Genomic DNA, 115,343 nt, shown 5'->3' with positions numbered 1-115,343 from the left:
GGAAAAGTCTAAGGCCGCACGCTCAGCCTCGGAGAAAGCAGGATGGGTTCGGTACTCCCAGATATTATCCAATTGTTCCTGTTCCGCGCCATAACGTTCCGCCGCACGTATGGCATGCGCTTGGCAATAACGGCATCCGGCAGCGTTACTACTAACCCAGGCAATCATTCGCTTTAAGGCCGATGTTACCCGCCCTTCATTGGCCATCACGGCTTTATTGAGGTTTATAAAGGCTTTTGATATGGCCGGCCTGTGTTGCATAGTCAGTACCGAATTTGGACAGAAACCTAAGGTCTCATTGAAGAATTCGGCTAATTTTTTAGTTTCAATATCGTGGTTGGGATCAAGTGGTTGTACCAATGCCATAAGTAGCTTTTTTTGCGTTGTTTTTATAGTATTTTTGTAGCCTACAAGAAACAAAAAATTATGGGCACAACAAATCATATCAGCACCAAATGGTTAGGAAACATGGCTTTTGAGAGCACTAACACTTCTGGGTATACCTTTAAAATAGATGTTGCTAAAGAAGATGGTGGGGATAGTAGCGGATTACGCCCTAAAGCACTCATGCTCTCTTCTTTAGCCGGTTGTTCCGGGTTGGATATTGCAGGCCTCATAAAGAAGATGAAGCTAGATGTGGATGAATTTCATATAGAAACTATTGCCAATCTAACGGACGAGCATCCTAAATACTACGACAAGGTGGTTATTGAATACCATTTTTATGGAAGTAATTTAATAGAAGCCAAACTGCAACGCGCGGTGGACTTGTCCGTAGAGAAATATTGCGGGGTCATGGAAATGTTCAGGCGTTTTGCGGAGTTGGAGATAAAAACGATTTTTCATTCGAAATAAAGTTCAAGAGCAAGCGCCAATTTAAAATAAATTGAATTTAATCTTGTCCTTTGAATTTGTACCCTAAGACTATGCGCTGGACCATCAAGCCGAAACCTGAACCAAAACTAATTAACCAACTGGCCAAGGAGCTGGGTGTGGATGAATTGGTAGCGCAATTATTACTTCAAAGAGGGATAAGCACTTACGAAGAAGCCAAGCATTTTTTTAGACCACAATTGGAAGATTTGCACGATCCGTTCCTAATGAAGGATATGAGCATTGCCGTGGAAAGGATCGAGGCCGCGATATCCAATAATGAAAATATCCTGGTCTTTGGTGATTATGATGTTGACGGGACTACCGCCGTAGCTTTGGTCTCCTCGTACCTATTAAGCTACTATCCCAATGTGGCCACGTACATTCCAGACCGATATGATGAGGGTTACGGGGTGTCCTTTAAAGGAATTGATTTCGCGGAGGATAACGGATTTTCATTGATTATTGCGTTGGATTGTGGGGTAAAGGCGATAGATAAGGTGGCATACGCCAAGGAAAAAGGCATCGATTTTATAATTTGTGACCACCATAGACCTGGTGGTAACTTACCGCATGCTGTTGCCATACTGGATCCAAAAAGGGACGATTGTAATTATCCCTATGACGAATTGTGTGGATGTGGGGTTGGTTTTAAACTTATTCAGGCTTTAGGGTCTCGTAGAGGAGAGACCATTTACGACTTAACACAATACCTTGATTTAGTGGCTACGGCCATTGGAGCGGATATTGTACCTATCACTGGGGAAAACAGAATACTTGCATTTTATGGGCTACAGGTGATTAACCAACAACCGCGAATAGGTTTTAAGGCGATAATCAATCAAATCAACAAAACAGAACTGACCATTACCGATGTCGTTTTTATAATTGCCCCACGAATCAACGCGGCAGGTAGGATGAAACACGGTCAGCATGCGGTAAACTTATTGGTAGAAATGGATATTAATAAGGCATCAAAATTTGCCGCGGAGATAGAAAAGTTCAATACCGATAGGAGAGGTCTAGATCAAGAAATCACCCAAGAAGCGTTGGTTCAAATCCAAACGAATGACGAAGAATCAGGTTTCACTTCCGTAGTTTTTAAGGATTCCTGGCATAAGGGGGTAATAGGTATTGTGGCGTCACGGCTGACGGAAACTTATTATCGCCCCACTTTAGTATTTACGAAAAGTGGAGATAAGTTGGCAGCATCTGCACGTTCAGTAAAAGGCTTCGATGTCTACAATGCACTGGAAGGTTGTGCGGATTATATAGAACAATTTGGAGGCCATAAATATGCTGCGGGTTTAACCTTGGAAGCGAATCAATACCAAAATTTCAAGCACCAATTTGAGAAGGTTGTAAAGCAAACCATAGACCCTCAATTATTGGTTCCGGAGATTACGATAGATGCGGTCATCGAATTGAAAGATATTACGCCAAAATTATTGCGCATCATTAATCAATTTGCCCCTTTTGGACCAGGCAACATGAGTCCTGTCTTTATGGCCGAAAATTTAGTAGATACGGGCTATGCTAAATGTGTTGGACAAGAAGAAGCCCATTTGAAACTAGCTGTTACGCAAAATGATAGTCATAAAATAGGGGGTATTGGTTTTGATCTAGGGCATAAATTAAATTTGGTAACGAGCAGAAAACCCTTCAGTGCGGCATTTTCCATTGATGAAAATGAATGGCAGGGAAATGTAAGCCTTCAGCTGAAACTAAGGGATATCAAATGAGTATAGAACACTTGGCCATTTGGGTAGCTGATTTGGAACTAATGCGCAGTTTTTATGAACGTTATTTTGAGGCGACGGCGGGAGAAAAGTACCACAATGCAACAAAGAATTTCACTTCTTATTTTTTAACATTTAAGGGAGGCCCTCGATTGGAATTGATGCAAAAACCAGGGCTGCCTTCCATTCCTAACGGAGCCCAGGAGTATTTGGGAATCAATCACTTTGCAGTTTCCGTAGGGTCGAGGGAAAAGGTAAATGCCTTGACAGAACAATTTAGGAAGGACGGGCATTCGGTAGTCGGGGAACCCCGGACCACGGGTGATGGTTATTATGAAAGTGTTGTATTGGATCCGGAGGGAAACAGGATAGAAATTACCATTTAGAATATGAGCAAGGAATTAGATCCGTACGCCGCTTTACGATTTAAGGAGTTCAATATTTTTTTAGGGGTGCGTTTTGCTATGGTTTTTGCTTGGTCCATGCAATTCATAGTCATTGAGTGGCAAGTCTATTCTATGACGAAGGACCCACTTTCTTTAGGAATTATAGGGCTAATGGAGGTGATTCCCGCCGTAGGCATGGCTTTATTTGCGGGCCATGTGGTTGACCAAAAGGAAAAACGAAATCTTTTGGTAAAATGCATCCTTGGTTTCTCCGTGGTCAGTTTCGGGTTGTTTTTATTGAGTCTGCCGAGTATGGAAACTAAATATGAAACCAAGACGATATTATATAGTATTTATTTTCTAGTATTTATTGGCGGCCTGGTCCGGGCATTTTTAGGCCCGACCATTTTTTCCTTAATCGCCCTTATCGTGCCCAAAAGAATATATCCTAATGCGGCTACCTGGAGCAGTTCTACTTGGCAATTAGCCTCGGTCTTGGGGCCAGCCTTAGCAGGCTTTTCCATTAGTATTATAGGTGTGCATTGGTCTATGTGCGTTATTTTCGGGTTTTCCGTGCTGGCTCTGTTGCTATTATCCAGAATTCCTAAAAAACCTATCCTCAATCCAAAAATTGGAGAACCTGTTTTTGAGAGTTTAAGGGCGGGTCTACAGTTCGTGTTTAGAACCAAAGCGGTTTTTGGGGCGTTGACCTTGGATATGATTGCGGTACTTTTTGGAGGTGCAGTAGCTTTACTGCCCATCTTTGCGCAGGATATTCTTCATGTAGGTTCTGAAGGTTTTGGTGTTTTAAGGGCGGCACCAGCGGTAGGAGCTTCTATTATGATGTTAGGTTCCACAAGGTTTCCGTTGCACAAAAATGCAGGTAAGAAATTACTTTGGGCCGTAGCGGCTTTTGGGGTTTGTATTATTGCATTTGGCTTGTCTACGTACTTCTGGTTATCGGTTATTGCCTTGTTTTTAAGTGGTGCTGTGGATGGGGTTTCCATGATTATCCGACAGACCATTCTGCAATTAAAAACGCCGGATAACATGAGAGGAAGGGTGGCCTCTGTAAATTCTATGTTCGTTGGGTCTTCCAATGAACTGGGGGCATTTGAAAGTGGAGTAACCGCAAAACTAATGGGTACCGTTACCGCGGTGGTATTTGGAGGTACTATGACCTTATTGACAGTAGGGATAACTGCTTTCGTATCCCCATCGTTTAGAAAGTTGGATTTACAGAAAGATATCGACGAACATGAGGCGAGCAACTAACTGAAACAAAAAAACCCTTCTGGGAAGAAGGGCAATTTTGTAAAGTAGGTAACTTTAAGATTTGGGTCATTAAGAATTATTCTTGTAGGTAACGTGAAGATTTGGGGTCAACACTAAAACTTAATAACACTGTAAATATATTAGGAGTTTGGAAAATCTCTAAATTATTGTTGTGAATGTATCAAAATATGTTGTAGGAAAAAGATTACAATATGTTTGTGCGATGAACTACCGCCTATTGACTAGAATTATTTGGAGTAATTGAATCAGTTATTCCTTGGGATATTTCACTAAGCTTAGCCGCTCCCCATCAAAAACTGCATAGGTATAATAGTTGATCCAATCCCCCAAGTTGGTGTATCTGGATTTTGCGTTCAAATTAATTTCCAACGGAAGATGGCGGTGACCAAAGATAAAATGGTCGTAATGCTTCGTTTCCAGCTTACGTTTGGCATATTGCACTAGCCATTCCTTCTCGTCTCCAAGAAACTTAGCGTCCTCGTCGCCTGAGATTAATTTATTCTTAACCGAAAAATATTGGGCCAATTTCACGCCCCAATCCGGATGCAACCATCTAAAGAACCATTTGGCCACAGGATTGGTAAATAGCTTTTTCATGCGCTTATACCCCTTGTCGTGAGGGCCAAGACCATCACCATGACCAATAAAAAATGAGGTACCGTTAATAAGATATTCTTGTGGAGTGTGAAAGACGGGTATATTGAGCTCTTCCTCAAAATAGCCGTTCATCCATAGATCATGGTTTCCCACGAAATAATAGATAGGAATACCCGCATCGGCGATTTCGGCAAGCTTTCCAAAAGTTCTGGTAAAGCCTTTTGGGACTACGGTTTTGTACTCGAACCAAAAATCAAATAAATCCCCAAGTAGGAAAATCGCCCCGGCGTCTAACCTAATTTCATCAAGCCAAGCAACGAACTTTTTTTCCCGTGGTAGACTTTGCTGCATATCGGGAGCACCCAAATGGTTATCACTTGCAAAATAGACTTTCTTCCCCTTTGATAGCGCTATGGTGTTCATGCTCAGCACAAATATAACGCAATAGGATTTTGCTTTTGCATCTGGGTCAATTTTATTGGAATAACAGCAAAGAAAAGCCTGTATATATTGTTATATTTTCGGTGGTCACACGGTAGGCTAGAAGTTACCGCAAAATATATATAAATGAACAACGATATAAAAAACATAGAGAACAAGATTAAAGAAATAATAGAGAAAAACGAAGATGCCGTAAAAGGTTTTGAAAAAGCAGCTGAAAACACCAAGGATTTGGGCGTCAAAAGCTATTTTGAACAGCGTGCAGAAAAAAGAAAGCTATTCTTAAAGACATTGCATAACGCTACCCCAGCGTTGCAAACGGGAGATCAAGAAATTGACGGTTCTACCACAGGTTCAGCCCATAGGACTTGGATGGATATCAAAGCCTTCTTTTCCGGAGATAACGACGAATCCATGTTAGAAGAGGCCGCTAGAGGTGATAAGTCCGCACTGTCCGAATACAATGAAATCCTAGGAGAAAGCATGGTGCCACAACGTGTGAAGGAAGTTATTAGGGAACAGCGTGATGAAATTCAGAATGACCTAGAAACATCTAAGATTTTGGAAAAGTTCGCCTAAAGAAAATGTTGCTTAAATATTAAACATTCCATTCACTTAAAAAAGCCAAACAGTATTACTGTTTGGCTTTTTTAATTAATAGTATACCATTCTTATATGAGCAGATAATAAGTTATTCCTTAGGAAGATGCGACCTTATTGGTTGTCCGTTGCAAACCATTCTGCAAACGAGGTTTCCGTTTCCTGTAATTTTAAAGCGTATAATTTGATGTTTTTTGGAAGTCGAGCTTTAATTTTAGCGGCGAAATCAACCACCATATTTTCGCTAGTGGGTTGATAATCGGCTAATATCACATTGTGCCCCCTATCCGTTAATTCCTTGGCGAGTTCTACGTGCGGCGTATTTTTATTGAAGACGGTAGCGTGGTCAAATTTATCAACAATCTCTTCTTTCACTATTTTTTTCAAATCACTAAAATCAATGACCATTCCCAGTTTTACGTGCCCGGTATCCGTAATGGGTTGTCCAATGACGGTAACAGATAGTTTATAACTATGCCCATGAACATTCCGACATTTACCATCATAACCGTAGAGGGCGTGGCCGGTTTCAAAATTAAATTGCTTGGTGATTCTAATCGTTGACATTACTACCTTGGTTAGGTGGCAAAGGTAGGAATTCTAAAGATAGATGAAGAGAGACTTGAAGCTACTTTCATCCCCAAATTTTCAGGAAACAGTCCCTTTATTATTGAAACTTTGTACTTAGCGTTTAAACCTTCGCCGAGTACGTACTCGATTAACAAAATAAATAACAACTACGAACAGGGCAAGAATGGGAAATATAAGGTCGCCATTTAGAAAATTAAAAAATTCCATTCCGTTTAAATTTTAATATAAAACGATGGATGGCAGTGGTTATTGCTTTACTCGATAACCGAGATTAATATGTACCAAGGCTTGCATCCATATATAAATTAAAGCTCCTTTGAGTTAACTTTGGAGTTGGCCAATGTCTCAAATTACTTTTTAAACTTGGAAAGTGCTTCCCTGGTAAATTCGGACAGGACCAATTGTCCCGTAATGGCCGCCCTATCTTTCAACAAGGTATCCCAATGATCGGTGCTTTTCCAAAGGACACGCTTCCATTCCAATAGGGCATCAGGATTGTACGACGATAATTTCTGAACGAAAAAATCAAGGTCTTTATCCAACGCCTTCAAATCATCAAAAACCTTAGAAAACAATCCTTTTTCTTCAGCCCAGTAAGCATTCTTCCATTCAAGAGGAGCCAGGCTCAATTCAGAAAGCGCAGCAGTCCCTATCTTGCGCTCTACGGCGGGTTCAATTACTAAAGGCGCTATACCAATGGATAATTCTGATAGCCGTATGGCGGCAGCTTCCGTAGCAAAAACATAATCACAGGCCGAAGCCAGGCCTACGCCCCCACCTACGGTTTTTCCTTGTACACGTCCGACGATGACTTTTTTACATTTGCGCATGGCGTTGATCACGTTGGCAAAACCACTAAAGAAAATTTTACCTTCTTCCAAATTCGAAACTGCCATGAGCTCATCAAAGGAGGCGCCTGCACAAAAAGCCCTATCGCCTTCCGATTTTAAAACTACAACGGAAATTGAATCGTTTGTAGACAATTGATTAAGCTCTTTCGTAAGTCTATCCAAAAGTTCCGCCGTAAAGGAATTACTTGCGGGATGTCCAAATTCTACAATGGCGACATTTCCGTCAATTTTTATGTACAGACTTCCATTTTCTCTATCCGTCCCCATATCTTAATAATTTTATCCAAAATTAATGGTTTTGTAGTAGTGGCCGAAACTTTCTTCTAAACTCCAAAACTAAGGCTCCTCCTCTTATTGCCATCCATACAGTAAAGGCAATCCATATTCCCATTAGGCCCCAATCTAAATATATTCCTAAAAACAACGTTGGCACAAAACCTAGGAAAGTTGCCACTAATAAAGTATTCCGAAGGTATTTCATTTCTCCCAGTCCTTTAAAAAGGCCATCCAAAACAAATGCAATGGTATTAATGGGAAGTCCAAGAATAATAATAAAAAAGATACTGTAAAAGGTACTCAGTACCTGGGTCTCTTTGGAAAACAAACTTCCCATGGGATAATAGAATACAAAACCGATTGTCATGAGGACCAAACTTACTCCTAGACCGTATTGGACAATTTTTTTGGCCAAACGCCAAAGTCCATTATAATCTCTTGCTCCCAAAAGTTTTCCACCCATAATGTTGCCTGCCGCTCCATATCCATCAATAAAAAATGCGGAGAACAACCAGATATTAATGGCGATGGTATGTGCGCCTATATATTTGTCCCCAAGTGCCGTGGCTTCACGAACTGCAAGTATCAACGCCGTATTCAGGGCAATGGCCCTAACAAATAGGTTGAGGCTCATGACGATTAACCGACCCAATTCTGGATGTAGTGGGAATCTAAGTTTAAGACTGATGTTCGTTTTGGTAACTAATAGGATGAACGCCATAATAGCCATTACCGCTTGGGCAATTACACTGGCGTAAGCGGCCCCATCCAGATATAATGGATTCACCAATCCGTCAATCCCGTAAACTAGAATAAAATCCAGAATAACGTTTAAAACAGCCCCGACAATGGCGATGACCATGGGCCAATACGTATTTTGAAGTCCTCTGAAAATACCCATAACGGCAAAGGCAAAAAGGGTAAGGGGAAAGCCCCAAACTCTTATGGAGTAGTAACTCACACAATATTTTAATATTTTTCCCGAGGCGTTCAATAGTTGAAAAATCTCCTCTACTATAAAAACGGTGGACAAGAGGATTAGAATACTTAATCCGATATTTAGGAATATGGCCTGCGCAGGTAGTGTTTTTACTTCCTCCAACCTTCCCGCACCAAGATACTGCGAAATTATTGCGGAAATGGCGCTGCGGGTTTGCCCTAGAATCCAGATGAGCATGGAAAGAAACGACCCTACTATACCTGCTGCTGCAAGTGATTCCAATCCATCTACAGGAATGTTCCCAACGATAGCGGTATCGGTAATGGACAAAAGCGGTTCAGCAATACCTGCAACGGTGGCAGGAATGGCTAGCCTATTTATATTTTTAAAGTTGATGGTGGTATTCAAAGAACGCAAGTTAAAACACTAGTTCATAGCAATGGAAAGGATGGTCACTTTGTTGAGGAAAATATATATCCTTTAATTTTTGATATCCTCTTTGCTCATAAAATCTTTGGTTTCGTTTGTTTTGGCTAAAAGTATCCAAGCGAACGGATGAATAGTCGTTGGTCCGGGCATAGGCTTCCGCATACGCCATCAACTGCTGTGCATATCCATTTCCTTGATAAGAAGGATTAATTGCGAGACGGTGAACATAAATGTTATTATTGTTTGGCGTTAACCATTCTACTTCTTCGTATTCTTTATCCATTAAGGTTGATAACACGATACATCCTATTAACTTATCACCTTCTTTTAAGGTGTAAAGCTCCTTTCTCTCCATATCAATTTCAAATTGCTTTTTAGAAGGATATTCGTCTGTCCATTGATAGATGCCTTGGGAATCCATATGCCGCCTGCATGAATCCGTTATGTCAAGAATATCGGGAATTTCAGATATCTTTGCATGTTGAATCATAAAAAGGATTTATTTTAATTGTAAATTTAGAGTAATAATCAACAATTCTATTATGACTAATATTCTTGTTCCTATCGGTACTTCTGCAGATGCCCATGAAACGCTGCAATATGCAGTGGATTTTGCCAATGACTTTGCAGCCCATATTTATGTCATGGAGGTATTTAGTGCTTCATCCAAGACGGGTACATTGGCCAATGTCTCGGAGAAAATCGCCGAAAGCGGAAAAGAACGCTTGAAGGGAGTTATTAGTAAAGTAGATTCCAAAAAAGTAGATATCAAAACAGTAACCTATAACGGGGAACTGGTAGATGGGCTGAACGATATTGACAAGGAGGTGGGAATCGATTTAATTATATTAGCTCCGCGTAGTCATGACATACAAGAAGAGCTGTATTTAGGATATACTTCGGGAAGAATTATAAAACAGACCGATATTCCTACCCTAGTAGTTCCAAAAGGCACAAAATACCAAAGTTTTAAGACGGTACTGGTGGCCTTTAAATCTGGTATTCTTAAACGCAAAAGAATTTTAGATCCTCTGGTCACAATCGTCAATAAACATAGGGCAAAAGTGAATTTGTTATTGGTAAAGACGCCAGGCTATTCAGATGAAGATTTAAAGGTGAATACGGCCATGATGGATATAAGTTGCCAATTGACCATTACGGAGAATGCTACGACATACTTGGGGGTTTTGGAACACTTTCAATCACAACACCCAGATTTATTATGCGTTTTCAGGCGAAAAAGGGGGTTTTTCAAAAAGCTTTGGGAAAAAAGTACAATTTTAAAGTCAGAATTTTCAGCACCGATTCCCGTATTGATACTAAGTGCCAAGAAAGATTAAAATGCGCTTTGATAGGTTATTAAAAAGTATTTCCTTTGATGCGCTCAAAAAGGGGGATTAGCTCAGCTGGCTAGAGCGCTTGCCTGGCAGGCAAGAGGTCACCGGTTCGACTCCGGTATTCTCCACAAGCAGGCAAAAAGCCATACTTTTAAAGTATGGCTTTTGTTTTGCATTAACTTTTAGTTAGTTTCTTGCTTAACTCTTCTAAAGAAACTCCTTTGGTCTCCGGCATAATAAAATGAACCCATAACAGCTGCAATACCATCATGAAGGCAAAGAACATAAAAACAGTTCCTGCACCGATAGTTGAGAATAGAAATGGTACTGCAGCAGGTATGGCAGCTGCCAAAATCCAATGTACGGAACAACCAAAGGACTGCCCACTACCCCTCAAATGATTGGGAAATATTTCAGAAATAAAAACCCAAATTACAGACCCTTGGCCAACGGCATGTGCAGCTATGAATAAGAACAGAAAAATAGGTACAGCTATACCCTCCCATTCTAGGAAGAAAGCGCAGGCTACCAAAGAAAGAGATACGATATAACCGATAGAACCAATATACATGAGCTGTTTGCGACCTAAACGATCTATCAAATTAATTCCAAGCAGTGTAAACAGCATGTTGGTTACTCCAATACCAACACTACTTAAGAGGGCAGTGCTTTGGCCAAGACCGGCTTCCTCGAAAATACGGGGTGCGTAGTATAGAAAAGCGTTAATACCTGATACCTGATTAAAGAAGGCAATAAGAAATGCCAGTATCAACGGAAAGCGATATTTTTTCATGAAAATAGATTCTCCCGTAACTGTATTTTTATTGTCATTTTGAATGAGTTCGATGGTTTCATTAACATCTTGGGAAGGATCAATGAGTAAGAGTACTTTCTTTGCCTCTTCAATTCTATTCTGTGTAATCAACCATCTTGGGCTTTTAGGTACGGTCAATACGAACAACGTATAAATAATTGCAGGAATACCCTCTACGCCAACCATCCATCGCCAAGAATTATCTCCTAGTCCACTAAGCATGTAATTGGAAAGAAAGGCAATGAGAATACCAAAAACTAAGCTGAACTGATAAAAACCTACTAATTTACCTCTTTTGTCTGCTGGCGAAATCTCCGAAATATAAGCAGGTGCCGCAATTGTGGAAACACCGACGCCTATGCCACCTAAAAACCTAAATATCGCAAAAGTGATGGGATCATTGGAAAAGGCCGATCCAAACGCTGAGACACTAAAAAGAATTCCAATCCAAATAAGTGTATTTTTTCTGCCAAATTTGTCCGTAGGATATCCGGCAAATAAAGCGCCAAGAACGGTACCCCACAATGCACCGGAAATCACTACCCAACCATGGAAAGCGTCGGAACTATTCCACAACAACTGTAATTGTTTATCCGCCCCAGATATAACAACAGTATCAAACCCGAATAAGAACCCAGCTAGTGCTACGGTAATGGACCAAAGTATTATTCTGTTCATTTCAAAAATTTAGTAAGCGCTAAATATAACAAATCAAAACCGTTAAATGTTGTTCTTTATCAGCTACATTAAATTCCTATAAATTGTAACTTGGAAGGATAATAAATAAACTATGAAGGATTTAAACAATAAAGTAGCTTACATAACTGGTGGGACAAAAGGAATTGGTTTTGGAGTGGCAAAAGCACTATTGAAGCATGGAATGAGAGTGGCGATCAGCGGAAGGTCACAAGAAAGCGTGGGTCAAGCATTAAAGGATTTTAATGATGATTCCGTTTTGGGGATTGTATCCGACGTTTCTAAAATGGAGGACGAGAAGAAGGCTATTGCTGAAATTTTGGATAAGTGGGGTCAATTAGATGTGGTATTGGCCAATGCAGGTGTAGGGCATTTTGCTGCAATCGATGAAATGACTGACAAGGACTGGCACAGTATGATCAACACCAACCTTAACGGAGTATTTCATACCCTGAAAGCATCGGTAGAGGCGCTAAAAAAATCCAAGGGTTACTACATTACTTTAGCAAGTTTAGCAGGAACCAACTTTTTTGCTACTGGCGCAGGGTACAATGCTTCAAAATTTGGGGTGGTCGGTTTCACACAGGCGGCTATGCTTGATTTGAGGAAATATGATATCAAGGTTTCAACCATTATGCCAGGTTCCGTGGCGACGCATTTCAACAATAATGAGCCGGGCGAAGGTGATGCGTGGAAAATTCAACCTGAAGATATAGGAGAGCTTGTGCTAGATTTATTGAAAATGAATCCAAGAACTTTGCCCAGTAAGATTGAAGTTAGACCCTCCAGACCCGATAAAAAATAGCATTATACCTGTTTCTCTAGAAAGGGAATTTCTGGGTTGAAAATTTCACTAATCAGTTTATACAGCAGATTTTCAAACATGAAGAGCATATCATTGCCAATTATGAATGTTTTCTGACTCTCAACAGGTTCTTTTTTTGCAAACATGAGTAAACCCTCCCTCAAATTTTTTATAGAAATGATACCGGCAAGTAGGTCCTGATTTGGATGTGTTTTTGAATACATGTAGGAATAGCATAACAATTGGAAGGCTTTGCCGCATTGTTCTTCTTCTATTAGACAATCCCAATCTTTAATTTCCACATTGCGCTTCTCAACTTTCCCGGTCTTATAATCTATAATTCTTGTAACACCGTCAAATTCGTCTATTCGGTCCAGCTTTCCTTTAAGTAGAATGGGGGAATGGATATCAGTGATATTAAGGTCTAAGGTCAATTTCTTTTCTAATGCCAAGATTTTAATGGTGTGATTTTGTAATTCGCTGATTTCTAAATCGATAAAATCCTGTATATATTTAATGATTACATGATAGGACAGGTAATTCTTTCCGGTACCAATATTACCATCCAAATAGGTCTTTCTAAAATTTGACTTAACGATAGACTGTATTTTGGTCTTAGCATTTTCGAGAAGGGGTCTCGATAATTCCTGGCCGATAAACGGCGTATAGAGCTCCTCTAATGTGTCATGCACAATGGTTCCAAAGGTATTGGCGGCAATGGTTTCCTCAACTGCCACTATGTCCTTAATATCCAAAATGCTTCTTTTATAAAAGTCAAGGGGATTCCTTATATAATTGCTCAAGGAGCTTGGGGAGAATCCCTTTTGAGCGTAACCTGCAATACTTGTCAGTAGAGTATCGGTCTTAATAATTTTTTCCTGCTGAACGGTGGTTGGATGCAATAAAGGGGCAGCTACTCTTTCCCTGATGTCATTTCTATTCTCGTCGGTTAATAGTTGTGTTATCAACCTACTTCGCTCTCCACCTTCCAAGACATCCGGCTCGGTATTATATAGAATATAGATTTGTTTTGCCCTTTGTAGCAACCTGTAGAAATGATAGGTATATACCGCATCTTTTTCTTTGTATGTGGGAAGTCCATGCTCAATTTTTAACTCAAATGGAATAAAGGAATTATTGGATTTTCCCGAAGGTAGTATGCCCTCGTTCACCGAAGTTAGAATGACCGTCTCAAAATCCAGGTTTCTGCTTTCCAGCATTCCCATTATCTGTAAGCCCTCTAGAGGATCTCCTTGAAAATCCAGCGTTTCCGAAGCCATAAGTTGTCTAAACAGAATTTTTAGGGCCCTTGGATTCTTTACATAGGAATAGGTGGATATTATGGACTTGATTTGATTAAAGAGGTTATAAAATCTATACAATTGCTCAAGCACCATATGATTTTTTTCAATGGAAAAGATTTCTTTAAGCTCAAGGGTCAATTTTGCACACCTTTCTACAAAATTGTTGGTATCGGAATCATACCTACTGAAAAGTAAATTGGAAATGATAGCTTCACGTGCGTCAAAAGCCTCCAATGTTGCAGCATTAACGTAAAGCCAATTTCTTGACTTTATAGTTGATTGTAGTTTGTCAACATCAATACCAGAGGATTTTAACAACAAATCGGTATAGGAGTGGCATAGAAAACTTAAAAAGTCTTTATAGAACCATCCTTTTTCAGTTACAAGTTCATGAAGTTCTAATAGACCTTTGAAAAAACTGGCCAATTGGGTATTCTCTAAATTTTGCCCCATGGTAATATTCACTGCGGAAATGGAGGATGGGATTGAATTTAAAATTGGATTCAAAAGATTTTCATCCCCTAAAATTACCGCCGAGGTCTTTAGTGCACTTGGATTCTCAATTTCTAGTTGGGAGAGTAAATTACCTACATACTTTGCTTGGGATATATTTTTTGGGACACCAATAATTTCAATCTGTTTTTTTGTTAGATAGTAGGCACTTAATCCTTTAAGTTCATTGTTTTTATAAAAATCCCATGTTCTATGATGTTGACGGATAAATAAACCAGCATCATGTAACTTATCGTTTAAAAAATAGTGGTCAATATCCCAATAAATATGCGCTTTGCCAGCAAGCATTTTTTGAATGATATTACTTTCTGAGTTGTTTAATGCATTGAAGCCTAAGAAAATATGGGTTTTATTTACGTCTTTTAGATATCCTTCTATATTTTCAAATGCTTTTCTGTAGACCAACCCTTGATGCCCTATTCCCAGGAGTAGAAGATTATCTGTGAATTTTTGGTAAATCGGTTCTAAGTGTCTCCAGAAATGCAAATAATTTTCAATCAATTCGGTCTTTTCCGTGCTTAGCGACCAATGGTTCACTTCCTGTACCGCGGTAAGGCCAGAGAACAATTTTTTTGCATCTATTAAATATCTGTCTATCTCATTGAAATCTTGGAGTATAGTTGGCGCCCAATTTAAAAAGGAATCGAACGATTCTTTTTCATACTCTCCTGTTTCTAAATAGGCCTTATATAGTTCAAACAGCTGCTGTGTATTATTTGCGTACGAAGTACCTGCCACAACTTCAATGAACTCTTCTATACTATAAATGTCAGGAGCTTGTATAGTTCTACGAGCCTTTTTGGAAATAGCCGTTTTTAGGAACGTACCCGCTCTCTTGCTGGGAAGAACAAAGATGAGATTTTCAATCCCTGCATAGATATTCCATACGTCATCGACAACCTCTTCTATAAAGCTTTGCTGCATACTAGGTAAAAATAAAAAAGCTCCGCATTATGCGGAGCTTTTATTTATTAAAACACTTAGGTTTTTAATTCAACTTATTTTACTAAGTTAATTTCTACCCTTCTGTTTTGAGCTCTACCAGCTCTAGTGTTATTAGTTGCGATTGGTTTAGATTCACCATATCCTATTGCAGATAATCTGAATTCATCTATACCTTTCTCTACTAAGAATTCTTTTACTGAAAGTGCTCTCTTTTCAGAAAGACCTTGATTAAGCTTATCGCTACCAACACTATCAGTATGACCTTCTACTGTAAATTTAGCAGTTGGGTACTCTTTTAATATTGTAATGATATCAACCATTACAGAAGTTGACTCAGCTTTAATAGAAGCTTTACCTGTATCGAACAAAATTGTTCTTGCATAGTCGTTCAATTGTTTTTGAACTTCTTCAGTTACTTCTGGGCAACCTTGGTTGGCTACAGTACCTGCAACATCTGGACATTGATCGTCTTTGTCAAGTACACCGTCACCATCAGCATCTGGCCATGGGCAACCTTTGTTTTCAGCAGGACCTGCTTCGTTAGGACATTCATCATCTTTATCTGCAACACCGTCACCATCAGCATCAGGGCAACCAGCAAGAGCCGCAAGACCTGCTTCGTTAGGACAAGCATCATCTTTATCAGCGACACCGTCACCGTCAGCATCAGGACATCCGTTCATTTCTTTAGAACCAGCTTCGTTAGGACAATCATCTTTGCTGTCCTCGATGCCATCACCATCAGAATCTGGACATCCGTTGAATGCTTCTAAGCCAGCAACTTCTGGACAAGCATCATCTTTGTCATATATTCCATCACCATCAGTATCAGTTCCTCCGAATTTAACAGAGATACCGGCTAAGTGCTGAAAATGCTTAACACCGTAATCTTCGAAAGCGTGCTTATATGAAGACTGTAGAGTAAGACCTAAGTTCTCTGAGAACCAAATGTTAAGTCCAACACCTCCGTTTACAGTACCAGCACCTATTTCATCAACCCAAGTATAACCACCACCGATTTCGATGAAAGGATCAATAACGGTAGTTCTTCTGATGAAGTCATATTTTATTGTACCATCTATAGCATAATGAGAAAGATCATCAACGCTAACGTCACCCAGTTTGCTGATTTTGTTTAGAGACCCTCTGGCTCCAACAGAAAATCCATCACCAACAGCCTTAGAAACTCCTATATAAGAAATAGAAGGTAGGATATTCCAGTGATCGTTCACATTAAAGAATTCATTGCCAAAAGAGCTGACATCCCCAGTTGGATATACGTCAATGGCGTTAACCCCAAACTGTACTTGCCAAGGATTATTCTCGTCTTGCGCTTGTATGCTGTTAAATCCTACAACAAGTAGGGCAACAACCAATAATTTGCTAAGATGTTTCATGTTCAAAATTTTAAGTTTAAGTGTTTATTAGCTGCAAATGTAAGTTGTTAAATATTATTAACAAAATCAATTTCCTATTTTTTTTAACGCATTTGATAGATTAAAAATGACGTTTAAACGATTTCCAATTCTTTCCCTACCTCAGTAAAAGCCCTAATTGCCGCATCTAAATGTTCTTTAGTATGGGCAGCGGATAGCTGTACGCGAATTCTAGCTTTGTCTTTTGGGACTACCGGATAAAAGAAACCGATGACATAGATTCCTTTTTCCAGCAATTTATTCGCCATTTCCTGCGAAAGCTTGGCGTCATACAACATGACGGGTACAATAGCCGAATCTCCATCTATGATATCAAAACCGGAGCTAATCATACCCTTTTTGAAATAAGCTGTGTTCTCTTCAAGTCTGTCCCTTAAGGAAGTATCCTTTTCTAGTAGTTCGAACACCTTTATGGAGGCTCCTACAATTGCCGGTGCCAAGGAGTTTGAAAATAGATAGGGTCTGGAGCGTTGCCTAAGCATCGCTATAATTTCTTTTTTTCCAGTGGTGTATCCGCCCATGGCACCGCCAAGCGCTTTTCCTAAAGTACCGGTGATGATATCTACTCGGCCCATTACACCCTTTTCTTCCAGGGTGCCAATACCTTTGGCTCCAATGAATCCTGTAGCATGGCACTCGTCTATCATTACCATGGCATCATATTTTTCAGCCAGATCACAGATTTTATCCAAAGGCGCAACCAAGCCATCCATGGAGAAGACACCGTCGGTTACCACAAGTTTAAACCTTGAACCGTCTTTATTCGCTTGTTGTAACTGTTTTTCAAGATCTTCCATATCACTATTGGCATATCGATATCGCTTCGCTTTACACAGTCTGACCCCATCAATAATGGAGGCATGGTTTAAGGAATCGGATATGATAGCGTCCTCTGCCGATAGCAAGGGTTCAAAAACCCCACCGTTGGCATCAAAGCATGCGGCGTATAATATGGTATCCTCTGTACCATAGAAATCGGCTATCTTTTGCTCGAGCTTTTTATGGATGTCTTGAGTGCCGCAGATAAAACGAACCGAAGACATCCCAAAACCGTGGGTGTCCATAGTGTCCTTGGCTGCCTGCACAACTTCAGGATGTGATGAAAGGCCTAGGTAATTATTTGCGCACAAGTTAATAACCTCTTCTCCAGTAGCTATTTTGATAACTGGGTTCTGTGGAGTAACTATAATGCGCTCTTCTTTAAATAGCCCGTCTTCCTTAATACTCTGCAATTCTTCTTGTAAATGCTCTTTAATTTTTCCGTACATCTTAAATAAATTCTGTTACAATGTTTTCGTTAATATACACAATGATTTTATTCGCTACTCCATAACCCATGCGAAGATATGCATTTGCATATTCCTCTATTTGCCTTTCGTATCGGGAATCCTTACCGCCTGTTTTATAATCAATGATGGTAACTTCCTTATCCTTTAATATTACCCTATCGGGTCTTTCAATCGTACCATCTGGCATCAAGATATCTCTTTCATTAAAGATGGTATTCCCCGTATCGAAATAGGGTATTAAATGTGGATGGTTGAGGACAGCGAAAATCTTAGGTCGTAATTTCTTGGCTTCAAGCTCGTTTACCAGTCCTTTTTGTAAGGTTTTTGCCATAGCCTTATCCAAATCAGCATAGGTTTTAATATTTCCTAATATATAATGTATCAAGTTGCCCTGTTTTACCGCGATATCGCGACCACTGTCCCAGAGCATCCCTGCTTTTGTTACAATGCTAAAACTTGAACGGTCTCTATGGGAATAGATATATGGAATATCTGAATTTGCAGGTAATATGGTATCCATGTCGTTCGTAGTTGGCTTGCCGAACGAATATTCCAGTTTTTCAGGGCTCCAAAGTTTCATGGCACTTAGAAAATGGATGAATAAGCCAGAGAAGTATTTTGTTTTATGGTCCCCGTTTTTCTCTAGATCTTTAGTGCTTATTATATACAAGGCCGCCACAGCTCTGGTCAAGGCTACGTACAACAGGTTAAAGGCATCTAACATTAACTGTTGCTCTTCCTCCTGAAATATGGAAGCTTCACGCTTTCCGTAATTTTTTACCTCCTGCTTTTTATCAATGAGCAATTCTTCAAAACCTAAAAATTCTTTCTGTTCTACCGGAATCCAGAGTTTTGGATCGATTTCTTCAAAAATATAGGTATTGGCGTAGGGAAAGATTACCACAGGAAACTCGAGCCCCTTGGCTTTATGAATGGTCATCACCTGTATTGCGTTTACATCTTCTGGGGCACTAATGCTAAAAGTCGTTTCCTTTTTCTCCCAATAATCCAAGAAATATCGCAGGTCCGGACCTTCTTTCTGTTCAATCTCAAAGACGATGTCTACGAAAGTAGTCACATGGGCGTCCGAGACAGGTATTAAATCAAACTTTTTAAGCGCATATTCAATGCCGTCGTAAATGGATTCCTGAACGAACTTGTCCATATCAAAATTGAACTCTTGTCGTAAAAAGGATTGTGCATTGGCAAGATTTTCTTGAATAAAGGAATGCCTATTGCTACGTTCTTCCGATAAAAAAGCAAGTACCTCAAAAGCAATGGCAGGCTCATGCGGCTGTAGCTTAAACCGCATGAGATTTACTAAAAAACGCACCTTGTTGTTATTGGACAATAACAAGGCGTCCGGGGATATTACAGGAACATCGGCATTCAGCAGAAAATTAGACAGTAAAACTCCGTGCTTTTTCTTGCGGACAAGTACACAGATGTCTCCGTAGGTGAAACCATTACCCAGGTTTTCCTTGATGACGGACAAAGTTCGTTCAGCATAGTTTTCATCGGTTTCCTCTTCTAAAAATGATAGGTTTACATAACCTTCTTTTTTATGATTGGTTCTCTGTTGGTTCCCTTCTTTGAAAAATTCGCGATAGACAGGGTTCTCTAGAAAAGGGCTGATACTTTGAAAAAATAAATTATTAAAGTTTATAATTTCTTCCTTACTACGATAGTTTGTAGGAAGTAGGTAAGTGTCTCCCAGTACGGAAAACGGGTTGCTCCTTTTGTTCGTTAAATCCAAGAATTGTTCTGCTTTTCCGCCTCGCCATCTGTAAATGGCCTGTTTGGCGTCACCAACCAAAAAGAGCGAGCCTGTTTGTCCGCTGGAATCCAGTCCTTCCAATGCATTACTTATTAATGGTATTAGATTATTCCATTGCATCTCGGAGGTATCCTGAAATTCATCAATAAAATAATGCCGGTATTTTTCTCCTAGGCGTTCATAGATGAAAGGTGCCGGTTGATTTTTAATTTCCCTTGAAATGATAGAATTAAATTCTGATATGGAAAGCTGGTCCTTTTCTTCTTGTATGAGCTTGATCTCTTTATGAATACTGTTCAACAAAGTAAGGGGCACTATATTCCTATAGGCGTTCAATAATAGACTTCTTTCATAAACGAGTTCCTTTATATCCAGATATCGCTGTAAAAGTTCAGAAGGAATGCTTGTAGAAGGAAGCTGAACGTTCGCTTTTAAGATTTTACCAACCATTAAATTTTCTTCCAGCTTATTGGCGTAAAGTCGACTTGGATTCAAATTGCCTTCCCTTACTTTTTTAAAGTGATTTGGCAACGTCTCCCTTGGGAAGTCTTTTACATCCAGCCCAGTATTTTCAATAAAAGCCAAAGTTTCATCAGCAATTTGTGCCGCCTTTCTTTGTGCTGTTGTAATCTTATTGAAAAGTTCTTTTTGAAGCTCCAGGAAAACGCTTGTTTCCTTATTTTCTAGTAGTTTGAGATGGGAATCATTGTTTTCGTCAAAAAGCAATTTCCCCATTTTTAACAAATCATATGTAATGTCCCAACTCTTGTTATCATCTATTTTTTCTAGGGTAAAGGCCATTAATATTTTAGTAAGCTCAGAATCTTCGCCCGCTTTTCCAACAACTCTTGAAACGGCTTCGTTTAAAAGCAAATCAGTATCCAGGACCACCTCAAAATTCTGAGGTATTTTAAGATCTCTCGCAAATGTCCTTATGAGTCTGTGCGTAAACTTATCTATAGTGGAAATATCAAAAAATGCATAGTTGTGCAGAATTTCCTTAAGTCTTAACCTACTGGTTTTTTTCAGGGATTCGGGCGTCAATTTTAATTCTGTAGACAGTTCCTCAAATAAGGAAGGGCTCTTTTTAGTTAAATCGATAATGGAAAATTCATAAAGACTGCTCAGAATGCGGTGTTTCATCTCGTTTACGGCCTTATTGGTAAACGTAATGGCCAAAATTCGTTTGAAACTGTTTGGAGCGGCAAGAACAAGTTTAAGATAAGCTTTTGAGAGGGCATAGGTCTTTCCGGAACCCGCGGAAGCGTTGAATATTTTAAAGGAGCTCTCTTGCACGTATTTTTACTTGCAAAATAAGGATTCTAAGACAGTTCTTAACAAATAATTAGGGGAATATAATTGTTAAAAAGATTAACTTTGGTTGAGATTAATATTAACACTAAAAACAAATAAACATGGCTTTTGAATTACCAAAATTGCCTTACGCATATGATGCTTTAGAGCCTCATATTGATGCAAGGACAATGGAAATACATCATACGAAACATCATAACGGGTATACCACAAAATTAAATGACGCTATTGCCGGTACGGATTTAGAAGGAAAATCTATTGAAGCGATTTTATCCGGGTTGGATATGGATAATAGTGCAGTAAGAAATAATGGTGGCGGCTTTTATAATCACTCCTTATTCTGGAGTATTTTATCTCCAAAAGGAGGCGGCACCCCAAGTGGGGAATTAGCTAAAGCAATTAACGATGCTTTTGGATCATATGAGAGCTTTAAGGAAAAGTTCAGTACTGCTGCAGGAACACGTTTTGGTTCTGGTTGGGCGTGGCTCTGTGTACATAAAGGAGGAAAAGTAGAAATTTGTTCTACTCCAAATCAGGATAATTCACTTATGCCAGGTGTAGGATGCGGTGGTCACCCTATTCTTGGATTAGATGTTTGGGAACACGCTTACTACCTAAATTACCAAAATAGAAGACCGGATTATATAAATGCTTTTTTCAACATTATCAATTGGGATAAAGTTGAAAAACTTTACGCGGAAAACAGATAAAGTACTACAGAAAAATCTTGTTAATTAGATAACTAACAACCACTTAGGAAGAAATTCTTTGGTGGTTTTTTATGTTTTTGGAAATAGAAAAGGGCGGAGAAGTCTCCACCCTTTTCGTCCCAAATCTTACCATAAACTTAACCTACTTATGCTATGGCAGTACTAAATTACTGGTATTGTGGGAAATAAAAAAAGAAATTTTAAGAAATTTTAAATTCTTTTATTCGGGAAATTTTTTAATAGCAACGATTGGCAGGGTAATTGAACAAAAGGGCTACTCGATTAACGGTAATAAAAAAGGCGGAGCATTGCTCCACCTTTTTTCCCCAAATCTTACCATGAACTTAACCTACTTATGCTATGGTTCTTCAAAGATAAGGGATGGGCTTTTGCAGATCATAAGGTATTGGATGAAAGCCTTAATCTTTAGTTAAACTACCGCTTATGTATTATTGTCTTACACGATGGATAGAATAAAGAATACAAATCGAAATCTAACAAAATAAAAAGGCGGAGCAATGCTCCGCCTTTTTCCCCAAATCTTACCATGAACTTAACCTACTTATGCTATGGTCCTTCAAAAGTATATGATGCCTTTCACAAAAAAAAGCTATTGGTTAAACTTCCTATAAAAAGGTTTAATGACATTGGACAGAAATCAGGAATTGGAAGATTTCTTAGGTACTGAAAAGTTTATTAAATAAAAAAGGTGGAGAGTTCTCCACCTTTTTTGCCCCAAATCTTACCATGAACTTAACCTACTTATGCTATGGCGAGCCTAAAATAGACTGGTAGTATCGAAATAGGCTATTCTATCGTTAAACGGTATATTTTATCGATGAAACGCATATAATTAGTCATTTCAACGATTTATTGGTCAATAAGCTCTTTGGTTTTTTCCCTCGTAAAAGTTTATGAAAGCTCTGTTCACGACCCTATTTCCTCCGGGAGTGGGATAGTTCCCCGTAAAATACCAGTCCCCCAAGTTTTTAGGACACGCCTGATGCAAACTAGAAATGCTCTGATAAATAATACGTACCTCTGCCCTAATATCATCCGGACTAAGTAGCTCACCAATTTTCTTTGATATTTGATCTGCCGTAAAAGGAGCATAAAATTCTTTCACGTAGTTCACTACATCCTTATCCTTTGATTGTACCTGTTCCACACATTTGTGATAGATATCATCTACAAGACGCATAGAATCATTGTCTTTATGAAGCTCAAGTGCGGCTTTAAAGGCAATGAAATCTTCTAACTTGGCCATATCAATACCGTAACAGTCAGGATAACGTATTTGTGGGGCGGAGGATACTACGATTATCTTCTTTGGAGACAACCTGTCCAGAATACGAAGTATACTTTTCTTAAGTGTAGTACCCCTAACGATACTATCATCAATAATTACAAGATTATCGCCCTTTTCTACGGAACCGTAGGATATATCATAAACATGTGCCACCAGATCATCCCTACTATCGTCCTGTGTTATAAAGGTTCGGAGCTTGGCATCTTTTATGGCGACCTTTTCTATCCTTGGTCGTATCTCAAGAATTTCATGCAGCTGTTCACTAGTAATCTTTGAACCTATGGAAAGAATCTGTTCCTCCTTCTTTTTGTTGAGGTAGTTCTGCGCCTCTTTTACCATTCCGAAGAATGAAGTTTCAGCCGTGTTCGGGATATAGGAAAAAACGGTGTTCTTAATATCGTGGTCAATTTCACTTATGATTTGGGGAAAGACCAATCTCCCCAATTCCTTACGCTCTTGATAAATTTCTTTATCACTCCCTCTTGAAAAATAAATACGTTCAAAAGAACAGGCCTTACGTTCGGTCGGGGCTAAAATTTCTTTAATGTCTGTAGATCCGTTCTTTTTGATTATAATAGCATGTCCCGGGTCAAGTTCCTTAACACCTTCATAGGCGACGTTAAAAACCGTTTGTATGGCCGGCCGTTCCGAGGCTACTACAACTACTTCATCATCCTTGTAATAATAGGCCGGGCGTATCCCTGCTGGATCACGTAACACAAAAGCATCACCATGCCCAATTAGACCAGCCATGGCATAACCACCATCGAAGTTTTTAGCTGCCCTTTTTAGGATTTTAGAAACCTTAAGTCGCTCTGCAATAATTGCGGTAGCCTCCTTTTTCGAATACCCTTCTTTTTTAATCTGTTTGTACAGCTTGGCAACGGCATCATCTAAAAAATGACCAATTTTTTCCATTACCGTTACCGTATCCGCCATTTCCTTTGGATGCTGTCCCAGTTGAACCAGATTATCAAAAAGTTCATGTACATTGGTCATGTTGAAATTACCTGCAACAATAAGATTACGGTGCATCCAATTGTTCTGTCTTAGAAACGGATGTACACTTTCAATACTATTTTTACCAAAAGTACCGTAACGTACATGGCCCAAAAGTAACTCTCCTATATACGGGATGTTCTTTTTTTGTAACGCTACGTCATTTTCATACTCCGGATGCTCTTTAAGCTCTTTGTTGATACGGTCAGTGATTTGAGCAAAAATATCCTGTATGGGTTGTTGCGCTATTGATCTTACCCTGCTCATATAACGCTGCCCCGCATCCACATCTAACTTTATACTGGCGAAACCTGCACCATCTTGACCACGATTGTGCTGTTTTTCCATCATGAGGTACATTTTATTTACGCCATAAAATGCCGACCCATATTTATCCTTGTAGTATTCAAGAGGTTTGAGCAACCGGATTACCGAGATGCCACACTCGTGTTTAATAGCATCACTCATTATAACTTGGTATTAAAAAAACCCCTAATAGGGGCGTGGGTTTATTGTAATTCAATTTCAAATTGTGTTAATGTTTTAAATTGATGTAGTCTTTTGTTAACCTCTTCGCGTTTCAAATTCACCATCCGCTCCGTTCCAAATTTCTCCACACAAAATGATGCTAGGTTGGAACCGTGAATGACTGCTTTTTTCATGTTTTCAAAAGAAGTATCGTCGGTTGCTGCCATAAAGCCGGCAAATCCACCAGCAAAAGTGTCTCCTGCCCCGGTCGGGTCAAACACCTCTTCCAAAGGTAATGCGGGTGCGAAGAACACTTGCTGCTTATGGAACAATAAAGCACCATGTTCTCCCTTTTTTATAACTACGTATTTGGGACCCATTCCATAAATTTCATGGGCCGCTTTAACCAAGGAATACTCTCCCGTTAATTGCCTAGCTTCCTCATCGTTGATGGTCAAAACATCAATATGTTTTATCACGTTCAATAGCTCGTTCAGGGTATTGTCCATCCAAAAGTTCATCGTATCCAATATGATGAGTTTTGGTCGTTTTGTCATCTGATTAATTACACTCAACTGTATGTTCGGATGCAGGTTACCTAACATAACAACATCTGCATCTGTATATGCGTTTGGAACGACCGGCTTAAAATCAGCTAATACATTTAGATCAGTAGCCAAAGTATCCCTAGAATTTAGATCATTGTGATATTTACCTTTCCAAAAAAACGTTTTTCCACCCTTTACAATTTCTAAGGCTGATAAATCTATATCCCTTGCTGCAAGTAAATCAAGGTACTGTTTGGGAAAATCTTCACCAATAACGGAAACAATTGCAACATCTAAATCAAATTGTGTGGCAGCTAAAGCTATAAAGGGGGCAGAACCGCCAACTATCCTCTCGACTTTTCCAAAGGGTGATTCAATAGAATCAATATTAGTAGACCCAACAATTACTAGTTTACCCATATTCAGGTTAAAAATTAAGCTGCAAAGATACGTTTTTCGAAGACCTTTTTGATGTGTATTTTTATTGAGTAATCAATAGTTATTAAGAAGTTTTTATAAGAAATAATTATTTATTTCCTCCCAAAATCGGCGGGGATTTCTCCCCAAGCTTTGGTCTCCCATTTTACGATAGGGGTATTGTATTGGTTTTTCTTTAACCAGTCTACGGCACGGCGGATTAATTCAAAAAGGGCCTTGTTTTTGGCAGTCTCCTTTAATTTGGTATTGCAGTTTTTTTTACGCACCCAACTCATAGCCGTGCGGGAATCGGTATAAATAATCCGGTCGCTTTTGCGTTCCTTTAAAAATGCCAGCCCGTGTACAATAGCTAAAAACTCCCCGATGTTATTGGTGCCCTCCGGAAAGGGACCTTGTCTGAATAACTTTTTACTGGTTTTGGTATCAACACCCTGGTACTCCATGACACCCGGATTTCCACTGGAAGCCGCATCCACGGCTATAGAATGATAATTGGGCTGGCCTATTTTTAGGAGTTGTTCCGGAGAAAGCGTTGACTCGCCCTTTTTCTTTCCCTTAAAATCCTCATAGTTTCCATTATAAGCTTTTTTTGCCAAAGGGAAGGACGAAAAGGATTTGTATTCGGCACCCTTATATCCTGATATGGCGGACTTACAATCTTCCCAAGTATTGTAAATACCAGGCCGCTTTCCTTTCCAAACCACGTAAAATTTTTCTTTTTTGGCCATTATTTGTTCATTAGAATACGCTCAATAACTTTTGGAAAGTGTTCATATTCTAGCTCGTGTACTTTTTTTGCTATTTCCTCAGGAAGGTCATCAGCCAGAATTGTGGTTTTAGCCTGATGTATAATTGCACCTTCATCATAATCGGAATTTACATAATGAATGGTAATTCCTGTTTCGGATTCCTGATTTTTCTTTACCGCGTTATGAACGTTCATACCATACATGCCCTTCCCACCGTATTTAGGTAGAAGTGCTGGATGAATGTTTATTATCTTATTGGGAAAGGCTTTAATCATTTGCTCAGGAATTTTCCAAAGAAAACCAGCAAGTACAATCAGATCTGGGCGCATGGAAAGGAGAATGTTCAATACACAATCACTACCTGAAAAGGCATGTCTATTAAAATATAAGGCATTGATGTTTAAACGATTGCACCTATCAATAACTTTGGCATCCCTTTTGTTTGTGAACACAGCGGTGATCGTAATAGCACTCTTATCATTAAAATAGTTTACAATGTTCTCAACATTAGAACCTGAGCCGGATGCAAATAGAACGATTCGTTTCGTGTTCAACAGATATAGATTTTAAGTTTAGAAGTGCCGTTTACCTACCAAAAGCAAGGCAAAAGAAAATAGAAATTAAAGAATAGACAAAGGTTTAACAAGAAAAGAACAAATAAAACCTTGTAGCACAAAGCCTTAATTTTAAGATTGAAAAAACACGGGGATGTATTTAATTTTCATAAATTACGTCACATTTTAACGACAATTAGTGTTATTAGACCAAAGTTTTTTATTTTTGCCATCAATTTAAATTTTTAAAACCAATATTATTATGTCAGACATTGCATCAAGAGTTAAAGCTATCATCGTTGATAAACTGGGAGTTGATGAAAACGAAGTGGTAACAGAAGCTAGCTTTACTAACGATTTAGGGGCAGATTCATTGGACACCGTTGAGTTGATTATGGAATTCGAAAAGGAATTCGATATTCAAATCCCTGATGATCAAGCTGAGAATATCGCAACCGTTGGCCAAGCCATAAGCTATATAGAAGAAGCTAAGTAATCTATGATTTCTTAAATAGAATCTAAATTATCCATGTGGTAAATACTCCGCATGGATAATTTTTTTTAATTTACATTTGGTTTATATCTAAACTAAAAACAAGTTCAATGCAATTAAAGCGAGTTGTAGTTACTGGATTGGGAGCACTCACACCCATTGGTAACAATATTGAGGAGTATTGGAACGGTCTGGTAAATGGTAAGAGTGGCTCAGCACCTATTACATACTACGATACAGAAAAATTCAAGGTTAAATTCGCCTGCGAACTAAAAGATTATAATACAGAAGACCATTTTGACCGAAAAGAGGGTCGGAAGCTAGACAAGTTTGCGCAGTACGCCTTAATTTCTTCTGACGAGGCCATAAAAGATTCTAAGTTAGACCTGGATAAATTAGACAAGTTTCGAGTAGGGGTCATTTGGGGAGCCGGTATTGGTGGCTTGGAGACTTTTCAAAATGAGGTAATGAATTTTGCGCAAGGGGATGGGACACCACGTTTTAATCCATTCTTTATACCAAAAATGATTGCGGATATTGCTCCAGGTAATATTTCTATAAAGCATGGCTTTATGGGGCCTAATTATACTACGGTATCTGCCTGTGCCTCTTCTGCGAACGCCATGATTGACGCGCTCAACTATATTCGTTTGGGTCATTGCGATGTTATTGTTACCGGAGGTAGTGAAGCTGCCGTTACCATTGCAGGTATGGGTGGATTCGGTGCCATGCACGCACTTTCTACTAGAAACGAAAGCCCTGAAACAGCCTCAAGACCCTTTGATGCTACTAGGGATGGTTTTGTACTCGGTGAAGGTGCCGGTGCCTTGATTCTGGAGGAATATGAGCATGCTAAGGCCCGTGGGGCAAAAATTTATGCCGAAGTAGCAGGCGGCGGCATGTCTAGTGATGCTTACCATATGACAGCGCCCCATCCAGATGGCATAGGTGTAGTAAGGGTTATGGAAAACTGCCTAAATGATGCGGGTCTGACCATTGATGAAGTAGATGCTATTAATACGCATGGTACCTCTACACCTTTGGGTGATGTTGCTGAATTGAAGGCAATTTCTGAAGTCTTTGGAGAACATGCCAAAAACATAAATATCAATTCTACTAAGTCTATGACAGGACATTTGTTGGGAGCGGCTGGGGCCATAGAGGCCATCGCTTCTATATTGTCCATGGAACATGGTATTGTGCCACCTACTATTAACCACACTACGGTAGATGAAAACATAGACCCTAGTTTAAACCTTACCTTGAACAAGGCCCAAAAAAGGGATGTTAAGGTAGCTATGAGCAATACTTTTGGTTTTGGAGGCCACAACGCGTGTGTAGTCTTTAAGAAAATTAGCTAATACGTCAGTATGACTTTCCCCAATAATTTATTTAATTCCCATTCCAGTAAGGATGGGGATTTTTTTTTGGGGATGAAAAGAATTCTGGGCTTTAAGCCAAAGAATATAGACTATTACAAAAAGGCATTTCTACATCGTTCCATGAACAAAAGGGACGAAAAGGGCAACCCCATGAACTATGAGCGACTGGAATTTCTTGGGGATTCTATGTTAGGTACCATTATCTCCAAGCATTTGTATAGTGAGGTTCCAAATGGCGATGAAGGATATTTGACAAAAATGAGGTCTAAAGTTGTTAGTAGGGAACATTTGAACGAATTGGGGAAGGACCTGGGCCTAATCAAATTCGTAGAAAGTAGGATTCCAAAATCCAACTTTGGGGAAAATATTCACGGTAACGTATTCGAGGCGTTAGTTGGGGCCATTTACCTGGATAGAGGATACCCCTATTGCGAAAAGTTCATCAACAAAAGGGTAATTGAGCCATATGTGGATATAGAGCAATTAGAAGGAAGGGTTATTAGTTATAAGAGTTTGGTCATTGAATGGTGTCAAAAACAGAAAAAAAGTTTCAATTACAATGTTTATGAAGACACGGGCAAGGATCCATTGAAACATTTTGCCGTAAAATTGTCTATAGCCGGAAATGTGGTGGCTAAAGCTAGGGCAACTTCTAAGAAAAAGGCAGAGGAAAGAGCATCAAAAAGAGCATTCTTTGCGCTTCAGGATAAAATGAGCTAAATTCTGCTATTTTACAACAAAACTCTAACGTTTTAGTAATACTGTTGGGCATTTTAAACCTTTATCGATTTTAGGGATTATACGTTAATAGTTCTATATTTACCGCTTGGTCAAGTCTATATGGCAGCAGTCTACAAAATTGAGAGCGATTTTTATGAAGACTCCTTTATACTCATCGCTTTGCACAGTACTTTGGAGGACTATGCCATCATATATTTTTTAAATCAAAGTCTTCAGGCTAATTTTAAGAGAACTAAAGAAGATTTTGATTTAGCAGAAGGAAGTTCCTTTTCGGTATACGAGTGGGAGGACAATTACAACGATAGATTTTGGAAATTAATCGCCAACCGCAGTTCAAAAAGAACCGTATTGGCCAACAACGATTTATTTCTAAATGACCATACGTATATAAAGCCAAGACTTATACCGGAGCTTAAAGAGGTGGACTACTTTTTGAGGATAGAACATGACTCCAATATTAGTCAAGAAGAAATAATAAAAAAAATACTTACTGCGCCAAAGATTATGGCTGCATATCAAGTAGAAACCAACAAACTTAAATCTAAGAACAATTTAATATTTTAACGATGCCAGCTAAAAAGAAGACTAAAGTAGTAGCAACCCTTGGGCCCGCTACAAGTAAAAAAGATGTTCTGCGGAGAATGATTTTGGCCGGAGTGGATGTCTTTAGAATTAATTTTTCCCATGCTGATTATAAGGATGTTTCGGAACGAGTAAAAATGATTAGGGAACTGAATGAGGAGTTACAAATTAATACCTCAATCCTAGCCGATTTACAGGGCCCAAAGCTTAGGGTAGGAGTGATGGCCGGTGAAGTTGTAGTAAGTCCCGGTGACGAGATTACTTTTGTTACGGGCAAACCATTTGAAGGGACCGCAGAACGCGTTTACATGAATTACAAGGAGTTCCCAAGGGATGTTAAAGCAGGAGAACGCATACTTCTGGATGATGGTAAATTAATGTTCGAAGTAATGAACACAAATAGTAAGGACGAGGTTCGTGCAAAAGTGATTCAAGGTGGTCCCTTAAAATCAAAAAAAGGCGTAAACTTACCAAACACCAACATTTCTTTGCCTGCGCTTACAGCAAAAGATGTAAAGGATGCTGAGTTTGCCATTTCTCTAGAGGTGGACTGGATTGCTTTATCGTTTGTTAGATTTAGCCAAGATTTGATAGATCTTCAGGATATCATCAAAAAACATTCGGAACACAAGATTCCTATAATTGCAAAGATTGAAAAACCGGAAGCAGTTGAAAATATTGATAAGATAGTTGCCTATTGTGACGGTTTAATGGTGGCCAGGGGTGATTTAGGCGTGGAAGTGCCTGCCCAAGAAGTTCCCTTAATTCAGAAACAACTTGTACTACGAGCAAAAAAGGCACGTATTCCGGTAATTATCGCAACCCAGATGATGGAAACCATGATTACTAGCCTTACCCCAACACGTGCAGAGGTAAATGATGTTGCCAATTCTGTTATGGACGGGGCAGATGCCGTAATGCTTTCTGGTGAAACCTCCGTGGGAAACTATCCTGTACAAGTAATCGAAAAAATGGCCAGTATTCTGCAAAGCGTGGAAAGCTCGGATTTAATAAGGGTTCCTCATGATCCGCCTCACGTTAGAACAAAAAGATATATTACAAAATCCATTTGTTTTCATGCCGCCACTATGGCCAATGAAATTAAAGCCAAGGCTATTTCTACCCTTACGAATAGCGGGTATACCGCCTTTCAAATCTCGGCTTGGAGACCAAGTGCGCATATACTCGTATTTACTTCCAATAAAAGAATATTAACACAACTTAACCTGTTATGGGGTGTAAAGGCTTTTTATTATGACAAATTTGTTTCTACCGATGAGACCATAGAGGATGTAAATTCCATTGCCTGTAAAAAAGGGTTTTTAGAGGTAGGGGATATGCTCATTAGCCTAGCGGCTATGCCTATTAAAGAAAAGGGTATGGTGAACACACTACGTGTTACGGAAATTGAGAGTTGTAATTTTTAAATTTTTCTTTGGTAAATAATAAGGCCCGCTTATAAGCGGGCCTTATTATTTTAAAGAATTAAATTTTTCTACGCGACCTCCCTTTCAAAGGCGATAAAATTAATCACTTCACCGGACTTATTTAAAATAGGCTGCCCCTTAATCCAACAATTATAGGTAGAACCGTCTTTCCTATAATTCAAAACCGTAGTTTCAAAAGGTTTCTTTTCACGTACAGCGTTTGAAATAATCTTCAATGAGTTTCTGCAGGTTTTTTCTCCTTGAAACATTTTAGGCTTATTGCCGATTATTTGCTTGGGATGATATCTATTCATTTCCCATATATTTTTAGTGGCGTAGACGATATTTAGATTAGCATCGGTAACCACGATAACATGTTTTTTTGCTTCTAATTGTTCCTCAAAAATTAAGGAGTCAAAATCCCATGCATTGTTCTCTGCCAATTGTCCCAGAGACTTCAGGTCTTCAGCTGTATTACAGGTCTTTTCAAAAAATTGGGCATAATAGTCCCAAGAAGTTAGAGGTAGCGTGTTAAATTTTAAGGTCTTATTAAACTTAATAACCGCATCATCATAATTTTTAAGCTCTTCCATAAAAATTTTCTTTTTCAAAGCAATTTATTATAAAGCTAAAAGATCTATTGATTTGATTAAAATTATAGAAGGTCATTAACATTTTTGTTTAAGAAATATCAGTTTTAATTTCCTGTAGGGCTGTAAAGAGTGAACAGGGGTAATCACAAATCGGTACTATTGACAATGATTATAGAAAGATTAGTTGAATGTACTTATCTAAAAATCAAACTTTAACTGAACTAAAATGGCCTCCTTCTTTTCCTTCGTCTTTTCTTTTTTTCAGTATTAAGATTGGCCAAAGAAATACCTAATAGCCGTACAGAATTTTGAAGTTCTTCTTGGTACAGCAGTTCCTTTGCAGTTTCTAAAATCAATGCTTTATCAGCAATGTAATAAGGCAACGTTTTGCTGCGGGTGTTTAGGGTAAAATCACTATACTTAATTTTTAAGGTTATAGTTTTTCCGGCGATTTCGGATTTTTTTAGACGGCGTTCAAGTTCGCTGGCAATATGGTCCAACCGTTCCAGCATAAAAATTTCACTGCTCAAGTTTTCGCTAAAAGTACGTTCGGCACCTACAGATTTAGGGATTCGATGTGGCTTTACCGTGCTATTATGTACACCTCGCACCACATGGTAATAATAACTACCGCTCTTCCCAAACTTTTCCTCCAAGAATTCAATAGACTTGGTCTTCAAATCCTTTCCGGTGAAGATGCCCAGTTTGTACATCTTTTCAGCGGTCACCTTACCCACACCATAGAATTTTCGGATATCCAAATGTTCCAGAAACTCAATTACCTCTTCCGGGTTTACAGTTTTCTGTCCGTTAGGTTTGTTAATATCACTGGCAACTTTTGCAATGAATTTATTTATAGAGATACCGGCAGAAGCGTTTAATCCTGTTTTCTCTAAAATCTGTTGCCGTATTTCCTGTGCGATAAGCGTAGCTGAAGGATTTCCTTTCTTATTCGTTGTCACATCCAAATAGGCCTCATCTAGGGACAAGGGTTCTACCAAATCGGTATATTCATAGAAAATTGCTCTAATTTGTTGCGATATTTCCTTGTAACGGTCAAACCGGGCCTTTACGAAAATAAGTTCGGGGCAGTTTCTCTTTGCCAGCACGCTACTCATGGCGCTACGAACTCCAAATTTTCTGGCCTCGTAACTCGCTGCTGCCACTACGCCACGTTGGGAGCTGCCGCCTACGGCAATAGGTTTTCCCTTTAACTCAGGATTGTCCAATTGTTCCACAGAAGCGTAGAAGGCATCCATATCCACATGAATGATTTTTCGTAAAGGAAAATCGGGTTGCATATTGTAAATTTAGGACATCTCAAAATAGTTATTAAAGCCGGTTTAGTTAGAATGATAGAAATAGAACGCAAATTTCTGGTAAATTCAAATAGTTTTAAATCTAGCGCAACTACAAACACTAAAATTGTACAAGGATTTCTAAACACACATCCAGAACGTACCGTACGAGTTAGAACTAAGGCCAATACGGGTTTTATAACTGTAAAAGGTAAGTCTAACAGGTCAGGGACGACACGTTTTGAATGGGAAAAGGAAATAGCGCTCCAGGAAGCTGAAGCCTTGTTACAACTTTGCGAAGAAAGTATTTTAGAGAAAATGAGATATGAAGTTCCATTTGGAGAACACATCTTTGAAGTTGATGAATTCCTAGGTCAAAATTACGGTCTTGTAATTGCGGAAATTGAGTTAGGTTCGGAAGAGGAGAATTTTGACAAGCCCATGTGGCTGGGGAAAGAAGTTACTGGAGAAATCAAGTACTATAATTCACAATTGGTTAAAAACCCATTTAAAAGCTGGAATAAATGAAAAATGTGATTTTACTTTTGTTCATGGCTTTCATGGTTTCTTGCGGAAACCAAGAGCAAAGTGAACCAGCCGAAATAGTGATTAAGCAAGAACAGCAAGAATCCAAGGCTTCGGTTAAGGAGCGACTTACGAAAGAAGGCTTTCAGATTTTTGATTACGTTGACGAAAAGACCAAGGATACCGTTTTGATGCAGCAATATTTCATTGCTTTTTTAAAAAGTGGCCCGAACAGATCACAAGCGAAGGAAGAGGCAGATAGTCTGCAAGCATTGCATTTAGCTCATTTGGGCAAAATGTACGAATTGGGATATGCCGATATTTCTGGACCTTTTGGGGATGATGGCGTTATTAGGGGCATTACAATTTACAATACGCCAACACTGGAAATGGCGGATAGTCTGGCAAATTCCGACCCGATGGTCAAGTCAGGCAGGCTTATTATAGAAGTACACCCTTGGTGGGCAGCAAAAGGATTCCCGCTTAGGTAGCAGTAGTTTTCTGCCAAATTAATAAATAAGGTTATTTTAGGACGGTAATTTTCTGACCGAGTTGTTCATCAATCTCAACTTCAATAAATTTACCATTATACATTGCATTATTAATAGAGAAGGAGGGGCCACAGCAATCCTCGTCGGAACCTGTTAGACCTAAATTCAATACTAGAATATCCACTTCAGAGTTGCCTAAGTCAATTTGATAAGTGTTATTGCCTCTTTGTCCAGAAAGTAAAATGAAAATTGCCCTATCAGATGAATATTGATTGACCTGATTTTCATTTTTCAAAATTTTAATATTTCCAATGGGATAGGTCCCATTTTCTATAAGATTGGTTCCATCAGCATCGACCAATTCAATAGCCAGGGATTGTGCTATGCAACTAACTGTCGCGCAATCTACTCGGGAATTATCACATTGAAGTAGAAAAATTGATAAAAATCCAATAAGATATGTTTTTGCTCTCATTCATTTAAGATACAAATTGTACCATAAGGTTGCGTTTTAGTAGCGAAGGATGAGAACAGTCGTATAACACGTTGTTACATTTATTTCTCAAGAATTCCTTATTAAAATTTGATTTTACCTATTATGGGAGAAATAAGCCCAAAAGGTAATATGAATTATCTCGTATCATCTTTAGACTAATAGTTGTTATTCAAGATAATTCAATTCATAACCATCGCTGGTGATGCTTTGAAGTATGAATTATTTGAAGTGGATCTTATTGGGCAAAAATCCCATCTTTTTCTATTAAGGGGACGGTAATAAGATTACTTTCCTGTATGCTATTCTTTTCAAAAAGAAATCGCTTTTCATACAACTTGTTATCGGCGTAATACGTCACAAAAAATTCATTGTTCAGGGTAAGTACATCCTCTTGTACCAGCTCTATTTTTTCATAGGCCTTTGCTTCAACAACACCAATGGCATGTCTCATGGTCGATGTTTTTCTATCCCCATCGTATCCCTTGGAGACAATAAGGGCCATCTCAATGGGGGTATTACGATTGTTGATGATGTAAGCGTTCCAATCTTTGGAAAGAAATTCTTCGTTCCATTCATGTATCAAAGCAATGTGAACATCTTTCGCTACGGGGATTTCAATATCTTTTTTCACTTAACCTTTAGGTTTTAATAGATATCTCATTAATGAACATCCCGTAATTGAGTTCGAAGCCAACCAAAACTAGCCTCGATATCATCAAAAATGTGTTCCTCTGGAATAACATCGGGAATAATATCTATTGAAGTCATCAAGTCATACGGTTGGGTTTGTAGACCTGTTAATAAAACGGTAACCTTTTTATTTTGAAGATCTAGAAGAGCATCTTCCATGGCATACAGTCCGGATTGATCAATATAGGGCACTTGGTCAAAACGAATAATCAACGCTTCTATATCCGAAGATATTTCCTGTAGTTGATCTTTGAAATGAGAAGTAAAACCAAAGAATAATGGGCCATAGAGATGTTTAATGATGACCTTATCTTTATATTTTTCAAAAAAGTCCTCTTCGTCCTTCCAAGGTTTTTCACCATCAAAACCTGCTAAAGAACCTACTTGGATTCCTTCCTCCCCAATATCACTAGCCTTTTTCATAAATAATAAGGAGGCTAAAATAAGACCTATGCCTACCGCTTGAATCAAACTCCCAAAGGTGGTAAAAAGTAATACGACAACTAGTACTATTGCGTCCGCACGAGGCACATTAGTTAGATGCTTTAGACCCTTAGTATCCACGATTTTAAAACCTATGGGTATAAGAATTCCAGCCAAAACCGCTAGTGGAATATGGGCGGCAAGCGAACCAAGTCCTAAAAGAACGGCTAAAAGGAACAGTCCATGGAACATACCTGATAAACGGGTCCTTCCTCCTGAGTTAATATTTACTACCGTACCCTTGGTCGCTCCGGCACCGGGTATACCTCCAAACATAGCTGCTAACGCATTACCTATGCCTTGACCAATCAGTTCTCGATTACTATTGTGCTTAGTCTTGGTCATATTATCCGCAATTACAGAGGTCAATAACGAATCTATTGATCCTAAAACGGCCAATACCAAGGCATATTCAGCAATTAAGTAATAAGCAGAACTATCAACGGATAAAATGCCATCTAATTGAAGGCTAGGCAATCCAGAAGGTATTTCACCAATTACAGGGATATCCCATTTAAGAAAATACGCGGCTAAGGATGCCACTATCAATGCCACCAACGGACTTGGAACAGCTTTGGTGATTTTAGGGAAAAGATAATATATAATTACCGTAAGTCCGCCTAATGCAAGTGCGTGCCAATTGAAGTCTGCAAACAAGCGAGGTAAATCCTGTATAACTGAAATAGTCGATTTCGCTGAATCGAGACCTGCAAAAGGGAATAATTGTAAAATTACAATAATCAATCCGACGCCGCTCATAAAACCTGAAACTACCGGATACGGAAAATACTTGATGTAACTGGCAATATTAATTAGACCAAATAAAATTTGTAAAATACCTCCAAGAAAAAAGGTAAGTATAATGATGCCCATAGCGCTTTCTAAACTACCTGCGATTTCAATTGCACTAGCTACCAAAGCCGCTGAAACAACGGTCATTGGCCCAGTTGGCCCGCTTGCCTGGGTCAAAGTGCCTCCAAAAAGTGCTGCCATGATACCCACTCCTATTGCGCCATAAAGTCCTGCAATTGCACCAAGACCCGACTGCACTCCAAAAGCAAGGGCCAAGGGAAGGGCTACCACACCTGCAACAAGCCCACCAGTTAAATCTCCTTTTAAATTACTGAAATCGAAAATTCCTTTTAGCATAAACCTTATCCTATAGTGTTAGGACATTTTAACATTTGAAAAAGGCTAGGATCCCTAACTATGAAGTAAATATAGTATAGCAATGTAAAAAATAAAAGGACCTATAGAATTTAGTATTAGCTCAATAGAAACAGCAATAAGCAATATTCAAGGGTCTAGAACGCACTTTTAAACTGTTCCAAAAAACGAATATCATTTTCGCTCAATAAGCGAATATCTGGGATTTGATGTAGTAGCAAGGCAATACGGTCAATTCCCATCCCAAAGGCAAATCCCGAATATTCTTCCGAGTCTATACCGCAATTTGTAAGTACGTTTGGATCCACCATGCCACAACCCATAATTTCTAACCACCCTGTACCCTTGGTCATACGATAGTCCGTTTCCGTTTCCAATCCCCAGTATACATCTACCTCGGCACTTGGCTCTGTAAAGGGAAAATAAGAGGGTCTTAACCGGATTTTTGACTTACCAAAAAGTTCGGTGGTAAAATACTGCAGGGTTTGTTTCAAGTCAGCGAAGGAAACGTCCTTATCTATATACAACCCTTCTACCTGATGGAAAAAGCAATGGGAACGAGCGGATATGGCTTCGTTTCTGTAAACCCTACCTGGGGAAATCGTCCTAATAGGCGGTTTGTTATTTTCCATATAGCGAACCTGTACCGATGAGGTATGCGTTCGTAAGAGTATATCTGGATTGGTTTGGACAAAAAAAGTATCCTGCATATCCCTGGCCGGATGGTATTCCGGGAGGTTCAACGCGGAAAAGTTATGCCAGTCATCTTCTATTTCGGGACCTTCTGATACATTGAAACCAATTCTGGAGAAAATTTCTATAATTTGATTTTTTACTATAGATATGGGGTGACGTGCTCCTAGCTCAATAGGTTCGCTCGGCCTTGTCAAATCCCCATAGACCCCTTGCTCCTCGGTAGTATTTTCCAAGGCGTCCTTAAGTGCATTAACTTTGTCGGTAGCCGCTTTTTTTAGTTGGTTGATTGTCTGACCGTACTCTTTCTTTTGTTCGTTGGGAACATTTTTGAATTCAGCAAAAAGGTCGTTCAACAACCCCTTTTTTCCCAAATATTTGATACGGAAAGACTCGATTGCCTCTTGAGTATTTGCTGTGAAATTCTCAATTTCCGAAATATGTTTTTTAATGGTATCAATCATATGGTCAATTAAAACAGCAAATTTAAAACTTTTAAAATAGTGCAGCTTGTTTTTGTCCGGTTTTGATGAAGGTTAAACTGGAACGGGATATTTGTCCTTCACGTTTTGCTTTACCCAGGCCAAGCAATCATCAAAATTATCAAAAATATGCTCCTCAGGAATTAAATCGGGAATCACATCCACACGTTCCATCATATATCTAGGTTGTTCCAGCACTTCAACAAAGAGTATATCGATACCCGATTTTTTTAAATCTATGAGGATATCCTCAAGCGTATAAAGGCCGGACTGATCCATGTATTGCATACGCCCCATTCGTATGATAACCGTTGAAGCGGTCCTTGGAATCTGATCGGCCATCTGTTGGAACTCATTGGTGGAGCCAAAAAATAATGGCCCTTTTAGATGTTTTATAAATACCTCCTCTTTAAGGTTTTTAGGAAAGTCGGACTCATCTGCCCAGCCAATTTCTTCTTCCAAAGGTTTTACATCAGATCGTTCCGCAGTTAGATCTCCCATTTTCTTCATGAACATTAATGAAGCGATGATCAAGCCTACTCCTACGGCATAAACCAAGTTCCAAACAGAGGATAATATAAGAACTACCAGCATAATGACTACCTCCGAGCTAAATTTTAAAGGCCCTATACTCAAATCTTTAGGTAGGCTGGGAATCGCTTTTAAGCCCTTGTAATCCATTACCCCTATACCTACGGTCACAAGAATGCCCGCAAGTACCGCTGCCGGAATTTGTGAGGCTACGGGACCTAAGGCTAATAGGATAATCAACAGCAATATACCGGCGACCATACCGGAGAGTTTCGTTTTTCCACCGGCATTTATGTTTACAACGGTGCGTATTGTGGCTCCCGCCCCTGGAATTCCTCCAAAAATTGCAGCAATACTGTTACCAATACCTTGACCTACAAGCTCTTTGTTAGGTTGGTGCTTGGTCTTCGTCATGTTATCCGCCACTACAGATGTCAATAAAGAATCAATGGCGCCCAATAGCGCAAGTGTCAAAGCGGTAAACACATAGGGGCTAACCGAACTTAGTTTAAATTCTGTAAAAATACCAAGATTGGGAAGCGGAAAACCGCTGGGAATTTGTTCGATAGGACGATAGTCCAACCCAAAACCATAAGCCACTCCAGAAACCACCACAAGAGCTACAAGTGCGCTTGGAATGGCGGTAGTTATTCGTTTAAAACCGTAGATAATAATAATGGTAGAAAGTGCTAGGACAAGCTCGAGCCAGTTTATATTCCTCAATGCCCTTGGTAAAATTTTGATCGCTCCTAAAACCCCGGAAGCTTCTGTCTTTGCTAGGGTTTTAGCTTCTTTGAGCATGTCCTCCTCTGTTATTTCCTGTGCACGCCTAATGGTCTCTTCAAAATTCTCTAAAACCAGAATTCCCTCACCGGCCTCTTCCTTAAGAATATTATCGAGAATTATTTCCTCCGCCATAGGTTTGTACTGATTTACAAACTCCATATCTTCTTTTGGATAATAACCTATAGCTGGTAATATTTGAGTAACAAGTATAATGACTCCTATAGCCGTCATGAATCCGGATACCACCGGGTATGGGATGTAGCGGATGTATCTACCTATCCCCATCAGGCCCAAACCAATTTGCATAAGGCCAGCTAAGAGAAATACTATAAGAATGGCCGGCAATGCCTTTTCCAGGCTTCCGTCATGTATTGCCACAATACCAGCAATAACAACCATACTTACCGCCGTCATGGGAGCAGTGGGTCCAGAAATTTGGGTATTCGTACCTCCAAAAAGTGCGGCAAAAAAACTGATAAAAATGGCACCGTAAAGACCTGCACTTGGCCCCATACCTGAACTTACTCCAAAAGCGAGTGCCAAAGGCAAGGCTACTATACCAGCGGTAATACCACCAAATAAATCTCCTCGAAGATTGGAAAACAACTTTTTCATAAATATTGACAGTGTTACTTCTAATTAGAAAGATAGCGTATTTAAACAATAAAAAAGCCAATCAAAATGATTGGCTTTCTTTCAATAATTTATAGTGCTTCAATCCAAGAATGTGACTTTTCCGTTACTGATATCGTATATTGCACCAATAATTTTGATCTCTCCGTTATCTTCCATTTCTTTTAAAACAGGACTAAGGCTTCTTGTATCCTCAATAGTAAGCTCTACGTTCTTCGTAACCACGTCGTTTACAAAGTCAATATTTTTAGAGTTTCGCAAATTACTATCTGAAGGTTCTTTAACAGCTCTTACGGCCGGCTTTATCTTATGTAATAAAATGGTGAGATTGCCCATTTTAGCATCGTCGCATGCACCTTTTACCGCACCGCATGCGGTATGGCCTAAAACCACAAAAACTTTTGTCCCAGCCAATTTACAGGCAAACTCTACACTACCCAAAAGGTCTTCGTTTACTATATTTCCTGCAACCCTTGCGCTAAAAATATCTCCTACTCCCTGATCAAAAATAAGCTCTGCCGAAACTCTGGAATCTATACAACTCAATATAGTCGCAAACGGATATTGCCCGGAAGCCGTCTCCTTTACTTGGCCTAACAAGTCCCTATTGGCTTTCTTATTCGCGACAAAACGCGCGTTTCCTTCTTTTAATAATTGTATCGCTTGATCAGGAGATATGGCCGCTTGCGTCTCTTTTGTTTGTGCTTTCATAATTCTAGTTTTATTTCAAATGGTATTTTCATTATTGGATATCATTACGGGGAATTTAAGTTTATTAATAATACCACTAATATCCGATGATATCAAGTTTGGTCTCGATTTAACACCTTTAGGCCCTCTGCTTACGAAAAGCAAGCCTATATTGTTCTTTTCTAAATAGCCAGGTAGTTTTTCAATTGTATTATCGTTACGTTCAAAAACATATTCAATACTGTCTAGATTAGAAGAAGCTTTTTCGTTGGAATTAGACGATTTTTTAATAATCTTAAATGATTTAAGCGGGCCTTGACTATGCTTTATCAAGTCCTCCGTAAATTCTAGGTTGAGATTGAATCCACCATCATCCAAGGTGCCCATAGAAAAATTTGAATTGGGTTCGAATAGATTTTCATCATCTGCGATAAGAATGGCACCGTCATGTCGTTTGAGGACAAACTGGGTGATATTATCCCCTAAAAACGTTAATGGGCTACCGTCTTTCTTCCCTAGTACTACTATATCCGGTTTTTCCCTTTTAATAAAACTTTCGATCTCGTCCTTAATATTACCCAATGTGAGTAAATAATTAATATTAATATTGTCCTCCTTTGAGATGGTCTTAACAATTGACCTCATTATTTTGTCGATGCGACTATACTCATCATTGATGGTACGCATGGCCGACAATTGATTTTCTTTTTTGACCAAATCCGAGGGCTTAATGACGTGTAAGACCGTGATGTGGGCACCGACCATTTTGGAAAAGTTGGCGATACCCTTCAGCTTAGCGCTTAAATTTCCTTTCATGTCTGAAAGAACAACTAGTTTATATTTTTTCATAACTCTTTCTTAAGCTGTTTTTGGCCTTAGTTTAAAGAACTCGATAAAGCTGTCCGGGTTTTCTACAACACCCCGTTCAGATATCAATTTGATGTCAATATTTCTTTCTTTCGCCTTAAAGGCAAAATCATCGAGAATTTCTATGATATCATTGTCTAAATATCTTGTTTTCCTCACATCTAATTCGAGATATGTATCTCTTGGAATACTATCCAACTCTTTTAGAATGGCACCTTTATTGAAAAATGTAACCTCTTCCGCCAAGGTCATTTTCATTTGATGCTTACCATTATCGTTATCTTCAATGTGAAGGAAATGAGAGTTCTGATAACTCTTGATTAAAATTACAACTATTCCTACCGCAAGCCCTAAACCTATTCCAATAAGTAAATCCGTGAAAACAATACCCACTACGGTAACGGTGAAGGGAACAAACTGCTTCCAACCCAAATCGTACATTTTTTTAAACAGTGCCGGTTTTGCTAATTTAAAGCCTACAATAAAGAGAACTGCCGCCAACACGGACAATGGAATCATATTTAATAAGGTGGGGATTAGAATTACTGATATCAATAAAAAGAATCCATGTATGATTGCCGACATCTTTGTTTTGCCCCCTGATTGGATATTTGCAGAACTACGTACAATTACTTGGGTAATTGGTAGACCACCGATTAGTCCGGAGATTATATTTCCGGTTCCTTGGGCCAATAGTTCCCTATTGGTTGGTGTAACCCTTTTTTCTGGATCTAGTTTGTCCGTTGCTTCAACGCATAACAAGGTTTCCAAACTAGCAACCAGTGCAATGGTAAATGCGGTAACCCATATTTGTGGGTCTCCTATTACACCAAAATTTGGAAAGCTAAATTGAGCTAAAAAAGAAGAGGCATCTTCCGGGACGGGAACGCTCACCAAATGTTCTGCAGATATAGCCAATGTTTCATTATCCTTCGTTAATACGTAGAAAATGATTCCCACCACAACGGCGACCAAAGGCCCTTGGACCAATTGAAATATTTTACCTTTCTTAGAAAGTACTTTATCCCATAATATAAGAATGGAGAGACCAATAATGGCTATGAGAGTTGCCCCTGGACTTATATTGTTTACCGTGTCTAAAATTTCTGAGAAGGTGTTTTTTCCGTCTACCTGAAAGAAGGCAAAATCACCCTCAGGGTCGGAATCATAACCAAAAAAGTGTGGAATCTGTTTTAAGATAATGATGATTCCAATTCCGGTCAACATACCTTTAATTACGGAAGAAGGAAAATAATATCCGATAATACCTGCTTTAAGTATACCAAAAACCAATTGAATAACACCCCCTAAGACGACTGCGACCAAGAAATTCTGATAGCCGCCAAGTGCGCCAATAGCCGTTAAAACGATAGCTGCAAGACCGGCGGCCGGACCACTTACCCCAATTTGTGAGCCGCTTAGAGCTCCTACAACGATACCGCCAATGATTCCTGCGATTAATCCCGAAAATAAAGGAGCACCACTAGCCAGTGCAATACCAAGACACAAGGGTAGGGCAACAAAAAATACCACAATACTTGCGGGCAAATCATTTTTTAAATTTTTGAACATATGATAAAGTTATATATCCTCATTATTTTGAGGATGGGTTAGTTAATTATAAATGTAAAGGTGAATGGTCTAGCCAATGCGTTCAGGTGGAGGAAGGAAAACCTCTACTGTATTGGAATTAAAAGAGTTCAGGTAAGTAGTTGTAAGATGAGATGTTGGATTATCAAAAGGAAGGACATTAAGAACCCAATTATGAAAAAAGATATCTTTCTCGTTAATTTCTTTTTTTCTTCTTTTTGGTTTTCTTCCTCGTTATGATCCATAACAAGGGAGCTATTTTTTTCCAACTCCAGCAATGTAATTACCGTAGGCGATAAAATAGCCACAGAAAGTATGAAAGACAATAAAATTGTAAAAGTTGGTTTCAACGTTGAAAGATTAGATAGTAAATATAAAAGTAATACTATTATTAGGCTGTTAAATTTCTTAAAAATCCTTCAATAGTCTAATGTTTTCCGATGTAATCCAACCCGTTTTGCCATCTGCAATCCTAATTTTTTTCCAATCGTTTAATTCGTCAAGTACATTGACTTTGGTACCTGCATGGAGTACGAAAACCTCATCACTTTTATTGTTAGGCTCTGCGTTGATTCCAACTTCATCTGCAAAAACGATAGCGGGTTGATTTTTGTTAAAATCGTCATATTGAATATAAGCGAAGACGACAGCTACAATTGCGATAAAAAGAGCGATGAAACTACCTATAAAGGCCCATCTTTTTCTAGAAGAATACTGTGAATAATAGAAGAGAATGTACAGAATTACAAAGAGAAACATGAAAAATACTCCTACATATGCCCATTGATCAAAGGATAATCGGTTTGTTGCCATTTTATATATTCTGGATAATCCCGTTTCAGGCATGGTATCAATGGCATCCAAGGTCATATTTTGGGCATATCCCAAGTTGTTCAGGATTTCAGGGTCGTTTGGGCTTAAAAGTAATGCCTTTTCATAGTAATAAATGCTTGAAGCAATTTCATTGAGCTTGTAATAGGAATTACCAAGATTATAATACAGGGCAGCAGAATGCTGGCCATCTTCGAGGATGGTCTCATAAAGCTCAATAGCTTTTTTAAACTCTCCCTCATTGTATGCCTCGGTAGCCCAGGTAAAATTGTCTTCGGCTTGTCCTTTTGCGAAAAGACAGGTTAAAAAAACAAAAAGGATAATTATATTTTTCACAATACTATAATTGTTTGTCCATTAACGAGATTACCTCACTTGCCTTATCATAGTCGTTCTGCATCTGTACTTCTGAAAATGGGCTATATCTTGCCGCTTCACAGTTAGTAAGTAGTTCCAAAAAGCCTGCAATGGTAGATTCATCAACTTTTTCTTGTGCAGCAGTTCCGATATCTTATCCTTACTGAATTCCGAAGTTTCAATCTTAAGTTTGGCCTTTAGATAATTATGCAATGCCTTTTCCAACGCCACGTAAAAAGAATCCTTGTTACCTAATTCTTTCTTTGCCTTTGAAAGGTATTTCCGCGCCAATTTATTGGCTCTTTTTACTTTGTTCCCAACCACATCACTGGCTATTTCCTCTCTCTTTTTTCTAAAAAGTATGGCAATAGGTATCAGTAATAATGGCCCGAACATAAGTAAATAGAAAAGATCAGACCCTAAAAAGTAATTGGTGCCAATTGCCGTTAGATTAGGGTCGAGTTTAATAAAATTGAACTGATTACCATTTGCAACTACGCTTTGTTTGTTTGCCCCCGAAGCTACTGCGGCAGTATTTCCTGCACTCGTTGGACCTTCCAGCACATTGATAATGATTTCATCGGAGGTTAGGGTAGTATATTTTTCTGTTTTTGGATTGAAAAAACTGAAGGATATGGGTTGTAATGGATATTTTCCTCTAAAAGCGGGAACAATCGTATAATCGTTGGAAACAGTGCCTTGCATACCGGCAAGGGTAGTGCGCACCCCTTCTTTAAATTCTGGTTCATAAACCTCTAAGGAACTAGGTAAAACCGGCTCTGGAAGTTTAAATAACTTAAGGTTTCCCCTACCGGTAACCTCAACAGTGGCCCGTAGCGACTCCGATGCATTGAGACTTGTTTTGCTAGTCGTAACGGCAAAATCAAAGTCTCCTACGGCTCCACTAAAATCAGCTGGCCGATTTTTGGCCGGCAAGGGTTTCACATTGATCGTCCTTTTACCTGCGGAAACCGTTTTACTGGTTTGTGCATAGATTCTACCTCCAAAGAAGTCCCTTTTATTGGTAGGCACATCTACGGTTACATCTAAGGAAAGGGGCTCTATTTCAAGTTCTCCCGATTTTTGGGGATAAAGAACCACCCGTTTTAGCACTACGTATCGGTAAGGTTTTCCTTGGTACGTGCCATTTTGTGCACTCAGTGCCGATACTTTTATATCCTGGCTCCAAAAGTTATTGTATTGTGGATTGTCTAAAGGTTGATAATTGGAAACACTTATGGAAGGACTTACGAATAGTTTATAAACTACACTTATGGCCTCGTTCATGTAAGGATTGGTCTTGGAGACTTCGGCGACCAAATGCAAATTTTCGTCCGCTACATCATCCGCAGTCATTTGATCACTTGGTTTATCTACCGCTGCGGTAACCTCCACATCCTTGGGCAAGGATTTATAAGTCTTCCCATCAATTACAATGGATGCTTGGTTTATGGTAAATTTTCCCTTGGCAGAAGGGGCCAAGGTATAAGAGTAGGTTTTGGAATAACTACGCACTCCGTTTATCCACGACGAACTTATGGATTGTGAGGGGCCCATAAGAACCCTAAAGCCTGTAAAATCTGGAGGATTGAAATTATCCCCGTCTTTATTCATGGTAAAGTCCACCCTAAGACGCTCATTCAAACCCAATTTGGGCTTGCTCAGATTCAGTTCAAAAGTAACCTCATCCTTATCCTGTGCCTTCATTGAAAAGACAAGAATAACAACAGAAATGAACGTAATGAGCTTTCTATACTTCATAATTACTTACCAATCCTTTTCATTTTTAACCTTGGCTCCTTGTACTTTTTTGGCATCAATTTTATCCTGAACTTTTTTCTCTGCATTCTGCATGGCCCTTAAAAGATTCTCAACCTGTTGTTTGGAAAGTTGATTGGGACGTTTTTGAGGTTGATCTTGAGGTTGGTCTCCCTGTTCGGGTTTTTTCTTTTGCTCTTCTTTTTCATCACCATCACCCTCTTTATTCTCATCTTTCTTTTCATCACCTTCATCGCCCTTGTCGCCCTTGTCGCCTTCATCTCCTTGGTCTTTTTTATCCTGATCTTTGTCGTCCTTATTATCGCCCTCCTTGTTTTCGTCATTATCTTTATTTTCCTTTTCGTCCTCCTTGTCCTTATTCTCGTCGTTCTTTTCTTTGTTCTCTTCGTCCTTCTTTAGCATTTCTTTTGCCAGGGCAAGATTGTAACGTGTTTCTTCATCTTTAGGGTCATTCCTTAGCGCTTCCTTATATGCTTCCACTGCCTTGGCATAGTCCTTACGTTTCATGAATACGTTGCCCATGTTATGGTAGGCCTTATGTTTTTCTTTTTTTGATGTGGCCGTTTCGCCGGCCTCTTTAAACCTGCCAAAGGCTTCACTAAAGGTCTCGTTGTTGTAGTACGCATTTCCTAAGTTGTAGGGTGCTGCAGCATTTTCCGGACTCTCGGCAATGGCTTTTCTATAATCTACCTCCGCCTCGATAAAATTATTTTCGGAAAGTTTTTTGTTGCCTTCCCAAGTAAGGTTATTGGAGCTCCTAAGCCCTTTTTCTTTTGCTTCAAGATTCTCTTCCTGGGAAAGCACAGGCAAGGACATCAAAAGCATAAAAAATATTCCAATCATCGCTTTCATACTATTCCCTCTCTTTTTCGTTAAACAAATTGAGTTTTTTCAACCATTGCGTCTTGCGGTCCAATATAAATATTTCTAAAAACAGGAACAAAAGCGCAGCTCCCAGAAACCATTGGAACTGGTCCTTATATTCGGCAAATTGTTTGGCTTCAAACTCCTTTTTATCCATTTGAAGTAATTCTTCTTTAATAAGTTCTACCGCTTCCTCGGTGTTGGAGCCATCAATATATTTTCCATTGCCTTCATCGGATATATCTATGAGCACTTCCTGATTTAATTTTGTTATCACCACTTCGCCCTGTGCATCTTTCTTCAGGCTTTCCAAGATACCGTTCCTCTTTAGGGGAATAGGAGCCCCTTTGGGCTTGCCAACACCAATGGTATATATTTGAATACCTGCGTCAACGGCATCCTCTACCGCATTTAAAGTTGAACCTTCAGAATGGTCCTCACCATCTGAAATAATAAAGAGTACCTTATTGGTCTGCTCCTCGTCATCATAAAAAGTGGTTGCTAATTCTATGGCCTCATTGATTGCGGTTCCTTGAGAAGTAAGCATATCCGTATTCATACCCTGCAAGAACATTTTAGCGGCTCCGTAATCCGTAGTGATGGGGAGTTGCGGATATGCTTGGCCAGCATAGGCAATGATGCCGATGCGGTCACTTGCCAATTGATTGATGATTTCCGAGACCAATCGTTTGGCTTTTTCCAACCGATTGGGTGCAATATCCTCGGCCAGCATACTTTTAGAAACATCGACAGCGAATACAATATCTACCCCTTCACGTTTTACGGTCTCTAGCTTTGTGCCAATTTTCGGGTTGACAAGCCCCAGGATTAGCCCGGACAAGCCCAATAAGAACAGAATAAGTTTTAAAGTTCCCTTATAGTAAGACCTATTTGGGGTCAAGCGTTTTAAAAGTAAGCTATCCGCAAACTTCTTTTGTGTTCTTTTTTCCAAACCAAAACCAACAAAAATAGGGTGATGATCACCGGAACGATGAATAACAAATAGAAGTATATTTTTTCGTCTAGCTGAATCATAATCTATATAAAGCTTCTAAATACCGTATTTCTCAAAATCCATTCCAAAAGTAATAGGGCGCCTGCCAGTAAAACCCATGGTCTAAACCGCTCTTCGTAACGGTAATATTTGAATTCTTCTATCTCCGTTTTCTCCAATTTATTGATTTCATCATAGATTTCTTCAAGGGTCTCATTGTTCGTGGCCCTAAAATATTTTCCTCCTGTCGCTTCTGCAATATCCTTAAGCAACTCCTCATCAATTTCTACTTGGCGCATACCATATCTAAAAGAACCATCGGCATTATACGAAATAGGGGTAAGGGCGTTACCGTTGGTACCCATACCAATTGTGTATGTTTTAATATCAAACTCAATGGCCAGGTCTGCTGCAGTTCTTGGCTCAATAAAGCCAGAATTATTCACTCCATCAGTTAAAAGAATTATAATCTTGCTTTTCGCCTTGCTTTCTTTTAAACGGTTCACAGAGGTTGCCAACCCCATTCCAATTGCGGTTCCATCCTCCAACTGACCATAAGTGATTTCCCGTAAGGCACTTAGTACTATATTCTTATCCGTAGTTATGGGCGTCTTTGTATACCCTTCACCGGCATAGACTACTAACCCAATACGGTCGCTGGGTCTTTTTTTAATGAAATCGGCGGCAACTTTCTTCAATGCGGAAAGTCTATTAGGTTTTAGGTCACGTGCCAACATGCTCGAAGAAACATCAATGGCCATAACAATGTCAATCCCCTTCGTCGTTTTTGTGCGCGTTGAAATATCTTCCGTCTGTGGTCTTGCCATGGCAACAATAATTGCACTAAGGGCGAGCAAGCGCATTATAAAAAGAGCAGGCTTGAGTTTGGGCAAAAGACCCTCGAACTTAAATCCATTAATGCTGGAGATTCTAAGGGCAGCGGTTTCTTCTTTCCGTTTAAATATATACCATAGGATAGCCAGTGGCAGCAACAATAGCAGCCAAAAGAAATCTGGATTCGCAAATGATATATTATCTAACATCTAAACTTCCGTTTTAACCTCTACATTGGTTAGTATTCTATCTACAATTTCTTGGGCGTAAACATCATCATCCAACCAAGTAAGGATAATGTACTGTTGAAACCCCTTACCTCCAAAAAGAAGTACGGTATATTTACCCTTCACCAGTTCCTCGGACTCTGGCACCTTAAATTTTCCACTACCATATACTTTGAGTCCCTTTACGCCACTTAGCGAAGTAAATTCCTCTTGTTTGGTAATAATGTTTTTGGCGCCTTGAGCCTCAAACTGTTTTATAATCTGTTCTATCGTTTGGCCAAAGTCCGGTTCTACTTCTTGGTTTAAGGTTATGGAGGTAGTTCCAATGGTAAACAGACCAATGGCGCTTCTATACCCAAATGCTTGTATATCGGAAATAGTTGCTTTTGCTTCCGGCGGCAGTTTTACCTCCTGACGAACAAGAACTTTAGGAGTTTCCAGAACTATGGGAGGATATCCATAAGAACTTGAAATCCAATCTCCTTCTATAAGCTCTTTGGTAGGATGGCCTAGAACGGTATCCTTTAGATATCCAAATCCGAGCTTAAAGCCAGCGATAGTGGTACCTATCAGGAGTATTGCGGCCAAAGATGCAATACCTACTACAAGCCTTTTCTTTTGTTTTTTGCGTTCCAATTCTTCTTGATATTCGGTTTGCTGCATTAAATCTTCCTCTGTGGGTTCAGGAAGTGCTTCATGGGTCTTGACCACTATTTGCTCTACTAATTTCCTATCCCGTTCCGCTACGCTAGTTGCAGGTTTTGATTTGGCGAATTTCACCAGATCGGCAGTTTGTAGGATATTTTTAAATTGAATGATGGTGTCCGTATCCAACTCCAGCTCACCGGAATCACGTAACAATTCCAACTTTTCAATGAGTTGGTCCGTAGTACTCTCCAAGGCTGATACATGGGCATCTTCCTCCAAATAAGAACGTACAATGTCCGTTAACTCAGAGTAATATTCTTTGTATTCATCCTGAATTAAATATTTGGAGTTTTCTAAACGTTTCAATTCTAGAAGTGCCCGGTCATAGGGAGGTAACAGCGCCTCCTTCTCTTCTTCGGTCAATGGTTTTTTACGTACAAAGAACCAATAAAAAAGACCTCCTAAGACAGCCAAAATTAGGAAACCTATCAAAAGGTATTTCCACCAATCGGGATTGGACTTCTCCACATTGATTAATGGCTTGATATCATACATTTTTTGCGCCACCGTGTCCACTGGAACTGTTTCTACATTAATTAACATGGAGTCCGTAAAATAACCTACCCCATTAATTTCTATACGCTGTGCAGGCAATTTGTAAGCTCCGGAATCAAACTGGGTAAGGGCGTATATTTTTTGTAGGGTAAGCCTATCTTTTTTTCGAGTAGTATCCGTAGCAAAGGCCTCTACGGTCTCCAATGGGGAAAATGTTTGACCTTCAGGGAAAAAAACTTGGTCCGTAGAATCTACATCTACGGTCACCTTCCATTGTATTTGTTCACCGATTTTAATGTAGGTGGTATCTACTGCGGATTTGATTTTTGGAGACGTCTGCGAATGCCCCACGGATGTAATTATGAAAATGAGTAAAGTAAGCAAGCGCATAGCGTATGCAGTCACTTTAGTACTTCGTAGACAATACTTGGTACTTCTCATTTATCCTCTTCGTTTAAAAAATCCCAGTAGTTTTTTCACATAACTTTCATCGACCCTGCAGTCCAAAACCCCGCAGCCAGATTTGGTAAAGGTTTCCTTAAAATAGTTTACCCTCTCCCTATGAAATTCTGCATAGGCATAACGAATTTTTTTAGATTGGGTATTAACCAATTTTAATTTTCCGCTTTCGGCATCCATCATCTGGACCATACCCAGACTTGGAATACTTTCTTCTCGTACATCATAAACCCGTATTCCAGTGACATCGTGTTTGTTGCCGGTAATCTTTAGAGTTCGCTCGTAATCCGAGGCGATAAAATCTGAAAGCACAAAGACTATGGCTTTCTTCTTCATAACGTTGGTGAGGTACTTTAAAGCTTCGGCGATATCTGTTTTGTTGCTTTGTGGTTTAAATTCGAGTAGTTCCCTAATTATCCTCAAGACGTGCGTTTTTCCTTTTTTAGGTGGGATAAAAAGCTCTACCTGATCCGAAAACAGGATAAGCCCTACTTTATCGTTATTCTGTAGAGCGCTAAAGGCTAAGGTAGCAGAAATTTCGGTAACGATTTCGTTCTTGAATTGGTTGGTTGTCCCAAAGAGTTCCGACCCACTTACGTCCACCACCAACATCATGGTCAGTTCCCGTTCTTCCTCAAAAATTTTAACGTACGGCTCGTTATACCTAGCGGTAACGTTCCAGTCAATACTGCGCACATCGTCCCCAAATTGATATTGCCGTACTTCACTAAAGGTCATTCCCCTTCCTTTGAACGTAGAATGATATTCCCCACCAAATATATGGTCGGAAAGACGACGGGTCTTTATCTCAATTTTACGTACTTTTTTGAGTAACTCTTTAGTATCCATTCTCTTCAGTAGACAGGTATTAGTATACAGTGATCAGTAAGAGGTCAACATTAATTTTTTCAAAATAGAATGTCGACTTTTCTCAGATAACCGTGAACTGATTTATGGTACTTCAATCTCGTTAACAATCTTATTGATTATTTCTTCGGAAGTAATATTTTCGGCTTCCGCCTCGTATGTAATCCCAATTCTGTGCCTCAGGACATCATGCACAACGGCCCTAACATCTTCGGGCACCACATAACCTCTACGCTTTATGAATGCATAACATTTGGCAGCGTTACCTAGGTTGATACTTCCCCTTGGCGATGCTCCAAAACTGATGAGGGGTTTCAGGTTCTCTAGATTATATTTTTCAGGATATCTGGTAGCAAAAACAATATCTAAAATATACTTTTCAATTTTTTCGTCCATGTAGACCTCACGGACCGCCTGCTGGGCACTAAGTATTTGCTTTAAGGAAACTACGGGTTTTACTGTCTCGTACGCCCCCAAAAGGTTCTGGCGCATTATCATTTGCTCCTCGTTCATCTTAGGATAGTCGATTACCGTTTTTAGCATAAAACGGTCTACCTGAGCTTCTGGCAAAGGATAGGTTCCTTCTTGTTCTACCGGGTTTTGTGTGGCCATGACCAAGAAGGGTTTATCCAGGATAAAGGTTTCATCCCCAATGGTAACCTGCTTTTCCTGCATGGCTTCCAATAACGCCGATTGTACCTTGGCCGGGGCACGGTTAATCTCATCCGCCAAAACGAAGTTGGCAAATATGGGTCCCTTTTTTATGGAGAAATCGTTCTCCTTCATATTGTATATCATGGTACCTACTACATCGGCCGGTAACAAATCTGGTGTAAATTGTATTCTGCTGAAACTTCCTTTTACGGCTTTCGCCAAAGTATTGATGGCCAATGTTTTTGCCAAACCGGGAACACCTTCCAATAAGATGTGACCCTGGCCCAATAGCCCAATAAGCAACCTTTCTACCATGTGCTTTTGACCTACGATCACCTTATTCATTTCTAAAATAAGTAAGTCAATAAAAGCACTTTCTTGGGCAATTTTTTCGTTTACCGCACTAACGTCTACAGTTGTATTTTCTTCCATTTAACAGTTTAAATTTTTGGTGTTGGTTGGTTATGATTTTAACAGTTGTGCAAATTGAAAATTTATTCATTGAGTAGCTGTTAACGATTGGTTAAAAAAAGGGAAAACCCCCTATTTTTATGAAGGATTTAAGGGATTTCTTTTTAATTTCACTGGCTTATGAAAGAGACATCCAAGTATTCCAGAATTATTGCTGGCACCATGACATGGGGCAATTGGGGAAAAGAGCTTTCTACCGCTGAAATGGAGTTATTAATGCACCGATGTTTGGAGCTTGATATAACCACCTTTGACCATGCTGATATTTATGGTGATTATACCAATGAGGAACAGTTTGGTAAAGCCTTTGGGAAAAGTGCCATAAAGCGGGAGAATATCCAATTGATTAGCAAATGCGGCATTCAATTCGACTCAGAAACAAGAAAGAATGAAGTAAAGCATTACAATTACGGGAGTGATTATATTCTGTGGTCTGCCGAAAGGTCACTGAAATTGCTGCAAACAGAATATTTGGACCTCTTGCTATTACACAGGCCTAGTCCTTTGATGCATCCGGATGAGATTTCCCAAGCCGTTCATAAACTTAAAAAAGAGGGAAAAATCAGGCAATTTGGGGTGTCTAATTTTACGCCGTCTCAAATAGCGCTCTTAGAGACGAGGCTTCCCGTAGAGGCCAATCAAGTAGAATTTTCGCTAACTGCGAATGAGGTAATGTATGAAGGGACTTTGGACGATTGTCTTACAAAGCATCGCCTTGCCATGTCTTGGAGCCCCCTGGGATTATATTTTAAGGAAAAAACAAAACAAACAACTCGAATTAAAAAGATCTTAAAAGAGCTTTCAAAGAAATACGAAGCCACAGAGGACCAACTCCTGTTGGCCTGGATTCTAAAGCACCCTGCAAATATTCATCCTGTTGTGGGAACCGCTACCCCAGATCGGCTAGCGCTGTCAATGGAGGCGGTCAAATTGAAAATGGAGCTAGATGACTGGTTTATTCTTTTAGAGGCCAGTAACGGATATGAAGTGGCTTAAAATTTTATACTATGATGAAAACAGCATTTATTACCGGGGCCACTAGTGGCATAGGGAAAGCCACAGCTGAGCTTTTCGCCAAGCAAAAAATTCGCTTGGTACTTTGTGGGAGAAGACAGGAACGTTTGGAAGATTTAAAAAATCAATTGGGTGCCAAAACTGATGTTCATATCTTGAATTTTGACATTCGGGACAAAATTGCCGTGCAACAAGCTGTGAAAGGGCTTCCAGAGGACTTTTCAAAAATTGACATTCTTATAAACAATGCTGGAAACGCACATGGTTTGGACACTATCCAAGAGGGTAATTTGGAGGATTGGGATGCCATGTTGGACATTAATGTAAAAGGGTTATTGTATGTATCCAAGGCATTACTTCCTCAAATGATCAATCGAAAGGCAGGCCATATTATCAATATTGGTTCTACCGCAGGGAAAGAGGTATATCCCAAAGGCAATGTTTACTGTGCCAGTAAGCATGCCGTAGACGCTATTAATCAAGGAATGCGAATAGATTTAAATGGACTTGGAATACGGGTTGGAGCCGTGAATCCCGGCTTAGTAGAAACAGAGTTCAGTAATGTAAGGTTTAAGGGTGATGAAAAAAGAGCTGAAACCGTTTATAAGGGATTTCAGCCTTTGAAACCGGAAGATATCGCAGATATCATACATTTTGTGATCACGAGGCCATATCATGTAAATATTGCGGATTTGGTCGTTATGCCTACGGCACAGGCTTCATCAACAATTGTCAACAAAGATTTATGATCAATAAGCGATTATTGGTTAAAAACTTACTCGCTCATAACGACGAAAATAGTTTTTATGATAAAAAGCGATATATAGCCATTGGCGAAAGAGAAGGCAAGGCAAAATTTTTAAAGCATGTTTGCGCTCTGGCAAATAGTAACCCAAGGAACAATTCCTTCGTTGTTGTTGGAGTGGAAGACGAAGATAACAAGATTGTTGGCGTAGATTTCTTTGATGACAGTAAGATTCAGAATCTGGTAAACGCATATCTGGACAATCCTCCTTTAATCTCTTATGAGAACATACCCTTTCCACACCTTCCGGAAGGGAAAGTCGTAGGTTTGGTGACCATCACTTCTAATGGCAAAGTTTGCGCTCTTCGTAGGAATATTTGGAAGTACTATGGGGGCACCGTCTATTTTAGGGAAGGAAGTATCAGCTTGCCAAAAGCAGATGGAATTGAACTTAAGGACATAAATTCCAAAGTGGTCGCTACCATAGAACAGCATGCTCGGAATAATATTGAACTTACGCTGGACGGCGTAATTGATTTTATGAATAATCGGCATAAAGACCTTGAAAGCGATTATAAAGTTTTTAAGGAGCAGTTCGTAGTTTGCTGGGCAGGAAAGAAAAAAACGGTCAAAGGCGAAACCTATTACTACCGTGTTGACATTGAATTGATCAATGAACAGGTCAAACTATTTTACTCCAACTTGGACGAGGTTACCATATCCTACGATGACCATTCGTTTAAAACAATCGAGTTCGTACAATTGGGGCTAGGCAAAAAACAGAAGTATTATCCTTTGGAGGAAGTGGTGATTAATTTTAAGGACAACGGTAAGTATCAAATACAATCCGAACTTGTTTTTTCACCTCCTGAATACGATAAGAAAACATTACACCATATTTTCAACGCTAACAACAGTTTACTCTTTAAAATTGAAAAAAATATAGCACTGAACCCTTCCGAAAAGGAGGATTTGAATCATTTATCAGATACGTATCTCATTAGTTATTTAAACGGATTTGAAGAGGCGAAAACAAAACTAGAAAAGGGTAGAAAATTGGTAAAAGAGAATTTTCCCGAAGTTTATGATTCGTTCAAAGAGGCACTTCGTATCATTAGAAAAGTAAAGTACAACTAATCAATTGTAATCCACAGATGTTGATAAGGGCTCAGTTTTAAGCGCCCTTCATTCAGCACAAGATCTTTCTTAGTAATGAGGTCTTTAGGATTTCTGCCAAAAGATATTCCAATAGAGAACAACCAAGCCACTTCTAGAAACTGTGTCTCTTCATCAAAATTGGATACAACCCATAAACCACCGCTTTCTCTTGTGCGCTCAAAGACGAAAACATGGCTATTAGAAGAAGGATGTAGGACCAAGTTATTGTTATCTGCTAACAGTGGTAACCCTTTACGCAATTGTATCAATTTCTTCAGGCCACTATAGATTTTGTAACTATGGTTTTTTTTCGATTTGAGCTTGTCCACAATTTTCCAATCCTGTACGGGCCTGTTTACCCATCTACTATCGTTTTTATGTTCTTCGTTGGTCCGGAAAGAGTAATCGTTCAATGTTCCTATTTCGTCTCCCATGTAAATCACAGGAATTCCCCCATAAGAGAGAATAATACCATGTAACATCAAAATTTTAGCAATAGATAGGTTAATTGCCACCTTATCCTTTTCCTCCAAAGCTTTTTCCAGCCCCAGGAGGGAAGCTGCACTTCCTGTAATTCTACCATCCCCGTTTTTAGGATTATACATAAAAATTAATCCTTTTGCCGGAGACCATTCCAAGCCTTGGCAATAGTAATCCAGTAGAAACTTTCTGTGGGCATTGGGGTTCCACCCCATGTCCCTTATGAAATCATCGTCATATCCCAAACCGATATCGTCATGACAGCGGATGTAATTGATCCATGTCGCATCGTTTGGCTTGGCAGGGATTTCCATAAGACTTTTATAGAGCAAAGAAGTCTGTTTTGTAGCGATAGAATTCCAAAGGAGGGCCATTAAAGAAGCATTATAGGCCACTTCACACTCGTTGCCTTCTAAAATTCCCTCCCCAAAATATTTTATAATATTTCTAGGGGCCACTATGGCCTCCGCTAAGAGTATGACCCCAGGGGCAATTACTTGAAGACATAACCTAAACAGGGAAATTAATTGATGGGCTTCCGGCAGGTTCTGGGAAATGGTACCTAGTTTTTTCCAGAGAAAGGCCAAAGCATCAAAGCGCACCACGTCTATTCCCATATTTGCCATTTTTACCAAATTGCCTAGCATTTCAATAAAAACCTCGGGATTGGAGTAGTTCAGGTCCCATTGATAACTATTAAAACAGGTCATGACCCATTTATCCATCTCCGGGACATGGGTAAAACTGCCAGGAGCGGATTCAGGGAAAATTTCAGGTAATGTTTTTTCGAACTCATCCGGAATAGTCCTATCGGGATAGGTATAATAATAATTTTGATACTTTTCATCTCCTGCCTTAGCCTTTTTGGCCCAACTAAATTCATCTGAAGTATGGTTTACCACAAAATCCAGCATAAGAAGAATATTCTTAGATCTTGCTAAAGCGGTAAGCGCTAGAAAATCGGCTTTTGTTCCAAATTTAGGGTCAATTTCATGATAATTGTTTACAGCATAACCTCCATCACTTTCTCCACTAGGTCTGGTTGTTATCGGCATTATATGGAGAAAATTTATACCAAGATTATTCAAATAGGAAAGCTTATTCACTAATCCGTTAAGGTCTTTGTTGAAGCGATCCACATATAACTGCATACCTACCAATCGTTCGTTTTGATACCAATTTCCTTGCTCTATTCTTTTTAGGTCTAGCGTTTTAAGCTCGTCCGGTCTCAGTTCAAATAATTGCTCCATCGAATCCAAAAGATTATGGAAATGGATTTTATTTTTTAAAGATTCTGGATATAGGGAGAAGAACAACGTTTTTATTAGGGATAAATTCGTCGCCAATCGTATATTGAATAAATCTTCTGTAGGATGTGTACCCTTTATGCCCTCTTTAGAAGTTAAAAGGCGATGTAATGCAGCTTGGTTCATGCTAGGATACGAGTTGGTTTTGGGTTGGTAGCGCGTTTATTGCACCATATTTGGTGGTCGTAATTGCACCAGCTCTGTTTGCCAAAGCAACCATATCTCTTAATGTTTCAGGTTTCTCATGTAGTTTATCCCAGTTGTCCAGTCCCGAAATTTGCTTTAACAAACATCCAATGAAAGCATCCCCTGCGCCAGTAGTATCAACCGGGTCTACTTTAATGCTTTTAACTGTGGTCTTAAAATTAGCCATACTTATATAAGTGCCATCCCCACCTAATGTTATAACAATAATTGGTGCCCCAATGTCATGAAGGTATTGGCAGGCTTCTTCTAGTGTATCCATCTTGGAGATGAGAAAAGCCTCATCTAAACTAAATTTACACAAGTTCGATTTTTGAATAAAAGGCATACATTTTTTAATGAAAATATCCTCTTTTCCTTTCCATAGGTCTACTCGGTAATTAGGGTCAAAACTTATGAATGATTTTTGCGTTAGCGCATCAAAAAAGTACCTATTATAAGCGTCCTCCAAGTTACCGCCAAGTAGTGCTGTTGCAGCACCAAAGTGTACCATGTTATCTTTGAATTTAATTTTTAGGGAAGAATCATATTTTAACTCCCTATCCGCTCCTCTGCTAAACACAAAATCTCTTTCACCATCTTCATCATTGGAGACAAAAGCCATAGTGGTAAAAACTTCAGATTTTTGAACCAATGAAATATCTACTTCCGCTTCCTCTAGTACATTTAGAAGGAACTTGCCAAAAGGGTCGTCTCCTACACACCCAATAAAAATACCCTTACCTCCAAGCTTACTAATTGCACAGGCTACATTGGCAGGTGCACCACCAGCTTTTTTAGAAAATTCGTTGGCCTTGGACAAATCTTTTCCCTGTTTTTCAGCAACGAAGTCTATAAGTAGCTCACCTATGCAATAAATGTTTTTCATGCGGTTTTAATTTTTCAATTTATCTAAATTAATTAGAAAAAGTAGCTTAAAGCATAATTTTAATGGTTATTGTTCAAATTATGCCGTAAGCCAAGCATGCAAACGTTGTAGTAGTTTTTGCATCCAATCTTGTGACGAAGAATAGAATTCCCTACCTTTTTGATGTAATTGAAAATAAATAAGAAAATGAGCATCTTCGACGAAATCAAGAAAAAACTAAGCCATGAATTTATAGACATAATTGAATGGCTGGACACTACCAATGATACCATTGTATATCGATTTGAAAGGTACCAGAACGAAATAAAAAATAATGCACAACTTATTGTTCGTGAAGGCCAGACCGCAGTTTTCGTCAATGAAGGACAACTTGCCGATGTTTTCAAACCGGGAACCTATACTTTGAACACAAAAAATTTACCCATCCTAACTACGTTAAAAGGATGGAAATATGGTTTTGATAGTCCTTTTAAAGCTGAGGTCTATTTTGTGAACACCCGCCTTTTTACAGATGAAAAATGGGGAACCAAAAATCCATTCATGTTAAGCGATGACCGTTTTGGACTGGTAGAAATCCGCGCTTTTGGCACTTACAGTTTTAGAATTAGTGACCCGGGTAAATTTGTGGTGGACGTTGTTGGTACGGATGGTAATTTTACGAACTACGAGATCAATGAACATCTGAAGAGCCTTATCGTAACCCGATTTACGGACACAATTGGAGAAGCTAACCTGCCCATTGAACTTTACGCAGCTAATACGAGTGAGCTTTCGGAGACTTGTCAGCAAGTGATGCAGCCCGAGTTTGGTCGGGTGGGTATTGAGCTGGAGAAATTTTATATAGAAAATGTCTCCATGCCAGAAGAGCTGAAAAAAGAGATTTTTGAATACAGCCGTCTGGATAAACTGGATATGACAAAATTGGCACAGTTTAAGGCTGCTAAAGCAATGGAAGCAGCGGCTAAGAACGAAGGTGGCACGGCAGGCGCCGGCATGGGAATGGGAATGGGTTTTGTACTGGCTCAACAAATGGGAAGCATGATGGGACAACCGACAGGACAACCTTTTGGTGCGCAACCCCAACAAGCTCAAGCAGCCCCTCCTCCTGTTCCTGTGCAAGTGAGTTATTACTATGCGGTAAATGGCCAACAATCAGGACCGGTATCTTTTGATAAATTAAAAGAGCTGTTCGCCAGTAGAACCATAAATAGGGATTCTTTGATTTGGAAACAGGGAATGGCCAATTGGACTAGTTTAAAGGATATTGAAGAGTTGAAGTCTTTTCTAGGAGGAAATACTCCACCACCATTACCTTCTAATTAGGGGTCATTATTATTATTGTTGAAGCAATCTACAATAAGTGATGGACGCCTCCATGAACTGTACATGACACAATTTAATCGATGCAAGACATTCAAAATTCCGAGCATAAAAAGGCCTGTGCCAACTGTGGGGCCGAATTAAAGTTCAAACCCGGTTCCCACCAACTTCAGTGTGCCTATTGTGGCTACGAGGAATTCATTGAACAGTCCAAAAGTAGTTTTGAGGAATTGGAACTGGAGCACTATTTAAAGATAGTTGGGGAAAATGCCTATACCGAGACTATTGAGTTACTCCACTGCAAAAATTGCGGGGCCAACCAACATGTAGAGGAGAACTATAAATCTTTAGATTGTGTTTATTGCGGGGAACCTTTAATTCGTGAGGATGTAGAAACCGAGGGTTGGATTTTACCGAGTGCTCTGGTGCCTTTTCAGTTGGACGTAAAAGAAGCAAGGGCAATTTTCAAAACTTGGGTTAGAAGCCTTTGGTTTGCCCCTGATAATCTCAAAAAGGCTGCCTTGAATCCGGAAGGATTGCATGGTTTATACCTGCCCTATTGGACCTTTGATGCCAACCTTTTTGCTTCCTATCAAGGACAAAGAGGAGATTATTATTATGAGACCCAAACCTACAATACCGATAAAGGGAAAAGAACGAGACAGGTGCGAAAAACTAAATGGACATATGCATCCGGTACAGTTAACGGTTTTGTGGATGATATTCTCATAAATGCGTCCCAAAAAAAGAGCAGGGAAATTCCTTCTAAAATTGCCTTCTGGAATTTAAAGGAGATGGTGGTTTTCAACTCCAAGTACTTGTCGGGGTTTGTAACGGAAAAATATACTATTTCCTTGAAGGATGGCCATCACCAATCCTTTCAGAAAGCAAAAAATATTGCTTACAACTGGATACGAAGGGACATCGGTGGAGATACACAACGCATTGCCAATGCAGATATCAAACTATCCGATGAAACTTTTAAACATATTTTATTACCGGTCTACATTAGTTCCTATCGTTATAATGGGAAAGAATTTCATTTCTACATTAACGGGCAATCCGGAGTTTTGAGTGGAAGTAGGCCTTATTCTTTCTGGAAAATTTTCTTTTTAGTAGTTTTCATTCTTGTGGTCATAGGACTAATTGCGATTTTTGCAAAATGATTTCAGGACGAACATTAGTTATAGGGGATATTCATTCAGGCCTAAAGGCCTTGCAACAAGTATTGAAGAGAGTTGAAATTACAACTAGGGATACCCTAATTTTTTTAGGGGATTACATAGACGGATGGAGCCAAGCCGTTGAAACAGTGAATTTTTTACTAGACTTGGATAAGACATACCGCTGTGTATTTCTCCGCGGTAATCACGATGAACTTTGTTACCAGTGGCTTGTTAACACTACGGATAACCCTACGTGGTTAATGCATGGTGGGGAGGCCACCGCAAAGTCCTACGAAAATATAGAACAACAAACCAAGGCAGCACATATTAGGTTTTATGAGAGTCTCAAGAACTATTATTTGGATGATGACCAAAGATTGTTCCTTCATGCGGGTTTTACCAACCTCAAAGGGATAGAACATGAGTATTTTACGAAAACCTTTTATTGGGACAGGACACTTTGGGAATTAGCGATGTCCTTAAATCCGAACTTGAACGAAAATGACCTACATTACCCTAAGAGGCTAACCAACTATAAAGAAATTTATATTGGCCACACCCCAGTAACGAGAATGGGTAAAACTACCCCACAGAAGGGGGCTAATGTATGGAATATTGATACAGGAGCCGCTTTCATGGGACCATTGACAATAATGGACGTAAACACCAAAAAATATTGGCAAAGTGATCCGGTCCATACATTTTATCCTGATGAAACTGGTAGAAATTGAAAAATGAAGTTAAATACGCCCTAAATCCGTATATTATTAACGAACTTTGATAAAAATTGTAGTATGGTCGAAAAAAATATAAGACTAGAAGTCATGCAGGCGCTTGAGCCTAAGGTAGAAGGATTCATGGATTCTTTTCTTATTCCTATTGCCGATATTTGGCAACCGACCGATTTTCTACCCGATTCAGATAAAGACGGTTTTTTGGAAGAAGTGAAGGATCTGCGTGAAGAAAGCAAGGAATTGGGTTACGATTTTTGGGTGACTATGGTCGCGGACACAATTACCGAGGAAGCGTTGCCAACCTACGAATCTTGGTTGATGGATGTGGTGGGCATAGACCAACATGGTGATCATAAGACCAATGGTTGGGCAAAGTGGGTGCGCGCTTGGACAGGGGAAGAAAATAGGCATGGTGATGTTTTGAACAAATATTTGTATTTATCCGGAAGGGTAAATATGAGAGAGGTAGAGATTACGACACAACACTTAATTTCTGATGGCTTTGACATTGGTACTGATCGTGATCCTTACAAGAATTTTGTGTATACATCTTTTCAAGAATTGGCCACCAATATTTCGCACAAACGTGTCGGACAGATGGCGAAGAAAAAAGGAAACGCCTTACTGGGAAAAATGTGTACCATTATCGCAGGTGACGAAATGCGCCATCATTTGGCCTACAGGGAATTTGTTAAAACCATATTTGGCGAGGATCCATCAGGGATGATGCTGGCCTTTGCAGATATGATGAAGAAAAAAATTGTGATGCCCGCCCATTTTTTAAGGGAATCTGGCGGAACTATTGGATCAGCGTTTGAAAACTTCTCCAATTGTGCACAACGCCTTGGGGTTTACACGGCACAGGATTATGTGGATATATTGAAGAAGCTAAATACCTATTGGGAATTAGACACTATTCGCTCGCTTAACGAGGAGGCCGAAAAGGCTAGGGATTACCTGATTAAATTACCGGCACGACTGGAACGTATTGCCGAGCGTATGAAATTTCCCGAAGACCAATACCACTTTAAGTGGGTAGAAGCAAACGGAGCATTATAGATTTAAAATATTAAAAACAAAAAACCCGATCTGTTTCAGATCGGGTTTTTTGTTTTGGTATGTAATTATAATTTTCCGTGGTCATGCTCTTCTTGCCATTTGAACAGTTCTGCCCATTTGCCTTCGTAGCACATTTTTGCTTGCATGGGCCAGGAGGCTGGATCATGTATCTGATATCTTTTTCCTCCTGTATCCAGTACTTTTTGGCAGTCTGCAACAGAAGCGTCGGACAACGCTTTCCATGTTTTTATTCCTGAATCCTTGAACATACCTTCTATTTTGGGTCCAATGCCTTCTATAACTTTAAGGTCGTCCTGTTTTATGGTCTTGCCAAAAACAGCTTTTGCAGCGGCTGCGTCAAAGGGAGTGGAAGCAACTGCAGCACCAGCCGCAAAAGAAGCAGCCGAAGCCCCTAGGTTACTGCTTGCGGATGCTTTCTTGTAACAGGCCTCTAAATCTGCCTTTAGTTTCGCATTCTTATCCTGTAATATTTTAATTTCAGCAGAGTTGTCAATAGTGGTATTTCCACTCTTACCTATTAGATAACCCAAAATTCCGCAGATTACTCCAACCAATAGGGGAATTAACCAGCACCAGATATTCATAGTCTCAAAATTCATAATCTTATTATTTAATGTTTAGTGATTTATTCTTTAGTTGAGGGTAACTACGGTTCGTCTATTTTTAGACCTGCCTTTGCTCTGTGGCATTGCTCTCAACTAAATCTGTTTGTTCTTTAGAAGAAACATCAATTTTAGCTTCCGAAATGCCGTTCCGCGTAAAATAGTCTTTTGCGAAATTGGCACTGTCTAGTCCAAGTTTCATATTAGTCGTACCATTCGTGTAGCATCGAGTTATATTGAAAACTTTTTAAACTGTTGATACCAGCTTTCATATTTCCATGCAAAGGCATCAATATGGAAGATGAGGAGTTTTTAGAATTAAAGTTGTCATTGCTATTATAAGCATAATTCCCGTCACTAAAAGCTAAAGGAAAGGACGTGGCCTCTGGTTCAGCCGGCATCACCGTTTCTTCGAGAGGTTCATCAGGTACATCAACGCTGCCACATTCGCTACAGTAGGTAATGTAAAAGTAGGTCCCCGCCAGAATGGTAATTAACATCAGTAGTAGATTTGTTGTTGTTTTCGTCATTGTTGAGGAATGTTTAGTGTTCGTTTCACAATGTATTAAAAAAATCTTAAAATTTTAAGGTTTCAGTCTTCTTAATTACTGGTAATCAGGAGGGAGTAATTTTTCCGATTATAGCGAATACCTATCCATTCATACAAATAAATGACTATAGTATGTAATTCATGTTTTTTGAAACTTACATTATTCCGAACTTACAGTAATAATAAATACGCTATCGCTCCCGATAAAGTTTCGGCATTGGGATGGCAGTTTATTATCTATTTGAGTTAGTTGGTTTTAGAACAGGCCCCATGATTATGCAAGTTATGGGGCTTTTTCGAACCCCACATTAGACTATATCCCATTCATACAATTTCAGCCTCCATTGATACAGATAAAAATTTTTTTCTTTCTAAAATGGGTATATTAAATGAAGAATCACGGAAAATGAAAACACTTAAGAAGAAACTGGTTAATTTTTTCAAGTTTATGTGTATGGTTGTGCTGCTGGGGACGCAGTCATTGTTGCATGGAAGCTGGTCAAACACCGATTCTGAACAAGAAACAGCCTAAACTATTTTTGAAAAAAAAGAAGTAGATTATTCAACCCTTGGACCCCTAAAAACGACGAGCGATTAAAGGGGTGAGAGGATTGTGCTTTCAGAGGTCAAACTGTATGCCTTGGGCGAGAGGTAATTGATCCGTATAATTTATAGTGTTCGTTTGCCTACGCATATATATCTTCCAGGCATCGGATCCACTTTCACGTCCACCACCTGTTTCCTTTTCACCTCCAAAGGCTCCACCGATTTCTGCTCCTGAAGTACCAATATTTACATTGGCAATACCACAGTCGCTTCCTGCGGTGGATAGAAAGCGTTCCGCCTCCCTAAGATTATTGGTCATTATTGCAGAAGAAAGCCCTTGCACCACACCATTCTGAATTGTAATGGCATTTTCAACATCGCCAGAATATTTTAATAAATAAAGAACAGGAGCAAACGTCTCATGCTGTACGATTTCAAAATTTGGCTCTGCCTCTGCAATAGCGGGCTTTACATAGCAACCACTCTCGTAACCTTCTCCATTAAGAACCCCGCCCTCAACAATGAGTTTACCACCTTCGGCAACAACTTTTTCCAATGCCTTTTCATAGTGACTTACAGCATCCTTATCGATTAATGGACCAACATGGTTGTTTTCATCCAATGGATTTCCAATGTGAAGTTGACCATATGCAGCAACTACGGCATCTTTTACTTTATTGTAGATGGACTCGTGTATAATTAACCTTCTTGTAGAAGTACACCGTTGTCCTGCGGTTCCAACCGCTCCAAAAACGGCACCGATAACGGTCATTTTAATATCTGCATCCGGCGTAACGATTATAGCGTTGTTTCCTCCTAATTCCAAAAGAGATTTCCCCAACCGTGCCGCTACGGCCTGTGCGACAATTTTCCCCATACGAATAGAGCCCGTTGCTGAGACCAATGGGATTCGTTTGTCTTGGGTCATCATTTCACCGACCCTATAATCCCCGTTTATAAGACAAGAAATACCTTCAGGCAAGTCATTTGCCTTAAATACTTGGGCGGCAATATTTTGACAGGCAACCCCACATAAAGGTGTTTTTTCCGAAGGTTTCCAAACGCATACATCACCACAAACCCACGCAAGTGCTGTGTTCCATGCCCAAACCGCCACAGGAAAATTAAAAGCGGAAATAATGCCGACCACGCCCAAGGGGTGATACTGCTCGTACATTCTATGTCCTGGACGTTCCGAATGCATCGTAAGACCGTGAAGCTGCCTGGAAAGACCAACTGCAAAATCACAGATATCTATCATTTCCTGTACTTCTCCTAAACCTTCTTGATAACTTTTACCCATTTCATAGGAAACCAATTTTCCCAAAGGTTCTTTCAACTCTCTAAGCTTATCTCCAAACTGACGGACGATTTCCCCACGTTGCGGTGCGGGTTTTTTTCTCCATGAAAGAAATGCCTCGGTAGCCGTTGACATAACTTTTTCGTAATCGGCCTTGGAGGTGGTTTTCACTTTTCCAATAAGTGATCCATCTACAGGGGAGTGGGATTCAATAATTGCCCCTGATGAAAAGTTATTCGAACCGGTAGAGGTTCCTTCGTTGACTTCTTTTATTCCTAATGCTTTTAGAGCATCTTTTATTCCAAATGCAGCCGCTACTTTTGACATTTTTATAACTTTTTGAATGTGTATTGTTAGAATTTCGACAAAGCTACGAATAAAGTCCTGAATTAATCTTGCGCTCTGATAACCGTAATTTTATTGATTTTTTCCTGCGCTACCTCATATATCAATACCAATTCTATGGGAGTACTACTTCCTTTTCTTCCTGTAATAAACTCATGGTCTATAGTTTTATTTTCAAAAATCGTTCGGGTCAATATTTTCGAGTGCAGATGGGGCGATTCTTTAAATAAATTGGCGTAGACCGCCTTACAATCATCGTATCCTTTTATAGTAATCGCTCCATTTGAAAATTCATGGACAGTAATGTCCTTATCGATGACAGACATAAATGCATCAATATCTCTATTGTTATAGCTTTCCAATTGTTTTTGCACTACTTCTTCTGGTGTCATTTGTGCTGTTAAGGTGGCTAAAGATAGAATAAGGCTAAGCGTAATAATATTTCTCATTAAAAAAATAGGATAAGGATAATTGCACCTAATGCGGGTAGGGCTTGAATAAAGAATATTTTTTTGGTTACGGTCCACGCACCATAGATTCCCGCAACGACGACACATCCTAGAAAGAACAGGGCAATGTTATCGCTCCATAGATTGTCATCTATAAAATAAGACCAGATTAATCCCGCTGCCAAAAAACCATTGTACAATCCTTGATTGGCTGCCATGGATTTCGTAGGTTCAAATAGTTCCGCAGGAAAATTTCGGAACACTTTTCTTCCCTTGGTTGTCCACGCAAACATCTCAAAATAGAGGAAATAGAGGTGCATCGCAGCTACGATTCCAATTAAAATATCGATTAGAATTCCCATAATTAATCTTTAGGTACAAATCGCTCATCCACAGGCATTACCGTACCGCAATTATCACAGGTCCTCAATTCTTTAGAGCCATAGAAATGTTTGAAATGGGCAAGAAAATCCTTTTCAATATCGTGCAAAGTAAAATAAGCCTCATAAAGCTTATGGTTACAATTATCACAGAACCAAAGTAGCCCATCGTCTACGTTCATATGGGCTCTTTTTCGTTCTATTACCAGTCCAATAGAATTTTCATGCCTTACGGGAGAATGGGGTACTTTGGCCGGATGCAAGTACATGTCCCCGGGACCCAATTTCATGGTTTTTTTTTGACCGTCTTCCTGAATATGGATTTCAATAGTACCCTCCAATTGATAAAAAAGTTCTTCCGTCTCGTTATAATGATAGTCCTTTCTTGCATTGGGTCCAGCAACTATCATCACAATGTAATCCCCAGCCTCTTTATAAAGATTTCTATTGCCCACAGGAGGCTTTAAAGTCTCCCTATTTTCTTCAATCCATTTGTTAAGGTTAAAGGGTGCTTGGATATTCATTTGAATAATTTTAATGAAAGTTAAAAAAACCATGGGGGCTATCCTAAACCCGGGGGAATAAAAAAGCCTTTGAATTTTTCAAAGGCTTTAATTATTGTATAATAAAGATGTTTTCTGCTGCAAAACTTGCCCTTGCATTTTATATAAAATCTATTTTTTCGTTCCTGGAATAAAGTAGCTCGACGAATATTCAAAAATATAGACTCAATAAGCGATAGAGGACTTAGGATAAAAAAGTCTAGGATAACATGGTGTACTATTTTTTGTAAAAAAGTTGTGTATAGTATAAGTTACCCGCTTTGTCTTCTTTAATGCTCACGGCAGTATGGGTAAAATCACCTTCCATTGTTTTCTTATGGCTAGAGCTATTGTTCCAGCCTTCGAAAACTTCTTGAGCGGTCCTGTAGTCCTTCGCTATATTTTCTGCGACCATTTCCACTTCCACTTCAGAGTGTATGCTAGAAGCCCTTGCACTAAAATTATCGTGACTTATAGTTCCCTTTCCTATCATGTAGTCCGTATGCTCATTGGCATATTTGTAGGCGACCTCGCTAAATTCCAAGACATTGGAACCCATGCTTATGCGATGATCATTTACAATAGACAAAAGCTCCCCCTCCAATAGAACCATGTTTGCTGTGGTAGCTATTGGAATTTCATCTATCGACTCACTTGTACAAGAAAAAATAAGTACAAAGAAAAGCGGGACAGCGTAGTGCAATCTCATTTTCATATAACGTTCTATTTGCAAGCAGGTCGCTCACCGCAGGGAAGTAGGTGTGTAAGAAGGGTATTCTTTTGTGTTCTCTTTTACGGTAGGGGAATACCGTAAGGTTAATATTAAGTAAAATTGAATAGTCTGGGTTGTATTGGAACGTTTTTTCGATGAAGTGCACATAATCAGCGAAAAAATACACGCATAATTTCAACTTTTTTGGAGGTAACTATTGTTCTTTGGTTATGGTACCTGAACGCAAAACGCGATCAAAAACGAAGGCACCAATTTGTTTGATGGGCTGGTATAACTTGGATTCATATTTTGTATCCTCATCCAGAATATCAAATTCACTACTAAGTCGATCAAAGAAAATTAGGAAGGCCCCAAGGATGACGCCTACTTTTAAAACGCCAAAAATACCTCCCGCAATTTTATTTATAAGTCCCAACATGGCAAAGTCGGCAATTTTCGTCAAGAATTTTCCCGCTATATGAACAATCAGAACAATAAGGATAAAAGTAATGATAAATGCTGCGATATTTATGTTTTGTTCATCCCATTCCATATGATCGGAAAGATAATTCCCGGTTATATAGGAAAAGTGAAATGCCCCATAAATACCGGCAATAAGCGCGATTATGGAAGCGATTTCTACAAAAAGGCCGTTTTTCAGCCCTTTCCAAAATCCCCAGACCAACATTAGTCCCAATATGATATCTAAAAAGCTCATTTAAAAAAGTGTTTAAACAAATATAGAACTTTGATTAGTACCTTTACTATTCCAAAAATCAACTACTAAAAGAGAAGCTAAAAATGGCTAGGGATATACAATTAAAGGAGCGTTGGGACTTTTTGGTAGGGAAGCTTTCTAAGAAGTTCTCTGATGGTGACCCTATGGAGTTGGATGCCATAATCTATTTGGTAGGCGTTCAGGAACTGGGACAATATCACAGGAAATATAAAAAGGATGACAAGCTCGACTTGATGCACATTGCCATATGTAGGTTGTTGGAGCCTTACGGATATTACGAATTTGATTTCTTCGATGAAGAAGGGTGGCCACACTATAAGATTAAGGAAGAACTACCAATTTTAAAAGCCGGGGAACAGTCAATTTTAATGAAAGAGGCTATCGTCGAATATTTTTTGGAAAAGGAATTTATTAGTTAGTGGAATCCAAACCCTATTATGCCGTAATATTTACTTCCACCCGAACAGGAGGGGATAACGGTTATTCAGAAATGGCACTTGAGATGGAAAATTTGGCGAAAGACCAACCGGGATACCTTGGAATGGAAAGTGCTAGGGAAGAAATTGGAATAACCATTAGTTATTGGGAGAGTTTGGAAGCGATTGGCGCTTGGAAAAGGCATACTGATCATTTGGTTGCCCAAAAGAAAGGCATTAGGGATTGGTATAGTAAATATCATGTTAGAATATGCCGGGTTGAGCGGGAATATGTCTTCTCCAAATAAAATACACACTACTACAACGTTGGCGTAGAGTTTTACATTGTAAAACCCACTAAATCCCTTTATATTTATTTCCGCAGCCTATTTGCTAGATGCTGTCAAAGAAATACGGCTAAATTAATTTTATGGGAACATTTATAATTTCATTAGATCAAGGAACTACAAGTTCCAGGGCCCTTCTTGTAGACCAGAAGGGTAAAATTCAGGGAATGGCACAAAAGGAATTCAAACAGATTTTTCCTAAATCCGGTTGGGTGGAACACGATGCCATGGAAATCCTTGGGTCTCAATTGGGTGTTTTGAAGCAATTGATTTCAGAAAATAATGTAACCCCTTCAGAGATTAAGGCAATAGGCATTACAAATCAGCGTGAAACGGCTGTAGTATGGGATAAGGATACGGGCCAGCCGGTATATAATGCTATCGTATGGCAGGATAAACGCACGGCGGATATTTGTGAAGATTTAAAGAAGGACGGATTAACGGAGCACGTAAGAAAGACAACAGGTTTGGTTATAGACTCCTATTTCACTGGAACCAAGGTCAAGTGGGTCTTGGATAATGTGAAAGGGGCACGGGAAAAGGCCGAAAAAGGTGAACTACTTATGGGAACCATAGATTCTTGGTTGGTTTGGAATATGACCAACAAAAAGAACCATGTAACCGATTATACCAATGCTTCCAGAACATTAATTTACGATATAGTCAATCTAAAATGGGATGATAAAATGCTGAGCGCATTGACCATTCCTAAAAATATGTTACCAGAGGTCAAACCATCTGCCTATCATTTTGGAGATTTTGAAATTGATGGGGTGAAAATACCTATCGCCGGTATCGCTGGAGATCAGCAAGCGGCACTTTTTGGTCAAGGTTGTTTTACAAAAGGAACGGCTAAGAACACCTACGGAACCGGTTGTTTTATGTTGATGAACACTGGGGAAGAGCCTCAATTTTCTAAGAACGGACTCTTAACGACGATAGCGTACGGTCTGGACGGAAAGGTGAATTATGCCTTAGAAGGCAGTATTTTTATAGCCGGAGCCGCCATTCAGTGGCTCAGGGATGGTTTGGAACTCATAAAGGATGCCAAAGAGACGCAAGAACTGGCAGATTCCGTTGAAGGGGAAAGTTCGGTTTACGTGGTGCCGGCCTTTGCAGGTTTGGGAGCACCCTATTGGGACATGTATGCCAGAGGGGCCATTTTTGGACTAACGAGAGACACGGGAAAGGCCCATTTGGCGAAAGCTACATTGGAATCGCTTGCCTACCAAACAAAGGATATACTAAAAGCAATGGAAGATGATTCTGGCATTCAATTAAAAAATCTTCGGGTGGATGGCGGCGCTTGTGCCAATGATCATCTAATGCAGTTCCAAGCGGATATTTTGGATACGGAGGTACACAGACCGGAAGTTATAGAATCCACGGCTATGGGAGCGGCTTTTCTGGCAGGTATCCAAGTAGGTTTGTGGAAGCAGGAAGATATCGATCAAAACCGACCTATGAACCGTATTTTCAAACCCACATTTGATCGTGTCAAAAGAAAAAGACTTTACAAGAACTGGCAAAAAGCAGTGGAGCGTACCAAAGGATGGGAGGAGCACTAGAAGTTGCCTAGGATAGTCCACTACTTAAGTCCTGCATTGGTATACAACGAATAGGATTATCAGCATGTAGGTGCTGGGTGAGGAACTGAACTTTTTACCGCAATGGATACGTCACCACATCCCTAAAAAGCACCTACTAATAAAATTAATAGTAAGCTATGAAAAATATAAAATTCTCCAATCTAAATAGGGACAAGATAATATCAAAACTATCCAAAGAAGATTACGACCTGGTTGTAATAGGAGGGGGAATAACAGGCGGAGGCATTGCCCTTGATGCGGCCTCTAGGGGCATGAAGGTGGCCTTGGTGGAAAAGAACGATTTTGCATCTGGAACGAGTAGTAAATCCACCAAATTGATACATGGTGGCCTACGGTACTTGAAACAATTCGATTTTTGGTTGGTTAAGGAAGTCGGTTCTGAGCGGGCCATAGTTCATAAGCTCGCTCCTCACTTGGTCCTGCCTGAAAAAATGCTATTACCGTTAATTGAAAACGGGTCCTATGGGAAATGGTTAACTTCCATAGGGCTGAAGGTTTATGATATTTTGGCGCAGGTAACGGGTGATGACAAGCGCAAAATGTTGGAGAAAAAGGAGGCTTTGAAACTGGAACCCCTATTGCCAAAGAAAATTTTGAAAGGTGCCGGATATTATGCCGAATATAGAACGGATGACGCCAGGCTTACCATTGAAAATATAAAAACAAGTCTTCAATTTGGAGCTATTGCATTAAATTATGCAATGGTTAAAGATTTTGTTTACAAGGAAAATAAAATTTCAGGGGTAGTCATAAACGATGCTATTTCCGGGAAGGAATTCAAGATAAAGACCAAGTATGTTATAAGTGCCGCCGGGCCATGGGTAGATGAGCTCAGAAGCGTAAATAATTCAAAAAAAGGGAAAGCGCTTACATTTGACAAAGGGGGTGCATTTGGTTTTTCCAAAAGAGAAACTGCCTGTAAAACAATCCGTTTATTTTGATATCCCGGACGGTCGAATGATGTTCGCCATTCCCCGTGGTAAGGTTACCTATGTAGGAACTACGGACACCAATTATAATAATGACAAAGACCATGTCCGCACAGATTTGGCGGATGCCATTTATTTGCTATCGGCCGTGAACAATATGTTCCCGAAAATCAATTTGGAGATGGAAGATATCGTCTCTTCCTGGGCAGGATTACGACCACTAATCCATGAGGAAGGCAAATCGGCATCGGAACTGTCGCGCAAAGATGAAATTTTTACTTCAGACACAGGACTAATCAGTATTGCGGGAGGTAAGCTTACAGGTTACCGTAAAATGGCGGAACGTGTAGTAGATCGTATTGCAAAAAAATTGGAAGAGGACTATAACGTGGAGGTTAAACCATGTAATACGGAGAATATTCCCTTATGCGGGAACGATTTCAAAAAATATAAACATGTTAAGAAATATATAAGCGAGATTCATAAGCGTATTAAAGAAGATGGGTTCACCGAGCACGACGCTTGGTTTTTGGTCACCAATTATGGCAAACAGACGGAGACGATTTTGGAATACTATAAAAATCGAACAGAAAAGGACAACCATACACGTATGATTTTGGCAGAACTTGAATTCGGAATCGCTTACGAGATGGTGGAAAATCCAATGGATTTCTTCATCAGAAGAACTGGCAGACTATACTTTGATATTGATAGTATCCGTGATTATAGCAAGCCTATTCTAAATGAATTTAAATCAGCTTCTAAAGTGGACGATGCTAAAATTCTGGAATGGAAGGAAATTCTGCAAGAAGAGCTTAAGGAACATTCTGACTTTTCCTTGGAAAGGGCTTAGCAGAAAAGAATTAAACAAAAACAAGTATCACCAAGGATGGAATAAATTAAGATGTAATGATTTATAAAAGCACATATAAATTAAAAAGGTTTTTTTTCATTTATTCGGTTGGGCCCATATTAGGGTCGATTGTAGTATTCTTTGCGGCTTGCTCTTCATCCGGCACTTCCAGTACTAATGAAGGTTCCCAACTGCCGGAAATACCGTCAACTCCCGAACCTGAGATTCCTAGTTTAACTGATGATGAACTTTTGGACCTCACACAGCGAGAGACCTTTAGATATTTTTGGGATTTTGCCGAAGAAACCTCTGGCGGTGCCAGAGAACGTTACCATCCTAATGATCCATTGAACGACCCGAAAACGGTAAGTATTGGTGGAACAGGTTTTGGTTTAATGGCTATTATTGTTGGTGTAGAGCGTGGTTATATTACCCGTGAGCAGGCAATAGAACGTATAGGTAAAATTATGAATTTCCTGGAGTTTGCAGATCGCTTCCACGGAGCGTGGCCCCATTGGTTGGACGGTGACACCGGAAAAGTCAGGCCGTTTGGAGAAAAGGATAATGGCGGCGATATTGTAGAGACAGCATTTTTGGCCCAAGGCTTAATTTGTGTTAAAGAATACTTTAAAGATGGCGGAGATGAAGAAAAGGTTTTATCGGAAAAGGCCGATGAACTTTGGAAAGGTGTGGAGTGGAATTGGTATACCCAAGGTAAAAATAGCCTCTATTGGCATTGGAGCCCTAATTTTGGCTTTGACATCAACCTGGAACTCAAGGGATATAATGAAGTATTAATCGCCTATGTAATGGCTGCTGCTTCGCCAGATTTTTCTATTACCAAGGACGTCTATACTAATGGTTGGGCCTCTAACGGTGCAATTATTTCGAACATTAACGCCTATAGCATTCCTTTAATAGCAGACCATGCTGGTAACTCCCCTAATGGCGGACCTTTATTTTGGGCCCATTATTCGTATTTAGGCCTTAATCCGAATAACCTTAGTGACGATTTTATAAATTATTGGGACGTCACAGTAAATCATGCCAAAATCAATAACCGCTATTGTATTGAAAATCCGAAAGGATTTCTTGATTATGGAGCGGACTGTTGGGGGTTGACCGCAAGTTATTCCCGAAATCCAGATGGTAGCTTGGGTTATAATGCACATAGTCCTAGTAACGATGTAGGGATAATATCACCAACGGCAGCCATAAGTTCACTGCCCTACACCTCTGAAGAATCCTTAAAGGCTTTACGCTATTTTTATCAGCATAAGGATAAATTATTAGGACCCGCTGGTTTTTATGATGCCTTTAGCCCACAAAATAATTTTTGGGTAGCTCAAGCCTATTTAGCCATAGATCAAGGCCCTGAAATTATCATGATAGAGAATTATAGAACGGGTTTATTTTGGAATCTCTTTATGGAAAATGAAGATGTTCAAAATGGACTGGACAAACTCGGTTTTAAATATTAAAACTATATTAATTTGCTATTGATGGGTTTGCTAGACTATTTAAAAATCAAGGAATTATAGTATTTAGTCGGCGGAATTTACTGTAATCGACTCCACCGATGTGTGCACTTGAATTTGTTCTAAAAGAGGAAAAGTTTTACCGTTTTTTGGACTATCTTAAGGCATATCATTTGGTTATAGACGCCATATAGAAATAAAAAAATGAAAAATATTATCATCATACTGTTCGTATGCTCTAGCGTTATTCTATCTGCTCAAAATGATGGATGGAACATCGAGGTAAACGACAATTCCGATTATACTGGGATTGCGATTGCTAATGGAAGAATTGGGATGCTTACCTCACCAAAACCTTTAGAAATTCAGCATATCGTCCTGAACAACGTTTACGATGTGGACCCAAATCTTAAGGTCAGCCAAATCCTGCACGGTATGAACTTTGGGAATCTGGACATGTATATAGACGGAGTAAAGCTGAACGAGAGCAACATTAGTAATTGGAAACAGACCATGCACATGAAGGAAGCTTCCCTTACCACCTCTTTTGAGTTTCAGGATAAGGTCAGAATCTCTTGTACGGTCTACGCACTACGGAATGTACAATATACCGGCTACATCGACATTAAAGTTACAGCCAAAAAAGCGCTGGAATTAAGGGTCGCGGGAAAAATCGTTATACCTAAGGAATACCAAAAACCGACGAATACCTACCAAGTCCTAAAAGATGTGGAGACCACGATGCCCATTTTACAATCAAAAGCGATGAGTCCTTTTGGCAAACATTTAGTAAGTACATCAGGGACATTCATTTGGCATGCCATCAACTCCTCCAGAGAGAACCAAAGGCCAGAATTGACGCATACAATCATTAACGATTACGAGAATACACTTTCCTTTGATAAAAGGATATCCAAGAACGAGGTATTTGAATTTGCTTGGACCGGGGCGCAATGTACGACCAAGGATTTTTCGGACCCTAAATCGGAATCGGAGCGCATGGTCATTTATAATTTGCTCAATAGCAGGGAGGTATTGCTTGGACAGCACAAAAAATTATGGGGAGAGCTATGGGAAGGGGATATCGAAATCGAAGGTGACCTCACCTCCCAGCAAGATGTACGGTTGGCGCTCTATCACTTGTATGCCTTTGGCAGGGGAGATTCCAATTTGAGTATCGCCCCCATGGGGCTTTCGCTGCAAACCCCGTATAACGGACATATTTTCTGGGATACCGAATTGTGGATGTTTCCTCCGTTATTGGTATTCAATCAGGATATTGCCCGTTCCTTGGTCAACTATCGTTCGGATAGACTGGAACAGGCCCAACAACGCGCCGTAAATTATGGTTATGACGGTGCCATGTTCCCTTGGGAAAGTGACGATACCGGGGAAGAGGCTACACCTCCTTTTGCACTTACAGGACCTTTTGAACATCATATTACCGCCGATATTGCCATTGCCTTTTGGAACTACTATCGCGTAACCAGAGATAGAAAGTGGTTGGAAGAAAAGGGATATGATGTGATGAAGGAAATAGCCGATTTCTGGGTGAGTCGCGTAACAGAGAATACAGATGGGAGTTACTCCATAAACAATGTTGTAGGCGCAAATGAGTTCGCCCCTAACGTAAATGATAATGCCTTTACCAACGGAGCGGCGATTACCGCGCTCAACTACGCCGTAGAGGCGTCGGAAGCACTGGGAGTAACACCCAATCCAAAATGGAAAGAGGTTGCCGATAAGATTAGGATACTTCAGTTTCAAGACGGCGTTACTAAGGAGCATAGCTCCTATGATGGCGACATCATAAAGCAGGCAGATGTAAATCTATTATCCTTTCCGCTGGCTATTGTAAATGATGAAAAATCCATACTGAAAGATTTGGAATACTATGAACCCAAACTTTCCCCGGAAGGTCCAGCCATGGGGAAATCTATCTTTGCCGTACTTTATGCGCGCCAAGGGGACGTTAATAATGCTTATCGCTTGTTCAAGGAAAGCTATGTACCGAATCAACAGCCACCATTCGGGGCGCTGTCCGAAGTGGCAACCAGCAATTTCTCGTATTTTGCTACGGGTGCCGGAGGCATGTTACAGACCGTACTTTTTGGATTTGCAGGTATTGACTTTTCGGACGAAGGAATTGTTCAACGGAATCCAATTCTCCCGAAGGAATGGAAATCGTTGACCGTAAAAGGTGTTGGGCCGGATAAGACGCGATACGAAATAAGCCATAACTAGGTATCCAAAACTTTAACAGCTTCTAAAGGAATTCCAGGTTTAAGGCTAAGTCAAAAAGGTATTAAATACTTTTCTGGGATTATTAAGGAAACCTGTGAAATAAAAGCACCCATAATAGGCACATAGGGAATTAGATTAACGCATTTCAAGATTGGGAGGATAGTTTTAATCCAACTTATCCGTCAGATCCAAAAAGACCTTCTTAGGGTTCTTGCTTTCATAAAGAACGCTATAGACGGCATCAATGATTGGGGTCTTCACCTTTTTCTTGAAATTTTCTTTTATGGTATAGGCGCTTTTTGTGGCATAATATCCTTCGGCAATCATACTCATTTCCATCTGAGCACTTTTTACAGTGTAGCCCTTTCCAATCATGTTACCGAACATTCGGTTTCGGCTAAAAATTGAATAACCGGTAACCAACAAATCCCCTAAATAGGCAGATTTGTTGATGTTCCGATCTATGTTATGAATACGTTTTGTATAGCGTTTCATTTCTCGGATAGCATTGCTCATTAACACACTTTGAAAATTATCCCCGTAGCCCAGGCCATGTGCGATACCCGCAGCTATGGCATAGATGTTCTTGAGCATTGCCGCATATTCTGTTCCGATGATGTCCTTGCTTATATTAGTTTTAATGTAATTGCTAGACAGGTTTTTGGCAACGAATTCCGCCTTTTCCTTATCCGCACAGGCAATGGTTAAATAGGAAAGACGTTCCATGGCTACCTCCTCCGCATGACAGGGCCCGGTAATGACCCCAATATTTTCAAAGGGGATTTTATAGGTCTCGTGAAAATGTTCTCCAACAATAAGCCCAGTTTCGGGAACAATGCCCTTGATGGCCGAAAAAACGATTTTATCCTGAATAGAAACAGTAAGTTTTTCCAATTCCTTGACAAGAAATGCCGAGGGGATAGCAAATATTAAGATGTCAGCACTATTAACAGCTTCGTTTATATCATCGGTCAATAAAAGTTGATCCGTTTTAAATTCGACGGAGGTGAGATAATTCGGATTATGCTTTTGGATTTTGATATAGCCTATAGCATCGGAGTTACGCATGTACCACCCTACCTTTTCTTGGTTAACGGTCAGCATTTTTACAATGGCCGTTGCCCAGCTACCACCTCCTAAAACCACAAACTTTAAATCTTTCATCGTTTACTCAAAATAGTAGTTCAAAATTACCAAATAAATAATAGGATGTTAAACGCTATAAATCAGACATATACCTTTTTTGGCATGGTGCTTGTTTTCATAGTAGTGAATTTTAAACGTAAAGACATGAAAGCATTAAAACTACTATTTGGATATTCGCTTATGGCTACCCTGTTAGTTTCGTGCTATGCGGATGTCATCATTGAAGATGAGTTTATAGAAGAATCGGCGTTCAATACAGATCAGGTTTTGCAGGCATATGACTTATGGTATGTAGATATAAACCAAACCCGGGGTGGTGGTGAAGTTCCTTTTTTGCAACGTGCGTTTACTGTCACATTCAATAATGGAGTTTTCTATGCGAATAATAATATTGTAGGCATAGGAAAAACTGGAAATGGTTTAGGAATCGATGTAGGTTTTTATGAAACACTTAGAGGAATTGTGGAAATTGACCACGATGTGGACGGGAATTGGTTATTGGAAGTTTATGCATTAAACGGAAACACATTGGAATTATACGACGCCAGTATGGATACTTCCTATTTCCTAAAGGGATATCAAAGGAATAATTTTGATTATGATCAGGTATTCTATGACAACATCAATTACTTCATTCAGGAGTACGATGCTTGGGAAAAAGTATATACAAGCGAAACCGGAGTGCTTAATGATTTTGATGAGGAGAACTTTTTACAGTTTTTACCTGCTTTGTTTCGTTCTTCAATAGACCCTCAAGGAACAGGTTTAGCCAATTTACAATGGGATTATGAGGGGGATTATGAAGTCTATGATATTGCTGGCGATGATTCGCTAAAAGCCTTGACATTGGATTATGATTTTTTGGGTGACGATTATTTTGAACTATATGTAATTAATGATAGTACTATTGAATTGTACCACCCAGATAGTGAAACCGTATATGAATTTAAGGGAAGGGGATACCAGCAGTACTTGAAGTCTGGAAAAGGTTCTATGGAGAAGAAAAGAGTAAAATCGTCTAATCCTTCTATGCAGGTAGAAAGGCGAAGAAAAAAATAAGTTTTTAGTTGGTTGGTTAGTTGAAAATTGCCTTTGCTTTTAGGAGCAAAGGCAATTTTATTTATGTGTTATCGCAGGACTTTAAAATGTTCGAGTTTAATATCGTCCAGACCCTTATCATCAAAAGGATATTCTAGATCATTCTGGATGTTGTACAAGGAGATAAGTATGAATTCTGTTAGGACAACCACAAAATATACCGCCATATGGTTATAATTTTCCCCAATGTTGAATATAATCGTGGGAGCGTAAATAAGGGGGAACACATATATGAATACTTTACAGTAGGCCTTTAGGCTTAAGGGAGTCCTATGCACATGAATACCGTTCAAATTGTCGATGGCCTCATGAAGATCACACATGTATTTGAACAATTTATCTTTTAGTCTTTTAGGAATGGTATCTCGCCTACTCAATATAAAATCATATATCTTATCAATCTCATCATCTAAAAACCGGATACTCCCATTTTGGCTTTTTAGATGCCTAATGGTATTGTCTTCTATACTTTGCATCAACTGCTTTAATACGGATTCTTCTTCTGCCAACAAGCCGCTTGTGGTAATAAAATAATGGAGTGTTTTCATGGCACTCCTATATTGACTTAAATGTTCCAGCGCTTTTTCACGTCGTCTAAAGGACCCTCTAATGGTAAAAACGAGGGGAAAAATTATCGCTATACTTAATAGCGTTAAATCCACATTAAAAGAAATTTTAAAGTGATAACAAGCAAAAACAGAAGCTATTGATATTAGGGCGACCAATAACGTCCTGTAATTTAACGATGAGAGATAGAGTTTAATAATTTAATTTTTAATACTTTACAGGTAAAGTTAGTCGAAAATGGGAAAGATACAAACTAAACTAGGTCTGTCCACCATCTGTGTGATATTGACTACTTTCTGTTTTGGACAAAAAGACGATACTGGAAAAAAATTGGGTAAGGTTTCAAAACTGTTCAGAACCGAAACAGTACTGCCCGTTCAGATGTCCTATAGTAATAGGGACCTTAAAAAATTGACCAATGATAGTACCTATATCAATATAGATCTTTCCTATTTGGAAGATACTGACACAATTAGGGTAATGCCTATCCGTGTTCGGGCCCGGGGAAATTTCAGGAGAAAGAACTGTTATTTTTCACCAGTTAAAGTGAGAATCAAAAAAGATGATGCCAAAGGCACTTTGTTCAAAGGAAACAAGAAATTAAAATTGGTCCTTCCCTGTTTAAAAGAGAATAGCGCCAATGATAACGTCATTCAGGAATTGTTGGCGTACAAGCTCTACGAAACCATATCTCCGTACCATTTTAGAACAAGGCTTTTAGACTTGACTTTGAACGAAATAAAAGGCAAAAAAATACATGAGCATAAAATAAAGGCATTTTTCATTGAGGATATAGATGAATTAGAAGATCGCTTCGGTGGTAAGGAGCTCAAGAGAAATGTACATCCGTTACAACAGGATTCTATAATTTCTGTTCGGAACGCCTTTTTTCAGTATATGATTGGTAACACCGATTTTTCCACAGGGTACCAGCATAACCAGAAAATATTGTTCGTGGATGGATTTTCTATCCCTATTCCCTATGATTTTGATATGTCCGGATTATGTAATACGAGTTACTCCGTTGTTTCTCAAATTGACGGGTTGGTATTACCGCTAGAAAAAGTAACTGACCGTTTGTACAGGGGATTCGAGAGATCTGAAAGCACTATGCAAGCTGTAAGAGGTGAATTCTTGGACAATAAATCAAAAATGATGGCTATCCTGGAAGACCACCGGAGGTTTTTTGAAAGTCCAAAGGTTTTTGAAATAAGTAAAAAATACATTTTGGACTTCTTTGATATTCTGGAAAGCCCCGCCAAGTTTAAATCAGAAATATTGATAAGGGCAAGGACAAAATAATCAAGGTTTATTGTCAAATAATTCTGTTAACGGTTTGCCTTGTGATGCACTTGGCAAAGGAATGTTAAGTAGCATAGACAGGCTTGGTGCTATATCTATGGGATGGATAGCTCTTACCGATTCTCCTTTTGGAATTCCTTTGCCCATCCAAACCATAGGCACTTGTGTATCATAAGAATATCCTGACCCATGAACGGTACCATTCACCTTTTCTATAGCTATATTCGGATTCGGGTGTATAATGGTTCCAGAAGTATATGAGACCAATAAATCTCCTGACCTTTTTATGTGATACCCGTTCTGCATAGTTTTTCGTAAACCTTCTTCATAAACCTTAGTTTGTAAATCATCTGCGGTTAAAACTAATGCAACGTCTGGCAATGTCATTAAAAAATTTCCAGCTTCTTTTTCCACCATGGTCATGGTCAATTTTTTTCGTCAATAGTTGTTCTGTTAAGGTATAGGTTGTTTCCATTAACGGTACTCACCCAGGAACCATCTCCGTATTTAGTGTCCAAGAAAGCCTCTAATTCTCTTGCATCCCCAATGGTACGTGCAATGGCGGCATCCAACTTGTTTTCTTTTAAAAAGGATACGTTTTGTATAGCTCCGTGGTCGGAGGTAAGAAACAAAGTATAATTATCCTTCCCAACGTTCGTGTCCAGTGCGTTTAAAAGTGTGGCTATATCCTGATCCAACCTAAGATAGATATCCTCCATTTCTACAGACTGCGGGCCAAAAGTATGTCCGATAACATCAGGAACGGAATAACTGATGCTTAGAAAATCAGTAATCTCGTCCTTTCCCAATTTCTCTTCTTGTAAAGCGGTGATGGCAAATTCTGTAAGTAATGTATTTCCTTTTGGCGAAACCCATAAAAGTTGAAATTCAGTCCCTTTAGTCCTCGCCTCAGCTCGCATAGTTTTAAAATCATATGGAAATGTCGGGCTTGTTTTTCCGCTCAAGGAAGGTTCAAAGGCGTTATTGTCAGGAGCGCTAGCATTATAGGTTTCTATGGGATACAAGGTATTCCAAGTTTCGTTCAAATAAGCATCGGATTTTTCTTCACTATTGAATTTGGTCACCCAATCAGGTATATTTTTCATATAAAAACTACTACTTACAAAATAACCTGGGCTGGATTCCCAATCATGCCAGTAGGCCGCATCTGCTGCTTTACCGCCTGGGAGAATAGCCCCTCTATCCTTTATGGAAACACTTATGACCTTGGATTTAAAGTTGCTTGCCTGCTTCAGCTCATCGGTAATGGTAGAGGTCAATAATTTTTTTGGGGAAGCGCCGTACGGGTTCTCCACAACGGAACCCACTATGTATTCTTGATCATCCGACACATTTCCGATAACCGCTTTTGTCTCCCTATCATACCAAGAATTTCCAATAATACCATGATAGGACGGTGTCGTTCCCGTATAAATTGAGGCATGACCAGGTGCGGTTTCAGATGGAATGTAATTCACGTTCGTATTCTTAAAATTAAAACCTTCACGTAATAATCTTTTGAAGCCGTCTTCACCATATCTATTTTGATATCTATAAAGATAATCGGCCCTCATTTGGTCAATCACAACACCAACGATTAACTTAGGAGAGGGACCTTCTTGTGCTGAAGTCTTGGGAATATAGAAGATAGACCACAGTAAAATCAATAGATATGGGTAAATGAATTTAGAGGTGAACCGCATAATAGACGAAATTATAATTCTTTAGTCTTTAGTTTACTTAAAACTTTCATTGGAGAAGTTAAGTGTTTTATTTAAGGGATACATCTTCCATAATCATCGGATCAATTTGAATGGAATCTGTAGAATGTAATACAGAAACGTCCCCTGTAGTCTCAAAAATTACTGCCCTTACCTGTGATAATTGTAATACATTCGCCTCTCGCAGTTTCCCCATAAGATCTGCCCTACTTACCAAAGCCTTATTTAGATTTTCTTCGAAAATTTTTCCGTCTTTCATTAAAATTATCGGTGTATTGGTCAAAACTTTCTGAGCTTTGTCAGAAGTGCTTAGAATTTTTGAGAACAAAACCTGCAGGCCGGCTAAAAGCGCTAGGGAAATAAACGCAGGCATTAAACTAGATAATGGTTTATTTACCGCATCGGCCAAAATGGACCCCATCGCAATAGTGACGGCAAAATCAAAACTGGTCATTTTTGCGAAAGTCCGTTTTCCCGCAACGCGGGTTATAAGCATTATATAAAGATATATGACTATCGCCGCAACACACATTTGACCTATGGTCTTCAACGAAAGGGATTCAAAAATTTCCATGACTATTCTTTTACAAGTTCCAGCGTTTGTACATTATTGGCACCATCCGTGGATTGCCATTTTTGATAATCGCTCTTATTCTCGATATAAATCCAAGTTTTCGTGAATTCAGACTCGTCCCCTTCAATGGTAATAAACTGTTCTGTAGTGGACCACGTAAACGGAGTGGCATCTTTCTTGGAAACCCCAAGCAAAGAATAATCAAGGTTCTTGGTACCCGTTCCATTTTTGTTAAAGGTAATTGTGCCAATGTTACTAACGGACATACCTTGCTCCCCTGGGGTTGAACGTTCGTATTTTTCAACGTTCCATGTACCGACTAATTTAGGGGAGCAGGAAGCGAAAAGAAATAATGAAAAAGTTAGTGTAGCTAAAATTGTGTTTGTTTTCATATGATTTGTTTTTAGTAAAAATAGATTTCATAAAGATAAAAAGCTTACTCATCTACAATTAATCATAATGCATCTGCGATTATTGAAATTATCCCGATAGCATTCTTTTTTTAAATGTAGATGGATTTTCTCCAGTCACTTTTTTAAAACTACGGTTAAAATAAGAGAGACTTTCGAACCCACATTCGAAGCAGGTTTCACTAACGTTCTTCCCCATCAGCAATAATCTTTTGGACTGGCTCACACGGTATTGGTTCAGGAACGATATAAAAGTGTTCCCGGTATTTTTCTTGAAGTACCTGCAGAATGCTTCCTTGGTCAAGTTACAAATTTCCGCCACTTCGCCTATAGAGATTTTTTCCTGATAACGCTCGTCCACTAATGCGTATATTTTGCGTATTCGCTCCCGTTCCTTTTTATTATATCGGTTTACAAAAGGTTTCTTATGAAGCAGTTCAAACTCATTGCTGACCGATAACTTTTTTAACAAGGTCACTACGGTCATAAAAAACTCAAAAGGTTCTAATTGATGTAATGTTTTTAAGATTGATCCAATCTCTTTTTTCGTTTCGCGATGGAAGGCGATACCGTATTTGGATAACTCCAACAAACGCTCAATTTGTTTTAATTCTGGCAATGCTTCAAGTACATTATCCTTAAAACTGGGTTTGATATGCAGCACCTCTTTTCTGTAATTAGTGGTAACGCCATGGTCAAAATTTAGATGCGGAATGTTTGATCCTATGAGCACCAGATCAGCATCTTTAAACTCGGAAATATGGTCGCCCACATGTCGCTTCGCACTAGCTCCTTCTATATAGACCAGTTCAAGTTCCGGGTGAAAATGCCAATAAAAAAGATGGTTCAGTTTGGGGTCGTGTAAAAGCCGAAACGGACTTTTAGAGTTGGGTGCTATGGTCTCTAATTGTATTTTCATCTATTGTTCAAACTCGGATAAATTTATCGAGCATTTTATAAAAATATTACAAAATTGACTATAAAATCAATTATATAATTACAATATATCAATATTGTTCAAATAGCAATCAATATTAAGGTAGTTTCCATTGGTTTGTATTTCTAGTTTTATCCTATCAATATCGATCACATTAAAAGTATATAATATGAACAATAAGGAAAGTAAACTGGAAATGGCCAATAAGGCGCATAAGGAAATTCCTGGAAATCCTTCTACCGCCACCAGCAGTAAACAAAAATTGAATGACCGTTCTAATGGAAAACCATTACGGGTTTTAAGCGAAACCGATTGGGAATTCTGGAAACATAATGGATACATCGTTATAAAAAATGCGGTACCTAGGGAGCAAGCCAAAAGAACAGCCGATTTTCTATGGGAGTTTGATGAAAAGGACCCAAACGATCCCAAAACCTGGTACGCCCCACCTAGGGCAGAAATGAAAATGAAGGAGTTGACCGGAACAGGAATGGTTGAGGTCTACAATCACCAATTATTATGGAACAATAGACAGACCCAGCGTGTATACGATGCTTTTGTAGACGTTTGGGGTACGGAAAAATTATGGGTTACGATTGATCGTGCGAATCTAAACTTTCCTTTACCTCCTGGAGTAGATAAAAAGGGATTTATTCATTGGGACTATGACCCGGAAACCCGTCCTCAAAATGTACAGGGTGTTCTGGCTCTGGCGGACCAAGAAGACACAGCTATGGGTGGCTTTCAATGTATTCCATGGTTATACCTAAATTACGACTCTTGGAAATTAACACAACCTGAAGATCGCGATAGGTTTCAACCTAATTTGGATGGTTTAGAGGATAAAATCGTGAAAGTAAAAATGCAAGCTGGCGATCTGCTTATTTTCAATAGTACCGAACCACACGGAATTCGTCCCAACAAGTCCAAGGATAAAGTACGCATAGCTCAATATATTTCTATGATGCCCGCTGAGGAGGATAACGAGGAGTTGAAAAATTGGCGCATCAACTCATGGAAAAACAGGATTGCTCCAGAAGGTTATGCGTTTCCCGGTGATCCAAGAAATTGGGAACAGACCAAATATGAAACTGCAAAATTATCTGTCCTGGGCGAAAAATTATTGGGATTAAGAGCTTGGTAATATTCTAAATCGTTAATAATCATAGCCCTTTTAGTGACGTTGGGGAAATAGTGCTATTTTTGCGGCCTTTAAATCTCGACGCGTGAAGAAGTATCTGAATTTATTCGATTTTAAGCAGAAGGTAGATTACAAGACCGAAATCCTTTCCGGTCTTACCGTTGCTCTTGCCTTAGTACCGGAGGCCATTGCATTTGCCTTGATACCAGGATTTTCTCCCTTAACAGGATTGTATGCTGCTTTCATTCTTTGCTTGGTCACTTCCATTCTAGGAGGTCGTCCTGGAATGATATCGGGTGCTACAGGAGCTGTTGCCGTTATTTTTGTTGGATTAATTCTGGAACTGAAACGAAATTTTCCAGAAATAGAACCTGAAACTATTCTCAATTACGTTTTTGCTACGGTGATATTAGCCGGAGTCCTACAAATACTGGCAGGGGTTTTGCGTTTGGGAAAATTCATAAGATTGGTGCCACATCCGGTAATGTTCGGTTTTGTAAACGGGTTGGCCATAATCATATTTATGGCACAGTTTCCTAATTTTTATCAAAAAGGGACGGATGACCTTCTCACAGGATCTTCCATGTTCATGATGCTGGGATTGACCCTGCTTACAATGATTATTATATGGGGGCTGCCAAAATTAACCAAAGCGGTTCCTTCTAGCTTAGTAGCCATTCTAGTGGTCTCCGCCATTGTTATTGGATTTGGAGTAGATACGCTTACGGTTGCCGATACCATGCGGGAAGGTGAAAGTATTAAAGGGGGATTCCCCCCATTGTCCATTCCGCAATTGCCATTTACATGGGAAACCTTTAAAATTATAATTCCGTATGCCGGTATAGTCGCCGGAGTAGGATTGATAGAAAGTCTTTTGACCCTGAACATCATTGATGAAATAACCGATACTCGTGGAAGCGGTAACAAGGAATGTGTGGCCCAAGGGACGGCCAATATTATGTCGGGATTTCTTTCCGGAATGGGTGGATGTGCAATGATTGGGCAGAGTTTAATCAACACCTCATCCGGTGCTAGGGCAAGACTTTCTGGAATTACTGCAGCGGTAATGCTATTGGTATTTATAATGTTTGGGTCTAGCCTTATTGAACGGTTACCAATGGCAGCTTTGGTTGGGCTAATGTTTATGGTTGCCATAGGAACCTTTGAATGGGCCAGTTTCAGGACTTTTGGGAAAATGCCAAAATCGGATGTAGTTGTAATGGTCCTAGTAACATTGATAACTGCGATTACACATAATTTGGCCGTTGCCGTATTACTTGGGGTAATTATTTCAGCCTTGGCCTATTCCTGGGAGAACGCGAAGCGCATACGCGCCCGAAAACATATTGATGATAACGGAGTTAAGCATTATGAAATCTATGGCCCATTATTCTTTGGTTCTACTGCACTATTTTCTGAGAAATTTGATATTCCCAATGACCCTGAAGAGGTAATAATCGATTTTAAGGAGAGTCGCGTGGCGGACATGTCAGGAATTGAAGCCTTGAACAAGATTACGGAGCGCTACGCCAAAGCGGGTAAGAAGGTACATCTTAGGCATTTGAGCAAAGATTGTATTCAATTATTGGACAATGCCGAAGACATAATTGATGTGAATGTCATGGAAGATCCTACCTATAAGATTGCAGTGGATAAGGTGCGAAAAAAAGAAAGCTCAGAAAAGAATCCGTTCAAGCTTTGGGGGTTATAGGAATTATTGAAAAATTAGATAAACAATCGGAATAAGGCGTAGAATATAATTAGAGTTCCGAGCACTCCTAAAAGATAATATCCAATTTCTTTCCTTCTATCTTTTTTGGCCTAGGCAATGATCTTATCACGAATTACTTTTTGTTGAAAAGGGGTGAGGTACTTGAAGTAAAGTTTAGTCTCTTCCGCATAGCCAATAAAAGATTAGCGAATCTCTTTGAAACTTCTGCGTTTATACAGTAACACCCTTTTGGCTTTAACTACTCTTATTGGTTGGCCAGCGTATCCCATAAATGATTTCTTTATTCATCTGTTGTCGAAAAACCATAATTGTTACAATATGATTTTCGTACCGTTAAATAATCCATCGATTAGAAATGATATACCTACTAGTTTTGTGCTTATTTTTAAAGCGTTGAACTCTGAACTTATGAAACATTGGTTATTAGCGATTATTGTAATTTCTTCACTCCTACTCATTAATTGTAAAATGACACAACCTCAGGAAAATTGCACCCTCTTTGTGGGGACTTATACAGACAATGGTAGTGAAGGAATTTATAAATATTCTTTTAATGCAGAAGATGGACAGCTTACCCAAAAGTCCTTGGTTGTCAAGATGACTAACCCATCCTTTCTAAAAATATCCCCCAACAGAAAAAACCTCTATGCCGTAAGTGAGGTGGCTGATTTTGAAGGGGAAAGCGGTTCCATCACCTCATTTCAAATAGAGGGAGATAGTCTGATTAAATTAAATGCAAAATCTACCATGGGGGAACACCCTTGTCATGTTAGTGTCTCGGAGAACGGAAATTTGGTTGCGGCATCAAATTATACAGGAGGTAGCGTAGTTATTTATGGAACTGTGGAAAATGGTTCGTTAAGCTCGGATTTCCAATTTATTGACCATAAGAAACTGGATACTACCAAAACATCTCATGCCCATGCCTCACAGTTTAGGGGAAACAATCTTTTCGTTGCTGACCTTGGTTTGGACGCTGTAAGAAGCTACCAACTGCAAGATGAAAAAGTTGTTTTTACCCATGAACCTTCTTTGGACATGGTTGCGGGAGCAGGGCCAAGACATTTTGAATTTGGGCAAGATGGAAAATTCCTTTATGTCATTAATGAGTTGAATTCAACTATCACTGTCTTTAAAAGAGATAAAGAAGGCTTTATAGAGGTTGAAACAAAAAGTACCTTGGCGTCTGATTTTGTTGGTGAAAGCTTTTGTGCGGATATTCATTTATCCAATGACGGGAAATTTCTTTATGGATCCAACAGGGGCGAGAATACCATAGTGATTTTTAAAGTTGATTCTGAAACCGGAGAGCTCGCTTTAATCGGAAGGGAGGGTGTTCATGGTGACTGGCCCCGTAATTTCAGCATAGACCCATCTGGTAAATTTTTGCTGGTAGCCAATCAAAAAAGTAATAATATTTCCGTTTTTAAAAGAGACCAGGAACAAGGCACCTTGGATTACATACATGAAATAGAACTTTCAAGTCCGGTATGTTTAGAGTTTCCGTAATAAAAAAGGGGTCTAGACTAATAAACTATCCTTACATTTTCATCTGTGGCTCTGAAACTTTTTTAAGTTGCACTCCCTTTTCCATTAGTTTTTCTCGACCATTTTTAATGGACATTTCTAGTATATCCAGTTGTCTTTCTGCATGCAATAGGCTTTCTTCCTTTTTGCTTATCACCTCTGCGCTCTCTCCATTTTTCCTCATTTCTTCTAGCCGCTTTCTGGCTTCGGCAATAGAATTACGGTCTCGATTTAAGATAGCCTCGTCATCTGCTAAGTTGGCCTCGGACTTTTCTAATTTGTTCTTAGCTTGTGAGGCACGGTAATGACCAAATTCCTTGGCCGACATGTCCTTCTTATTTTTGCCATAAGCATTACCATTATTTTCTTTTGCCTCCTTGACTATTTCTTCCGTCTTTTCTTTACCGATCTTTACTTTCTCATTCTTGTCCTTATCTTCTTTCTGTGAATTTCCTTGGGCACTCATATGGGTTGTATAGCCAAGTAACAGTGCCATAAATAATGCTAATCGTATTATATTTTTCATCGGTTTAAATTTTCGTAGGGTTAATACTATCCAATTCCTTTAAACGGGCTCTATTCCTCGACCTTATTATGAGCATCGTTAACGTTAGAATTAATGGTTGTTTCCACTGCCTATTGTTCCTTTTGGGAGTCCTTAAAGAAAGCTAAGAATAGTACATTAGTTACTAAGCTTGTCAAACTCTTTTTCATAAAGACTGGTCTTCGGTTCCAGTTCATCTATACATATACACAATAAGACACCTGGTCACTTATAAGAAACGATTTGATAATGAATTCAGTATTCTAAACAGTCAATTTTTATTAAGATTTCAATAAATACACTTCATTTATTAATGGATATTGATAAACAAAAAAATAGCTCTGGGGCTATTTTTTTTGAAATTAATAACGAAGCTATAGGGTGGGAGTTGCGTAATTTTAAGCCAGGTTATTCACAATGCAATTTTTAACTTTGCCATCAATGAAAAAAAGAATATTCAAGTCAGGTAGTATATTGTTATTGCTCCTAGTGGCTTTGGTGCTTATTCCACAAACGAGAAGGCCTATAAAGCGAGCAATAAATACTGTAAGGGTAAAATTATTTTTACCGCCTATTAACTCAGTTAATGTGGGTGATGAACTTACTCCCTTTACCTACCAATTAACCAATCTTGAGGGTGATTTGAATCCTATTGACATTGGAAAAGGGCGCGTAACTTTCATAAGCTACTGGGCAACATGGTGCCCTCCTTGTATAGTAGAATTACCGAGTATTCAGGAACTATACAATGACTATGGAGCTAAAATAGATTTTGTATTGATAACCAAGGAAAAACCGGAGGTGGTAGAAAGGTTTCTTAAGAAAAAGCAATTGAATCTTCCAGTTGTATTTCCAAATATGGAAACCCCGGAATCACTTCTGGAACGAAGTATTCCCACTAATTACCTCATAGACCAAACGGGAAAAGTGGTTATGAAGGAAAAGGGTGAAGGCGATTGGAGTAGAACGCTAGTGCGGGAAACATTAGATAGTTTGCTGCTAAAGTGAACAATATCATTTGGCAATCAAATATTAAGACTCCAACATATAATGAGTGGCAATAAAAAACAGGGAAATGGATTCGCCCCAAAAAAGACTAAAAACCCCAATAAAATCCAAAGCAAGTACTACTGGAAGTACAACGGCAAGCGCAAGCACATAGCGTGACCAATGTTTTTCTTCATTGGAAACAAAGGCGGTGATGAGGGCAGAACCTGCAAAAAAGATAATGGCAAAAGAATAATGCCAAACAGGATAGTCCAGATGTCTAAAATAGATAACACCAAACAAGGAAATACCTAAGATAATATTATAGCCTTTCCCTACTTTGGAAACAGATGGTTCTCCCGCCTCATGGGGTTGCATGTGGATTGCTCCGTTAAAAATGAACATGGCACCGGCCAAAGCCAAAAGACTTCCATACCAATAGCTAAAGGTCATATATGCGTAGTTGCTAATGCTTTCACGAACTTCTAGTGCGCCATCCGCGAGCCACAGGATTAGGGGTGTCATTACAAGGATAACAGAAATAATTCGTTCTGCTTTTATTCGGGGTTCTAGGGTATAGTATATTTTTTTGGTGGTCGACCTAAGGTTTTCTAGCATTTGCATGACCAGTAATTTAGAACAGGTTCAATTCCTACTCTAAGATACACAAACTATATAATTGGAAGCATTTTGTAAAATTTCTCGTTTAGTTCAAGCATTGTAAAAGCCCATAAGTATGGATTTACCATAGTTCCTTAAAAATGATACTAGGGCTACGAATAATGGGCCAACTAAATTTCTGAACAAAGAAAGGGAGGCTGGCTCATTTGAATAAACACCTAAGAATGAGTATTTTTTAGTTTACGCCATTAAGATTTACGGAATACGGAATAAACATCCATAGGTATTCAAATAACAAAAAGGAAAAATCTTTACAACTAAAAATGCCGTTATCTTATTCAACGGATAACGGCATTAAAATTATAAGAATTAAAACTTTATAAAGTTCTTAGATACTCGGCAACATTTCGAGCCTCTTCTTCAGTAAGGTTTTGATTAAGCATAATAGCGTTGTTGTATTCTTTAAGCAGTGCTTTTGCAATGGGGTCTTCCTTAAGCATACCGTCAGGGTTCAAGATCATATTCATGACCCACTCCGGACTTCTACGCTCGTAAACGCCTTTCAATGCTGGGCCTATCATGCGTTGTTCGGCCATATGGCAGGCGGTACAAATAGCTTGATATTTGGCTTGACCTGCAGCGGCCATATCCGCATCAATTTCGTCTGCAAAGGTAACCGAGGTAATAGGTCCTACACCCTTATTGTCCATGTCTACGGGAACTCCTTCTGAAGTGTCAGCCGCTTTGACCTCTTTTTTAGTCCGGTTCATTTCAAAACCTTCTTTCTTTTCTTCTTTCTTTTCGCCGCAGCTAGCCATTAAGGCACTCATGGCTATTAAGGTGAATAGTTTTCGCATGTTGTTCAGTTTAATTTTGCTTTAAGGAAAGACTAAGATAGGAATTTTTATTTGTTGGCGTTCTATCCTTTTCAGCACAAAAAAATAGTGAAATTCAAAACTTAAACTCAAAGGCCAGAAAAAAAATCTACCGCGCGTTCTTCGGAATAAGTGATATTGTTTCGCCCATAAAATCCTACATGCCCGCCATATTTTGGAACCTCTAGATAAATATTCTCACAATATTTTGCCTCTTCAATTGGATAGCAAGCTTCTCCTAAAAACGAATCGTTCTGCGCGTTTATAATAAGCGTAGGTATATTTATGTTGGGAAGGAACTGTAATGAACTAGACTGTCTGTAATAATCCATAGCATCCGTAAAACCATGCGCCCTACTGGTATAAATATCGTCAAAGTCCTTTAAGGTTATAACGTTCTGAATATCGGAATCTGAAATTAAATCCGGAAATAATTCTTGTTTTGCCCTTAATTTTTCGATGAGGTGCTTCTTGAATCTTTTGGCGTAGGCGATATTTTTAAGGGTCAACAACTGGGTTAATGAGTCTGCTAATTGGCATGGAGCGGATATGGCAATCCCACCTTTAATCTGAGAAGGAACAGAGTTCCCCTCGCCCAAATATTTCAAAATAAGATTACCGCCAAGGCTAAATCCCTTCAGAAAGTATTTTGAATATTTATCTAGCGATATTATGTGTCCTAAAATTTCGATTAAATCCTCCGTAGCCCCAGAATGGTAAGACCTATAGGTTAAATTGGATTCCCCACTGCAGCCCCTAAAATTAACTGCACATACGTCATAGCCAGCCGTAATGAATGCTTTTGCACTTCCTTTCATATAGGCGCGTTGGGCATTCCCTTCGAGGCCATGTAAAAGAACAACTACTTTATCGGTTGCCTTGCTAGAATAGCTCCAGTCCAGGTCCAAAAAATCGCCGTCAGAAAGGGTAATCCGTTCTCTTTGTTGCTCCAATCCTGGGACTTTACGTAGGAGTCCGGCATATATGGTAGATAAGTGCCCGTTTTTGTAGAATAAGGGTGGATTGTAGTTGGAACTCAGAATGGGCATAACAAACTATGGAAATGAGATTCGTTTTAACTGTTTCTTTAAATCGGAAACCGATTTTCAATATAGAATATTATTTTTAGGCTCAAAGGGTTAAGGAAGTTCTTTTTCTTCTAGCCTATCCCTTAAATCAATTTCAATGGCACATTCAAAAAACCAAAGTGGTATAAACGGTGGAAAAAATTAAATTTTTTAAAGCGTCTACGAGTACAACACACCAGCCAATTTTCTTTTTTACCTATATGTACTATTGATTTGTAAATTGATACTAAGTGTTACGAACAATCACGACTAAAAATACTTAAAACTTTGATAATCCTATCCTATCAACTAATGGGATATTAAACTTTGTTGTAATTTTAGGTATGGCAGTAGGAAAAGAAAAATGCGGACGTTGAAAGAGATTATTTCGGTAAAAAACCCCAAAAAATCATGAATGTGAGGAATGCCTCACTAACGGTATTGGATGGGTTTATTAAAGAGCTTATCTAAGCTGTGATAGCTACTATTTTTTGATAGTTCACCGAATAAGCATTCTAGAAAACATGGCGACACCCACGGGTAAACCGCAATCGTTTCTACAGAACTTAATGCAAAATGGATGTGATGCAATATCCATGAACAAAACGCTAAATATCAATAAGAATATGAAAGACCCACGTTTTCCAGAATTAACCCAAAGACAAATAAATACACTTAAAAAATATGGCAGTATTGACAACCATAATGAGGATACTCGGGTTTTTACTTCGGGGGATCTCCAATATGACTTCTTCGTAATATTGAACGGGGAAGTGTCCATAGAAGACCCTTCTAACGATAATAAGGTGATAGTGAAACACGGAAAGAATGAATTTTCCGGGGATAGTGGTATGTTAAGTAATCGTGGAGCACAGTTTCATGCTGTTGCAAAGGTTGGAACCTCTTTACTTCGCATAAATCCAAAGAAGTTAAAGGAGGCCATAGCAGAACACAGCGATATTAGCGATGTGTTGCTAAATGCCTTTTTACTGCGCCAAGAGACCGTCTTGAACGAGTATACAGGCGGGATTAGACTAGTAGGTTCGGGGAATTCCAAAGAAACCTATGAGATTAGGGACTTTATGGATAAGAACCATATTTGGTATAATTTTTTGGACGTTGATGTTTCAAATGAAGCTCAGGCCTTATTGGAAAATTTCAACATTACAGAAGAGGAGTTGCCCATTTTAATCAATTCCGATTCAAAAGTTTGTCAGAACCCATCTTTGGATGAACTGGCCAGGTACGCGGGTGTGCTTATGGACTTTGAAGACAAGGTTTTTGATCTTTTGGTCATCGGTGCCGGTCCGGCCGGTCTTGCGGCAAGTGTCTATGCGGCTTCTGAAGGCTTAAGTGTTGTTACGATAGATAGCAAAGCACCTGGAGGGCAGGCCGGTAAAAGTTCTAAAATCGAAAATTATTTAGGATTTCCCACAGGGATTTCGGGAAGTGATCTGGCCAATCGTGCCTACGTGCAGGCACAAAAGTTCGGGTGTAATATTTCTATTCCCCACGAGGCGGAAAGTTTAGAACATACCGGGGAACATTTTATTCTTTGTGCTACGAATGGAAAGACAATCAAGACCAAAGCGATTATGGCGGCAACAGGAGCTAATTATCAAAAACTTCCCATCGATAATATTGAAAAATATGAAGGTAGCGGAGTGTACTATTCCGCTACTGGAATGAATGCCTCGGACTGTAAGGATGAAGAAGTAGGCGTTGTTGGCGGTGGCAATTCCGCAGGGCAGGCGGCCTTGTTTTTAGCGGATCATGCTAAAACGGTTTATGTAATTTTAAGAGGGGGAGATTTAGGTGCAAAGATGAGCGATTACTTGGTACAGCGAATTGAAGCGGCACCCAATATTGAAGTGCTTCTGCATACGGAGGTCGTTGAATTGAATGGAGAACACCATTTGGAATCGCTTGTTTTAGAGACAAAAGAAGGAGAGCGGAGTGAGAAGGAAATCACAAATTTATTCACTTTTATTGGAGCAAAACCTTGTACGGATTGGTTAGGTGACTTGATCGCTACGGATGAAAAAGGATTCATTTGCACCGGCCCTGGTATCGCGGAAAAGGATTTATACAAATGTGATATCTTCAAAAAACGTAAGCCACAGTCTATGGAGACAAGTATTCCCGGATTTTTTGCCGTCGGAGATGTAAGGAAGGGCTCCGTGAAACGTGTTGCTTCCGCTGTAGGTGAAGGTTCTATGGCCGTAAGTCAGGTACATCAATTCTTAGGAGAGCTGAATATAAGGTCAACGGTTATAGTTTGATCAGGATTGGAAAAGCATCTTGATTTTTTTTACTTCGGATAGATTTCCAAGATTTTGGATTGTTCTTCTATGGCCGATTTGAACTCCGATTTTAAGTTGGCAACCAATTCGGAAACCGGTATGGAATTATCTATTAAGGCCGAACCTTGACCTGCGGACCAAATAGTTTTCCAAGCCTTGGCTTCCGTGTCCAGTTCCTTTCCAAAATCTATTTTGGTATCTTTTTTCAAGTCTTCTTCCGTTATACCAGCCGCTTTTAAACTTGAGCCCAAAAAGTTGGCGTGTACTCCAGAAATGGATGCCGTATAAACGATATCACTTGCCCCTGCATCAATAATCATCTGACGGTATTCTGGCGTTGCCTTACTCTCATCGGTGTTGATAAAGCGTGTTCCCATATACGCTAAATCTGCACCCATTTGCATAGCGGAGGCAATATCCCTTCCTGTACTTATACAACCAGAAAGTATGATGGTTTTTTTGAAGATTTTCTTTATTTCGGCTACAAGTGTCATGGGATTGATGGTGCCTGCATGGCCACCTGCTCCGGCCGCTACGAGAATTAGTCCGTCAACACCGGCTTCAGCCGCTTTTTCTGCATGCCGCTTCTTAATAATATCATGAAAAACAAGCCCCCCATAGCTATGGATAGCATTTACTACCATAGACACCGCACCCAGAGAAGTAATGATAATGGGAACTTTGTGTTTTACGCACAACTTTATATCTGCCTCTAATCTTGGATTGGTGGGATGTACGATGAGGTTGACCCCATACGGAGCGGCCTTTTTCCCTGTTTCTTCTTCAAATTTTTGAAGTTCCGACTTTATTTCTACGAGCCACTCTTCAAAGCCCTCGCTAGTTCTTTGATTTAAGGCAGGAAAAGTACCAACAATACCATTTTTACAACATTCCACGACTAATTTTGGTCCTGAAATCAGAAACATTGGTGCTGCAATGGCAGGTAAGGATAAATCTTTAATGAAGGCCGGTTTTTGATTCATGGAGTAAGAGTTTAAAACTTTAAAGTTCGAAGTGCCGGAGATATTAATAGTCCCCGATTTCCAAAACTAGGATATTTTACTGAATAGTATGCATGCATAGTAAAAATACTATCTTTATAATGTCCTTCCACTTTGTGGCAAAGTTGGTTTTTTACTGGCCAAATAAACTCCAAGAAGTACCAAACTAGCCGCTACTATTTTAACAGTCGTCAAGGTGTCTTGCCCAGTGGAGATAGCGTAGATGATTCCTATGAGTGGTTGTATATATACAAAAGCACTAAGGGTAGACGCCTTTAGTTGGGTAAGTGCAAAAATGTTGAACAGGTATGTGCAAAAAGTAGTTCCTAAAATAACGAAGGCAATCCGCCAAATAGCTTCAAGCGGTAAGTTTACAAAATCAATTTCAATAAACTCCTGATAACCGAAAGGCAAACAGATGAGTATGCCCAAAGTAAAAAGCCATTTCATAAATGTAAAGGGATGGTATTTGGCAATCAACGTTTTGGCGATGATGAGGTATGAACCATAGAATACAGAGTTCAATAGAATAAGAAAATTCCCTAAAGGAATATTTGGAGCGTCTTGTCGAATTTCTGTACTGAACAATATAAGTCCCAAGGCCCCAAGAAGTCCTATTGCTATACCTACTATTTTTCTAGTGGATATTTTTTCCTTAATCAATATTGCGGAGAGTATTAATACAATAATGGGGGTCGTAGTCACCAAAACGGAACTGTTAATGGGAGTGGATAAGGACAACCCTTTAAAAAAGACCAACATATTAAAGCCCATGCCCAGAACGGCACAGAGCAACATGCGTAAATAGTCTTTTTTCTCTATCTTTTCTTTGGGCCCAATGAGTGAAATAAGCCAAAATAAAAAAGCGGCACCTATAACCCTTAACATAATGAACCCCAACGGTTGAACAAAGGCCGGCATGACTGCTTTAGCAATGGTGTGGTTGAGCCCGTATATCGTTGTAGCCCCTATGGCGGCCGCTATGGCCAGCGTTCTTTTGTTCACGAGTGAATGGATTCTTTTGCGGCGGAAACCACTTTTTTACTGTTGCCGATAAAAATTTGACTATCAACTTGAACAACAGGGCGCTTTAAAAAGGTATAATGTTCTAGAATAAGATTCTTATAATCGGTTTCCGAGAGTTTTTTATCATTCAATCCCTTTTCCCGATACAATCTGGCTCTTTTACTGAACAGGGCTTCATAGCTTCCGCTCAATTCTCGCATTTGTTCCAATTGTTTTGCTGTGATACTTTCGGACTTTATATCCTGTAGTGTAAACCCTTCTAATGGGTGCAATTCTTTAAGAATTCTTTGGCAAGTGTCGCAGGTGCTTAAGTGGTATATTTTTTTCATCCAGTTAAAAGATTGGTTTACACAACAAAGAAACCTAAATCTCACTAAATGTGCTATTTTTAAAAATAATTTAAAACAACGCCCTCTTGAAAAATCAGTTAGAATTTACACTTCAAAATCGAAAAAATCTCCATTATATTTTAAATAATACTTCTAAAGAGAACTTATTGAAAATCCCAGCAGGTTTCAGAAATAATATCTGGTGGAACATTGCCCATGTGGTCGTCACGCAACAGTTGCTCATTTATAAATTAAGCGGAATTCAGATGCGTATTCCAAACGAATTTGTGGATAAATTTAAAAAAGGTACCGTACCCGACGGACATGCTACCGAAACTGAAATTAAAACAATAGATGAGTTATTAATACCAACTATTCAATGGACAAAGGAGGATTACGAGTCCGGTATCTTCAAGGATTATCATGAATATACTACAAGTGCTAAAGTAACTTTAGGTAATATCGATGACGCTATCTCCTTTAATTTATTTCACGAGGGATTACATCTGGGTAGTATTCTAGCACTCCGGAACATGTTGTGAATGGTCGTTCTTCAAGTTTTAATTTTCACGGTCAAGTAATCTTTAACCTCATCATAGGGTAGGGTAAGTATAATGGGCCCATCTGCATAGGATGCTACTTCATATTGATTATATAATAATTGTATTCCCTCCGGGGTAAAACCAATATTTTCGGGAAGATAAAAGGTTTCTCCGTCGAACATAAACCCCGTACTGTTTATAGACTGTGTAGCCGGGATTTTTTCTTGTGAACGAAACTTCGCCTCCGCCAAATCCATGAACGCACCTTTATTTTTAAAAAGCTTTGAATTTTCCAGTTCGATTCCCTTTCGTTTGTCAAAATTTGAAAATCGGATAGTGCTATAGCCATGCGCCCCACCTGTAAACAGATAAGACTTTAAACGAATAGTCAATATACGGGCATCTTCAAATACAACATCTCCTTGGATTTCAGCTTCCCATTGCATAGATTCTTCTGGAAATTTCTCCTTTAAGGTTTGGTACTCTTTTCGAAAGGATTCCATCGCACTATTAATCGTTTCGGCATCGTTGTCTTCGTCAAAATTCAATAAGGAAATAATTTCCTCAGTTACGACATCATTCACTGTGCGAACAATTTTAGAGGTTCCCAAGGCTTTTGGAACGGTGATGGTTACCAAAGGGCAATCATCGCAGTTTTCCTGGTCAAAAGTGGTGGCTTCAAATGTAAGCTTTCCATCTTTTTCACAACTTATACAGGCGAATAGGAACAACGTACAAATGATTCGGATTTTCATAGGCAAGATTAGGTTTTAAGACAAAAATAAGGCTTCATTGTATTCTCGGAAAGATAACGATACATTTGTAGGAATATTTATAAATAATGAGTGATAAAAAACTAAAATTCAATAGTAAAACGATTCACGGTGGACAGCAACCGGATAAAGCCTACGGTTCTGTTATGCCTCCAATATATCAAACCTCCACCTACGCACAGTCAACGCCAGGAGGGCATCAAGGCTATGAATATTCCCGGAGTGCCAATCCAACTAGAACGGCTTTGGAGAATTCCCTTGCCAGTATTGAAAATGGGAATTATGGATTGGCCTTTGGTAGTGGCCTTGCTGCCATAGATGCGGTTATAAAATTATTAAATCCCGGGGACGAGGTGGTTTCCACGAACGATCTTTATGGTGGTAGCTACCGGTTGTTTAAACAGATTTTTGAAAAATACGGTATATCATTTCATTTCATCGGGATGCAAAATGTCGATAATATTGAAAAAGCCATTACTAAAAACACAAAGCTTATCTGGGTAGAAACTCCAACTAATCCTATGATGAACATCATAGATATAAAAGCTGTTTCCCAATTGGCAAAAAAGAATGAAATTCTATTGGCCGTGGATAATACGTTTGCAACTCCATATCTACAGTTACCCCTAGATTTGGGAGCCGATATTGTGATGCATTCCGCAACTAAATATCTGGGAGGACATAGTGACGTGGTGGTCGGGGCTCTTGTGGTAAAGGATAAGGAATTGGCGGAAAAGCTTTACTTTATTCAAAATGCCAGCGGTGCCGTATGTGGGCCTATGGACAGTTTTCTCACACTTAGGGGAATAAAAACGTTGCACGTAAGAATGCAACGCCACTGTGAAAACGGAAAAGCCATTGCAGAATTTTTGACCAAACACCCCAAAATAGAGAAGGTATATTGGCCAGGGTTCGAGGATCACCCAAATCATAGTATAGCAAAAAGCCAAATGAAGGATTTCGGCGGGATGTTATCTTTTATAACTAAAGGAAGCAGCTACGACGATGCCATTAAAATTGTGGAGAAACTAAAGGTCTTTACATTGGCAGAGTCCTTGGGAGGAGTAGAAAGTTTGGCCGGTCACCCGGCAAGTATGACCCATGCCAGTATTCCAAAGAGTGAGAGGGAAAAAAGCGGCGTCGTAGATGCCTTGATTCGGTTGAGTGTAGGCATTGAGGATGCGGACGACCTTATTGCGGATTTAGAGCAAGCTATTGGATAGAACCTAACTATTTTATACTATTTCCTAGGGAAACACCTTTTTCTTTCAGTAAAATCAGAATATTATAAATAAATCAATAATTTTTGATGAATTATAAAAAAACAACATTTAAAATTATAATAATACTATATTTTTGCCGATATATTTTGAATTCATCAACACTAACAAATTTTAAATAGCTTTATGGAAGCAAAAATACAAGAGAAAATAGATGGTTTCATGGAGGAGGTTAAGACCAGGAATGGTCATGAACCAGAATTCATACAAGCGGTGCAGGAAGTAGCAGAGACCGTAATACCTTATATCGCTAAGCACGAAATTTACAACGGAAAAAATATTCTTCTCAGAATGGTTGAGCCTGAGCGACTAATTTCTTTTAGGGTAGCTTGGGTAGACGATGATGGGGAAATTCATGTAAACCGTGGTTACCGTATACAAATGAATTCGGCTATAGGGCCTTATAAGGGAGGTCTTCGTTTTCACCCAACGGTAAACGCTAGTATCTTGAAGTTTTTGGCTTTTGAACAAGTTTTTAAAAATAGCTTAACAACACTACCCATGGGAGGTGGTAAGGGAGGTTCGGATTTTGACCCAAAAGGTAAATCCGATGATGAAGTAATGCGCTTTTGTCACGCCTTTATGTTGGAATTAAATAGACACATAGGCCCTAATACGGATGTTCCTGCTGGCGATATAGGCGTTGGTGCACGGGAAATAGGATTCCTTTTTGGAATGTACAAGAAAATAAGAAATGAATTTACTGGGGTACTTACTGGTAAAGGGCTTTCTTGGGGCGGTTCCAAGATTCGTCCAGAGGCGACAGGCTACGGTACCGTATATTTTGCCCAGAGTATGCTAAAAACCAAGGGCGAAGATTTTGATGGTAAAACTGTCGTAATTTCCGGTTCAGGAAACGTGGCCCAATATGCCGCTGAAAAAGTAATTCAATTAGGAGGGAAAGTGGTAACGCTTTCAGATTCTGGCGGATACATTTATGATGAAGACGGTATTGACGCGAAGAAACTAGCTTTTGTTATGGATTTGAAAAATAACAAGAGAGGTAGGATATCCGAGTACGTAGATAAATATTCGTCCGCTAAGTTCCACAAAGGAAAAACGCCTTGGGACGTTAAATGTGAAATAGCTCTGCCCTGTGCCACACAAAACGAATTGGAGGAAAAAGATTCTCAAAACCTAATAGATAACGGATGTATGTGCGTAGCGGAAGGAGCTAATATGCCTTGTACCGCCGATGCTGTACATACTTTTCATAAGGCTAAAATATTATTTGCTCCAGGGAAAGCTTCTAATGCTGGGGGTGTCGCCACCTCGGGGCTTGAAATGTCACAAAACTCGCTAAGAATTAGTTGGACACGTGAAGAGGTAGATGAGCGCTTAAAAGGGATAATGGAAGACATTCATGATTCTTGTATTGAGTACGGAAAAGAAGAAGATGGTTATTGTAACTACGTAAAAGGAGCCAATATTGCTGGCTTTGTTAAAGTAGCGGACGCCATGTTGGCTCAAGGAGTAATCTAAATATACCCTTCCAACACTAGTCGATACTATTTTATTACAGTATCATTGGGTCAGAAAATTGAGAATATTCTCAACTCTCTGACCTTTTTCCATTGAAGTTTATTCGGATTACTTGAGCGGGCACGATATACTTTTCTATCCTTTATCTTTGCACCAGACCCAACCTAAGCAAATGCAAGTATCCACTAAGGGCATTGTCCTGACATCCTTAAAGTATGGGGATACCAGCCTCATCGCAAAGATTTTTACCGCTTCGGATGGTCTAAAATCATATATGCTTAAAGGAATTTTGACTTCAAAAAGGGGAAAACTGCGCACTTCATATTTTCAACCTTTGACTCAGTTGGAACTAGTGGCTATACATAGGAATAAGGGTATGCTGGAGAGTATTAGAGAAGCTAAAGTTTACAATCATTACCAGACCCTTCATACGAATATTGCGAAGAATGCCATGACCATATTTTTGGCAGAAATGTTGGGGAATAGCATTCATGAAGAAGAGCAGAATATGGAACTTTTCAATTTTTTGGAAGCATCCTTCCAGTGGTTGGACATTAAGGAGGATATCGGCAATTTCCATCTGTACTTCCTTCTGGCACTTAGCAAGTATTTAGGCTTTTATCCGGACACTAATCAAATGGACGCATCTTCATTTGATTTGCTTGAGGGTGAATTTACGAATACACCGTCCCTTAACCCAATGCTCACTGGCGAGAACCTTAATCACCTAAAACTTTTTTTAGGCATAAATTTTGATGCTATTCATACAATCAAAATGAGGAAGGCCAATCGTCAGCAATTGTTACAATCCCTTATCCTCTATTTTGAATTACATTTACAGGGATTCAGAAAACCTAAATCCCTTGCTATTCTTAATGAAGTTTTTAATTAGTATGCATAAATTCATTGTTACTTGTGCATTGCTCTTTATGGCTATTGGATGGTCACAGAAAGTAACGGTTCTTGATCAAGACTCGAGAGATCCTATTTCCAACGTGGCCATATTCAACTCGGATAAATCCAAAATTGCATTGACAGATTTTGATGGGAATTTTGATATTTCCATTTTCTCCAATTATGAACGCATTACTTTTAAACATATTAGTTACGAGGTTCTGCGTGTTACGAAATCCCAGATCCGTAAACAGGGTCAAAAAGTAATATTGGCTATGAAACCCGAACAACTGGATGAGGTGGTCATGTCCGTTTCAAAATGGGAACAGCAAAAGAAGGACATACCTAATAAAATTGTAGGGATAGATGCTAGGACAATAGCATTTACCGCTCCGCAAACATCGGCAGATTTGCTGCAACAGAGTGGTAAAGTATTTGTTCAGAAGAGTCAATTGGGTGGCGGTAGTCCAATGATAAGGGGTTTTTCCACTAATAGATTGGTACTTTCCGTGGATGGGGTACGAATGAACAATGCAATTTTCCGGGGAGGTAATTTACAAAACGTAATTTCCATAGATCCTTTCACCATCAGGAATACAGAAATCATCTTTGGACCTGGGTCCGTAATCTACGGGAGCGATGCCATTGGAGGCGTTATGAATTTCTACACCAAGACGCCATTACTTAATCAGACGGATAGTCTTATTATATCCGGAAACGGTAATTATCGTTTCTCATCCGCGAATACTGAAAATACGATACATGCGGATATTGGTCTCGGCAAAAAACGTTGGGCATCGATAACAAGTTTAACCTATAATAATTTTCAGGATTTGAGAATGGGTCAGCATGGACCAGAATCGTATTTGAGGAACAATTATGTTGAAACCATTAATGGTGAAGATAACCTAATTGCTAATCCAAATCCGGAAAAGCAAGTACCAACCGGTTACGACCAAATCAATTTTATGCAGAAACTTAGGTTTAAACCTAACACTCAATGGGATATGAATTTAGGGGTTTTCTATTCGGAAACCTCCGATTTTTCCAGATATGATCGGTTAATACGCCCATCTGTGGACGGTGAAGGGCTACGTTCGGCAGAATGGTTTTATGGGCCTCAGAAATGGTTCATGAGCAATCTTCAAGTAAATAAACAAGGAAACGGCAAATTCTATGATGGTTTAAAGTTGACCGCTGCCTATCAACATTTTCAAGAAAGTAGAAATGATAGGGATTTTGATGACGTTTTGCTTAATCGAACCCAAGAAAAAGTGGATGCGCTAAATCTGAATATGGATTTTGAGAATAAGAAAATCGGGAACTTTAGATTATACTATGGTACTGAATTTATTTTCAACAAAGTATATTCCAATGGATTGGATATCAATATTGAAACGAACGAGACGTTTGGATCACCCTCTAGGTACCCGGATAATTCCACGTGGAAAAGTCTAGCGGGCTATGTGAACGGGGAATATAGGGCGAAACCAAATTTTACCTTAATGTCCGGACTACGGTATAGCCACATATGGATAGATGCTTTGTTCGACACCACTTATTATTCGTTTCCTTTTGAGGATGCCGACCTAAGTACAGGAGCACTCACTGGTAGTATTGGTTTTAGTTGGTTCCCCAGAAAAAACCTACAGATAACCGCCAATGGGTCTACCGGATTTAGAGCCCCGAATATTGATGATGTTGGCAAAATTTTTGATTCTGAACCGGGTGCCGTAGTGGTTCCTAATCCAGATTTGGAACCTGAGTATGCCTATAACGTGGAACTAGGTATTCGTAAAAACTTTAAGGACAAGGTTGTCCTTAAAGGAGCCACTTTCTATACCTATTTGGTCGATGCCCTTGTTAGAAGGGATTTCACTTTTAATGGCATGTCCCAAATTGATTATAATGGGGAACTGAGTAATGTACAGGCCATTCAAAATGCAGCCAAGGCTTACGTCTACGGATTTGAATTGGGATTGGATGCTTTTTTAACGGAGCACTGGTCTCTATCTTCTAATCTTACGGTAACAGAAGGTATAGAGGAAGAGGATGATGGAACGGATTCTCCGGCCAGGCATGCAGCACCAACTTTCGGGGACTTCCATGTACTATGGAAGAATCAAAAATTGAAAACCGATTTCTTCTTAAATTTTAATGGTGCCTTGGAATTTGAGGATTTGGCGCTTTCCGAGCGGTCCAAAGAGTTCATTTATGCAACTGATGCAAATGGGAACCCCTATTCACCATCATGGTATACTTTAAATTTTCGTTCCCAGTATGATTTTAACAGTCGCTTAAAAGCATCCCTGAGTCTTGAAAACATTACAAATCAGCGTTACAGGACCTATTCTTCCGGAATTGTTGCTCCCGGAAGTAATTTGATTTTGGGATTAGGATATGAGTTTTAAACGAAAAAAGCCCGCTAATTAGCGGGCTTTTTTCCAATATATTACCTTCTTAGTTCTTTACGGCGTCTTTTACCTCTTTGGCTTTCTCGGCTGTTTTATCCGCAGCGTCCTTGGTCGCTTTTTTGATATCTTCACCTGCCTTTTTTGCGGAGTCCATAGCTTCCTCGCCAGCTTCTTTTACTGCATCCGCAGCTTCGTCAGTTGCTTCAGCTGCCTTATCTATGGCGTCACCGGTTGCTTCCATGGCATTTTCTCCAACTTCCTTTAAATCTTCTCCTGCTTCTTCCAATGCTTCACCGGCATCTTCCAATGACTCGCCTGCTTTTTCGGCGGCGTTCTGAGCTTTGTCGGCAGTTTCCCTACAAGACACAAAGGAAATACTCATTGCCAATACTAGAACTGAACCTAAAATTACTTTTTTCATTTTACTGATTTTTTAGTGATTGTTATAAACACATATACGCTTTAAAGCATGATTTGGACGTAAACGATCTAGAATTTAATTAATCTCTCGTTTTTAGCGTATTTCGGTTAATGAATTAGGGGTCCGTTAAATCTAAATTTTATAATTTTGCAGCCTTAAAAGCCAGTATCATAAGCATTTCGTATGAAGTTCGAAGAATATCAAGGATTAGATTTACCAAAGGTTGCAGAAGAGGTTCTGAGCTACTGGAAAACGAATGCCATTTTTGAAAAAAGTGTTTCTTCTAGGGAAGGCAAGGATAGCTATGTTTTTTATGAAGGTCCGCCTTCTGCAAACGGAATGCCGGGAATTCACCATGTCATGGCGCGTACCATAAAAGACATTTTTCCGAGGTACAAAACCATGAAAGGGTATCAGGTGAAACGAAAGGCTGGTTGGGATACCCATGGGCTGCCCATTGAACTGGGAGTTGAAAAGGAATTGGGAATTACCAAAGAGGATATTGGCACGAAGATATCGGTTGAAGAATACAATGCGGCATGCAAGAAAGCGGTAATGCGTTACACTGATGTTTGGAATGCCATGACCGAGCAAGTAGGTTACTGGGTAGATATGGAAGACCCGTACATCACCTACAAATCCAAATATATGGAGTCCGTTTGGTGGTTGCTTAAACAGATTTATGATAAAGGCCTTATTTACAAAGGCTATACCATACAACCGTATTCTCCAAAGGCAGGTACAGGACTAAGTTCCCATGAGTTGAACCAGCCAGGGACCTATCAAGATGCTACGGATACCACTGTTACGGCGCAATTTAAGGCAGTTGAAAGTACACTGCCGGATTTCTTGCAGAACGAGGGAGATATTTACTTTTTGGCTTGGACCACCACCCCATGGACTTTGCCATCGAACACTGCACTTACGGTTGGCGCAAAAATAGATTATGTATTGGTTGAAACGTACAATCAATATACATTCAAACCTATGAACGTTATACTTGCCAAAAATTTGGTCGGGAAACAGTTTGCGGGAAAATTCCATGAGGTTGAAGAGAAACCTGCGTTACTAGACTATAAATCGGGTGACAAAAAAATTCCTTTTTACGTTGTTAAGGAATTTAAAGGGAAAGACTTGTTGGAGATACGCTACGAGCAACTTATAGACTACGTACTGCCTTACGAAAATCCGGAAAACGCTTTCCGCGTCATTGCCGGGGATTTTGTAACCACCGAAGATGGTACGGGAATTGTTCATACGGCACCAACTTTTGGAGCAGATGATGCCTTGGTGGCCAAACAAGCTGTTCCTGAAGTGCCACCCCTATTGGTATTGGATGAAAATGACAATCCGGTTCCGTTGGTAGATTTGCAAGGTAGGTTTAGATCGGAACTAAAGGAATTTGGAGGCAAGTACGTAAAGAACGAATATTATGATGATGGTGAGGCGCCCGAAAGGTCCATTGATGTGGAAATCGCCATCAAACTTAAAGAAGAAAACAAGGCATTTAAGGTAGAGAAGTACGTTCACAGTTATCCGAACTGTTGGCGTACTGACAAACCTATATTGTATTATCCGTTGGATTCGTGGTTCATTAAGATTACGGACGTCAAGGACCGTATGTTCAATCTGAACCAAACCATAAATTGGAAACCTAAGGCAACAGGAGAAGGCAGATTTGGGAATTGGCTTGCCAATGCGAACGATTGGAACTTATCCCGTTCCCGTTATTGGGGTATTCCCTTACCCATCTGGCGTACCGATGATGGAACAGAACAAATTATGATTGGTTCGGTTGCGGAATTAAAGTTGGAGATGGCCAAAGCCATTGAAGCAGGGGTTTTGGAGAAGGATATTTTTTCGGACTTCGTAACGGGCGATATATCCGAGGAGAACTATGATAAAATAGATTTACATAAAAATATCGTAGATCAAATTACTTTGGTTTCTGCCTCCGGTAAGCCTATGAAGCGCGAAGCGGATTTAATAGATGTTTGGTTCGATAGCGGTTCCATGCCCTATGCACAATGGCACTACCCGTTCGAGAACAAAGAATTAATAGATGCAGGAAAGACTTTTCCTGCGGATTTTATTGCGGAAGGCGTTGACCAAACAAGAGGTTGGTTTTACACTTTACATGCCATAGCCACAATGGTTTTTGATTCGGTCGCCTATAAAAATGTAGTTTCCAATGGTCTTGTATTGGATAAGGAGGGCAAAAAAATGTCCAAACGCCTGGGCAATGCTGTCGACCCGTTCGAGACTATGAACGAACATGGGGCGGATGCCACACGTTGGTATATGATCAGCAACGCCAATCCTTGGGATAACCTCAAATTTGATTTGGAGGGAATAGTTGAGGTGAAACGAAAATTTTTTGGAACCCTTTACAATACCTATTCGTTCTTTGCGCTCTATGCTAATATTGATGCTTTTGCGTATACGGAATCTGATATTGCTATATCGGAACGACCGGAAATAGACCGATGGATTCTTTCCGAACTGAATTCGCTCATAACCACTGTTGATAATGCATATGCGGACTATGAGCCTACCAAGGCCACTAGGGCCATATCGGATTTTGTACAGGAAAATTTGAGCAATTGGTACGTGCGTCTGTGCAGGAGGCGTTTTTGGAAAGGCGATTATGAAAAGGATAAGATTGCCGCTTACCAGACCTTATATACCTGTTTGATTACGGTCTCCAAATTATCGGCCCCGGTTGCACCCTTTTTTATGGATCAGTTGTATAGGGATTTAATTGCAACAACAAAGTCTGAAGATTTTGAAAGTGTGCATTTAGCGGATTTCCCCAAAGCAAATATCGATTTGATAGATAAAGGACTGGAGGCCAAAATGAACAAGGCACAAACAATTTCGTCATTGGTGCTCTCCATTCGCCAAAAGGAAAAAATTAAAGTAAGGCAACCGCTACAAAGGATAATGATACCAATTCTGGATGAAAGGGACCGAATGGATATACTAGCCGTTTCAGATTTGATAAAATCCGAGGTAAACGTAAAGGAAATTCAATTGTTGGATGACGCTTCCGGTATTCTTGTAAAGCGGATCAAACCCAATTTTAAGACTTTGGGCCCTAAATTTGGGAAGGATATGAAGAAAATCGCCCAAATGGTAAGTGCTTTTACTCAGGAGGATATCCAAAAAATTGAACAAGAGGGCGAATTATCCATCGAATTAGAAAATAAAAGTATTAATTTACAGTTACAGGATGTAGAGATCAGTTCTCAAGATATTGAAGGTTGGTTGGTGGCCACTTCAGGCAAGTTAACCGTTGCTTTGGATGTTACCATCAACGAGGATTTACGAAAAGAAGGTATTGCCAGAGAGTTGGTGAATAGAATACAGAATATTCGTAAAGAATCTGGGTTTGAGGTCACGGATAAAATCGATATAAAGATGTTAAAGGATGGCTTCGTGGAACAGGCAGTTGCAAGCAACCTTACTTATATTAAGACTGAAACTTTGACAGCTGAGTTGGATTTTGAAGAAAAATTAGAAAAAGGCACGGAAGTTGCTTTTGATGAAGTGAACACTAAATTGTTTATCGAAAAACACTAAAGAAATGGCAGAAGATTTAAAAGTTAGATATTCCGATAAAGATTTGGCAGAGTTCAAATCTCTTATTGAGGAAAAAATAGGAAAGGCAAAAAGTCATTTGGAGTTGCTTAAAAGCGCCTACATGAACGATGGTAATAATGGTACGGACGATACTTCGCCAACCTTTAAGGCTTTTGAAGAAGGTTCCGAGACAATGAGTAAGGAAGCGAATACGCAATTGGCAATACGGCAGGAGAAATTCATTAGGGATTTGAAGAACGCCTTGTTGCGTATAGAGAATAAAACTTACGGCATTTGCAGGGTTACGGGTAAGCTCATAAACAAGGAGCGTCTAAAACTTGTGCCACACGCCACGTTAAGTATAGAGGCAAAAAATATGCAGTCATAATCCAAAACGCCCTTAGGGGCGTTTTTTAATAAGTAATCTTGAGAGTATTACTTTTTTTGAACATACTACTTCTTTCTTGGTCGGGGTTTGCGCAAAAATCAATCAAGAAATCTGTTCTAGACGATAAAATTAGTAGCATAAGAATCGACGGTGAAAACTGTTACCTTATAACTTTAAGCACCCATAACGAAAATGATATAATCGTAGAGGCACAAATTGATGGAGAGTATAGTAAGGACCTAGATTTAATAGTCTCCGAAAATGGTAATACGGTACTGGTCAGTGCCGGGTTTCAAGCAAACTTTAAGCATCCAAACGATAAGTTGAGCGCGCATAAAGTGATTTCTATTTCCTTGAATATTATTGTTCCAATTTGGAAAGATGTAGTTCTTTACGGTACCTATACCAGGGTAATTGCTAAAGGAAAATTCAAAAATTTAAACATCAGTTTGGCCGATGGTGAATGCAGGTTGTTCGACGTCTTAGAGAATGTTACCGTCCAAACTCAAAGTGGGGATATTTCTGCTACTTTAGAAAAGGCGACTATTATAGCAAACAGCAAATATGGAAAAGTAAGTACAAACCCAATACCTAATGGCAGGGCTCAATATATGCTGAGTACGGTTACGGGAAATATCGCTCTACAGAAAACCGAATAATATTTCTATTTTTGCGCTTTGATAAATTCCCATGAACATTAAGAAGTCCCTCGCACTTATTTTTTTGATTTTAGTCATTGACCAATGGAGTAAAATTTATATTAAGACGCATTTTGTCCTAGGGGAATCTGTGGATGTTTTTAGCTGGTTCAAAATTCTTTTTATTGAGAACGAGGGTGCTGCCTGGGGTGCTAAACTGAGCGATATACTTCCCGTATCGGATGCCGTTGGAAAACTTATCTTAACGATATTTAGATTGTTTGCAATATGTGGTATTGGGTATTGGCTTTTTGATGTCATACGAAAGAATGGTTCCAAGACTTTGATTGTTGCAGTATCCTTAATTTTTGCGGGAGCGTTAGGTAATATATTAGATTCGGTCTTTTACGGTCTTATATTCAATGATAGTTATAATGAGGTTGCTACCATTTTTTCTGATGAACCCTACGGTGAATTATTTTATGGAAAGGTGGTGGACATGTTATACTTTCCCCTGGTGGATACAACATGGCCAAGCTGGGTGCCTTATTTTGGAGGCGGGAATTTTCGTTTTTTTGAGCCAGTCTTCAATATTGCCGATACGGCAATCAGTACAGGTGTAGGTATTCTTCTGGTGTTCAACAAAAAAGCGTTCAAAAAAGAAGAGGAACCTGAGTCAGAGATAGAAAAGGACACAATTCAAGATGCAACAAATGAGTAAACTTTATCCGGGGTAACGCAGTAGTCCATACGAACATCATCTTTATTCGTATCTGAAATTACTTCCTCAGCCTCAAAAATAGAAAGCCCAATTTTTAGTACGTCATCTCTGCAATCCATCAAAAATCGATCATAATACCCTTTTCCATAGCCTACTCTGTTCCCGTTTCTATCGAAGGCCAACAATGGTAAAAAAACCACGTCAATTTCTTTTGGGTCTACTTTAATGCCATTAATTGGTTCCGGAACACCTAAAGCACTAATCTCAAATCTGGTACTATCAGTTAAAAGGTAGGAAATCATGGTAAAATCGGAATTTACTTTTGGAACTATGACATTTTTATCCTTTCCCTGTAGTATTGACAATATGGTCAAAGTATCTATTTCTTTTTTACTGTGTATGGGCAAAAAAATATGATAAAATTCTTTGTCCCAAATAGGAAGACTTAGGAGTGCGTTAGCGATTGATATACTTTGAGATTCTACGCTGGCAGCATTGAGAAGATTTCTAAGATTTGTATACTTAATTCTTAAATCCTTCTTCAACATAATAGGGAAGTAGCATTTAAAAATTAAAGGAAAGAATTACTCTTTTGTAGAAACAGCAACGAAAACTTTGAAAAATAACATCAAAATTAAATATGTGCCGAGGGTTATAACGTAGCTTTCCATAAGAATTCGTTTTGTTGTGGTTAAAAATAAGTAAAAAAACTATTGAATTTCTTTGAAAGGTATCTTTTTATCGATAAAAGGCACGTTTTTTTGAAAAAATTAACTTATGTATGATTTTCATTTTTCATTTTAATCAAATAAATAATTGATTTTCAAACACTTAATAAGAGTTAGGAGATTTTTAATATCTGATAGGAAAATTACGGATTATTGAATTTTATGGTGTTTTAAACATTTTTTAATAATTAGGAGCTTTAGATATTGAGAAACTAGCAATTTCGACAAACAGTTTTATCATTTAGACCTGGTTTATATAACCGTTAAAAATTTAAAAAATGCTTATTCTTCTTATTAAAACGAAGTAATTTCATCTTAAATTTAAATTGTTCTAGACTTTCCGTATGTCCCAAATCCCAATACAAGTACAATTAAGTTCTTTGCCAAACCAGGCCGGGGTATATCAGTTTTACGATGCGGATGACACTATTTTATATGTAGGAAAGGCCAAAAATCTTAAAAAAGAGGGTGACTTCTTACTTTACCAAAAATCACGAGTATGGAAAAACGAGGGTTATGGTAAAAAAATCCACAGAATTAAACATATCGTGGTGCCTACTGAGTCCGATGCACTATTATTGGAGAATAATTTAATTAAGGAATACCGGCCAAGGTATAATGTACTACTTAAGGACGATAAGTCGTACCCCTGGATATGTCTTAAAAATGAACGTTTCCCAAGACTTTTCCCAACCAGAAGGAAAATTAAGGACGGATCAACCTATTACGGACCCTACACGAGTATGAAAACCGTAAGGACTATCCTTGATTTAGTAAAGAGTGTTTATCCTTTGCGGACATGCAATTACGACCTTTCAGAATCCAAAATAAACGATGGTAAGTACAAAGTATGTTTAGAGTATCATCTTGGGAATTGTAAAGGTCCCTGTGAGGGTTTACAAACGTTGGAAGAATATGAAAGACAAATCTCGGACATAAAAGAGATACTAAAAGGTAATTTCAAATCTTCCATTCATTATTTCAAGGGTCAGATGAAAACACTATCTGACAACATGCAGTTTGAGGAAGCACAGCGGATCAAAGATAAAATTACCGTATTGGAAAACTATCAAGCCAAGTCTACTATAGTTAATCCCAAAATAAGTAATGTAGATGTTTTTTCTATTATTTCTGACAATGCTTTCGCTTACGTAAATTTTTTGCAGTTGTCCCACGGTTCTATCGTACGTTCCCATACAATGGAAATCAAAAAGAAATTGGATGAGGGAGATAAGGAATTGTTACAGTTGGCAATTGTTGAGATACGTAACCGTTTTAAGTCGGAATCCAAGGAAATATATCTTCCTTTTAAGGTAGTGGTAGATTCTGAACTTAAGGCCACTATTCCCAAATTAGGAGACAAGAAGCGTATCTTAGAACTTTCTGAGCGAAATGCCAAATACTATAGACAGGAACGATTTAACCAAATTAAGATTATTGACCCTGATCGCCATACCAACCGGGTTATGGCCCAAATGAAAAAGGACTTAAGACTTTCTTCGGAACCTAGGCATATAGAATGTTTTGACAATAGCAACATACAAGGAAGTAACCCGGTTGCGGCATGTGTTGTATTCAGGGATGGGAAACCTTCAAAAAAAGAATATAGGCATTATAATATAAAAACGGTCGTAGGTCCCGACGATTTTGCCTCAATGGAGGAGGTTGTTTATAGAAGGTATAAACGTCTTATGGAAGAGGGCGAATCCCTGCCACAACTTATTGTGATTGATGGTGGAAAAGGGCAATTGTCATCAGCGCTGAAGAGTTTGGATGTTTTAGGTTTAAGAGGAAAAATTGCAATCGTCGGGATTGCAAAAAGGTTGGAGGAAATTTATTTCCCAGAAGATCCGATACCCCTTTATTTGGATAAGAAATCGGAAAGTCTAAAAATTATTCAGCAACTAAGAAATGAAGCCCATAGATTTGGAATCACCTTTCATAGGAACAAAAGAAGCAAGGCCGCTATAAATTCCGAACTTGAGAGCATTGAAGGCATAGGTGAGAAAACAGCCCAAGAATTATTAAAACATTTTAAATCGGTTAAAAGGATTAAGGAAGCTAATTTGGAGGGTCTTTCGGAAATTATTGGATTGTCCAAAGCAAAGAAGATATATGAATCATTCCACTAAACATAAGCATACTTTATTTTTTAGGATACTGCTTCTTGCCAGTGCTGCTTTGCTTTTGTGTACGTCTTCTTACGGTCAAGTAAAATTGGAACAAAAAGACAAAAAAATTGGATTGGTTCTTAGTGGCGGAGGAGCCAAGGGACTTGCCCATATTGGAGCGCTAAAGGTCATAGAGGAAGCGGGGGTAAAGATAGATTATATAGGAGGTACAAGTATGGGGGCGATTATTGGGGCTCTATATGCATCCGGGTATTCCGCAAAGGAATTAGATTCCATGTTCCGGGCAACCGATTTTGGTGCTTTAATTCAGGATAACCTACCTAGAAATGCCAAAACATTTTATGAAAAGGAAGATTCTGAAAGGTATGCCCTAACCCTTCCCTTCAATAATTTCAAAGTAACGGTGCCACCTGCCTATTCCGGAGGACAGAATATTTACAACGAACTTGTGCGGTTATTATACCACGTGAAGGATGTAGATGATTTTTCCAAACTTCCAATTCCCTTTGTTTGCATTGCAACCAATATTGAAACTGGAAAAGAGGTGGTTTTAAATTCAGGGTATTTGCCTGAAGCCATAATGGCGAGTGGAACTTTGCCTTCTTTATTTGAGCCTTCCAGTATTGATGATAAAATATTGATAGATGGTGGGGTTGTAAATAATTACCCAATAGATAAGGTTATTGAATTGGGAGCGGATATCGTAATTGGCGTGGATGTACAGCATGGGCTTTCTAACCGTGAGGCACTGCTCTCCGCGACCGAAATACTTCTACAGATTAATAATTACAGGACCGTTGAGGATATGATTGAGAAATCCCAAAAGACGGATATATACATTCAACCTAAGATCGAGAACTTCTCTGTAATCGAATTTGATAAAGCAAACGAAATAATTAAAAGCGGGGAATTGGCCGCAATGGAAAAGTTCCAAGACCTTAAAGAGGTCTCATCAGAATATTCAAAAAATTGGAAACGCTTGCCTTCCATTGGACAAGGAGATTCCATAATTATAAACAGACTTGTAATTGAAGGCAACAATGAACACACACGAGGTTATGTAAAAGGTAAGCTTAGGTTTAAACTTGGTGAGCCGATTACGTTCAAAAAACTACAAC

103 protein-coding genes, 1 tRNA gene and 4 pseudogenes (2 of these 108 only partly in view) are annotated in these 115,343 nt (G+C 39.2%); 47 read left to right on the top strand and 61 right to left on the bottom strand.

The genetic code is table 11. From position 1 onward, the window contains the following. On the bottom strand, window positions 1-366 hold the 5' portion of the coding sequence (locus N8A89_RS07410; protein WP_281541682.1) for a carboxymuconolactone decarboxylase family protein. It extends 237 nt beyond the left edge of the window; the window shows 366 of its 603 coding nt (coding positions 1-366); the start codon lies at window positions 364-366; its stop codon lies off the left edge, out of view. Between the two features lie 60 nt (window positions 367-426). Between N8A89_RS07410 and N8A89_RS07405 the strand changes: the two genes are divergently transcribed. The 4 genes from N8A89_RS07405 to N8A89_RS07390 all read left to right on the top strand — a co-directional run bounded on the left by N8A89_RS07405 (window position 427) and on the right by N8A89_RS07390 (window position 4,273). Further along, window positions 427-855, top strand: coding sequence for an OsmC family protein (locus N8A89_RS07405; RefSeq protein ID WP_281541681.1), 429 nt, complete (start codon window positions 427-429; stop codon window positions 853-855). Window positions 856-926: 71 nt separating this feature from the next. After that, window positions 927-2,615 (top strand): single-stranded-DNA-specific exonuclease RecJ, encoded by a 1,689-nt coding sequence (recJ, locus tag N8A89_RS07400; RefSeq protein ID WP_281541680.1) that lies wholly within the window; start codon window positions 927-929, stop codon window positions 2,613-2,615. Next, a complete protein-coding gene (locus tag N8A89_RS07395) occupies window positions 2,612-2,998 on the top strand; it encodes a VOC family protein (protein ID WP_281541679.1) in 387 nt (128 codons plus the stop codon). Before recJ ends, N8A89_RS07395 begins: the two co-directional genes overlap by 4 nt. Window positions 2,999-3,001: 3 nt before the next feature. After that, window positions 3,002-4,273 carry an MFS transporter gene (locus N8A89_RS07390; protein WP_281541678.1) on the top strand — a complete coding sequence of 424 codons (1,272 nt, stop codon included), beginning with the start codon at window positions 3,002-3,004 and terminating at the stop codon, window positions 4,271-4,273. A gap of 270 nt (window positions 4,274-4,543) precedes the next feature. Here the strand turns inward: N8A89_RS07390 and N8A89_RS07385 are convergent, their stop codons facing one another. After that, complete coding sequence (locus N8A89_RS07385) at window positions 4,544-5,314, bottom strand: UDP-2,3-diacylglucosamine diphosphatase (RefSeq protein ID WP_289645210.1); 771 nt, start codon at window positions 5,312-5,314, stop codon at window positions 4,544-4,546. A gap of 144 nt (window positions 5,315-5,458) precedes the next feature. On the opposite strand from N8A89_RS07385, the gene N8A89_RS07380 reads away from it, so the two are divergent. After that, window positions 5,459-5,911 carry a ferritin-like domain-containing protein gene (locus N8A89_RS07380; RefSeq protein WP_289645208.1) on the top strand — a complete coding sequence of 151 codons (453 nt, stop codon included), beginning with the start codon at window positions 5,459-5,461 and terminating at the stop codon, window positions 5,909-5,911. A gap of 135 nt (window positions 5,912-6,046) precedes the next feature. On the opposite strand, the gene N8A89_RS07375 is transcribed toward N8A89_RS07380, so the two are convergent. From N8A89_RS07375 to N8A89_RS07360, 4 genes are all read right to left on the bottom strand, one after another. Beyond that, window positions 6,047-6,499 (bottom strand): 6-pyruvoyl trahydropterin synthase family protein, encoded by a 453-nt coding sequence (locus tag N8A89_RS07375; protein WP_281541677.1) that lies wholly within the window; start codon window positions 6,497-6,499, stop codon window positions 6,047-6,049. 374 nt (window positions 6,500-6,873) lie between these two features. Further along, the gene (locus N8A89_RS07370; protein ID WP_281541676.1) at window positions 6,874-7,641 is read right to left on the bottom strand and encodes an enoyl-CoA hydratase/isomerase family protein; all 768 of its coding nucleotides are present in this window, start codon (window positions 7,639-7,641) and stop codon (window positions 6,874-6,876) included. A gap of 22 nt (window positions 7,642-7,663) precedes the next feature. Continuing rightward, entirely contained in the window at window positions 7,664-8,998 is a 1,335-nt protein-coding gene (locus N8A89_RS07365) for an MATE family efflux transporter (protein ID WP_281541675.1), read from the bottom strand. Window positions 8,999-9,008: 10 nt separating this feature from the next. Continuing rightward, entirely contained in the window at window positions 9,009-9,509 is a 501-nt protein-coding gene (locus N8A89_RS07360) for a GNAT family N-acetyltransferase (protein WP_281541674.1), read from the bottom strand. Between the two features lie 52 nt (window positions 9,510-9,561). Here N8A89_RS07360 and N8A89_RS07355 point away from each other — a divergent pair, with 52 nt between their 5' ends. After that, on the top strand, window positions 9,562-10,359 hold the full coding sequence (locus tag N8A89_RS07355) for a universal stress protein (RefSeq protein WP_289645205.1): 798 nt from the start codon (window positions 9,562-9,564) through the stop codon (window positions 10,357-10,359). Between the two features lie 51 nt (window positions 10,360-10,410). After that, a tRNA-Ala gene (locus tag N8A89_RS07350) sits at window positions 10,411-10,484 on the top strand. Between the two features lie 47 nt (window positions 10,485-10,531). Here the strand turns inward: N8A89_RS07350 and N8A89_RS07345 are convergent. Continuing rightward, complete coding sequence (locus tag N8A89_RS07345; protein WP_281541673.1) at window positions 10,532-11,848, bottom strand: sugar porter family MFS transporter; 1,317 nt, start codon at window positions 11,846-11,848, stop codon at window positions 10,532-10,534. Window positions 11,849-11,960: 112 nt separating this feature from the next. Between N8A89_RS07345 and N8A89_RS07340 the strand changes: the two genes are divergently transcribed. Then, window positions 11,961-12,671 (top strand): SDR family oxidoreductase, encoded by a 711-nt coding sequence (locus tag N8A89_RS07340; RefSeq protein ID WP_281541672.1) that lies wholly within the window; start codon window positions 11,961-11,963, stop codon window positions 12,669-12,671. A gap of 2 nt (window positions 12,672-12,673) precedes the next feature. Here N8A89_RS07340 and N8A89_RS07335 read toward each other — a convergent pair whose 3' ends face one another. The 4 genes from N8A89_RS07335 to N8A89_RS07320 all read right to left on the bottom strand — a co-directional run bounded on the left by N8A89_RS07335 (window position 12,674) and on the right by N8A89_RS07320 (window position 21,231). Further along, the gene (locus N8A89_RS07335) at window positions 12,674-15,412 is read right to left on the bottom strand and encodes a PD-(D/E)XK nuclease family protein (RefSeq protein ID WP_281541671.1); all 2,739 of its coding nucleotides are present in this window, start codon (window positions 15,410-15,412) and stop codon (window positions 12,674-12,676) included. Between the two features lie 74 nt (window positions 15,413-15,486). Further along, window positions 15,487-16,830, bottom strand: a complete 1,344-nt coding sequence (locus N8A89_RS07330) for an OmpA family protein (RefSeq protein WP_281541670.1) — start codon at window positions 16,828-16,830, stop codon at window positions 15,487-15,489. 113 nt (window positions 16,831-16,943) lie between these two features. Then, the gene (kbl, locus tag N8A89_RS07325) at window positions 16,944-18,137 is read right to left on the bottom strand and encodes a glycine C-acetyltransferase (protein ID WP_281541669.1); all 1,194 of its coding nucleotides are present in this window, start codon (window positions 18,135-18,137) and stop codon (window positions 16,944-16,946) included. A 1-nt stretch (window position 18,138) separates the two neighbouring features. Continuing rightward, window positions 18,139-21,231, bottom strand: a complete 3,093-nt coding sequence (locus N8A89_RS07320) for a UvrD-helicase domain-containing protein (RefSeq protein WP_281541668.1) — start codon at window positions 21,229-21,231, stop codon at window positions 18,139-18,141. A gap of 119 nt (window positions 21,232-21,350) precedes the next feature. Between N8A89_RS07320 and N8A89_RS07315 the strand changes: the two genes are divergently transcribed. Continuing rightward, on the top strand, window positions 21,351-21,959 hold the full coding sequence (locus tag N8A89_RS07315) for a superoxide dismutase (protein WP_281541667.1): 609 nt from the start codon (window positions 21,351-21,353) through the stop codon (window positions 21,957-21,959). 877 nt (window positions 21,960-22,836) lie between these two features. Here N8A89_RS07315 and N8A89_RS07310 read toward each other — a convergent pair. The 4 genes from N8A89_RS07310 to purN form a co-directional block, all read right to left on the bottom strand. Continuing rightward, window positions 22,837-24,735: an amidophosphoribosyltransferase gene (locus N8A89_RS07310; protein WP_281541666.1), complete on the bottom strand. Its 1,899-nt coding sequence runs from the start codon at window positions 24,733-24,735 to the stop codon at window positions 22,837-22,839. A 41-nt stretch (window positions 24,736-24,776) separates the two neighbouring features. Continuing rightward, a complete protein-coding gene (locus tag N8A89_RS07305) occupies window positions 24,777-25,703 on the bottom strand; it encodes a PfkB family carbohydrate kinase (RefSeq protein ID WP_289645200.1) in 927 nt (308 codons plus the stop codon). Window positions 25,704-25,813: 110 nt separating this feature from the next. Then, window positions 25,814-26,449 (bottom strand): ribonuclease H family protein, encoded by a 636-nt coding sequence (locus N8A89_RS07300; protein WP_289645197.1) that lies wholly within the window; start codon window positions 26,447-26,449, stop codon window positions 25,814-25,816. Next, a complete protein-coding gene (gene purN, locus N8A89_RS07295; RefSeq protein WP_281541665.1) occupies window positions 26,449-27,024 on the bottom strand; it encodes a phosphoribosylglycinamide formyltransferase in 576 nt (191 codons plus the stop codon). Before purN ends, N8A89_RS07300 begins: the two co-directional genes overlap by 1 nt. A gap of 262 nt (window positions 27,025-27,286) precedes the next feature. Here purN and N8A89_RS07290 point away from each other — a divergent pair, with 262 nt between their 5' ends. The 5 genes from N8A89_RS07290 to pyk all read left to right on the top strand — a co-directional run bounded on the left by N8A89_RS07290 (window position 27,287) and on the right by pyk (window position 31,649). Next, window positions 27,287-27,520 carry an acyl carrier protein gene (locus N8A89_RS07290; RefSeq protein ID WP_008269813.1) on the top strand — a complete coding sequence of 78 codons (234 nt, stop codon included), beginning with the start codon at window positions 27,287-27,289 and terminating at the stop codon, window positions 27,518-27,520. Window positions 27,521-27,627: 107 nt separating this feature from the next. Continuing rightward, window positions 27,628-28,878: a beta-ketoacyl-ACP synthase II gene (gene fabF, locus N8A89_RS07285; RefSeq protein WP_281541664.1), complete on the top strand. Its 1,251-nt coding sequence runs from the start codon at window positions 27,628-27,630 to the stop codon at window positions 28,876-28,878. Window positions 28,879-28,887: 9 nt separating this feature from the next. Then, a complete protein-coding gene (gene rnc, locus N8A89_RS07280; RefSeq protein ID WP_289645177.1) occupies window positions 28,888-29,619 on the top strand; it encodes a ribonuclease III in 732 nt (243 codons plus the stop codon). 120 nt (window positions 29,620-29,739) lie between these two features. Beyond that, window positions 29,740-30,204, top strand: a complete 465-nt coding sequence (locus tag N8A89_RS07275; protein WP_289645176.1) for an IPExxxVDY family protein — start codon at window positions 29,740-29,742, stop codon at window positions 30,202-30,204. Between the two features lie 2 nt (window positions 30,205-30,206). Continuing rightward, window positions 30,207-31,649, top strand: a complete 1,443-nt coding sequence (gene pyk, locus N8A89_RS07270; protein WP_281541662.1) for a pyruvate kinase — start codon at window positions 30,207-30,209, stop codon at window positions 31,647-31,649. A 68-nt stretch (window positions 31,650-31,717) separates the two neighbouring features. On the opposite strand, the gene N8A89_RS07265 is transcribed toward pyk, so the two are convergent. Next, window positions 31,718-32,260 carry a PAS domain-containing protein gene (locus N8A89_RS07265; RefSeq protein ID WP_289645175.1) on the bottom strand — a complete coding sequence of 181 codons (543 nt, stop codon included), beginning with the start codon at window positions 32,258-32,260 and terminating at the stop codon, window positions 31,718-31,720. 180 nt (window positions 32,261-32,440) lie between these two features. Continuing rightward, window positions 32,441-33,543, bottom strand: a pseudogene (gene dinB / locus N8A89_RS07260) (DNA polymerase IV). 51 nt (window positions 33,544-33,594) lie between these two features. Between dinB and N8A89_RS07255 the strand changes: the two are divergent. Both N8A89_RS07255 and N8A89_RS07250 read left to right on the top strand, forming a co-directional pair. Then, complete coding sequence (locus N8A89_RS07255; protein ID WP_281541659.1) at window positions 33,595-34,068, top strand: CYTH domain-containing protein; 474 nt, start codon at window positions 33,595-33,597, stop codon at window positions 34,066-34,068. Next, window positions 34,065-34,556: a YciI family protein gene (locus N8A89_RS07250; RefSeq protein ID WP_281541658.1), complete on the top strand. Its 492-nt coding sequence runs from the start codon at window positions 34,065-34,067 to the stop codon at window positions 34,554-34,556. Before N8A89_RS07255 ends, N8A89_RS07250 begins: the two co-directional genes overlap by 4 nt. Window positions 34,557-34,587: 31 nt before the next feature. On the opposite strand, the gene N8A89_RS07245 is transcribed toward N8A89_RS07250, so the two are convergent. The 16 genes and pseudogenes from N8A89_RS07245 to N8A89_RS07170 form a co-directional block, all read right to left on the bottom strand. Continuing rightward, the gene (locus tag N8A89_RS07245) at window positions 34,588-35,031 is read right to left on the bottom strand and encodes a hypothetical protein (protein WP_281541657.1); all 444 of its coding nucleotides are present in this window, start codon (window positions 35,029-35,031) and stop codon (window positions 34,588-34,590) included. A gap of 256 nt (window positions 35,032-35,287) precedes the next feature. After that, window positions 35,288-35,683, bottom strand: a complete 396-nt coding sequence (locus N8A89_RS07240) for a hypothetical protein (protein WP_281541656.1) — start codon at window positions 35,681-35,683, stop codon at window positions 35,288-35,290. 29 nt (window positions 35,684-35,712) lie between these two features. After that, window positions 35,713-37,374, bottom strand: coding sequence for a SulP family inorganic anion transporter (locus N8A89_RS07235; protein ID WP_281541655.1), 1,662 nt, complete (start codon window positions 37,372-37,374; stop codon window positions 35,713-35,715). Window positions 37,375-37,529: 155 nt separating this feature from the next. Continuing rightward, window positions 37,530-38,549 (bottom strand): phenylalanine--tRNA ligase subunit alpha, encoded by a 1,020-nt coding sequence (gene pheS, locus N8A89_RS07230; RefSeq protein WP_281541654.1) that lies wholly within the window; start codon window positions 38,547-38,549, stop codon window positions 37,530-37,532. A gap of 72 nt (window positions 38,550-38,621) precedes the next feature. Beyond that, the gene (locus tag N8A89_RS07225) at window positions 38,622-40,499 is read right to left on the bottom strand and encodes a SulP family inorganic anion transporter (protein ID WP_281541653.1); all 1,878 of its coding nucleotides are present in this window, start codon (window positions 40,497-40,499) and stop codon (window positions 38,622-38,624) included. 99 nt (window positions 40,500-40,598) lie between these two features. After that, on the bottom strand, window positions 40,599-41,228 hold the full coding sequence (locus N8A89_RS07220; RefSeq protein ID WP_281541652.1) for a carbonic anhydrase family protein: 630 nt from the start codon (window positions 41,226-41,228) through the stop codon (window positions 40,599-40,601). Window positions 41,229-41,243: 15 nt separating this feature from the next. After that, window positions 41,244-42,056, bottom strand: coding sequence for a universal stress protein (locus tag N8A89_RS07215; protein ID WP_281541651.1), 813 nt, complete (start codon window positions 42,054-42,056; stop codon window positions 41,244-41,246). 9 nt (window positions 42,057-42,065) lie between these two features. Beyond that, on the bottom strand, window positions 42,066-43,646 hold the full coding sequence (locus N8A89_RS07210; protein WP_289645174.1) for a SulP family inorganic anion transporter: 1,581 nt from the start codon (window positions 43,644-43,646) through the stop codon (window positions 42,066-42,068). 426 nt (window positions 43,647-44,072) lie between these two features. Then, window positions 44,073-44,831, bottom strand: a complete 759-nt coding sequence (locus N8A89_RS07205) for a tetratricopeptide repeat protein (RefSeq protein WP_281541650.1) — start codon at window positions 44,829-44,831, stop codon at window positions 44,073-44,075. Between the two features lie 4 nt (window positions 44,832-44,835). Continuing rightward, window positions 44,836-46,613: pseudogene (locus N8A89_RS07200) on the bottom strand (BatD family protein). A gap of 6 nt (window positions 46,614-46,619) precedes the next feature. After that, window positions 46,620-47,483 carry a tetratricopeptide repeat protein gene (locus N8A89_RS07195; RefSeq protein WP_281541649.1) on the bottom strand — a complete coding sequence of 288 codons (864 nt, stop codon included), beginning with the start codon at window positions 47,481-47,483 and terminating at the stop codon, window positions 46,620-46,622. Between the two features lies 1 nt (window position 47,484). Continuing rightward, window positions 47,485-48,530, bottom strand: a pseudogene (locus N8A89_RS07190) (VWA domain-containing protein). A gap of 3 nt (window positions 48,531-48,533) precedes the next feature. Beyond that, entirely contained in the window at window positions 48,534-49,532 is a 999-nt protein-coding gene (locus tag N8A89_RS07185; RefSeq protein ID WP_281541648.1) for a vWA domain-containing protein, read from the bottom strand. Further along, window positions 49,533-51,194: a hypothetical protein gene (locus N8A89_RS07180; protein ID WP_289645173.1), complete on the bottom strand. Its 1,662-nt coding sequence runs from the start codon at window positions 51,192-51,194 to the stop codon at window positions 49,533-49,535. Then, window positions 51,195-52,061: a DUF58 domain-containing protein gene (locus tag N8A89_RS07175; RefSeq protein ID WP_281541647.1), complete on the bottom strand. Its 867-nt coding sequence runs from the start codon at window positions 52,059-52,061 to the stop codon at window positions 51,195-51,197. Window positions 52,062-52,163: 102 nt separating this feature from the next. Continuing rightward, complete coding sequence (locus N8A89_RS07170) at window positions 52,164-53,165, bottom strand: AAA family ATPase (protein WP_281541646.1); 1,002 nt, start codon at window positions 53,163-53,165, stop codon at window positions 52,164-52,166. 159 nt (window positions 53,166-53,324) lie between these two features. Here N8A89_RS07170 and N8A89_RS07165 point away from each other — a divergent pair, with 159 nt between their 5' ends. The 3 genes from N8A89_RS07165 to N8A89_RS07155 are packed head-to-tail and all read left to right on the top strand — an operon-like array spanning window position 53,325 to window position 56,100. After that, the gene (locus tag N8A89_RS07165) at window positions 53,325-54,200 is read left to right on the top strand and encodes an aldo/keto reductase (protein WP_281541645.1); all 876 of its coding nucleotides are present in this window, start codon (window positions 53,325-53,327) and stop codon (window positions 54,198-54,200) included. Window positions 54,201-54,211: 11 nt separating this feature from the next. Then, window positions 54,212-54,967: an SDR family NAD(P)-dependent oxidoreductase gene (locus tag N8A89_RS07160; RefSeq protein WP_281541644.1), complete on the top strand. Its 756-nt coding sequence runs from the start codon at window positions 54,212-54,214 to the stop codon at window positions 54,965-54,967. Beyond that, window positions 54,964-56,100, top strand: coding sequence for an ATP-binding protein (locus tag N8A89_RS07155; protein WP_289645172.1), 1,137 nt, complete (start codon window positions 54,964-54,966; stop codon window positions 56,098-56,100). Before N8A89_RS07160 ends, N8A89_RS07155 begins: the two co-directional genes overlap by 4 nt. On the opposite strand, the gene N8A89_RS07150 is transcribed toward N8A89_RS07155, so the two are convergent. Then, a complete protein-coding gene (locus N8A89_RS07150) occupies window positions 56,097-58,034 on the bottom strand; it encodes an alpha-amylase family protein (protein WP_289645171.1) in 1,938 nt (645 codons plus the stop codon). The two genes, N8A89_RS07155 and N8A89_RS07150, sit on opposite strands and share 4 nt — an antisense overlap. Before the next feature lies 1 nt (window position 58,035). Further along, a complete protein-coding gene (locus N8A89_RS07145) occupies window positions 58,036-58,980 on the bottom strand; it encodes a carbohydrate kinase family protein (RefSeq protein ID WP_281541641.1) in 945 nt (314 codons plus the stop codon). 186 nt (window positions 58,981-59,166) lie between these two features. Between N8A89_RS07145 and N8A89_RS07140 the strand changes: the two genes are divergently transcribed. From N8A89_RS07140 to N8A89_RS07125, 4 genes are all read left to right on the top strand, one after another. After that, window positions 59,167-60,303: an SPFH domain-containing protein gene (locus N8A89_RS07140; RefSeq protein WP_281541640.1), complete on the top strand. Its 1,137-nt coding sequence runs from the start codon at window positions 59,167-59,169 to the stop codon at window positions 60,301-60,303. A gap of 80 nt (window positions 60,304-60,383) precedes the next feature. Continuing rightward, a complete protein-coding gene (locus N8A89_RS07135) occupies window positions 60,384-61,466 on the top strand; it encodes a TFIIB-type zinc ribbon-containing protein (protein ID WP_281541639.1) in 1,083 nt (360 codons plus the stop codon). Further along, a complete protein-coding gene (locus tag N8A89_RS07130; RefSeq protein ID WP_281541638.1) occupies window positions 61,463-62,197 on the top strand; it encodes a metallophosphoesterase family protein in 735 nt (244 codons plus the stop codon). The genes N8A89_RS07135 and N8A89_RS07130 overlap by 4 nt, the downstream gene beginning before the upstream one ends. 63 nt (window positions 62,198-62,260) lie before the next feature. Beyond that, on the top strand, window positions 62,261-63,259 hold the full coding sequence (locus N8A89_RS07125; RefSeq protein WP_289645170.1) for an acyl-ACP desaturase: 999 nt from the start codon (window positions 62,261-62,263) through the stop codon (window positions 63,257-63,259). A gap of 65 nt (window positions 63,260-63,324) precedes the next feature. Here N8A89_RS07125 and N8A89_RS07120 read toward each other — a convergent pair whose 3' ends face one another. The 9 genes from N8A89_RS07120 to N8A89_RS07080 all read right to left on the bottom strand — a co-directional run bounded on the left by N8A89_RS07120 (window position 63,325) and on the right by N8A89_RS07080 (window position 69,424). Further along, window positions 63,325-63,879: a hypothetical protein gene (locus N8A89_RS07120; RefSeq protein WP_281541637.1), complete on the bottom strand. Its 555-nt coding sequence runs from the start codon at window positions 63,877-63,879 to the stop codon at window positions 63,325-63,327. 64 nt (window positions 63,880-63,943) lie between these two features. Continuing rightward, window positions 63,944-64,084, bottom strand: a complete 141-nt coding sequence (locus N8A89_RS07115; protein WP_281541636.1) for an OmpA family protein — start codon at window positions 64,082-64,084, stop codon at window positions 63,944-63,946. A 1-nt stretch (window position 64,085) separates the two neighbouring features. Further along, the gene (locus tag N8A89_RS07110; protein ID WP_281541635.1) at window positions 64,086-64,412 is read right to left on the bottom strand and encodes a hypothetical protein; all 327 of its coding nucleotides are present in this window, start codon (window positions 64,410-64,412) and stop codon (window positions 64,086-64,088) included. Window positions 64,413-65,051: 639 nt separating this feature from the next. Beyond that, window positions 65,052-66,605 (bottom strand): L-piperidine-6-carboxylate dehydrogenase, encoded by a 1,554-nt coding sequence (gene amaB / locus N8A89_RS07105; protein ID WP_289645169.1) that lies wholly within the window; start codon window positions 66,603-66,605, stop codon window positions 65,052-65,054. A 62-nt stretch (window positions 66,606-66,667) separates the two neighbouring features. Beyond that, complete coding sequence (locus tag N8A89_RS07100; protein WP_281541634.1) at window positions 66,668-67,072, bottom strand: nuclear transport factor 2 family protein; 405 nt, start codon at window positions 67,070-67,072, stop codon at window positions 66,668-66,670. After that, window positions 67,072-67,434, bottom strand: coding sequence for a DUF1304 domain-containing protein (locus tag N8A89_RS07095; protein ID WP_281541633.1), 363 nt, complete (start codon window positions 67,432-67,434; stop codon window positions 67,072-67,074). Before N8A89_RS07095 ends, N8A89_RS07100 begins: the two co-directional genes overlap by 1 nt. Window positions 67,435-67,436: 2 nt before the next feature. Next, on the bottom strand, window positions 67,437-67,976 hold the full coding sequence (locus N8A89_RS07090) for a 3-hydroxyanthranilate 3,4-dioxygenase (RefSeq protein WP_289645168.1): 540 nt from the start codon (window positions 67,974-67,976) through the stop codon (window positions 67,437-67,439). A 256-nt stretch (window positions 67,977-68,232) separates the two neighbouring features. Next, complete coding sequence (locus N8A89_RS07085; protein WP_281541632.1) at window positions 68,233-68,709, bottom strand: CAP domain-containing protein; 477 nt, start codon at window positions 68,707-68,709, stop codon at window positions 68,233-68,235. Window positions 68,710-68,920: 211 nt separating this feature from the next. Next, window positions 68,921-69,424: a CvpA family protein gene (locus N8A89_RS07080; RefSeq protein WP_281541631.1), complete on the bottom strand. Its 504-nt coding sequence runs from the start codon at window positions 69,422-69,424 to the stop codon at window positions 68,921-68,923. An 83-nt stretch (window positions 69,425-69,507) separates the two neighbouring features. On the opposite strand from N8A89_RS07080, the gene N8A89_RS07075 reads away from it, so the two are divergent. The 6 genes and pseudogenes from N8A89_RS07075 (at window position 69,508) to N8A89_RS07050 (ending at window position 77,322) form a co-directional block, all read left to right on the top strand. Beyond that, window positions 69,508-69,864, top strand: coding sequence for a hypothetical protein (locus N8A89_RS07075; protein ID WP_281541630.1), 357 nt, complete (start codon window positions 69,508-69,510; stop codon window positions 69,862-69,864). Further along, entirely contained in the window at window positions 69,864-70,169 is a 306-nt protein-coding gene (locus N8A89_RS07070; protein ID WP_281541629.1) for an antibiotic biosynthesis monooxygenase family protein, read from the top strand. Before N8A89_RS07075 ends, N8A89_RS07070 begins: the two co-directional genes overlap by 1 nt. Window positions 70,170-70,291: 122 nt before the next feature. After that, window positions 70,292-71,776, top strand: a complete 1,485-nt coding sequence (gene glpK / locus N8A89_RS07065) for a glycerol kinase GlpK (RefSeq protein ID WP_281541628.1) — start codon at window positions 70,292-70,294, stop codon at window positions 71,774-71,776. 158 nt (window positions 71,777-71,934) lie between these two features. Next, window positions 71,935-73,600: pseudogene (locus N8A89_RS17780) on the top strand (glycerol-3-phosphate dehydrogenase/oxidase). A gap of 56 nt (window positions 73,601-73,656) precedes the next feature. Further along, complete coding sequence (locus N8A89_RS07055; protein ID WP_281541626.1) at window positions 73,657-75,081, top strand: glucoamylase family protein; 1,425 nt, start codon at window positions 73,657-73,659, stop codon at window positions 75,079-75,081. Between the two features lie 201 nt (window positions 75,082-75,282). Further along, window positions 75,283-77,322 (top strand): kojibiose hydrolase, encoded by a 2,040-nt coding sequence (locus N8A89_RS07050; RefSeq protein ID WP_281541625.1) that lies wholly within the window; start codon window positions 75,283-75,285, stop codon window positions 77,320-77,322. A gap of 165 nt (window positions 77,323-77,487) precedes the next feature. Here the strand turns inward: N8A89_RS07050 and N8A89_RS07045 are convergent, their stop codons facing one another. Further along, a complete protein-coding gene (locus N8A89_RS07045) occupies window positions 77,488-78,486 on the bottom strand; it encodes an NAD(P)H-dependent glycerol-3-phosphate dehydrogenase (RefSeq protein WP_281541624.1) in 999 nt (332 codons plus the stop codon). 126 nt (window positions 78,487-78,612) lie between these two features. On the opposite strand from N8A89_RS07045, the gene N8A89_RS07040 reads away from it, so the two are divergent. Then, on the top strand, window positions 78,613-79,527 hold the full coding sequence (locus tag N8A89_RS07040; protein WP_281541623.1) for a nicotinic acid mononucleotide adenyltransferase: 915 nt from the start codon (window positions 78,613-78,615) through the stop codon (window positions 79,525-79,527). A 68-nt stretch (window positions 79,528-79,595) separates the two neighbouring features. On the opposite strand, the gene N8A89_RS07035 is transcribed toward N8A89_RS07040, so the two are convergent. Then, window positions 79,596-80,114 (bottom strand): hypothetical protein, encoded by a 519-nt coding sequence (locus N8A89_RS07035; RefSeq protein WP_281541622.1) that lies wholly within the window; start codon window positions 80,112-80,114, stop codon window positions 79,596-79,598. Window positions 80,115-80,370: 256 nt separating this feature from the next. On the opposite strand from N8A89_RS07035, the gene N8A89_RS07030 reads away from it, so the two are divergent. After that, window positions 80,371-81,435, top strand: coding sequence for a hypothetical protein (locus tag N8A89_RS07030; RefSeq protein ID WP_281541621.1), 1,065 nt, complete (start codon window positions 80,371-80,373; stop codon window positions 81,433-81,435). On the opposite strand, the gene N8A89_RS07025 is transcribed toward N8A89_RS07030, so the two are convergent. The 5 genes from N8A89_RS07025 to N8A89_RS07005 all read right to left on the bottom strand — a co-directional run bounded on the left by N8A89_RS07025 (window position 81,436) and on the right by N8A89_RS07005 (window position 85,059). Continuing rightward, window positions 81,436-81,858, bottom strand: coding sequence for an alkaline phosphatase family protein (locus N8A89_RS07025; RefSeq protein WP_281541620.1), 423 nt, complete (start codon window positions 81,856-81,858; stop codon window positions 81,436-81,438). A gap of 2 nt (window positions 81,859-81,860) precedes the next feature. Further along, the gene (locus tag N8A89_RS07020) at window positions 81,861-83,138 is read right to left on the bottom strand and encodes an alkaline phosphatase family protein (RefSeq protein WP_281541619.1); all 1,278 of its coding nucleotides are present in this window, start codon (window positions 83,136-83,138) and stop codon (window positions 81,861-81,863) included. A gap of 67 nt (window positions 83,139-83,205) precedes the next feature. Next, window positions 83,206-83,730: a DUF421 domain-containing protein gene (locus tag N8A89_RS07015; protein WP_281541618.1), complete on the bottom strand. Its 525-nt coding sequence runs from the start codon at window positions 83,728-83,730 to the stop codon at window positions 83,206-83,208. A gap of 2 nt (window positions 83,731-83,732) precedes the next feature. Further along, on the bottom strand, window positions 83,733-84,122 hold the full coding sequence (locus tag N8A89_RS07010) for a lipocalin family protein (RefSeq protein ID WP_281541617.1): 390 nt from the start codon (window positions 84,120-84,122) through the stop codon (window positions 83,733-83,735). 88 nt (window positions 84,123-84,210) lie between these two features. Further along, a complete protein-coding gene (locus tag N8A89_RS07005; protein WP_281541616.1) occupies window positions 84,211-85,059 on the bottom strand; it encodes an AraC family transcriptional regulator in 849 nt (282 codons plus the stop codon). A 187-nt stretch (window positions 85,060-85,246) separates the two neighbouring features. Here N8A89_RS07005 and N8A89_RS07000 point away from each other — a divergent pair, with 187 nt between their 5' ends. The 3 genes from N8A89_RS07000 to N8A89_RS06990 all read left to right on the top strand — a co-directional run bounded on the left by N8A89_RS07000 (window position 85,247) and on the right by N8A89_RS06990 (window position 89,459). After that, the gene (locus tag N8A89_RS07000) at window positions 85,247-86,221 is read left to right on the top strand and encodes a phytanoyl-CoA dioxygenase family protein (protein ID WP_281541615.1); all 975 of its coding nucleotides are present in this window, start codon (window positions 85,247-85,249) and stop codon (window positions 86,219-86,221) included. 82 nt (window positions 86,222-86,303) lie between these two features. After that, entirely contained in the window at window positions 86,304-87,929 is a 1,626-nt protein-coding gene (locus N8A89_RS06995; RefSeq protein WP_289645167.1) for a SulP family inorganic anion transporter, read from the top strand. Window positions 87,930-88,358: 429 nt separating this feature from the next. Then, complete coding sequence (locus tag N8A89_RS06990) at window positions 88,359-89,459, top strand: lactonase family protein (RefSeq protein WP_281541614.1); 1,101 nt, start codon at window positions 88,359-88,361, stop codon at window positions 89,457-89,459. Window positions 89,460-89,490: 31 nt separating this feature from the next. Here N8A89_RS06990 and N8A89_RS06985 read toward each other — a convergent pair whose 3' ends face one another. Beyond that, a complete protein-coding gene (locus N8A89_RS06985) occupies window positions 89,491-90,003 on the bottom strand; it encodes a hypothetical protein (protein WP_281541613.1) in 513 nt (170 codons plus the stop codon). A 459-nt stretch (window positions 90,004-90,462) separates the two neighbouring features. Here N8A89_RS06985 and N8A89_RS06980 point away from each other — a divergent pair, with 459 nt between their 5' ends. After that, complete coding sequence (locus N8A89_RS06980) at window positions 90,463-91,029, top strand: TlpA family protein disulfide reductase (RefSeq protein WP_281541612.1); 567 nt, start codon at window positions 90,463-90,465, stop codon at window positions 91,027-91,029. A 24-nt stretch (window positions 91,030-91,053) separates the two neighbouring features. Here the strand turns inward: N8A89_RS06980 and N8A89_RS06975 are convergent, their stop codons facing one another. The 3 genes from N8A89_RS06975 to N8A89_RS06965 all read right to left on the bottom strand — a co-directional run bounded on the left by N8A89_RS06975 (window position 91,054) and on the right by N8A89_RS06965 (window position 93,553). Next, complete coding sequence (locus tag N8A89_RS06975; RefSeq protein WP_281541611.1) at window positions 91,054-91,632, bottom strand: DUF7103 family protein; 579 nt, start codon at window positions 91,630-91,632, stop codon at window positions 91,054-91,056. A 374-nt stretch (window positions 91,633-92,006) separates the two neighbouring features. Beyond that, window positions 92,007-92,486, bottom strand: a complete 480-nt coding sequence (locus tag N8A89_RS06970) for a c-type cytochrome (protein WP_281541610.1) — start codon at window positions 92,484-92,486, stop codon at window positions 92,007-92,009. Between the two features lie 107 nt (window positions 92,487-92,593). After that, window positions 92,594-93,553 carry a YheT family hydrolase gene (locus N8A89_RS06965; RefSeq protein WP_289645166.1) on the bottom strand — a complete coding sequence of 320 codons (960 nt, stop codon included), beginning with the start codon at window positions 93,551-93,553 and terminating at the stop codon, window positions 92,594-92,596. 542 nt (window positions 93,554-94,095) lie between these two features. On the opposite strand from N8A89_RS06965, the gene N8A89_RS06960 reads away from it, so the two are divergent. Further along, the gene (locus N8A89_RS06960) at window positions 94,096-95,853 is read left to right on the top strand and encodes a cyclic nucleotide-binding domain-containing thioredoxin-disulfide reductase (RefSeq protein ID WP_289645165.1); all 1,758 of its coding nucleotides are present in this window, start codon (window positions 94,096-94,098) and stop codon (window positions 95,851-95,853) included. A 29-nt stretch (window positions 95,854-95,882) separates the two neighbouring features. Here the strand turns inward: N8A89_RS06960 and N8A89_RS06955 are convergent, their stop codons facing one another. The 3 genes from N8A89_RS06955 to N8A89_RS06945 all read right to left on the bottom strand — a co-directional run bounded on the left by N8A89_RS06955 (window position 95,883) and on the right by N8A89_RS06945 (window position 98,230). Next, the gene (locus tag N8A89_RS06955; protein ID WP_289645164.1) at window positions 95,883-96,857 is read right to left on the bottom strand and encodes an NAD(P)H-dependent flavin oxidoreductase; all 975 of its coding nucleotides are present in this window, start codon (window positions 96,855-96,857) and stop codon (window positions 95,883-95,885) included. 114 nt (window positions 96,858-96,971) lie between these two features. Further along, a complete protein-coding gene (locus N8A89_RS06950; RefSeq protein WP_281541605.1) occupies window positions 96,972-97,880 on the bottom strand; it encodes a DMT family transporter in 909 nt (302 codons plus the stop codon). Beyond that, window positions 97,877-98,230 (bottom strand): arsenate reductase family protein, encoded by a 354-nt coding sequence (locus N8A89_RS06945; protein ID WP_281541604.1) that lies wholly within the window; start codon window positions 98,228-98,230, stop codon window positions 97,877-97,879. Before N8A89_RS06945 ends, N8A89_RS06950 begins: the two co-directional genes overlap by 4 nt. A gap of 86 nt (window positions 98,231-98,316) precedes the next feature. Here N8A89_RS06945 and N8A89_RS06940 point away from each other — a divergent pair, with 86 nt between their 5' ends. Next, window positions 98,317-98,772 carry a DinB family protein gene (locus N8A89_RS06940; protein WP_281541603.1) on the top strand — a complete coding sequence of 152 codons (456 nt, stop codon included), beginning with the start codon at window positions 98,317-98,319 and terminating at the stop codon, window positions 98,770-98,772. A gap of 11 nt (window positions 98,773-98,783) precedes the next feature. Here N8A89_RS06940 and N8A89_RS06935 read toward each other — a convergent pair whose 3' ends face one another. Next, window positions 98,784-99,527, bottom strand: coding sequence for a DUF3298 and DUF4163 domain-containing protein (locus N8A89_RS06935; RefSeq protein ID WP_281541602.1), 744 nt, complete (start codon window positions 99,525-99,527; stop codon window positions 98,784-98,786). A gap of 86 nt (window positions 99,528-99,613) precedes the next feature. Between N8A89_RS06935 and N8A89_RS06930 the strand changes: the two genes are divergently transcribed. The 4 genes from N8A89_RS06930 to N8A89_RS06915 all read left to right on the top strand — a co-directional run bounded on the left by N8A89_RS06930 (window position 99,614) and on the right by N8A89_RS06915 (window position 105,612). Next, complete coding sequence (locus N8A89_RS06930) at window positions 99,614-100,768, top strand: cystathionine gamma-synthase (protein ID WP_281541601.1); 1,155 nt, start codon at window positions 99,614-99,616, stop codon at window positions 100,766-100,768. 183 nt (window positions 100,769-100,951) lie between these two features. Then, window positions 100,952-102,307 (top strand): NADP-specific glutamate dehydrogenase, encoded by a 1,356-nt coding sequence (gene gdhA / locus N8A89_RS06925; RefSeq protein ID WP_430682104.1) that lies wholly within the window; start codon window positions 100,952-100,954, stop codon window positions 102,305-102,307. Between the two features lie 172 nt (window positions 102,308-102,479). Then, window positions 102,480-103,199, top strand: coding sequence for a DNA repair protein RecO (gene recO, locus N8A89_RS06920; protein ID WP_281541600.1), 720 nt, complete (start codon window positions 102,480-102,482; stop codon window positions 103,197-103,199). Then, the gene (locus tag N8A89_RS06915; protein WP_289645163.1) at window positions 103,183-105,612 is read left to right on the top strand and encodes a TonB-dependent receptor; all 2,430 of its coding nucleotides are present in this window, start codon (window positions 103,183-103,185) and stop codon (window positions 105,610-105,612) included. Before recO ends, N8A89_RS06915 begins: the two co-directional genes overlap by 17 nt. Before the next feature lie 49 nt (window positions 105,613-105,661). On the opposite strand, the gene N8A89_RS06910 is transcribed toward N8A89_RS06915, so the two are convergent. Continuing rightward, window positions 105,662-106,036 (bottom strand): hypothetical protein, encoded by a 375-nt coding sequence (locus tag N8A89_RS06910; RefSeq protein WP_281541599.1) that lies wholly within the window; start codon window positions 106,034-106,036, stop codon window positions 105,662-105,664. Between the two features lie 183 nt (window positions 106,037-106,219). On the opposite strand from N8A89_RS06910, the gene ileS reads away from it, so the two are divergent. Genes ileS through N8A89_RS06890 form a run of 4 tightly spaced genes read left to right on the top strand, consistent with a single transcriptional unit; the run spans window position 106,220 to window position 111,365 of the window. Beyond that, window positions 106,220-109,618: an isoleucine--tRNA ligase gene (ileS, locus tag N8A89_RS06905; RefSeq protein WP_289645162.1), complete on the top strand. Its 3,399-nt coding sequence runs from the start codon at window positions 106,220-106,222 to the stop codon at window positions 109,616-109,618. Window positions 109,619-109,622: 4 nt separating this feature from the next. Beyond that, the gene (locus tag N8A89_RS06900; protein WP_281541598.1) at window positions 109,623-110,006 is read left to right on the top strand and encodes a TraR/DksA family transcriptional regulator; all 384 of its coding nucleotides are present in this window, start codon (window positions 109,623-109,625) and stop codon (window positions 110,004-110,006) included. A gap of 38 nt (window positions 110,007-110,044) precedes the next feature. Beyond that, window positions 110,045-110,665 (top strand): DUF4097 family beta strand repeat-containing protein, encoded by a 621-nt coding sequence (locus tag N8A89_RS06895; protein ID WP_281541597.1) that lies wholly within the window; start codon window positions 110,045-110,047, stop codon window positions 110,663-110,665. Between the two features lie 31 nt (window positions 110,666-110,696). Then, window positions 110,697-111,365: a lipoprotein signal peptidase gene (locus N8A89_RS06890; protein WP_281541596.1), complete on the top strand. Its 669-nt coding sequence runs from the start codon at window positions 110,697-110,699 to the stop codon at window positions 111,363-111,365. Here N8A89_RS06890 and N8A89_RS06885 read toward each other — a convergent pair. Beyond that, a complete protein-coding gene (locus N8A89_RS06885) occupies window positions 111,344-111,913 on the bottom strand; it encodes a 5-formyltetrahydrofolate cyclo-ligase (RefSeq protein WP_281541595.1) in 570 nt (189 codons plus the stop codon). The genes N8A89_RS06890 and N8A89_RS06885 overlap by 22 nt on opposite strands. Before the next feature lie 524 nt (window positions 111,914-112,437). On the opposite strand from N8A89_RS06885, the gene uvrC reads away from it, so the two are divergent. Next, window positions 112,438-114,225, top strand: a complete 1,788-nt coding sequence (gene uvrC, locus N8A89_RS06880) for an excinuclease ABC subunit UvrC (RefSeq protein WP_289645161.1) — start codon at window positions 112,438-112,440, stop codon at window positions 114,223-114,225. After that, a protein-coding gene (locus tag N8A89_RS06875; protein ID WP_281541594.1) for a patatin-like phospholipase family protein crosses the window boundary here: on the top strand, window positions 114,209-115,343 show its beginning. It continues 1,166 nt past the right edge of the window; 1,135 of the gene's 2,301 nt are visible here — the first part of the coding sequence; the start codon lies at window positions 114,209-114,211; its stop codon lies off the right edge, out of view. The genes uvrC and N8A89_RS06875 overlap by 17 nt, the downstream gene beginning before the upstream one ends.

Source organism: Maribacter aestuarii, assembly GCF_027474845.2.
GTDB lineage: Bacteria > Bacteroidota > Bacteroidia > Flavobacteriales > Flavobacteriaceae > Maribacter > Maribacter aestuarii.
The sequence above is the reverse complement of the archived record's forward strand: the minus strand, read 5'-3'. Positions and strand labels throughout refer to the sequence as shown.

Coding starts and splice junctions, on each gene's coding strand:
- N8A89_RS07405 (WP_281541681.1), top strand. CDS start 427: ATGGGCACAACAAATCATATCAGCACCAAATGGTTAGGAAACATGGCT.
- recJ (WP_281541680.1), top strand. CDS start 927: ATGCGCTGGACCATCAAGCCGAAACCTGAACCAAAACTAATTAACCAA.
- N8A89_RS07395 (WP_281541679.1), top strand. CDS start 2,612: ATGAGTATAGAACACTTGGCCATTTGGGTAGCTGATTTGGAACTAATG.
- N8A89_RS07390 (WP_281541678.1), top strand. CDS start 3,002: ATGAGCAAGGAATTAGATCCGTACGCCGCTTTACGATTTAAGGAGTTC.
- N8A89_RS07385 (WP_289645210.1), bottom strand. CDS start 5,314: ATGAACACCATAGCGCTATCAAAGGGGAAGAAAGTCTATTTTGCAAGT.
- N8A89_RS07380 (WP_289645208.1), top strand. CDS start 5,459: ATGAACAACGATATAAAAAACATAGAGAACAAGATTAAAGAAATAATA.
- N8A89_RS07375 (WP_281541677.1), bottom strand. CDS start 6,499: ATGTCAACGATTAGAATCACCAAGCAATTTAATTTTGAAACCGGCCAC.
- N8A89_RS07370 (WP_281541676.1), bottom strand. CDS start 7,641: ATGGGGACGGATAGAGAAAATGGAAGTCTGTACATAAAAATTGACGGA.
- N8A89_RS07360 (WP_281541674.1), bottom strand. CDS start 9,509: ATGATTCAACATGCAAAGATATCTGAAATTCCCGATATTCTTGACATA.
- N8A89_RS07355 (WP_289645205.1), top strand. CDS start 9,562: ATGACTAATATTCTTGTTCCTATCGGTACTTCTGCAGATGCCCATGAA.
- N8A89_RS07345 (WP_281541673.1), bottom strand. CDS start 11,848: ATGAACAGAATAATACTTTGGTCCATTACCGTAGCACTAGCTGGGTTC.
- N8A89_RS07340 (WP_281541672.1), top strand. CDS start 11,961: ATGAAGGATTTAAACAATAAAGTAGCTTACATAACTGGTGGGACAAAA.
- N8A89_RS07335 (WP_281541671.1), bottom strand. CDS start 15,412: ATGCAGCAAAGCTTTATAGAAGAGGTTGTCGATGACGTATGGAATATC.
- N8A89_RS07330 (WP_281541670.1), bottom strand. CDS start 16,830: ATGAAACATCTTAGCAAATTATTGGTTGTTGCCCTACTTGTTGTAGGA.
- kbl (WP_281541669.1), bottom strand. CDS start 18,137: ATGTACGGAAAAATTAAAGAGCATTTACAAGAAGAATTGCAGAGTATT.
- N8A89_RS07315 (WP_281541667.1), top strand. CDS start 21,351: ATGGCTTTTGAATTACCAAAATTGCCTTACGCATATGATGCTTTAGAG.
- N8A89_RS07310 (WP_281541666.1), bottom strand. CDS start 24,735: ATGAGTGATGCTATTAAACACGAGTGTGGCATCTCGGTAATCCGGTTG.
- N8A89_RS07305 (WP_289645200.1), bottom strand. CDS start 25,703: ATGGGTAAACTAGTAATTGTTGGGTCTACTAATATTGATTCTATTGAA.
- N8A89_RS07300 (WP_289645197.1), bottom strand. CDS start 26,449: ATGGCCAAAAAAGAAAAATTTTACGTGGTTTGGAAAGGAAAGCGGCCT.
- N8A89_RS07290 (WP_008269813.1), top strand. CDS start 27,287: ATGTCAGACATTGCATCAAGAGTTAAAGCTATCATCGTTGATAAACTG.
- fabF (WP_281541664.1), top strand. CDS start 27,628: ATGCAATTAAAGCGAGTTGTAGTTACTGGATTGGGAGCACTCACACCC.
- rnc (WP_289645177.1), top strand. CDS start 28,888: ATGACTTTCCCCAATAATTTATTTAATTCCCATTCCAGTAAGGATGGG.
- N8A89_RS07275 (WP_289645176.1), top strand. CDS start 29,740: ATGGCAGCAGTCTACAAAATTGAGAGCGATTTTTATGAAGACTCCTTT.
- pyk (WP_281541662.1), top strand. CDS start 30,207: ATGCCAGCTAAAAAGAAGACTAAAGTAGTAGCAACCCTTGGGCCCGCT.
- N8A89_RS07255 (WP_281541659.1), top strand. CDS start 33,595: ATGATAGAAATAGAACGCAAATTTCTGGTAAATTCAAATAGTTTTAAA.
- N8A89_RS07250 (WP_281541658.1), top strand. CDS start 34,065: ATGAAAAATGTGATTTTACTTTTGTTCATGGCTTTCATGGTTTCTTGC.
- N8A89_RS07245 (WP_281541657.1), bottom strand. CDS start 35,031: ATGAGAGCAAAAACATATCTTATTGGATTTTTATCAATTTTTCTACTT.
- N8A89_RS07235 (WP_281541655.1), bottom strand. CDS start 37,374: ATGCTAAAAGGAATTTTCGATTTCAGTAATTTAAAAGGAGATTTAACT.
- pheS (WP_281541654.1), bottom strand. CDS start 38,549: ATGATTGATACCATTAAAAAACATATTTCGGAAATTGAGAATTTCACA.
- N8A89_RS07225 (WP_281541653.1), bottom strand. CDS start 40,499: ATGAAAAAGTTGTTTTCCAATCTTCGAGGAGATTTATTTGGTGGTATT.
- N8A89_RS07220 (WP_281541652.1), bottom strand. CDS start 41,228: ATGAAAGCACAAACAAAAGAGACGCAAGCGGCCATATCTCCTGATCAA.
- N8A89_RS07215 (WP_281541651.1), bottom strand. CDS start 42,056: ATGAAAAAATATAAACTAGTTGTTCTTTCAGACATGAAAGGAAATTTA.
- N8A89_RS07210 (WP_289645174.1), bottom strand. CDS start 43,646: ATGTTCAAAAATTTAAAAAATGATTTGCCCGCAAGTATTGTGGTATTT.
- N8A89_RS07195 (WP_281541649.1), bottom strand. CDS start 47,483: ATGAAAGCGATGATTGGAATATTTTTTATGCTTTTGATGTCCTTGCCT.
- N8A89_RS07185 (WP_281541648.1), bottom strand. CDS start 49,532: ATGTTAGATAATATATCATTTGCGAATCCAGATTTCTTTTGGCTGCTA.
- N8A89_RS07180 (WP_289645173.1), bottom strand. CDS start 51,194: ATGAGAAGTACCAAGTATTGTCTACGAAGTACTAAAGTGACTGCATAC.
- N8A89_RS07175 (WP_281541647.1), bottom strand. CDS start 52,061: ATGGATACTAAAGAGTTACTCAAAAAAGTACGTAAAATTGAGATAAAG.
- N8A89_RS07170 (WP_281541646.1), bottom strand. CDS start 53,165: ATGGAAGAAAATACAACTGTAGACGTTAGTGCGGTAAACGAAAAAATT.
- N8A89_RS07165 (WP_281541645.1), top strand. CDS start 53,325: ATGAAAGAGACATCCAAGTATTCCAGAATTATTGCTGGCACCATGACA.
- N8A89_RS07160 (WP_281541644.1), top strand. CDS start 54,212: ATGATGAAAACAGCATTTATTACCGGGGCCACTAGTGGCATAGGGAAA.
- N8A89_RS07155 (WP_289645172.1), top strand. CDS start 54,964: ATGATCAATAAGCGATTATTGGTTAAAAACTTACTCGCTCATAACGAC.
- N8A89_RS07150 (WP_289645171.1), bottom strand. CDS start 58,034: ATGAACCAAGCTGCATTACATCGCCTTTTAACTTCTAAAGAGGGCATA.
- N8A89_RS07145 (WP_281541641.1), bottom strand. CDS start 58,980: ATGAAAAACATTTATTGCATAGGTGAGCTACTTATAGACTTCGTTGCT.
- N8A89_RS07140 (WP_281541640.1), top strand. CDS start 59,167: ATGAGCATCTTCGACGAAATCAAGAAAAAACTAAGCCATGAATTTATA.
- N8A89_RS07135 (WP_281541639.1), top strand. CDS start 60,384: ATGCAAGACATTCAAAATTCCGAGCATAAAAAGGCCTGTGCCAACTGT.
- N8A89_RS07130 (WP_281541638.1), top strand. CDS start 61,463: ATGATTTCAGGACGAACATTAGTTATAGGGGATATTCATTCAGGCCTA.
- N8A89_RS07125 (WP_289645170.1), top strand. CDS start 62,261: ATGGTCGAAAAAAATATAAGACTAGAAGTCATGCAGGCGCTTGAGCCT.
- N8A89_RS07120 (WP_281541637.1), bottom strand. CDS start 63,879: ATGAATTTTGAGACTATGAATATCTGGTGCTGGTTAATTCCCCTATTG.
- N8A89_RS07115 (WP_281541636.1), bottom strand. CDS start 64,084: ATGAAACTTGGACTAGACAGTGCCAATTTCGCAAAAGACTATTTTACG.
- N8A89_RS07110 (WP_281541635.1), bottom strand. CDS start 64,412: ATGACGAAAACAACAACAAATCTACTACTGATGTTAATTACCATTCTG.
- amaB (WP_289645169.1), bottom strand. CDS start 66,605: ATGTCAAAAGTAGCGGCTGCATTTGGAATAAAAGATGCTCTAAAAGCA.
- N8A89_RS07100 (WP_281541634.1), bottom strand. CDS start 67,072: ATGAGAAATATTATTACGCTTAGCCTTATTCTATCTTTAGCCACCTTA.
- N8A89_RS07095 (WP_281541633.1), bottom strand. CDS start 67,434: ATGGGAATTCTAATCGATATTTTAATTGGAATCGTAGCTGCGATGCAC.
- N8A89_RS07090 (WP_289645168.1), bottom strand. CDS start 67,976: ATGAATATCCAAGCACCCTTTAACCTTAACAAATGGATTGAAGAAAAT.
- N8A89_RS07085 (WP_281541632.1), bottom strand. CDS start 68,709: ATGAAAATGAGATTGCACTACGCTGTCCCGCTTTTCTTTGTACTTATT.
- N8A89_RS07080 (WP_281541631.1), bottom strand. CDS start 69,424: ATGAGCTTTTTAGATATCATATTGGGACTAATGTTGGTCTGGGGATTT.
- N8A89_RS07075 (WP_281541630.1), top strand. CDS start 69,508: ATGGCTAGGGATATACAATTAAAGGAGCGTTGGGACTTTTTGGTAGGG.
- glpK (WP_281541628.1), top strand. CDS start 70,292: ATGGGAACATTTATAATTTCATTAGATCAAGGAACTACAAGTTCCAGG.
- N8A89_RS07055 (WP_281541626.1), top strand. CDS start 73,657: ATGATTTATAAAAGCACATATAAATTAAAAAGGTTTTTTTTCATTTAT.
- N8A89_RS07050 (WP_281541625.1), top strand. CDS start 75,283: ATGAAAAATATTATCATCATACTGTTCGTATGCTCTAGCGTTATTCTA.
- N8A89_RS07045 (WP_281541624.1), bottom strand. CDS start 78,486: ATGAAAGATTTAAAGTTTGTGGTTTTAGGAGGTGGTAGCTGGGCAACG.
- N8A89_RS07040 (WP_281541623.1), top strand. CDS start 78,613: ATGAAAGCATTAAAACTACTATTTGGATATTCGCTTATGGCTACCCTG.
- N8A89_RS07035 (WP_281541622.1), bottom strand. CDS start 80,114: ATGAAAACACTCCATTATTTTATTACCACAAGCGGCTTGTTGGCAGAA.
- N8A89_RS07030 (WP_281541621.1), top strand. CDS start 80,371: ATGGGAAAGATACAAACTAAACTAGGTCTGTCCACCATCTGTGTGATA.
- N8A89_RS07025 (WP_281541620.1), bottom strand. CDS start 81,858: ATGACCATGGTGGAAAAAGAAGCTGGAAATTTTTTAATGACATTGCCA.
- N8A89_RS07020 (WP_281541619.1), bottom strand. CDS start 83,138: ATGCGGTTCACCTCTAAATTCATTTACCCATATCTATTGATTTTACTG.
- N8A89_RS07015 (WP_281541618.1), bottom strand. CDS start 83,730: ATGGAAATTTTTGAATCCCTTTCGTTGAAGACCATAGGTCAAATGTGT.
- N8A89_RS07010 (WP_281541617.1), bottom strand. CDS start 84,122: ATGAAAACAAACACAATTTTAGCTACACTAACTTTTTCATTATTTCTT.
- N8A89_RS07005 (WP_281541616.1), bottom strand. CDS start 85,059: ATGAAAATACAATTAGAGACCATAGCACCCAACTCTAAAAGTCCGTTT.
- N8A89_RS07000 (WP_281541615.1), top strand. CDS start 85,247: ATGAACAATAAGGAAAGTAAACTGGAAATGGCCAATAAGGCGCATAAG.
- N8A89_RS06990 (WP_281541614.1), top strand. CDS start 88,359: ATGAAACATTGGTTATTAGCGATTATTGTAATTTCTTCACTCCTACTC.
- N8A89_RS06985 (WP_281541613.1), bottom strand. CDS start 90,003: ATGAAAAATATAATACGATTAGCATTATTTATGGCACTGTTACTTGGC.
- N8A89_RS06980 (WP_281541612.1), top strand. CDS start 90,463: ATGAAAAAAAGAATATTCAAGTCAGGTAGTATATTGTTATTGCTCCTA.
- N8A89_RS06975 (WP_281541611.1), bottom strand. CDS start 91,632: ATGCAAATGCTAGAAAACCTTAGGTCGACCACCAAAAAAATATACTAT.
- N8A89_RS06970 (WP_281541610.1), bottom strand. CDS start 92,486: ATGCGAAAACTATTCACCTTAATAGCCATGAGTGCCTTAATGGCTAGC.
- N8A89_RS06965 (WP_289645166.1), bottom strand. CDS start 93,553: ATGCCCATTCTGAGTTCCAACTACAATCCACCCTTATTCTACAAAAAC.
- N8A89_RS06960 (WP_289645165.1), top strand. CDS start 94,096: ATGGCGACACCCACGGGTAAACCGCAATCGTTTCTACAGAACTTAATG.
- N8A89_RS06955 (WP_289645164.1), bottom strand. CDS start 96,857: ATGAATCAAAAACCGGCCTTCATTAAAGATTTATCCTTACCTGCCATT.
- N8A89_RS06945 (WP_281541604.1), bottom strand. CDS start 98,230: ATGAAAAAAATATACCACTTAAGCACCTGCGACACTTGCCAAAGAATT.
- N8A89_RS06935 (WP_281541602.1), bottom strand. CDS start 99,527: ATGAAAATCCGAATCATTTGTACGTTGTTCCTATTCGCCTGTATAAGT.
- N8A89_RS06930 (WP_281541601.1), top strand. CDS start 99,614: ATGAGTGATAAAAAACTAAAATTCAATAGTAAAACGATTCACGGTGGA.
- gdhA (WP_430682104.1), top strand. CDS start 100,952: ATGGAAGCAAAAATACAAGAGAAAATAGATGGTTTCATGGAGGAGGTT.
- recO (WP_281541600.1), top strand. CDS start 102,480: ATGCAAGTATCCACTAAGGGCATTGTCCTGACATCCTTAAAGTATGGG.
- N8A89_RS06915 (WP_289645163.1), top strand. CDS start 103,183: ATGAAGTTTTTAATTAGTATGCATAAATTCATTGTTACTTGTGCATTG.
- N8A89_RS06910 (WP_281541599.1), bottom strand. CDS start 106,036: ATGAAAAAAGTAATTTTAGGTTCAGTTCTAGTATTGGCAATGAGTATT.
- ileS (WP_289645162.1), top strand. CDS start 106,220: ATGAAGTTCGAAGAATATCAAGGATTAGATTTACCAAAGGTTGCAGAA.
- N8A89_RS06900 (WP_281541598.1), top strand. CDS start 109,623: ATGGCAGAAGATTTAAAAGTTAGATATTCCGATAAAGATTTGGCAGAG.
- N8A89_RS06890 (WP_281541596.1), top strand. CDS start 110,697: ATGAACATTAAGAAGTCCCTCGCACTTATTTTTTTGATTTTAGTCATT.
- N8A89_RS06885 (WP_281541595.1), bottom strand. CDS start 111,913: ATGTTGAAGAAGGATTTAAGAATTAAGTATACAAATCTTAGAAATCTT.
- uvrC (WP_289645161.1), top strand. CDS start 112,438: ATGTCCCAAATCCCAATACAAGTACAATTAAGTTCTTTGCCAAACCAG.